Genomic DNA, 103308 nt, shown 5'->3' with positions numbered 1-103308 from the left:
CTAGCTTTGAGTGGAAGAAAATACTCGTCCTCGGAAATCTACAGAATTGTATCTGGAAAAGCGGTTGAGAGTGTTGCGTTCGGATTGAGAGAAGGTGCAACCTTGAGGGCCACTCGCTTGGCGGAAATACTCTCTTTGAACACTCTCGCCATTTTCGATTCGTCGCTTTCACATGATGACATCGAGTATTTATCCGAAATTCCAAATGTCGACGCTGTAACAATCAACAGTTGTGAAATAAATCCCTTCACAACAGTCAGTGGCCAGAAAGCTGTAAGGAATGCGTTTCGGCCAGCCTACATCTGGTTTGAAGAATCTGGATTTCCGTCGGAAGAACCAAGGAATGGTTTGTCATGGATGAAGCCAAGCATTGTTAGTTTTAGTAGAGTTGAGATTCCCGAGTGGGTGCTAGAGGAGTTGGTCTGCAACAACTCTCACTTGAAAGGTGCGATTTTCAGTAACTGCACTTTAGGTGGAGCGAGCTTGTCAAGGGAACTTCTACCATGTGAACTTTCCGAAAAAACTTCAATCAGGATTCAGTGAGCTTTTTGTGAGCAGCGTACTACGTCGCTCTTGTGAAGTGAGTCAAACGCCGGGTGCCATGTTCTCATCGCGAAGCAGGGTGAACGTGGATCGACTTCAACTCGGTTTCGATGGACATGCCCGGTTAACGTAAACGTTCTTTGCTCGAGGAGAATCGACATTGCTCAAAATCAAGTAGGCGAAGAAGTTCGTCCGCCGGTCCTCCGGAAACGTCATTGGCTGTTTCCGCTTCTGTTTTGCATGTGGCTCGCATTGATCTTTGGAACATCATGCACGGTGATTCGGCCCAATGAGTTTTTCACATTGGTTGCCACGATTACCGGTGCGGGACAGGAATCGATGGAACGGTTCGCCCTGTTTTGGGGTGTTTCCTGGTTTGCAATTGTCAAAGGCTGGCACTTTGCTGAATTCGCGATTCTGATGGTTATCCTGACAGCGTCGCTGAAACGGTGGTGCGGCAAGCTGACACCTGGGACAATCATCGGGTCAATGCTCTTTTGCATCGCGTTCGCGGCATCGGATGAATGGCATCAATCGTTCATCCCAGATCGTTTTGGCACCGTTTACGATGTCTTAATCGACAGTCTCGGTGTCTGTACTGCTGGATTGATACTTTTGATGCGGCTGAAGCGAAGAAACGCCAATGACCATGCAGTGAACGGGAGCCGGGTACCACGCGCTCATCACGAAGCAGTGTGAACATGTATCAGTGTTCGACTCAGTCTCGTACTGCTTTCCCTACTGCCTTGTTTTGAGGCATGTCACCCACAGTTTCCGAGAGGCCTTTTCGGTGGTCTTCGAGCCTGGAAGAATACTGCGTCGGGTGGCGTTACGGGAGTAGCTGTCGTGTCGCGACTCGGCAGGACAATATCGACTCGACTTTGAAGGATCGGTTACAGCTTGCCTATGTGAGTGAGGGTGTGGCACTCGTCCCTGTAAGATTGGAGGTCAAGTGAGGCGTTTCTTCTTAGTTGTCGGTTTGCTGGTCGTCGCGTCGATTGCCGGGTTCATTACGTACAGCTTGAAAGTTCAAAAAGAAGCGACGCTGAACTTGCTTGCATCTCATGCGGTTACTTCAGTGATTCTGGAGTATGTTTATACCCATGAGGCATGGCCACAATCGCTGGCTGACTTGGATGGGATTGAGTACTCCAGTCAATTCGACTGGCCGAGTGAATCGGAGCAATGTCTAAAGCGCGTCAAAGTTAAGTTCGGTGTCTCGCTCGAAGAAGTTGCAGCTTCGACACCAGCCCAGTTTTCGTTTATCGTTCCCAATGAACCAATTTACCGCAACAGCTTTGAGTCACAAATCGGTCGAATAATTCTTTCGTCGAAGTCTATTGTTGATCACAAATCAAAGACTGAGTGAGCGAGCTATATCTGGCTGTGCAGCTATGCAACGATTTCGAGAGTTCTGGCTCGGGTTTGACTGCCAGTGTTGTTGGGAATACCCTCGGTTCAGCTTTGGGGAGATAGCAAGTCTATCTTTCCGCTTAGGACCAAACGATCGCTCAAACTGGTTGAATGAAATGACTTCATCGCAATCGCGTTTTCGCAAATGTTATCGGTTAATCTGTCTGCTCTTAATGTTTACTGGTTGTGATCAGCAGTCGGCTGAAGACTCGTTTAGCACTAAGCGTAAAGAGATGCTGGAGCGAGTTAACGCGAAGAGTGACGCTGAACAGGCCGAGAAACGCAAGATCGTGGCGGACGATGCACGCTCACTGCTTCCTGCGAAGAGCAAAGAAGATCTCGCAACGGCGTACCAAATCGCGTTCGATCGCGGTGACATCATTGCCATGGAACAAATGGCTGTGTTTCGTGGTGATGTCAGCGATAAGATTCGGCAAAGCTTCGTTGAGACTGGGCTTGGGACGCTGAGGGCTGGAGAGTCACATGTTACGAATCACACATTCGAACCGCCGTCAGAAGCAGCCACCTTTCGATATCCAGGTCAAGAAATTGTTTCGATGCTCGCGATTGACACGCGCTCAAACGATGATTCGGGGAGCAGTTCGACGACGTTGCCCGTAGTGATCGAAGACGATGCCTACGTCTTTCTGTTCTTTGTCGCTCCACAGAATAGTGAGAGTGAGGAATAGCAGTGCTTCGCGCCGGAGTCACGACGCCGGGCGCAATCAGCGTGGCTGCTTGTTTGTCATGCCCAGTCATGCCTTCGAGGGGCAACTAAGCTTACTCTTTCAATCGCTTCCAGGTGAATGCGGAGAGTGGGGAGTTGTCGCCGATCATGATTCCGCGGACTTCGATGAATGAATCGTTTGTGACTCGGTAGATGTATGATTGTGGTGCATTGTCGGAGCGGCCTTTGCTAGGGCCCGCTGTGAAGGCGTTGTTGAAGAATGTAAAGATGTGGACGTTGTCTGTCCTTTCGAGGCGGAACTCCGATTTTTTCTCTTCGATCACTCGTCCGTTGGAGTCGGTGATTGTGAGTGTTGTCGTGTTTCCGTTGTGCACCTTCAAGATTTGAAACGTGCCTCGATTCGTTTCAACAGTGCGAACCCACTTCCCTTGAATGGCAGCGAGGTCGTCGGCAGCAGCTTTGTCAGCGGTTGCGTTGGCAGTTTCTTCGTCGGGCTTCACTGAGACGAAACCATTTGGCAGCAGGACTTCGTAAGTTCCATTCTTGAGTTCGAGATGTGCTCGGACGACTTCACCTTTGCTGACGCTGCGATGTCCGCCGGAATGTGGTTCTGGCTCTCCGTCGCCGATCCACTTCTTGTTCCAATAGTGGGCATAGACGGTATCGCCGACGTTGATGTCATGTCCTTTCTCGACGGCAGAGACCATGATCTCGGCAACAGAGGATGTCTCTTGCCAGTTCTTTCGTTCTTCGCTCGTTGAGTAGACTGCTTGGACTTTGCCGACGACGATGTGCGATGAGTCGCTCTTGAGTTCATCTGCGGAGAGAAACGGCACTTCGGCCTGCACTGTCGCTTGTGTCAACGTGAAGGCCACCACGAGCGGTGGAATGATGCGGTCGATCATTGGTCGTCTTTCAAAGTTGTCGGCGAATGCGAAGTCTCTTCGCTCAAAGCGGCTCATCGCAAAAGGTCAGGAGTGTTCTCGGTCCAGCTTGGAAGAGTTTGGGATTCTACCGGAATCCGAGCGAGGCTGGGAGATGTCGTGTGCTGTGGCTGGTGCTGAGCTTTTCACAGCTTGCCGACGTCTTCGAGGGGAAGGGTTCCGGGTTGGAGTAGTCCCGAAGTGTCGTCGCGGAGGCATTGAGCGTTGTGCTTGGAGCCGCGGACGCGAAGAGAGAGGCGTCAAAGAAGAAGAGCCGCAAATTCCGTTGAGTTTGGAACTTGCGGCTCTTGTAGCGAGGCCGACGGGACTTGAACCCGCAACCTTCGGATCGACAGTCCGACACTCTAACCAATTGAGCTACGGCCCCTCGCTGAGTTGGAGCGGTAATGTAATTGCCACTTCACAAATCGTCAACAAACCAGTTTCAATTTTGTCAGACCATTTTGGGAACTCGATAATTCCCTCAATTGACATCCTGATGTCGACTTGGGACACTTCGCGATTCGCAAAAGTTCAGACTTGACTGCGGTAAAGGTGCGGAATTGGCATCTCCCGTGGTCCAACCAACTCTCCGGAACAACTATGGCCTCCAGACGCCTCCAAAAACGAATCGAAGCGGAAGCAGCCGAGAAGCTGGGAAAAACAGCTAAAAAGACGGCAACCAAAGCGAAGCGTGCGACTCGCAAGAAAACGACCACTCGCAAGCGAAAAGCGAAAACGGTCGAGCGAAAGAAGATTTTCTGGGGCGTGTTCAGCGGAACGCTCAAAGAAGAGGGGCGTTTTGCGTACGATCAGCGGGATAAAGCTGAGGAGAAGCTGGAAGCTCTGCGAAATCGAAGCACCAAGAAGCTTTATTTCATTCAGCCCATCAAAGCGAGTCTGTCCGATTCGGTTTCAGAAGTCGTTGAAGATGATGAGGTCGATGAAATCGAAGATGAAGTCGTCGAAACCACAGAAGACGACGTCGAAATGAGCGACGACGACAGTGATGACGATGACGACTTCGATGATGACAGCGACGACGACAGTGATGACGACGACGACGATTAGACCGCTCTTGGTCGCTCTCGGCCTTTCAGAATCGACTTGATCCAAGACGAGAACAACTGCTGCGTTCAATCTGTGAAATACAAGAGACCTGCTCGAAAAACTTCGGGCAGGTCTTTTTTGATGTTAGTGTCGCGAGTGCGAATGGCTGCGTGCCAATTGCAATCAAGCCTTCAATGCTGAGGCTCTAGAAATTGTATTCCGGATTGGTCAGGCTGAAGTCTTTGTCGGTCAGCCCGGCGTTCAGTTTGATGTTGCTGTAGAGGTAGTCTTCAGCAAGGACTGGATTTGTCTGGCGAATTCCGGGGAATTCGTATTGTTGGACGCGGATTGGCAGTCCTCGTTCCTGCTCGACGTAGAGTCGAGTCATCTGGAATTTGACGTCTTTCGGGTGCTGCCGATGGATCGTCTCGATGGCTTTGCAAGAGGTTTGTCCGATACGGGCATTCGGATAGTAGTTGACGTCGAGGTCTGTGTACTGAAGGTCGTTCAACCACTGTTCGAGAACTTTGGAAGCCATCGTTTTCATTCCCGCCATCGTGATGGGGTAGCGGTTTTCCGACATCGCGAAACTGCCGTTGACGTCGAGTGAAAGCGTTCCGGCCAGCCCGGCGAAACCGACGTCGTGGGCCTTCATTTTCCCATCATGCTGACCAGCGACATACAAAGCTTCTCGGCCTGCGACCGGTTTCAAGATTTTGAGATAGACGCTGAAGGGGTCTTCTCTGAGTTTGAGTTTGATCTGCGAGTCGAGGAGCTTTCGGCCAATCAGCTCGCGTTTTGCGAAATCGGCTGTGTAGTCTTTGACTCCATCGAGCGACTCGAGGGCTTTGGTTCCCATCTGCAGGGCTGGGGCCAGCGGATGAGAAGATGGGGTTTCTGCGACCTTTGATGCGATTCGTGTCGGATCGGCGAAGATCTGATTCCCGACCAGGATTCCGGCTCCCAGCCCGCAAGCACCGCCGATGGTTTTGATGAGGAAGGCGCGTCGATCGTTCGAGTTGTTGCCAGTCATAGTGCGAGTTTCCTCCTGGAGTGAGTTTGCAGCGGGAATCTCACCGAGAAAATGGTTGACGGTGAGCCGGTGCAATTGGCGTCCAATGGATCGAATCGACTGGCGAGTCAGGGGGGCATCCGCGTTTGTCTCGGAATTCCAGCGTCTCCGGCGATTTCATCTGGAACTGCGGCTTTTGACGATTGTGCCGATTGCAGAGACGGTTATTGAAGGTGAGAATCGGAGATTGAATCACGGAATCTTGATCGATGCTCGTGTACTTTCTGAAATCAGGCTCCCTATAATCAGTATGGGAGGACGCACAGCAGCAGCGGGTTCACCGCTTCGATGCAACTCTTTCCGTTGATTGATGTTATATCCCTCCCGCCGAAATTCTCCCTCCTCATCCTTCATTCTCGGTCATTATGAATTTCACCTCACAGCAGTGTTGTCGCCCGAAATCTCCTCGCATGAGTCAATTTCTTTGCGTGATGGCCGGCGTGTTTCTCGTCGGATGCGGCGGCGAAGATCCGATTCGTGAGTATTCGGTGGCGAAGTTTGAAACCGAACCGCCCACTGCATCGAGTGCCGGGAATCAGGTTTGGTTCTTTAAGCTGATGGGACCTCGGGATGGTCTCTTGCCGTATCTCGAACCCTTCATCGGGTTTCTTCGTGCGACGACATTTCCCGATGGACAGCCTGAATTTGAAGTTCCGGCAGGCTGGACCGTCAAAGATGGGCCACCTCCTCGATTCAAAACGCTGACGGTTGCGGATTCTGATCCACCGATCGAAGTGACCGTATCGGCACTGCCTGCTCCCCCGAGCGACTTTTCGTCATACCTGTTGAGCAACGTCAATCGCTGGCGAGGCCAAGTGAATATGCCACCGCTTGAACCAACAAATTGGGCTGAAAGAGCGACGCAGAATCAGGAACTCATCACTGTTGAAAAAGGTGATCAGGTGATGAGCGTCGTCCAGTTGAATGGGACAACTGAAGAGTTTGGTGACACCTTGATGCTGGTTGCGGTTATCTCAGATGTTGGACTTGCAGCTGCAAAAAGCGAAACACGTCCGGCGGAAACGATGAGTCCGCCGGCGCGTTCATCCTCAAACGTTGGATACGATAAGCCGGAGAACTGGGAAGAGAGTGCAGGGAACGCGATGCGACTCGTCTCCTTGCGAACTGGAAGTTCCGATGAGACAGCTGATGTCAGCGTGATTCGCCTTCCCGGCGGTGGAGATCGACTGGCGAATATCAATCGCTGGAGAGGACAGGTCAAGCTTGAGCCAATCACACAAGCTGAGCTGGATGAAGCTGTCGAAGAGTTGGAAATTGCCGGGATGTCCTCCCAACTCATCTTGATTGAAGGTGAAACCGAGTCCATTCTGGCTGCGATTGCTGAGAAGGATGGTGTGAAATGGTTTTACAAAATGCAGGGTCCGACGGAAGTCGTGAAAGCTGAGCAAGGACGTTTCCGAGAGTTTCTCGATTCTGTTCGCCTCGACCAGGATGAGGAATAAGCTGACCGCTTCAGACAGAACTCGCGGATCAGAAATGAACGTTCAGATCCGGTTCTGTTCACCTCTGCTTGTCAACGACGCCCTCGATGGGGCGATTTAATAGCCGCACAAAACTTTTGATTCCGGAGCCGGTTATGGCCTCGACCATTGATGATAATCTCGACACTTTGGCCTCAGATCGAAGCGAGGTCGGGCAGGGGAACTCTGGGCAGTGGCGGAAGTTGCTGCTGCCGTTGGCGTCACTAAAGCTGACCGTAACGTTGTTTTTGCTGAGCATCTTTATTGTTCTGGCTGGGACGTTCGCTCAGGTTCACAACGACATTTGGTACGTCATCAACGAGTACTTCCGCGTCGATATGGGAAGTCTCTTTATTTCATCATTTCCGTTCGTCGATCTCGGCGCTCTGTTCGTTCGGGTTGACTACAGCCTGTTTTTTCCGGAAGCATTCTTCCCGGAGCAGCCTGTCTTTCCGGACCATTTGAAGTGGATGGCTCCGGTCTGGCCGAGTGGAACTCCTGAATTCCTGGCGGGGAAGGGGTTTTGGTTCCCGAAAGGTTGGACCATCGGTGTGGTGATGGCCATTAACCTGGTGGCTGCACACACTCTGCGATTTAAGGTTCAAGCGCGAGGCACACGGCTGATTGCAGGTTCCGCGGTTCTCGTCGTCGGATCACTGTTCACTTACCTCGTGATCTTGAGTGGTTCCAGCCCTGAAGGTCTTCAATCGAAGCCACTGATTTCCTACGAGAATCTGCGTCTGCTGATGCTGACAACACTGTTCGGTTGCTGTGGAGTGACGGTCTATGGAGCGATTGTTTCGGGGGGAGACTTTGCAAAGCGCTGGTTAAACATCATTGCGACCGTGCTTCTCGTTCTGACTGCCGGCTTTATCGGAATGTGGGAATCATCGGATGCTGCTTCGATGAGAATTTTGTATCAGCTGGTGAAGGCAACACTCGCTTCGTGCTTCCTTCTGGCGGGCTGCATTATGGTCTTCAAGAAGCGTGCCGGAGTTGTGCTTTTGCACGCCGGTATTGGCTTGATGATGTTCTACGATGTGCTCGTCGGGACTCAGCACATCGAAAGTCAGATGTCGATTATCGAAGGCGACACCGTCAACTTCAGTCGGGACATTCGGGATGTCGAACTAGCGGTCATCGACCGTAGCCCACAGGACGAAGATCAGATGACGGTCGTTTCGTCTTCTCTTCTCCGGCCGAAGACGACGATCTCGGATCAGCGACTGCCGTTCGATGTTGAAGTCCTGGAATTCTACCGCAACTCTGACGTGCGAGGTTTGCGGTCCTTCGGTCCTAACGAAGAGATTCCGGAGAACCCAGCAACCGCTGGGATCGGAAAAAATGTGGTTGTGACGCCGGTTGATAACGTCAAAGGAACCGATACGGGTGGGCGTGTGGATGTTCCGTCGGCTTATGTCAGACTTCGGTCGAAGGGAGATGACGGGAAAGACCTGGGTGTGTACATGGTCTCCTCAATCTTCGACCTCTCGCCTGAACCCTTCGGAGAAACTCAAGCAGTCGAAGTCGATGGAAAGACCTATGAGATTGCGCTTCGATTTGTCCGTTATTACAACGACTTCGCGATCAAGCTGACTGATGTTCAAAAGAACGATTACAAAGGGACTTCGCAGGTTAAGGACTATTCGTCTTACATCACCGTGACAGATCCATCACGTGATCTTGAGTTCGATCATCGCATCTGGATGAACAACCCGATGCGGTTTGCAGGCAAAACCTTCTATCAATCGAACTACGCGATGATGGAAGGTGGGCGCGAAATGACGACTCTGCAAGTCGTCGACAACGCGGGCTGGATGACGCCCTATGTCTCCTGCATGATTGTCTGGGTGGGGATGATGTATCACTTCTCTCTCACTCTATTGCGATACCTCGATCGTCGATCACGAACGACAGTCGTCAGCACAGAGACATTAAAAGGTTACGGGGCACAACTGACTCCGAAACAGAACCAAATCAGTTGGGTGGTCACCGGAGTTATCTGTCTTTCGATCATCAGCTCCATGCTGATGCTGGGAAGAGCTCCTCGTGAATCCGCTGACGTCATGCATGTCGAGACGTTCAGTGAACTGCCGATCTGGTACAAAGGTCGGCCGATGCCTATCGACTCCTTCGCGAGAAACATGCTTCTTCGTCTGTCGGACTACGAGACCTACCGCGACGAAGATGGGGACAAGCATTCCGCGTCAGAGTGGTTGCTGCAGGTGATGTCGAACGAAGTGGCAGCCCGCGATCTTCGAGTGTTCAAGATTGAGAACAAAGATGTTATCGAGGCACTCGGATTGCCGGAACGGGAGAAGTTCACGTATTCGTTCAACGAGTTGCTGAAGTCGCCTAAGGTCGATGGCATTAAAGAAATGGGGATGCTCACAATTCTGCGTGAGCTGGAAGGTCTGACAGAGATCGACCCACAGCAGCCGCGGAAGTTTGACGTTGCCGTTTCTGACACACCGCAAAATGAACGGACTCGATTTGAGCGAAAGGTCATCGAGCTTTCACGCAAAATCGATGAGTATGTTCTGCTCGAATTCACAACGGGCGGGGGGCGTATCATCGATTTGATGCGAGATAAAGAACTCGGCAATGCTTCTCAGTCTCAGTTGATTGAACTCGGATTTAAACTCCGTGAATTCGATCGATTGCACAGCCAGGCATTTAACAAGTCACCGATTCCTCTCATGGTTCCGACGCACTTCAATGCTGGAGATCGTCCGGAGCAGGAGGCGTTTCAAACGGAATGGGAATCTCTGACAGCTGCAAAGATCTTCGATCAGATCTACAACGAACTGATTGAGATGGATTCGAGCGAATACAAGAAGCCACCAGCGGTGAAGATGTTCGTCTCCATGATCAAGTCTTACGAAGATGGAAACGTCGACGCCTTCAACAATCAGTTAAAGGACTATCAAGTTTTTCTCAGCGACTACGCTCGTGAAGAATCGGATCCAGGCTTCTTGGACAAGACGGAGTTTGAAGCTGTCTACAACCGATTTGACGCCTTCTATCAATCTGCCAACCTTTACCTGTTCGCTGGGATTTTAGCGTCGTTGGGATGGTTGTTCCTACCGGGGTTCTTCCAGCGTGCTGCATTCTGGACGCTGGTCACTGTCTTCCTGGTTCATACAGCTGCCCTCATCGGGCGGATTTATATCTCGGGGCGGCCTCCGGTGACGAATCTTTATTCGTCGGCCATCTTCATTGGCTGGGCTGTCGTTCTGGGAAGTTTGATTCTGGAATCAATCTCCAAGTTGGGGGCTGGAAATATTGTCGCAGCGGTCTGTGGATTCCTTTCGCTCCGAATCGCTGACGGCTTGGCGAACGATGGAGATACCTTCGTCGTGCTGGAAGCTGTTCTGGATACGCAGTTCTGGTTGGCGACACACGTCGTCTGTATCACTCTCGGATACGCAACGACCTATCTGGCTGGGTTCCTGGGGGCGTTGTATGTCTTCACAGGATTGTTCACGAAGACGCTCGATAAGAACGTCAGCAAAGAGTTCGCTCGAATGACCTACGGCGTTCTGTGCTTCGCGACGTTCTTCAGCTTCGTAGGAACGGTTCTGGGAGGACTTTGGGCAGACGATTCCTGGGGACGATTTTGGGGTTGGGACCCGAAAGAAAACGGAGCACTGATCATCGTTCTGTGGAACGCACTCGTCCTTCATGCCCGTTGGGGCGGAATGGTCAAAGATCGCGGACTCGCGGTTCTGACTGTCCTCGGAAATGTGGTTGTCAGCTGGTCCTGGTTTGGCGTGAACGAGTTGAGCGTGGGACTTCACAGCTACGGATTCACAGAAGGGCGGCTCGCGTGGTTGATCCTCTTCTGTCTGTCACAAGTCTTTATCGCGATCATCGCCTGCACGCCATTGAATCTGTGGCGGAGTAACCCGAAAGAAGTTTCGACGACCTGATGAAGAGATCAGTCGCTCGCTGATCGGTCCCGAAGAAAGGGGCGATGAGTCGATCAATAAGAACGGGTCAGGTGTTTCGTTGTGAACACCTGACCCGTTTTGTTTTATGCTCGATTGGCGACGCGTGCGGTTGATCAGTACTCGCTCGCCTAAATTGATCGGTTGATGCTGCGTGTTTGAGGTGGACGTTGCAAACTTTACTGCTGAATGATCAGCTGGTTCGCGACTTTCCGCACGCCTGGTTCCATTCGCACGTAAGACTCGACGCTCTTCATTTCGCGTTCGCTGTTCACGGTCCCGGAGATCGTGGCGGTTCCGTTTTCGTCGATTGAAAGTTCCACGGTTCGATTTGAGTAAGCGAGGTGCGGAAGTTCCAGCAAGCTGCTCTTCAGTGAGGACTCAAGTTGCTGGACTGGAAGTGCAGGTGCTGTGAATGCCATTCGGTACTGTGGTCGAACCGGTTTGCGATCCGTTTGTGTTTGACCTCTTCCGTTTTGGCCGCCGCCGGTGTTGCCTCGTCCCTGGAGTCCTCCGAATTGAGCGCGGCTGTTGGTGAAGGACTGGCTCGCGGCGGTGTTTCCGCCAATGAAGGCTGAGTTTGAAGAGAACCCGGTGAAGGCATTTTGGCCGACCATCGAGGAAAGACTTCCGTCGCCGGTGTTCAGAACCATGTCTCCGGCTGCACGCCCTGGATCAATGAGTGATCCCCCTTGTGCTGCAGAAGTGGCTCCACCTCCGCCTTGAGTGGTTCTTCCGACGCCAGCTGCCGAACCGCCAGTTCCGCCCGTGGTTCCTCCGCCTCCGGTTGTCCCGCCGCCGAACAGAGATTGCGCGTGGGCACTTGATGCTGTCGTTAGAATCAGCAAAGCCGCTGCGATTGTGAGTATCCGTGTCTGCATAACAGTTCCTCAGGGCGGTCCGTATCGACAAGCCTCTTTTGACTATCTCATCGAGTATTAACCCCGAATGCAACCAGAGGTTTCGGAAGTTCTGGCAGATCAGATGTCTCGGAAGGCGTTCTGAGCGGTTGGACTGGTTCAGTCGGAATATCTTCTATGGAAGTTTTTCACTTCGATTGAGGATGTCAACGACACTTCTAGTCAAATGTTCAGTTGGCCAGCGGGTGCTCTGTTCGAGTCGGTTGTAGGTCCGGTGCTTCGGTTTGAGACAGCGTGTGCTGCCGGACAGTTGGGCCAGCGGTCGCAGCCGGACGAGTCGAACTCGCAGGCGGAGACGCTTCCGAGACTGCCTGTGCAGCGATCGACTTCAGACGGTCCCGATGTAAATCAGAAGTGTTCACATTCTGGCTGGTGATTGTCCCGCCGAAGTGTCGGACAGCCGCCGGGCTTCGACGTCGATCGGCTTCGGTAACTGCCTCAGCCGCGATGTGTGACACCTGTTGGATGGGGCTGGAAATCTCAGTTTTCGTCTTTGTGTGACGTTGATCACGCGTGGTCCCCTGAAGATACAGGGTCGCCATTTTCGAATAGACCGGCATCCCCCCGTCTTTGGGCGTGACCATCACTCGCAGGGAGCAGTTGGCTTCGTGGACCGTCTTTCGGGTGTAAGGCACGAAGAGCTGGTAAGCGATTCCGAGATTTGTTTCAGTCATCAGACCCTGGAAAGCCATTTCTTCGAAATCGAAGTAGTGAATCGGTTCCGAACGCTCTTCGTCTGAGCCGAAGTCGTCGAACACGTAGATTCGAACATCTCCACTCACCTTGATCGGCGAGGATGTGTCGTTTCCGAAGAAGAGGATTTGACCTGCGAATCCACGGCACGGAAGACCGTTCAAACCGACACCTTCGGCCGGTTCCCAGGCGCAAATCACTTCCGTGACTCGCTCTTTTCCTGCTTCGGGAGTTTTCCTTTTCTTCGAGTCATCCTTCCCGAGGAGGGAAAGCTGGTGGCATCCACAACTCGTCACGACGAACAGGAAGCACAGGATCAAATTGACCTGAACGCTTCGAGACGGTTCTGTTTCTCTGAGGAAACAATGTTTGGTCTTGAGAGTTCTCATGATCAATTGTTCTCCCCGGTTGCAGGAACGGCTGGTTCCAGCGGTGCTGGAGGATCGACGTATGGCGGAATCGGGGAACTCTCTGGAATCGGAGAGATGTCCGTTGGCTGTGGAGTACCTTGATAGTACTGAGCGTTTGGATCGGTCATCGAGTTCGGCACTCCGAAGATCGGACCGTGAAGCTCTTCCGCTTCTTCCTGGAAGTAGTGGAGGCGTTGTGCTTCGATCTGTTTGAACATTTCCGACTCAGCATCGTTGTGGACGATTCGTGGAGTCAGAAAGATGATCAACTCGCGGCGTTCAGTCGTGTGAGAATCAAAGCGGAAGGCGTTTCCAATGATCGGCAGGTCGCCAAGCCATGGGACTTTTCTTTCGAGAATGTCGTCGGAGTCGGTGATCATTCCCCCAAGCACCACTGTTTGTCCGTCAGGGACTTTCACAGTCGTTTGTGCAGTCTGAATGTTCTTAATTGGCGAAGTGATCACGGTTCCGGTGTTGATGTCGGTGAAGACGGGAACTCCGTTGTCGATGAACTGACTTTTCTCAGCGACGACTTCCATCACGATTTGTCCGCCGGGGCTGATTCGAGGACGCACTGTGAGGATGATCCCGGCGTTCTCACGAACGATGATTGGTGATGTCGATGTGTTTGTCTGGTTCACACCGTTCACGACTGGAACGTCCTGACCGACCTGAATCTGAGCGGTCTGATTGTCCAAAGCCAAAACTTGAGGACGGCTGAGAACGCGAACCTGACGACGGGCTGCCAGTGCACGAATGAGGACACTCACAGAATCCGAACTTGCCGAGAGGACGAGACCACCGTAGCCGAGGTCATTGTTTGTTCGTTGGAGAGCGAAGCTGCTGAGCCCCTGTGCTCCGACACGCGAAGGGTTCCCGATCGGATTGCTCCCGATCGGCTGGTTGTTAAAGCCGAACCCTGGGGATGCGTTTTGGGAGATCACACGGGTCACAGTGGCGGATGGGTTTCCGTTCGGGTCGAAGATCGTTTCTGTAACGGTCAAGAGTTCGTCGATGATGCTTCGATCGAACAAGACCGGATCCTGGAATCCGAGTTCCACTCCGAATTCATCTGTGTTGTCGAGTTGAACTTCGACGAGCAAAGCTTGAATCAGAACCTGGGAGAACTCCGCGTCGAGAGTTCGAACCATCGCTTCGATTTCGTTGAAGTAAGCGGGTGTTGCACTAATCAGAACGCTGTTGGTGATTGGTTCAGGAGTGACAATCACTTCTTGCTCGAGCAACTGGCTTGTGCTGATTCGGTCCGGGTCGATGGTTGCGAGGTCACGTTGTGACTGGAGGAAATCGTTGATCGCCAAAGCGACGTCAGCAACCGGAACGTTCAGGAGTTTGATGACCTGCGTCGTTCGATTCTGAGGATCTGTGGCATCGAGTCGATACAACAGGTTCTCGGCAATGATCAATGCGTCTGGACCACCGGTGGCGATCACGCTGTTCGTGCGAGTGTCCGCCACGAAACGTAGCTGCAACAGAGAACTTGCTGTGTCCGTCGCTCCTGCGAGTTGGACTCCGAGTTGTCCCTGATCATTCTGGTTGGTCGTTTCTTCTTGCTGGAAGAGTTCGTTGAGCAATTCGACAGCGTTGACTGCGTCCGCTTTCTGAAGCTTGAAGTACTTGACCTCAGCAACCGCACTACTCGGCTGATCCAGGATTCGAACGAGTTCTTCAATCACTGGAATGCTCTGCGGTGACGCTGAGTATTGCAATGTGTTCGTTCGTGTTTCTGCATTGAAGACAATGTTGTCCAGCAGTCCGGAGCGAGCCAGCTTTTCGCCGTCTTCGGAAAGGAATTCCAACACGACGGATTTGGGATCAGTTGTGCCTTGAATCTGTGAAGTGAACGACTGAGCGACTGTCGAAGCTTGCGGATCGGTGACACTGCGGAAAGCAGCGGTCAGGAACTCAGCCAATTCGTCAGCCAAAGCGTTCTTCAATCGGATGACTTTCATCTGGCTGATGGCAGCCGCTTCGTCCGCATCCAGCTTTTTGATGAAGACTTCAATCTCTGACAAGTCTCGAGGTCGAGCTTGTACGATGACCGAGTTGGTGCGTGGATCGGCGGCGACTTTCAGTCGTGTTCCAAGTCCGGTCGGATCTTCGTCTGGATAGAAGTCACTCAGAATTTCAACGACGCTGTTGGCGACAGCGTATTCGAGTCGAATCACCTGAATTTCGTGAGTGGGGTCAATCGGTTGATCAAGCTCGGCAGCGAGGTCGAGAATGGCTTCCATCGTATTCGTTGGGGCCAGAATCAGAACCGCGTTCGGGACAACAACCGGAATGACGTTCACTGCTGCAGCACTCTGTTGAGCACTGTCGCTGCGAAGCTCAGCGAGTTGTTCGTAAACATCGCTCAGCAATTGAGCCAGTGATTGAGAGTCGACATGTTCGAGTTTGAGGAGGTGAATTTCCGGAAGACTTCCGACAGCCATACGCTCGATTTCCGAGATGACTTCCATCACGGTTTCGATGTCGCCTTCGTTACCGCGAATGATCAGGAGATCAAATCCGGGAATTGTTTCGATGGTGACGTCACCTTTCAGATTGCCTGAAAGAGTCATCAATCCGCCACGCCCAATAATTCTGGCGCTGTCTCCGGGGTCCGCTGGTTGCGCTCCGAGTGGTGCAGGGTCCGGGACAGGTTGCTCAGCCTGAGCGAGCATTCTTTCGCTCGAGCTTGTTGCCTTCGCAGCTTGTTGTGCTGAGGCAATTGTCGAGATTGGGCGTTTGAGTCGTTCTGCGATTTCCGCTGTTGATCCGTTTCCAGCCATGAGCGTTGGAACAGATTCTTCCTCGATCGGATTAATATCGAGGCTTTGAATCAAAGTCTTAAGGCCAGACTGAACCGGTGCGGTGGCTGTGACGAGAAGTTGTCGCTGGTCGCTGTCAATTTCGACTGTGAAGAGTGTGTCTGCTGGAGTTGTCCCTTCCGCAATGTCGGAAACGACAAATGCAGGCATCCCGTTCGGGCCGGCGTTTTCCAGTCTTGAACGGGATGAGAAGGCTTTGTGAATCTGCCGGGCGATGTCGACGGGCGATCGATGACGTGGTCGATAAGTTCGAGTTTCGTTCGCTTCGGCTGGACCAGACTCCGGTTGAGGAGCTTGGTCGTAGGCCAAAGGTTGAATTGATTTGCTCTTGGGGGAGTCTTGAACTTCCTGCGGCAACATGCGATGCCGAGGGACGTCAGTCGTGAACTGATAGTTTGAGTTCACTCCAGCGGTCTGAATGATCGTTGGAGTCTTGGCAGGAGTTGCAGCGGCAGCCGTTGTTGGAATTGCCTGGGCCTGAAGAGGCTGGCTTTGAGGCGACTGTGCAACAGCTTCGGTTGCTTGAGCAGCCTGTGTGCCGGCGTCTTCCGGAGAAGGGGAAACCGGGCGTTCGTATTCCAGTCGACCACGACGAGTCGACATGACTGTCAGAAACTGGTCCTTCACCAGGATGCGAAAGCCGACGCGTTCCAGTTCTCGATTCAGAATCTTGACGGCGTCGTCGCGGTTGTATTGATTCCAGTCGTGACGAGAGAAATTCCCCGGAGGAACATCGTGCATGACGAGTGTCGATCCGGTCTCTTTCGCGACATCATTCAGAACTTTGGCCCACGGAGTTGTGAGAAAGTTGAGACGAACGGACTTCCTTTTGGAGGCTTCGGTGTCCCAACCGGCTTCGACGGTTTCATTCGTCGTTTTCACTTTCTTACGAAAGAACCCTTGGGCCGACGCTTGGTTCGGGCACAAAGAAGCGGCGATCACACAGCAAATTGCTGGAGCGACGAAACCACGTCTTGTCACCATTTCGAACAATCGCATTTTGGGACTTCCAATTCGTTCATGGAATTTCAGCTTTCCGCGCGGCACACAATCCCCACAGATCGGGAGAATCCGTACAATCGTTACTATCGGTAAAGTTTCCCTATCTTGATGAGCCAAATTTTTCGACTGACGGAAAACGCTCAAGCTTGCGGGAGCGTCTGCTTTTCGGCACGATTTGCCGAAGTCCTCAATTCGTCGATGGACTTCCAAAACGTCTCCTGAGACGTCCACACTTTTCAGAGAATGGAATCAGATGGCTGAGCGACATGCAGCCCGACGTGATCGGGTTCGAGAACAGATGCGACGAGACGGAGTCGACGCTTTTCTGATCACCACGGAAAAGAACGTGGCGTACCTGACCGGTTTCACAGGAGACAGCACATGGATGCTGTTGACTCTGGACTCTGCTCAGCTTGTCAGTGATTTTCGATACACGACACAGCTTGCATCAGAGTGCCCGGATGTTTCGGCTGTGATTCGCCCGTCCAACAAGTCTCTCATCCAAGGAGTTGTCGGAGAACTTCAGTCGTCTTCCAGCGGTCCGATCGGGTTTGAAGGGCATTCAATGCCGTTTGACACCTATCAGCAGTTGATCGACGGTTCAAAAGGACAGCAGTGGGTTCCACTTTCCTGGAAAGTTGAAACGATCCGCGCCATCAAAGATGACAGTGAGATCGAAGAAATTCGGCTCGCGGTTCGATTGGCAGAGGAAGGCTTTGCACAACTTCTCGATCAGTTTCGGCCTGACGCGACTGAACGAGAGATGGCTTACGAGCTGGAACACATCGTTCGCGGGCTGGGTGGAGAGGAATTGAGTTTCCATCCGATTATCGCAGTCGGTGACCATTCTGCGATGCCCCACTATCGTCCCGGAGACCGTAAGCTCTCCGAACACCCTATTCTTCTGGTTGACTGGGGAGCTCAAACCTATTTGGGGTACAAGTCAGATTTGACGCGCACACTCCTCACTCAGGATTTCCCGGAGCCTCAATTCGAGAAAATCTATCGCACCGTGCTCGAAGCGCAAATGTTGGCCATTGATCTCATTGGCCCCGGAGTTTCGACGCTCGATGTCGACACCGCAGCACGTCAACACATCGCAGATGCTGGATTCGGAGAGTTCTTCGATCACGGCCTCGGTCACGGAATCGGCCTCGATATTCACGAATTACCGCGGTTTTCAAGGACGGCAGAGACTCCGCTGGAGACCGGAATGGTTGTCACGGTCGAGCCTGGGATCTATCTTTCGGGCTGGGGAGGCGTCAGGATCGAAGACGATGTTCTTGTCACCGACCAGGGATGTGAAGTATTGTCCAGCGTCACCAAGAGTTGGGATTCTGTTCGGATCACCATCTGATTGATTCGATTTGCGGACGTGACCTTCAGCATCTCATTCGAGAAGACAATCTGTGGGATTCCGTCGATCGTTCCATCGATTTTCGTCAAGTTTCGGCACGTCTCCCGGATGAGAAGCCGATTTGTACGAACGGAATGATCTCAAATCAGAAATAGACGTATCCAATCCCAGAAAATCCCTTTGCCTTCCGAATCAGGATGCGAAGCGGACATCCGAAATAATCGACTAGACACATAATTGACCAGACACTGAGGAATTGAGATGGCTCGCGACGCGAACGCCGAAGCAGACGAACTGAACATTGATGGGCTTCGTCAGGTCATGGAACTGATGGAGAAACACGACGTTACCGAGCTGAAACTGGAACAGGGAACGGCAAAATACGTTCTGCGTCGTGGAGGCCACGAATTCAGCGGCGCGCTTGCACCGCCCGCTCCTGTTTTCGCCGCACCAGCCGCTCCTGCTGCCCCAGCAGCAGCAACTCCGCCTGCAGCTGCAAGTTCCGCTCCAGCCGCTGCTCCGGCGGCGGATGAAGGATTAGTTGAGATCAAAAGCCCCACTGTGGGGACGTTCTATCAGTCTCCGTCTCCTGGCGAACCAGTTTTCGTCAAAGTCGGGGATCACGTGACCAAAGACTCGATCGTCTGCATCGTGGAAGCGATGAAGGTCTTCAATCAGATTCCGGCTGAGGTTTCGGGGACCATCGTCAAGGTGCTGTTGAAGGACAGCGATTCCGTCGAATACGGACAGCCATTGTTCCTCGTTAAGCCAGATTGATCACAGCGATTGCCATGTCAGATTGAAGACTCGTCCCCTCTTCTCGTGAGAGGGGCAGGCGTTATCAAATCGCTGACGCTGAAGTTTGTGTTCCTGGCGACGAGTTAGCGTTTCGCCGAACCTCGAGTCAGGAAGACAATCATCAGGCAAATTCCACGAGCGAGCACAGGCCCGGGCCACACCGCATCCCACACGAGTTCACTAGGATTGAATCGATATCATGTTTCAGAGGATTTTGGTTGCTAACCGAGGCGAAATTGCACTCCGTGTGATTCGCGCCTGTCAGGAACTTGGGATCGGGACTGTTGCCGTTTTCAGCGAAGCAGATCGCGGCGCTCATTACCTCGATTTGGCGGACGAGGCAATTTGCATCGGCCCAGCTAACTCTTCAGAGAGCTATCTGAAGATCGAACACATCATCGCTGCTGCTGAATTGAGCGAAGCCCAGGCGATTCATCCGGGCTACGGTTTTCTGGCTGAGAACTACAATTTCGCTGAGCAGTGCCGCGACTCTGGAATTGAGTTCATCGGACCTCCGCAGGACGCGATGCGCAAGCTGGGCGATAAGGTTGAAGCTCGCAAAATTGCGATGGAAGCTGAAGTTCCCGTCGTCCCCGGAAGTGACGGGCTGATCAACAGTGAAGAGGAAGCGGTGCGAGTGGCCAATGAAATTGGCTACCCCGTCCTCATCAAAGCGACTGCCGGTGGCGGAGGAAAAGGAATTCGGCCGGCGACCGATGAGAAGTCGCTGAGAACCGAATTGAAAGCTGCAGCTGCCGAAGCTGAAAAGGCGTTCAAAAATGCCGGGGTTTATATTGAGAAGTTCGTGCAGAAGCCGCGGCACGTTGAGGTGCAAGTTCTTGCCGATCAACACGGAAACGCCGTTCATCTGTGGGAACGCGATTGCACGATGCAGCGAAAGCATCAGAAGCTGATCGAAGAAAGCCCCGCACCAAAACTTCCCGAGAATGTTCGGCAGGAAATGTGCGAAGCGGCGACGCGTCTCGTGCGCACTTCTGGCTATTTCAACGCGGGAACAGTGGAATTCATCGTCGATCAGGACAACAACTTCTACTTCATCGAAGTGAATGCACGAATTCAGGTTGAGCATCCGGTAACGGAAATGGTCACCGGAATCGATTTGATTCGTCAGCAAATTCTCGTTGCAGCAGGTGAAAAGTTAAGCTTCACACAGGACGATATCACGTCAACAGGATGCTCGATCGAGGTTCGGATCAATGCTGAAGATCCTGAACAAGGTTTTCGAGGTTGTCCTGGAACAATTACCGATCTGATTATCCCCGGTGGACTCGGAGTCCGCTTCGATTCACATGTGTATACTGGCTATCGCATTAGTCCGCATTACGATTCGATGATCGGAAAACTTATTGTGTACAAGCCCACACGCGAGGAGGCAATCGCGTGTATGTTGCGTGCTCTCAATGAGTTTCGGATCGATGGTCCCGGAATTAAGACCACGATTCCTCTCGCAAAGAAAATCCTGATGCACTCAGTCTTTCGCAATGCGGAAGGGGATACGAAGTTCGTGGAACGCACCTGGTAGTCTGGGAATTCTTTGAACAATTCAGGTGAACTCAATCGTCTGAGTTCCTTCGCGCTTGAACGTTGGACGTTTCGCTTTTACGATGCCGCGCTGAAATGCGTTCTCACCTTCGGCAGCGAAGCGCTTTCTTCGCTCCGTCAACACATCAGGAATGGTTAAAATGAAAGTCGCCTGTCTAACAGGGGGTGGAGATTGCCCCGGTCTTAATGCTGTCATTCGAGGCCTCGTCCGGACAATCCACAATGCCGGCGGTGAGACGATTGGACTTCTGGAAGGTTGGAGAGGAGCGATCGAAGGCAACTTCGTTAAGCTGAATCCAATGGAAACCGATGAAATCCTCCCGATGGGTGGGACGATCCTCGGCTCTTCCCGAACCAATCCCTACAAAGACGAATCACTCGTTGAGCAAGTCGTCAAGACATTCAAAGATCTCGATCTTGACTGTCTCGTCGCAATTGGTGGCGACGACACTCTGGGTGTCGCGAGCAAGCTCTACAGTGACCACAACCTGCCAACCATCGGTTGCCCAAAAACAATCGACAACGACCTGAGCAGCACAGACTTCACTTTCGGGTTTGACACCTGTTTGAACACTGTGATGGACGCGGTCGACAAACTCCGAACAACTGCAGAGTCTCACCGACGCGTCATTGTCGTCGAAGTGATGGGACGCCACGCTGGCTGGATTACCTGCTTCTCCGGAATTGCATGTTCCGCCGACGCGATCATGGTTCCTGAGCAGGAAGTCGATCTGAACGCTGTTTGCGATCTGCTGAAGAAGCGTCGTGAAGACGGCAAAAAGTACGGAATCGTGATGGTCAGCGAAGGTGCAGTCCTCAAAGGCGAAGACCTCACGACCAAAGATGCCGAAATCGATGAGTTCGGTCATGTGAAACTTGGTGGCGTGGGATCACGTATCGCCAAGATGATCGAAAAGAAAACCGGAATCGAGACCAGAGACGTCACTCTCGGTCACCTGCAGCGAGGCGGTTCACCAAGTGCTTACGACCGAGTGCTTGGAACTCGACTCGGAATTCACGCGGGCCGATTGGCGTTGAAGAAAGACTTCGGAAAAATGGTAGCGTTGAAGGGGCTTCACATCGTGGGAGTTCCACTGGCAGAAGCTGTCGGAACAATGCGAACCCTGTATCCAGAGTTCCTCGACGAAGCGAGCGAATTCTTGAAGTAACAGCTTCGAAGATCTCCTTGAGGAAACGTCTCAGGAGATTTTCGACGGTGAATAAAGAAGACGCCGACACGAATTCATGGATTCGTGTCGGCGTTTTTCGTCTTTGCTTTCAGTGAAATGGCTCATGAGAGGCCGAGCGATCATTCAATCGTCGATGGCTACTACTTTATTGTCGACACAGATGGCTCTCATCAGTTTGGTTATGAGAGTGAAGCGATCATGATTCCCGCAGCGACGGAGACATTCAGCGAAGTGACTGAACCGCGTGGGGGGATCTGGCAGACCTGGTCGCAGTTTTCCAGAGTGAGTCGCCGCAGGCCTTTCTCTTCACCTCCGATGACTAGCAGCCAGCGTCTGTCGCGGTCGACTTTCGCCAGCGGCATCTCGGCATGTTCTGAACTTCCCAGAACCCACATCTCTTTCTTCTTCGCTTCCTGAATCGCGCGCACGAGATTCGTCTGAATGACATGCGGAACCGATTCCATGCCACCGGCAGCGACGTCATAGACTGTTCCGGTCAGTGGGGCGGATTTATCCTGAGTCAGAATCACACCTTTGACCCCGAAGAAACCAGCAGACCGAAACACTGCTCCAACGTTATGAGGATCCTGTAGACGATCCATCATCAGCCACAGTCCTTGGGGACTGGAATCAGAAAACAGGTCATTCAGTGAAGAAGCAGCCTTGGGTCGAATGACGGCAAACGTCGTCCCCACACGGCCTGATTCGTCTCGAGAACGTTGTCGCCCACGCTGCATTGGTTCCTGAACGGAAATTCCATGATCGGCAGCGACATTCGCGACGTGCTTCCAGCTCTCGTTGCTTCGGGTTCGGCTGGCGTGGACTTCAAGAACATCGTGCGGACGATGTTCGAGGGCTGCCAGCACGCTGTGCGGATTCATCAATTTCAGTGTGGTCATGGAAGCTGCTTTAGGACATCTTGAAGCGGACGACGATGTGACGTCGGGGACTCATTCGGAAAACCGTACCACAGCACCCCGACGATGTCTTCGATGCTGGGATCGATCTGTAGAATTTCGTAGATCTCCGGCGCCCGAGTGACGTCTCCGGTCGTCCATTTCATGCCGATTCCGTGTGACCAAAGCGACAGGGCGATGTTCTGAACTGCACAGCAGACTGCAGCATAGTTTTCACGGTCTCGTAGAGAGTCGTCAGAACGAAGCGATGTGACAACGATCCACCCGGGAATGGTCGACCATTTGTCCCGTTTCTTCTGAGCGGCGGCTTCACCTTTACTCACTCGGGCCATTTCGGCGTTGAGTTCAACAATCTGTGAGATTGTCTTTTCTCCGAGAAGGTAAAAACGCCAGGGCTCTGTCATTTTGTGATTGGGAGCCCAGCACCCCGATTCCAATGCTGCGAGAACAGCTTCATCGTCGGGGCGCTCAGTCTTGAAAGCGTTGATTGTCCGACGGTTTCGAATCAACGCATCGATGTCGTGCTCTGGCATTATCTCAAGCATTCTTTCCGTGTTTGATCAGCGCTCAGTTTTCGGAGGCCAGGTCAAAATTGAATTCATTGTTGCCTTCGAGAATTCTCGTTGTGAGTTCGGATCGAGAATTGTATCGTGCTGGGATCGTTTCTGGTTGCGCAGGCAGAACTTTTCCATCGGGTTGGACGCTTTCGTCTCGTTTTGTGGAGATTCGAACAGTGTAGTCTCCGGGTTCAAGAGGATTCGAAAACTTGTAAGCTCCGTTCGCATTCGTGATGGCTCCCGCCGGTCGTCCACGGGACTGAGGAACAAAGATAACGATGCCCATGCCGAGCGGTTTTCCGTCGAGGGTGACTGTGCCAGCAACAGATGCCTTGTCGGATTCTCTGTGATTGATTTCGGATTGCGCCGGATTCAGGGTAGAGATTGCGTCGATTCCTGCCTGGGCGATCATTCCATCTTGAGTCGAAGTGACTCCCGAAACACCGATTGCTCCGATGAGTTTTTGGTCGACGATGATTGGAAGTCCGCCTTCCATCGGAAGCCCTCCGGGAAGTCTGAGAAGCTTCAGGTTGACACCACCTTCTGCGACTCGATCTTCGAATGCTTTCGTCGATCGGCGAAACAAGGCAGCTGTTTTCGCTTTTTGTATCGCGATTTCAACGCTGCCGAGTTGCGTGTTTTCAAGCCGTTGAAACATCACCAGAAAACCGGCATTGTCGACAATTGTAATGGCAACCGGCCAGTTGTTGCTGCGGGCATATTCCTCTGCGGCAGCCATGACAGCCTTGGCGTCCGTCAGAGAAATGCTCTCCCCGTATGCAGGTGGCTGATCCTGTCCCAGGAGAAGAGTTGGAAATGCAAGCACGACCGTAAGCAGCAAAGCGAGTCTCATCACAGTTGCTCCTGATTGCGTGAAGTTGAAGAGATAGATGACCTCTACGTAGAGAATGACGACCGTGTTGGAAGTTTACGAGCAGGCTTTAGCCTCGAGAACAGAATCGAATTGGCCAGTGTGGGTTCATATTCGAGCCCGTTTTCTGTCACTTCTTTGATTTTGTTGGTTCTTGGTATTCCGGGTTGGGACGCATGGGGTCTGCTCCGACTTCGATCTTCCAGCTTGAGAGAAGTGCTTGCAGTTCACTGGCGACCTGCGGATTGGATTTCAACAAATTGTTCGATTCCCCAAGGTCTTCGTTCAGGTTGTACAACTCGAACTCTCCGGTTTCGAGATTCTCGATGAGTTTCCAGTCACCTCGGCGAACGATCGTGCAAGGGAAGTTCTGCGGATGTTGGTTGTAATGGGGGTAGTGCCAGAAGATGGCCTGCCGATCGAGCTTTTCACTCCGTGATTCGATGAGCGGCAGCAGGCTCTTTCCATCGAGATGTTGAAATGGACGCAAGGGAGTGTTGGTTGCTTCGAGAATTGTGGGATACCAGTCCGTGCTGATCACAGGAACGTCGCACACTGAACCGTTCTTTTGTCCGGGTGGCCAGGCAACGATCGCGGGAATTCGAATTCCCCCTTCGTAGTGCGAGCCTTTATTAGCTCGAAGTGGAGTGTTGTCGGTCGCCTTGGCGAATCCTCCGTTATCGCTGGTGAAAATCACCAGTGTCCGGCTATCGAGATTGAGTTCCTCAAGCGTGGCCAGAACTCTCCCCACGCTCTCGTCGACGCTTTCGACCATGGCAGCATACTTCGGGTTTCCTTGTCTGTTGTCGGGATCGACACTTTCGTAAGTCTCGACTTTCTCTGCTTTGCCTTGCAGAGGTGCGTGGACGGCGTAGTGAGCGAGCATCAGGAAGAAAGGCTTCTCGGAATGACTCCGAATGAACTGTTCTGCTTCTTCCGCAAGCCGGTCGACCAGATAATCGCCTTCCTTTCCGGAGATTGGAGCTGGTTTGACTTGAACCTGTCCTGTCGAAGGAATCTTCCAGGTCCCTTCAAATGGGTAGAAGTAGCTTCCCGGTGCTCCGTAATCTCTTCCAGCGATGTTGACATCAAAACCTTGATGTTGAGGGTAATAAAAGGCTTCTGTGCCGAGATGCCACTTCCCGATATACCCCGTCGCGTAACCTGACTCTCGAAGGGCTTCTGCGACGGTGATTTCCTCCAAAGGAAGTTCGCCGATGTATCGACCTTCGATCATCTTATTGTGTTCCCGATCCCATCGACCCGACGGGAGCCACTGAGTCAGCAAGAGTCGGGCAGGGTACTTTCCAGTGAGGATGGCAGCCCGCGTTGGTGAGCAGACCGCGCACGCTGAATAGGCATTGGTGAATCTCACGCCCCGATCAGCGAGTCGATCAATATTGGGGGTTTGATAGTAATCGCTCCCCATGCAGCCAAGATCGTTCCAGCCGAGATCATCGATGAGTATGAAAACGACGTTCGGCTTCTCTTCAGCAGTTGCTACAGACAGCATGAAACTGCACAGACTCATGACGAGTCCGAACAGTAGTTTTGTCGAATATTTCGAGTTCATCGTTTGTTTCCGTCGATCACATCGCCAGTCGATTTGACTGTCCAAGTGTAGTTTTCAGGATCGAATTTGAAAGCCGATTTGGTTGGTGCGGAGTCAGCCCATTTCGCGGGCAACCACTCGGCAAGTTCGGATTGAATCGTTGCAAATTCAGGAGAACCAGCGAGGTTTTTCCACTCTTTGGGATCGTCGTTGTGGTCGTACAACTCTTCGCTTCCATCTGCATAACGAATCAATCGATAGCGTTCGCTGCGGACGGCGGCATTTCCCTCGTGGTACTCAATCACCGACGGGCGATCCCAACGTCTTTGCGGATTTTGGAGCAATGGAACGAGGCTTTGACCATCGAGGTTGGGAACAGGTTCGAAGCTGCACAGATCTATGAACGTCGGGAACAGGTCGATCAAGTTGACGGGTTTTGAGCAATCTCCGCTTGAGAACCCCGGGGCTTGGATGATGAAAGGTACTCGCGTCACTTCCTCCCAGAGTGTCGATTTGTGCCAGTGCTCTTTCTCGCCTAAATGCCATCCGTGATCGGACCAGAGGACGACGATGGTTGAGTCCCGGGCGTCACTTTTATCGAGTGCTTGGAGAACGCGACCGATTTGATCGTCGGCGAAAGAAATACTTGCCAGATATGCTTCGACTGCTTCTTTCCACTTGTCGCTCTGGCGAATCAGCTCAAGATCTTTCCGCCGATCCGCAGCCAGTTTTTTTCCAGGCGAGGGAATGTCGTCGAGATCATCTTCGGCGACTTCCGGCAGAACGACTTCTTCAGTCCGATATAAATCGAAAAAACGCTGAGGGGCGTACCACGGCAGATGAGGTCGAAACAGCCCGCACGCGAGGAAGAAAGGTTTCTCATGCTCTCGCTTAAGGAAGTCGACAGCATAGTTTGCGGTCAGAAAGTCATCGTAATCTCTCTCTTCGATCTCAAGCGATCCCCAGTCGTTCTCATGTCCAAGCCCCGCGATACCGCTCCATGGGTATGCTTCGGGGAATGGTCCGGACTCAGACCAGGGATAGTTAACCGTGGCACCGCGAAACCAAGGATCGTTCCTGAACGTCAGTCGAAAAAAGTCGTCCCACTGATTCGGGGGATTGTTCCCAGCTGTGTGATGAAAGATTTTGCCTGCTCCGACGACTTGATAGCCGTTGTTTCGAAAGCATTGAGGAATCGTCATCACGTCCGGAAAATTGGGATACCACCAGTGTCCATTGTCGTAGAGCCCGGTCGTCGAAGGCCGCAACCCCGTCATAATCGCGGCCCGCGATGGCGCGCACTTGGGAGATGGGCAGTGAGCATTTGTAAACAGCATGCCACGTTCTGCGAGGGCATCGATATTTGGAGTCTCAACGACTCCTTCGTAGCCGTTTAAACAGCCCACCCAGTCCTTCATGTCGTCGACCGCCAGGAACAGAACGTTCGGCCGGGACGCTTCCTCGCCTTTTGCGAGGCTCCCGAGCAAGAAAGTGATTCCGAGAGCGGCGACACCGCCCATGTTGATCTTCAATGTTGGCCTCTACTACCCGAGAACATGAATGGGGTAAGAGACTCAACCTATCACATCGGAGTTCACAGGTGTATTGACCACAGCCGTGTTTGCGTCATTTGATGACACCCAGAAGCGTTTCCCAAAGAGACGGTGGAACGTCGAAAGTATTTCACCGAGAAGCGACGAACCGAAAGTCGAGAAGCAATGGAGATGCGCTAGTTATTGAAATGACGTGTCTGCGATGTCGGTCGCGACTTGTGATAGCGCATGATCTCCGACAACCCAAAACTTCGGAGTTCTGATGGGTTGAAAGGCTTCGTCAATACCTTGGAGACTTCAAGTTCTGCGAGCACGTCATCAGAAGGAGCCAGTAGGCCGCGATCCAGGAGCAGGATGATGGGCACTGCCCGGAGAACTTGATGTGATCGAATCATTCTGCACAAGTCGAGGCCGCTCATTTCCCCCAGGTCGGTATTGATGACAAGCAAGCTTGGAGTGACTTGCTGAATCGTTTCCCAGGTAGAACGCCCGTTGGAACAGATGACGACCTCGCACCCGGAAGGTCGAAACGTGATATCGATCAGACGTGTCACGTAGGGCTGCTGATCACTGGTAACGACGAGGCTGGAAATAGCATTCTCCCATCATGTCGGATCGAGAGAGGTTTCTCCGCGATGGTGTTGACGACCGACTCGATCGAGCAACGTGCCAGCGACCATTTCTATGGCCCCGCTGGACTCACCTGAATGCAGCTCTTCGGAGAGAAGCTGCGCCCGCTTGTGCGAATCTCTTCAAATCAGAAGTCGCGTTGCTCTCAATGTGCATCGGCACGCACGAGCAATTGAAGTGAAGCAAGTTCCGGCAAAGAGTGCCGATTGCCGCTCACGAGTGTCTCGCTGTACGGGTCCTGCAACTCGTGAGGATTCTTTACGATGCGTCTCTTGATCGAGAAATTCAGAGCGATCCGGAGTGACTAGCATCTCTCGACTGCGGGGCGGGGAAGCTTTGCAGGGGGCTGGTCATTTATCTGATTCGGTTAGTCAGACAGCTGCTGTTACTCAGGTGGCGTGAAATGAAATCGCGCTGACTGGCCGAAGAACTGCAGAGGATTCTCGTAGACAACTTTGCGGATTTTGGCTTCGCTGTGGCCGCGTTTTCGCATTTCCTGAATGAAGTCCGGGACAGCCAGCGGATTGGACGGTCCCCAATCGCCAGCCGAATTCACGAGAATTCTGTCGTCTCCGTACTGTTCGATGATGTCCGCCGCTCGGGCAGGGGTGCATTTTGTGGTGGGGTATAAAGTCATTCCGCACCAGAATCCGCCGTCGAGCGCAGCTTTGACGGTGTGTTCTTCGACATGGTCAATACAAACTCGCTCCGGAGGAATGTCATTCCTCTCCTGAAGCATGTCGACGATCATGCGTGTCCCCTTGTACTTGTCGACAAGATGGGGAGTGTGAATCAGAACGAGTTCGTTCGTCTTGGCAGCCAGATCGAGGTGTTCACGGAAAATCGTCGACTCGTTAGGAGTGTTCTTGTTGAGGCCAATTTCTCCAATTCCGAGAACGCCCGGGCGATCCAGGAACTCGGGGATCATCGCAATGACTTCGCGGGCGAGAGGAATGTTTTCCGCCTCTTTCGCATTGATACACAACCAGGTGTAGTGCTGAATTCCGCTCCATCCGGAACGCTTTGGTTCGAAACCGGTGAGCTGCTCGAAATAGTCGCGGAACCCGTCGACGCTGCCGCGATCGAAGCCAGCCCAGAAGGCTGGTTCGCTGATCGCGACGCATCCCATCCGCGCCATTCGTTCGTAATCGTCGGTTGTCCTCGAAACCATGTGGACATGTGGATCGATGAAATACATAGCCAAACCAATTCGTGACGGTGGTGAACTCGTTCTGATTGCGTTAGCGACTCTTGTTCTCGAATGCGAAATTCATCCGGCAGCCAGAGTTCGCTGAATCGGATCTCTCAGAGGATTATCGCAAAATCTGAAGATGATTCAGAAGCTTTTCCGGAGTCATGACATAGCCGACGTAAAACGGTCCGAACTCGGCATATCGGGCGGACGCTTGATCGAATCGCATGGTGTAAACGATTTCCTTGATGTACTCAGGAGCGCGGCTCCAGAGCGTCACTCCCCACTCCCAGTCGTCGAAGCCGGTCGAGGCAGTGATCAACTGCGAGACCCTTCCCGCGAACTTGATCCCCGACGTTGCATGCTCCGCCATGAGCGAGGACCGCTTGCTGAACGGTTCGGTGTACCAGTTGGCCTGAGGATGACGGATTTTGTTCATCGGGTAGAAGCAGTGGACGGGCCAGTCCGGAAAGTCGGGATAGAGCCGCTGCTTGTTCATCATCGGAAGACGCTGTTCGTAGGCAGCCACTTTCGCCTGATAGGCTGGGTCTTCTGCATTCGATCCGGCAAGTCGAAGTTTTTCCGAATACTGTTCGACGGTCGGAACGTATTCAGAGACTTCGGTAATTGAAACGAATGAGTAGCTGGGCTGCAGAGCGGGGCCCAGCACGCTGGCGCGGAGACGCTGATGAACACGGTCGATCTTCAAGGGGTTCTGATCGAGCATCATCATTCCGAAGTCAGCCCGATGTCCGGTGACTGCAAAGCTCTGCACGCGTTCCGGAGCGTCGTCGTGCATCGGGTCCATGAGCTCTGTCACAGCCTTGGCGCCAGCTGTGACTTCTTCCTGTGACAACTGGGCGAGGGCTGCTCGGTCGATGTTGTAATAGATATGAAGGCAGTGCCAGCCTTCCTGAGTCTTGATCGTTGGGTCTGGGAGATTCTGGGCAGGAGTGTGCGGGCGATTCATGGTTTTCCAAGTCAATCATACAGTCAGGTCGTGTTCGTGCCTCTATCATAAGGGGATGGCGGCAATCAGGAAACTGACTCGATCCGCCAGTTGCAATCCTGCACTGACTGGAAAATTCCATATAATCAGTGAAGCTGGCAGAACCGCTAGAATCTGGCGTGACATCTGTGTGTGTCCGAAAGACAACATATTTCCGCCGGAGGAACCGCTTTCTGCGAGTTAACCTACCGTGTCAAGATCGCAAAATTCACGTGGCCTTTTCGGTTGACGATGCGCCATACAGTCCCCATTTTGAATTTGGAATCGGAATCTCCGGAGAAATTCGGTGAGGATTCCGTGCATTCACGTCCCAAAGACGCGTGTCTGGTGAAGATTTATCCACCAGTCGTGACGGGGAGTTTGATTGCCCTCGATCGTGATGAGATCCTCTTCGGCCGCGACATCTCCTGTGACTATGAGCTCTCGGATGATTTCGCTTCGAGACGCCACGCTGTGATTCGATGGGTCGACCGCAATTGTATGATCGTCGATCAGAAGAGTATGAACGGCACATACGTCAACGATCAGCGTGTCGGCGAACAGGTCCTCAAGTCGGGTGATCAGATTCGCATTGGTCATCATATCTTCAAGTTTCTTGCCTCCGATCATGTTGAGGCAATGTATCACGAAGCCGTCTTCGAAATGATGACGGTCGATGCCCTGACGAAAACCTACAATCGTCGCTACTTCGAAGATGCTTTCCTTCGCGAAATCAATCGAAGCTTTCGACATGGTCGACAGCTCGGGCTGTTGCTGCTCGACATCGATTACTTCAAGCAAATCAATGACACTCACGGTCACCTGATCGGAGATGAATTGCTGGCAGGTGTCTGTAAGCGGGTCAACAGTCGTGTTCGAAACGACGAAATCTTTGCGAGAGTCGGCGGCGAAGAATTTGCTCTGGTCATCGTGGAATGTACGCTCGAGAATTTGCGTCGTCTGGGTGACGAACTCTGTGAACTCGTCGGCTCGAAGCCCTTTACGTCAAGTAAGGGTGACATCAATGTCACGATCAGTATCGGCGTTGCGCACGCTTTAGGATCGGCTCCCATCACGATGAATGGCATGCTCGAACAAGCTGACAAGAATCTGTACGAAGCGAAACGGCTCGGCCGAAATCGATGCTGTAGCTGATCTTCTTTCCGCCTCGAACTTTCCTCGACCCGCGGTTAATCTTGAGTCAGGTTTTCTATCCGTATGACTCTTGATTGTGTTCTCTGATGTGGTTTCGAGATTTTCTGATCGATAGCCTTCGCTATTACTGGAGGAATCATCTTGCGGTCCTGCTGGGAGTGGCAGCAGCCACAGCTGTGATCGCCGGAGCACTTGTTGTCGGTGACTCCGTTCGTGACAGCCTCCGTCAGATGTCACTCGACCGTCTCGGGAAGATCGATCACGCGGTGACCGGGTTCAGATTCTTTCGAGAAGAACTCGCGAACAGATTGAGTGACGCTGATCAACAAGTCCAACAATCGGCGCCAGCCATCTTGATGCAGGGGACGCTCGAGCGGACATCCGATGATGATGTGACAACAAGAGCTTCTCACATCGAACTCATTGGAACCGATGAGCGGCTCTGGTCGATGCTCGACACAAACGGGCTTGCTTCTCCCGAGAATGGTGAAGTCGTTCTCAGTCAACGCGTGGCTGACCAACTACAGGTTCAGGTCGGTGATCAGATTTCGGTGCTCATCGAAATCCCGGCTTCAATTCCGAGGGATTCACTGCTTGGAGATCGGGAAGAGACCATTACAGAGCTGGTCGTCGACGTCTCCGCGATTGCAGATGAGAGCAATGGCGTCGCGCGTTTTGGACTCAATCCGAGTCAGCAGATTCCCGCCAATGCTTTCGTCAATCTCTCTGATTTGCAATCTCAAATTGGACTGGCGGAAGTGCGTCGATCTCTACGAAACCCTGTTGCAAAACCAGCCAGAGTCAATGCTTTGTTTGTTTCGACAGGGGACTCGCCCGCGATTGAAACAATCGGTCCAGATGTGGCGAAGGAGATCACGACAGCTCTCTCTGAAGAGTTGACGCTAGAAGATCTCGCACTGCGACTTGTTCCGAACGAAGAACAAGGTTACCTGTCGCTCGAGAGCGATCAGATGATTCTTGACGATCAAGTCGCTGAAGCCGCAGAAGCAGCCGCAAATTCGCTGAATCTGCGAACTTCTTCCGTTCTTGTTTACCTGCTGAATCGCATTTGGAACCCGGATGACCCGGACAAGTACTCGATGTATTCGGTCATTGCAGGCGTCGATCCGGAAACGAGCGCGCCGTTTGGGCCGTTCGATTTTGTCGGAGAGCATGCTGCACTCAGCGATGGCAGCGTTTATCTGAACGATTGGCTCGCCACGGACCTCGATCTTAGAACCGGTCAAAAAGTGGCCGTGAAGTTCTACGAGGTCGGCGATCGTGGTGAACTACCTGAACAGGAAGAAATCTTCGATGTCGCCGGTGTCGTGGCTCTGCAAGGAGTCGCTGATGATATGGGTTTCACTCCCAACGTTCCGGGTGTGACCGATGCAGATTCTTATGGAGATTGGAGAGCACCTTTTCCGCTGAAGCGAAATCTGATCACCGATCGTGACCATTTGTACTGGGACAACAAAGAGACGGAACGAGAAAGCGATTACCGCACAACGCCCAAGATGTTCACCTCTCTCAAGACTGCCCAGAAGCTTTGGAAGAGTCGTTACGGAGAACTGACGTCGTTCCGTATTGCTCCCGGAGAAGGGCAGTCGCTCGCCGAACTCAGCGACGAGTTCGAACAACGATTGCTCTCCGAATTGAAGCCATCTGACACGGGAATTGTCGCGCAACCGATCAAGGCAGCGGGATTGATGGCAGCTCAGGGAACAACCGATTTCACAGGATTGTTTATCGGGTTTTCATTCTTTCTCATCTTCTCAGCGATGCTGTTGATCGGACTTCTATTCCGCCTTGGGATCGAAGATCGCATTTCAGAATTGGGACTCTTGAATGCCATTGGAATGACGACCGGCCGCGTTCGCAGGATCTATCTCTACGAAGGACTGATCGTCGCTTTATTGGGGGGATTGATCGGGATGGTGCTGGCTGTTGGCTATGCGGCCATCATGATCCACGGTCTCAAGACCTGGTGGTTCGGAGCAGTAGGGACACCGTTTCTCAATGTGTACGTTCACGTCGGAAGTCTGCTGATCGGTCTGTTCATCGCGATCATTGTTGCCGCACTTGCGATCTTTCGATCGCTCTGGCAAACACGTTCGCAGTCGACCCGACAGCTGTTGAATGCACAGACTGAACCGAGCACGGTGCATCAGCAGCGGAATCGGAAACGCACAGAGCGGACAGCCGTTGCGCTCTTGGTCCTCTCTTCACTGATCTTGTTACTGACGCTGGTCGGTGCGATTCCTGATAGCGAAGCGTTTTCGGGATTTTCGTGGCGAATCGTAGCATTCTTTCTGGTCGGGTTCGGAATGCTCATTGGTGGTTTGTTCGCGTTTTCAGCACTCTTGCAGAACAGCAATCGGATTCTCGATTCTGAATCTTCGAAGTGGGGAACGTTACAGTTGGGGCTTCGCAATGCAGCGAGAAATCGGTCTCGCAGCGTACTCAGTGCAAGTCTGATTGCCTCAGCGACTTTCGTAATCGTTGCGGTTGCGGCGGGCAGACAAGATCCGGCGAATGCAGAACCGAAGACGGATTCAGGCAACGGGGGTTTTTCTTTGGTCGCCGAAACCAACATTCCGGTCCTTTATGATTTGAATACAGTCGAGGGACGTTCCAAGCTGGGTATTGAAGTTCTTGACGAAGAACTGATGGCGACGCTCGACCAAGCGAGCGTGATGCCGTTTCGTGTCCGGCATGGAGAGAATGCGAGTTGTCTCAATCTTTATCAAACTCAACTCCCAACTGTTCTGGCAATTCCAGAGGTCGTGCTGAACGACTTCATCGAGCGTGAACGGTTTCTCTTCGCGGATACTTCCGGAGATCAGCCCTGGAAACTGCTCGAAGGGAAGACTGCTTCAGGTGCGGTGCCGGTCTTCGGAGACATGAATACGTTGCTCTACAGCCTGCACAAAGGAATCGGTCAAGTTGTGAACGTTCCCAGCGACGAAGACCCAAAACACTCGCTCGAAATTGTGGGCATGTTTGCCAATAGCGTTTTTCAAGGTGTCCTTGTCATGTCGGAGGAGAACTTCCGGGAAGTCTTTCCCGAAGAGGTCGGGTTTGAATACTTCCTGATTGAGACTCCGCTTGAAGCTGCCGGCACGGTGAGCGATGCCTTTGAGTCGTCGCTCGGTGACTATGGGTTTGATGCAGAACGGGTCGAAGACAGACTGGCAGACTTTCTCGCGGTGCAAAACACTTATCTTTCGACGTTCCAGACACTCGGCGGGCTGGGGCTTCTGTTGGGAACAATTGGCCTCGCGACGGTCATGCTGCGAAACGTCATCGAGCGCCGCAGTGAACTAGCATTGATGCGCGCGATCGGCTTTCGCAGCGGCCAACTGGCTTCGGTTGTTGCGCTTGAGAATGCCATCCTTCTGGTCTGTGGACTGGTTTTGGGGACAATTTCAGCTCTCCTGGCGATGGCTCCTCACCTCTCCAGTTCCGTAGCCAGCGTTCCCTGGAGTCAATTGCTCGGAATGCTGTGCGCAGTCCTTGTTGTCGGAATGGTTTCCGTCATCTGGGCCGTTCGAGCAGCTGTGTCGACTCCAATTTTGTCGACATTGAGAAGCGAATAAAGACGTTCGCCAAACGACGTGGTCTCGAAAATCGTCTTAATCGTTATTGATGACGGGCTTTTCGGAGAACCTCTCGTTCTGATGGCCGGAATTCATCACTCAGAGAATGAGGCCTGTGCGACTGGGATTTTCATGAGACAATCAATATGTTCTGAGCACAAATCGTCGCTCTACTTCGGTCCCCGACGATCTTAGAGTTCGACAGAGATTTCAGGCACATTCGAACTACGGATTCGACATCAAGTCTTGAGCAGCAAACGCTCTGGCAAGCAATTCGTCTACAATACATAGGCAAGCAGGTTAAGCGATCGTGCTGGACTGCGTGCTGAGAATTAACGGCAACACGAACATGGTGGTGACTCTCATCGGATATCGAGCGACCGGAAAGTCGACCGTCGGTCGGCTACTGGCGTCCCGTCTCGGATGGGAATTTGTTGACACCGACGAGCAAATCGTAAATGTCGCTGGGAAATCAATTGCTGAGATCTTTCGCGACGATGGCGAGCAAGACTTTCGTGAACTGGAACGCAGACAGCTTCAACAGGAACTTTCTCGCGAGCGAGTTGTGATATCGTCTGGGGGAGGAGCGATTCTCAGTCCGCAGACAAGGCGACTGATGCAAGAAAGCGGACCGGTGGTCTGGCTCACAGCGAAGGTCGAAACAATTGTCCAACGGTTGAATGAAGATTCCGCGTCGACTGGTTCCAGACCCTCGCTCACCGGAAGAGGGTTGGTCGAAGAAGTTGAATCCGTCCTGCAAACTCGTTTTCCGCTTTATTCAGAAGCTGCAAGTTTCCAAATCGAGACCGACGCACAAACTGCTGAACAGATTGTCGACGAGATCATGTCCCATCTGGGCGTTGAAAACGGAGGAGCAGCGTGATCCTCCATTTCGATTTGCCAGGCTGGATGATTATTTCGTTTCTGTTCACCATCGGTGCAGTCATCGGGAGTTTTTTGAACGTCTGTGTTCACAGAATTCCTTCCGAGCCGCGATTCCTGGATCAGCTTCGGTCGTTGTGGAATCGGCCGTCTCACTGCCCTCGATGTAATACAGATATCGTCTGGTCCGACAACATTCCGATTTTCGGTTGGATCAAGCTGCGGGGACGGTGTCGCAGTTGCCAGATGCGGATTTCTCCACGCTATCCGCTTGTGGAGTTCGCGAACGGTTGTCTTTTCGTACTGGTTTACCTGTTTGAAGTTCCTGCAGGATTGCATCCGCTCCTCAGCGAGAGTTCGATCTATTCTGAGATTGGACCACAGATCTATCCCGGGCTGAATGGCTGGTCGCCAGAAGCATTTGTCTGGCTTCGATATGCATTTCACATGGTGATGATCGAAGCTCTGCTTGTCGCCTCGCTGATCGACTTCGACTTAAGAATTATTCCCGACGGGTCTACGCTTCCCGCCATGTTCTTTGCCCTCATCGCCAGTACGGCATTAGGGATTGTACACATCGTTCCTGTCTGGTTTCAGGATGAATCACTGGCTCGAACGTTCAGCATCGTCACTCCAGATTGGGTGCATCCACTTCTCGCCGGTTCCCGTGTTCCGGAATGGATTACGTCACACCCTCACCTGCACGGCTTAGCGGTCAGCTTGGTCGGACTGATCGTGGGTGGAGGCGTTGTGTGGGCGGTTCGATTGTTGGGATTTTTGTTTCTTCGCGAAGAAGCGATGGGTTTCGGTGACGTTGTGCTGATGGCGATGGTGGGAGCCTTTCTGGGATGGCAACCGACCGTCATCGCCTTTTTTCTCGCTCCACTGTTTGCGTTGCTTGCCATTCTTGGCACGGCGGTGTTTGTGCGAGATCGGTCGATCCCCTATGGGCCTTACTTGAGTCTGGCCACACTGGTCACCGTTCTCTTCTGGAAGCAGATTTCACCGATCGGCACGAGATTCTTCGATCTGGGGATCTTGCTCTTTCCGCTGATTCTGCTGCTCACAGGTTTGTTCGCGTTGTGTCTTGCGATGGTCTTCGCAGTCAAGAAAACAATGGGTTGGCTGCCGCCTGAGTTTGAAATGGGCGTTTGGAGAGCTGCCGATCAGAACTGCTTCTTCGCGGGAGAATCAGTCGACCGGCATACCTGCCGATGGAAGACCAATGACTGGGAAGGTTGCGCCTCGGGGCGCGGTCAGATTCATGAAGAACGTTGGCGCCGCGGACAGGCTGGTTCGTCCGGTTCTATGAATCGCCCGAGCCCGTGGTAAGCGATCGCAGAGGACTCGTGGAGAGCAAGTTGCTCTTTCCTGTGCACTCGCTTGTGCTGTTTCATTGAGTAAATGGGTGTGTTTGCTCGTGCGGAGGGAATGCAAACCAAATCTGAAGATCCTCTAAATCAACTTCTTGTCGAGGAATCGTGTTTCAAAACCGTCGGGATCACCGAATCCCAATCGCAAATAAAGCTGCTCAGCGAGCGGATTCTCTTTGCGGACCTCGAGTGTGACTTTGCAACATCCGAGTTCACGCGCGTGACTTTCGACAGCTTTGATCAATCTCGATCCGATGCCTTGTCCGCGATATGCGTGCATGACAGATAAGTCATGAATGTTGACGAGCGGCATGGCTGCGAACGTCGAGAATCCCATGAAGCAAATGGCAGCCCCGACAGGTTTGTCCCCATCCCATGCGAGCAAGGTGAATGCCCCGGGGAGTCGTTTCATTCCCGGAACAATTGCGGAAGCAATCTCCGGTGCGACTTCTGCACCTCCGCCGTGTGATTCTGTTGCGTAGGCGTTGATGCAGTCGACGATCGCCTGTGCATGACGTGGATTGTCAAAGTCGGCAATCGAGATTGAAACGGTAGACATGCTGAATTCTTTCCGATGCGTTATCTTGCACTCTCTAAGAGCGAGTTTGTTTCCCGCGTGGTCTTGTCAGGATGCTTTCGCAAGACCGAATATCACGCTCGGTGATTTGAATCAGTGACCGCGAACGGGAAGGTTACTGAAACCGCAAATGCAAGTTCAAAGATACTGATAATGAGACCGACACGAAATCGTTTACTCGGTTCGCGAGTGATTGTCGTGATGCAAATCTGCCTGCTGTTGGCGTCTGCATGTCAGCGACCTGCTGCAGAATCGTCGACGAATGAAGGGGCTTTGACTTCTTCCGAGGTTGTTGAGGCGATTCCGTCGAAGGATTGGGAAACACTGGTGAGTCTGGTTCGCGACGAAGACGAGACTGCGATTCGATTTCCGAGTCGTCCAGTCTCCGACGAAGAGTTTCGGATGCTACTCGACGGTTGTGAAGGGCTCAAGGTTCTTGAGATTGATCAGTCAGATGTCTCTTCAGAGTTGATGAGTGAGGTGTTCACGCATCTTCCGGTGCTTCGTCAACTGAGATTCGACGGAAACGTCAACGACAGTGATTTGCAAGTGATCGCTTCAACTCTACCCGAACTCACTGTATTGAACCTGCCTCAGGGGGAGTTTGGAAATGAAGGTGTTCAGGTTCTATCGGATCATGCGAAGCTGGAGCTACTACGAATTGGTGCTCCGAACGTGACCAACGAAGGCGTACGTTCGATTCTGGAAATCCCAAACCTTCGATTTTTGCACTTGATCAACGTCGCCATCAACGATGAAGTTCTAAGCGACATCGCCGAGAAAAGTTCGCTCGAGTCCTTTTACCTCGATGGAGGAGACTGCAGCGAGGAGGGATTGTCCGAGCTTGTGAAAGCGGCTCCTCAACTGCACTTCCACTGGAATCAACTTCACCTCGAGGATGATCCACATTCGCACCCACATTGAGGAAATTTGCGTTCTACGCTGCGATAGCCTGAGTCGATGGCCTTTGCACCGGATGATGTCGTTTTCCGTTTTTCACCAGCACGTCGACGAGTGATTGTTCTGATCATTCACTCCACGTTATTCATTCAGCTTCAGAGGAATTTTCATGCCGCTTTTTGGCTCTCATCTCTCCATCGCAGGAGGTTACTTCAAAGCTGCCAATGCTGCGGGCGCTTTGGGAATGGACACGGTTCAGATCTTCACGAAAAACAATAATCAGTGGAAAGGAAAACCGCTGACCGATGAAGACGCTGATTTGTTCCGGGCGGCAGTTGAAGAGAACGGACTCAAAAGCCCGTGTTCGCACGACAGCTATTTGATCAATCTTGCCAGCCCGGACGATGAACTCTGGGAGAAGTCACTCAATGCTTACGTAATTGAGCTGGAACGGGCGGAGAAGCTTGGGTTGGCGGGAGTGGTGATGCATCCCGGATCTTATCTGAAGAGTTCCGAAGAGGAAGGTCTCGCCAAAGTCATCGAGGGTCTCAACGAAGCTCATCGCAGAACCAAAGGCTTTCAGGTTCAGACCTGGGTCGAAGCGACGGCCGGGCAGGGGACGAATCTCGGGTACCGCTTCGAACATCTCGGGAAGATTCTCGGCGAAGCGGAGGACGGAGATCGCTTCGGTGTCTGTTTGGATACGTGCCACATCTTCGCTGCTGGCTACGGATTGAAGACAGCTGCGGAGTACGAGGAAACGATGCAGCAACTCGACGAACACGTCGGGATTCAAAATGTTCGTGCGATGCACTTAAATGACAGCAAGAAAGAGCAGGGGAGTCGCGTTGATCGGCATGATCATATCGGCGAAGGCTTCCTTGGCGTGGAACCATTTCGTTTTCTCCTGAACGACGCGCGGTTTGAATCTCTCCCCATGTATTTGGAAACCAAAAAAGAAAAGCGTGACGGTGAGGAAATGGATGCCGTCAATTTGCGTGTTCTAAAAAGTCTGATGGAAGTGTGAGCAGTACCAGGTTCGTTGTAAGGTGAGGAACTCATCCGATACTGAAACCTCTACTGGCTGGACGTTCCACTTGTGACAGGCGATTCTTGAAAAGGTAACTCGATGAAAATTCGATATGCGATGCTGTTCATTTTCGGTCTGTTGTTCACAACGACTGTTCTCGCTCAACAGCCGAACAAGACAAAAGTTCGGGCTCCGTTCCAGTGGGTGAATAAACTTCCTGCCAGTGCTTCGAAGGCGTTAAAGCACGATACTTTTCATAGCTCTGCAAATGGTGTCGACGTCGGTTACTGCATTCTTCTGCCACCTTCTTACAACAAACCGGGCAACGAACAAAAGCGATACCCGGTCATGTACTGGTTGCATGGAGGGCGTCCGGGAAGCGAGACGAAAACGATCTCGATGTCATCCATCTATGAGGACGCAATGGCAGACGGTGTCATTCCGGAATTGATTGTTGTGTTCCCGAACGGAGGTAAGCTCAGTCATTACGATCACGATGGATTTCTGGGGGAAACAGCTTTTCGCGAACTCGTGAAACATATTGATTCTGAGTATCGAACTATCGCTGATCATTCGGGGAGAGCAATCGAAGGGTTTTCTCAAGGTGGTCGTGGGACAGCTCGCTACCTCTTCAAGTTTCCAGAACTGTTCTGTTCAGCCGCTCCCCTGGGAGGAGGTCAGCAACACGAAAAGCGTATCTCTGAGAACTCAGGCAAAGAAAGCGATTCACTGACGATTGAGCCGGCAACAAACAATACGTGGGATTTAGCAGAGGCATACGCCAATCGGAACTCAGGGCCTGATGTGAAGATTTTCGTTGCGGTCGGTGGGGATGACGACAATGCTGAAGGCAACCGAGAATGGAGTCAGCATCTCAAGGAATTGGGAATCGAACACACGTTCGTTGTAGTGCCCGGTGTTCCGCATAGCTCAAAGAAAATGTACGAGAAGATTGGCCCAGACATTCTAAAGTTTCACGCTGATAATCTTCGCGCCAGCCGAAGTCTTCAAGAAGAATAGAGCAAGTTGCTCTATCCGGTGCACTCGCTTGCACTGTTTCATAAGTTAAAAGGATGCGCTTGCTCGTGCGAGATCGTACACACAAAATCAGAAAATTCTCTCGTACTGAGTTTCAGCGTTTCGGTCGTCATCAATTCTTGCGAGCAACTCGTCGCTACGTTTAGGAAGGGGACTAAATGGCAGTCACAATCGGACAGCTTGAATCTGCCGACAACAATCGACTGATTGCAATGCTGAAAGATCTGTCGTCTCCCCTTGATCCAGAGATGATTGGCTTCGTGGCAGGGTTGGCGTCGAATCGTGAACGTGCTGATCTGGTTCGAGAAGAGTCGGCGGTGTTGCTCGGAAGGATTCAGCAGCCAGAATCACGAAATCGGCTGCTCGAATTCACACAAGCTGACGACCCGGTTGTTCGGGAATTGGGAGCACTGGGGCTGGGAGAAGACAATGAGTCAGCGACAGTTCTGACGTTGATTGGTCAGCTCTCCGACAGCGTGAATAAGGTACGCAACGTCGCAGAACGATCTCTTCTGAAACGTTCTGAAGCGGTGGCTTCAGTGGGAGTTGAGCCATTGATTCAACTCCTGTCGCACTCCGCAGTGCTTACTCGCTCTCCGGCCGCACGCCTATTGGGGCAGACAAAAGACGAGCGAGCATTACAGCCGCTTATTCAGCAATTGAAGGCGGAGGAGTGGCTCGATCGGATGTGGGGTGCCAATGGGCTCGGAAGTCTCGGAGTGCTGGAAGTGGTTTCCGATCTTCAGCAATTGGCAAAAGAAGATCCCAAGAATCGCGTGCGGGCATCGGCGGTTGAAGCGTTGGGAGAACTTCGTCCGCCGAATCTTCAAGAGTTCCTCGATGAAATCATTGAAGACGAAAGCGATGAAGGAGTTCGCAAGACTGCGGAGGAACTCAAGCTGTCACTTGGTTTCGACAGCGACGACCTGGAATACGATCCCTTTGCGGATGACTAAACCAAATCCACGGCTGCCCCGTTTTACCCCACCACATAAGTTCAGAGGCAACGTTCTTTGGGCATCCAGGTCGACTTCTTTCTGAGAAACACACTATGTCGCTGCAGAGTCACTCGAAGCTGTTGCCGATTCGGCTCCAGCATCGCTGCTTGATTCAACTGCTTGTGTGGCCGGTTTCGGAGCGGGGCCATGGGCTGAGTATTTTTGAATCAGCACGACACCGACCACGACGAGCACAAATCCGATAACCTGCCGAAAATCGAGATGCATTTTTCCCGCCTGTGCCTGCATCAGGAGCCCTGTGATGGCTGCGACTGATGTCGCTCCGCCGAAGACGACGGGCATGACGAGAGACGCATCGTGAGATTTGTACATTGCGAACGTCAGCGTTAAAGCTCCGAAAGCTCCCAACGTTCCTGCGATGAATCCCCACCAGCCTGCTTTTGCTGGAAACGCGAAACCATCTCCAGACATCTGAACCGCAATCGCTCCGCCGAGACATCCCCAGATGAGGTAGGCAATGCCGATGAAAATGTACGGCTTAAACGGGGTCTGACCGACGATTCGTGATTTGCCGAGAGCTGGTCCGTAAAGTCCCCAGAAAACAGCAGTTGCAATGGCGAACAGAAGTCCAACAGTTCGTGGATTCATGGATTTCTCACAAGGAGGGAAGTTCGAGTTGGGAGGAGTTATTCACGAATCCGGGAGGATTCCGGCACTCGTGAATTCGTATGCTAGCACCAGCCACCGGAAAATCCAGAAGACTGATCACTTACTTTGGGATGAGAAGAACGAGGCTCCAAACGAGCAGAGGCGGAATGGCGGTGGTTGTCGGCCTGATTGCTCAAACGAATCGCTGCCAATCTCTTCCGGATTGACGGACTAACCTTCTTTGATGGCGGTGATGATATCCATCACTGCTTGTTTGCCGTCAGCAAACAGCATCAGAGTGTTGTCGTTTGCGAAAAGCGGATTCGGGATCTTGGCGAAACCGGGGCTGAGACTTCGTTTGATGACCACACAAGTCCGAGCTTTGTCAGCGTTAATGATCGGCATTCCGGCGATCGGGCTGTTCGGATTGGTGCGGGCATCAGGATTGACGGTGTCGTTGGCACCAATCACCAGACAGACGTCCGTTTGCTCCATCTCGGAGTTTGCTTCGTCCATTTCTTTCAGCAGATCGTAAGGGATGTCTGCTTCGGCAAGAAGGACGTTCATGTGACCCGGCATGCGGCCAGCGACGGGGTGAATCCCGAAAGTGACTTCGATCCCTCGACTCTTGAGGAGATTGGTCAAATCGCGGACGGAGTGCTGAGCTTGGGCGACCGCCATGCCGTATCCCGGGACGATGACGACTTTCCTCGCGATTTCCATGAGCATGGCGACCTCTTCCGCGGAAGTCGATTTCACGGTCTTGTAAACTTCGTCTGCGCTTGGTCCATCCGCCGTTGGCCCTAATGTTCCAAAGAGAACAGCGGGCAACGAGCGATTCATTGCATCACACATCACTTTGGTCAAAATCAGTCCGGATGCTCCGACGAGCGAGCCTGCGATGATCAAGACATTGTTTTGTAACACGAACCCGGTCGCTGCGGCAGCCAGACCGGAATAGGAATTCAAAAGCGCGATCACCACCGGCATGTCCGCTCCGCCGATGGAGATCGTCAGGAAATAACCCAATGCGAGTGCTGTGATGACGATCAGCCAGAGCCAGAAGTTCATCGGGTGAGTGATCAGCAATGCAATCAGAACCACTAGCACGCCTGCGATTCCGGCATTGATGATCTGCTGATTGTCGAGCGGTTTGAGTTTCTTGACGAAATCGAGCTCAGCCAGTTTCCCGAAAGCAACGAGACTTCCCGAGAGGGTCACTGAACCAATCAATGCGGAGATACCCGTCGCGATAATTACGTCCGTCGAAGCGACATCCGAATTTCGGAAGAAGTCAGCAGTTGCCACAAACATCGAAGCTGCGCCGCCGAAACCGTTGAGAAGTGCCACCATCTCCGGCATTTGGTCGATCTTCACCGTGAGGGCGAAATAGGCTCCGATCGCTCCGCCGATCAGCACTCCGATCAAGATCCACACGTAGCCGACGACACCCGCGGCCAGCAAAGTGGCCACCACAGCCACGAACATTCCGATCGAACCGAGAAGATTCCCCTGGACAGCTGTCCGTGGGCGAGTCATTCCCTTGAGACCGAGAATGAAAAGAACGGCAGCGACGAGGTAACTCAGATTTAGCCAGACGGGAGACAAGACAACAACTCCTGATCGAGTGAACGACGAGATGGACGAAAATGCCTGAGGTTACCGTTTGAACTTCTGCAGCATTCGATGGGTGACCATGAAGCCGCCAATCACGTTGACCGTTGCCATGACGACTGCCAGAAAACCGAGAAAAGTTGCGAAATCGTGCTGTTGGGCCCCGGTCGCGAAAATTGCCCCGACGAGCGTGATTCCCGAAATGGCGTTCGAACCCGACATCAACGGAGTGTGCAGGGTCGGGGGAATCTTTGTGATGATTTCGAAGCCGACGAAGACAGCGAGAGCGAAGACTGTCAGCCCCTGGACCAGTGCCATGCCAGCTGAATATCCCGCAACTGTCGAGATTGCTTCGGTCATTTCACCGATTTGCTCGATTGATTGCTGGATCGCTTTCTCGGAACCAGCTGGAACAACTAGCAGCAATGGATGGAATGGCATGTGACACTCTATTTCATCAAGTTGTGAACGTTTCGATTCTCAACACGTCGCCAGAAATGAACTTTGGTGGAGCTCAGTTTCCGTTACTCCACTTAGCTTTCCGAATCGGTTTTCGATTCCGGGGAATCTTCCGTTGATTCTGTTTTGGATTCTTCCGGCTCATCGTCTGAGGCGAGTGGAATGGGAGCGTAAGGATCTGGCTCGGGAGCTTTGAACTGATCGAGTGAAATCTCTTCGAGGCCAGCGATCTTTCGACACAGCGGATGGACCATCTCTCCCTTGTATGTGACCAGAGTCCCGGCAATGACTTCGTCATCCAGATCGACGTTAACTGCACCGTCTTTGATCAGCGACTTGAGAAAGGTCGTGACGTTGTTCGAGAACATCTGGCTCGCATGACGCGGAATGTCTGATGGAACGTTTTCCGGGCCGAGAATGGTCACGCCGTGAGCGACGACGGTTTCTCCCGATTTGGTGAGCTCGCAGTTTCCACCCCGTTCGGCAGCAAGGTCAACGATGACTCCGCCTGGTGGCATCGCTTCGACCATTTCTTCGGTGACGAGGATCGGCGCTTTCTTGCCTGGGATCGCTGCAGTTGTGATGACGACATCTGTGTCGGCGATCACTTTGAGCATCAGTTCACGTTGTTTTCGATAGAATTCTTCATCCATCTCCTTGGCATAACCACCTTCGCCTTCAGCAGTGCCAAGATCCATTTCAATGAATTTGGCTCCCAGGCTTTGGACCTGTTCCTTCACAGCAGGGCGAACATCGTATGCGCTGACGACTGCTCCCATTCGCTTGGAGGTCGCGATGGCTTGCAGACCAGCAACGCCTGCACCGAGCACGAAGACGCGAGCAGGGGTGAGTGTTCCCGCTGCAGTCATCATCATCGGGAACATCTGAGGTGAGGTGCTGGCTGCCATCAAAACGGCTTTGTAACCAGCGATTGTCGCCATCGATGAGAGCACGTCCATGCTCTGAGCACGAGTAATTCGCGGAACCAGTTCCAATGCGAAAATGACAGCCTTCTTCGTAGCTGCATCCTGCATTTGCTTGGGATCTGAAAGAGGATCACACTGTGCGATCAGGACTTGATCCGGCTTGAGAGATGCGAGATCAGCCGATCCGTGTTCTGGATTCGCGACCGCTGCGCGAACCTGAAGCAGTACATCTGCTGTCTCCAGAATGTTCTCACGCGATTCAACGAGTTTGGCGCCTGCCGCCTCATAATCTGAATCGGGGAACCCTGCCTCGACTCCAGCACCAGATTGAACGGTGACTTCAGCTCCGAGTTTCTTCAATGCCGAAACCGATGCTGGAACCAGGGCGACACGCCGCTCACCTGGGAATGTTTCCTTTGTCACTCCGATAATCACGAGTCACGCATCCTATCGATTGAAAGGTCAAGGAGATGGTGGCCCCATCGTATCGTGCAATCGGGGAGTCAGGTAGGGTTCACGGAAGGAGATTCTGTATTCGTTCGGATCTCTCGCAATTCACATCAGTGTGTGTGGATGAGTTTTTGTTTGTGTCTCGACGACAACGGAGTGACCATGCCCAGCATCGATCTTTCACCACCTTCGTTGTCTCTTAGCGATAAACTTGATTCTTTTGTTGAATGGACTGTTTGCTAGCGCGTGTCGCTGCATACGAGCGGTCAAGTTCTTCGAGAGCATTTCTGAGTATGGCGTACACTCACTCGCACGAGCAAACTCCACCTTTTGTCCGATGAAACAGCACAAGCGAGTGCACAGAAAAGAGCAACTTGCTCTAGAATTCATCAATGTCTCGCGCTCGACTCACTCCGACTCATGCTGACCTGATGACAGGTCCTCTTCGTACAACTGTTTTCTTCCTGGCGCTTCCGGTGCTTGGGGAACAGGTGCTCAATTTTCTCGTTGGGTTCTACGACGTCTATCTGGCAGGTAACCTGACGAGTGATATTCGGACCGATGCCACTGCGGCCGTTGGTGTCGCTGCGTATGTCGGCTGGTTGGCGTCGCTAATCTTTTCACTCGTGGCGACGGGAACGACAGCGCTGATATCCCGGGCATGGGGTGCAGATGAGCGAGATGAGGCAAACGTTGTCGCAAATCGTTCACTGGCACTCTCTCTCGTTTCCGGACTGTTCTTTATGGGGGTGATTCTCCTCGCTGCGCCGACGCTTGTGACGCTGATGGGGCTTGATGGGCAAGCCGCTCAAATCGCTGTGCGGTATCTTCGCGTTGATGCCATCGGCTTGTTGTTTTCGAGTTTCAGCCTGGTGCTGGCCGCTGCTCTTCGAGGTTGCGGTGATATGAAGACGCCGATGTGGGTGTTCGGTTCCGTAAGTATTCTGAATGTGATCGTGTCGACCGCGCTTGTTCATGGAATCGGGCCGATTGAACCATGGGGAGTGGATGGAATTGTCGCTGGTACTGTTGTGGCGAGAGTGTGCGGAGGGCTGTTAATACTCGCCATTTTTATCATGGGGTTCAGCGGCTTATCGCTGGTGCCTGCGGATCTCAGCCTGCGAGGAGAAACCGTTCGGAAAATTCTGGCGATAGGCGTTCCTTCCGGGATGGAAGGGATCGTCATGTGGGTCGGGCACTGCATCTTTTTGCGTGTGATTTCTGGACTCGGTAAAGCAGAGTTCGCTGCCCATATCATCGGAGTGAGAGTCGAAGCAATTACTTATCTACCAGCCGTTGCGTACGGAGCGGCCGCAGCGACGATGGTTGGTCAGTCGCTAGGGGCAGGAAACAAAGAACGTGCGGTTCGCGCCGGACACGAAGCAGCCATGCAGTGTACGCTCCTCGGAGTATTGATCACCGCCTGGTTCGTGTTCGGTGCGGATTGGATCTACAACCAAATGAACCGGGACGAAGCTGTCCGTGCTGTGGGAATTCCTGCGTTTCGAGTCGTTGGCCTGTTTCAGATTCCGTTGATTCTTTCAATCGTTTACTTCGCTGCGATCCGCGGTGCAGGAGAGACAAAATTTCCCCTGTATGTGGCCATGTTCACGACTTATCTGATCCGCATTCCGTTGGGATACATTTTCGGAGTCACGCTGGAGATGGGGTTGATGGGCGCTTGGGTCGGGATGAACGCCGACATGTTTGCACGAGGAGTGATCGCGACTTGGCGATTCTGGTCGCGTCGATGGTTGCGCGTCCGTTTGTAGTCCACCAGGGAAGCAGCGCCGAAGCAAACTTGGCCAATTACTCGCTCCAGACGGGAGGCCGCTTTTGCAGGAACGCAGCCATGCCTTCCTGAGCATCGTGTTCGAGAACATTTTTCGTCATTACGGTAACGGCTCGTGCGTAAGCTTCCTCTTCGGTCATCTCAAGTTGCGTATAGAACTCTTCTTTGCCGAGGGCGAGTGTGCGTCGACTTGAAGCGACGATGGCAGTCGTCAGTTCTTTGACTGTGGAATCGAGTTCCTCTTCTGAAACGACACGATTGACGAGACCCGCTTCGAGTGCCCGCTTTGCGGAAATCGGCTGACCGGTGAGCAGCATTTCCATCGCAATCTTGGGAGCGATGTTGCGGACGAGTGGAACCATGGGAGTGGTACAGAACAACCCGATTTTGACTCCGGGAGTTGCGAACTGAGCTGTCTCGACGGCAACAGCCAGATCACATGCAGCAACAAGCTGGCATCCAGCAGCAGTTGCAAAACCCTGAACTCTGGCGATGACGGGTTGAGGCATCGAGCGAATGGCCATCATCACTCGTGCGCAGGTGGCGAACAGAGTGGAGTACTCCTCTTCAGTTCGTTGCTGCATCTCTCCGAGATCATGGCCGGACGAAAAGACCGGCCCGGCGGATGCGATGATGACGACGCGAATTGAGCGGTCGTCCTTGAGTGAAAGGAGTGTCGTTTCAAGTTCGGACAACAATGACAACGACAAAGCATGTCGACGATTGGGACGATTGAGTTGAAGTGTCGACACTCCGTCGACATCGGTTCGGATCAGTTCGGACTCGTTGACAGCTTCTGAATTCATCGTCTCTCAGTCTCTATGCTTCGCAACTTCTTAGTGCGAGTTTGAAGTAACGACGAGGCTTTGTTGCACTCGTTTTGGGTTATGGCAAGGCTGTGCAGGCAAACCGGACGATAACCATTTCTAGCAGACGAAGCGAGCGCAGCATCACTGTTGGAAAGCAACTGCGACATGTGCGCATGGGACGGCACCCACACGGTGTAGACGCTTTGAGGGCGATCGCTTCAAAGACTCGTGTTACGAGTTGAGATTCATCGTCACGGTCTTGTGTTCCGTGTAGTTTGCGAGCGCAGCAGCTCCGAGTTCTCGTCCGATTCCAGACATCTTGAACCCGCCAAATGGGGCAGCTGCATCGAAGACGTCATAGCAGTTGATCCACACGGTTCCCGCTTTGACGGAGTTGGCGATGTGGTGAGCTTTTGCGACATCTTTCGTCCAGACTGCAGCTGCGAGTCCGTAGTAGGTCTTGTTCGACCGTTCAATCACTTCGTCGATATCACGGAACGGAAGCACGCTCATGACGGGTCCGAAGATCTCGTCCGTTGCGATGTCCATGTCATCGGTGACGTTGTCGAAGATCGTTGGTTGAACGTAGAAGCCTTGCGTGCCTTCGCGCTCGCCACCGGTCACACACGTGGCTTTGGAATGTTTGCCACGTTCGATGTAGTGCATGATCTTCCGGAATTGATCGATGTCGATTTGCGGGCCCTGTGTCGTGTTTTCATCGAACGGATTGCCAAGTCGTCTCTCTTGGGCGCGGCTGACGACTCTCTCGATGAACTCTTCATGCACAGATTGCTCGACGAAAACACGGCTACCCGCACAACAGCACTGACCCTGATTGAAGAACAGTCCAAACTCCGCTCCTTCGATTGCGGCATCGAGATCTGAGTCACCGAAGATGATGTTCGGTGACTTGCCACCGAGTTCAAATGTCAGACGTTTCAGCGTTTGAGCTGCATCGGACATGATTCGTTGTGCGGTTTCCGTTGATCCCGTGAATGCGATTTTGTCGACATCGGGGTGACGAACAATTGCAGCTCCAGTTTCTCCAAATCCTGGAACGATGTTAATCACACCGGGTGGGAAGCCTGCTTCGGTTGCCAGTTCGGCGAGTCGCAGGCAGGAGAGAGGAGTTTGCTCAGCCGGCTTCATGACGATCGTGCATCCGGCAGCGAGTGCTGGTCCCCATTTCCAGGCGACCATCAGCGCAGGGAAATTCCAGGGGATGATTTGTCCGCACACTCCCAAGGGTTCACGACGCGAATAGCAAAAGTAATTGCCCCGAATGGGAATCGTTTCGCCGGTGATCTTGTCTGCCCAGCCGGCGTAATATCGAAGGCAATCAATCACCAGTGGGATGTCAGCTGCGCGAGCGTCTCGAATTGGTTTTCCGTTGTCGAGTGTCTCCAGCGCAGCGAGTTCATCCGCGTTCTCTTCAATCAAGTCAGCCAGGCGATTCAGAAGTCGACCGCGATCACGGGCATCCATTGCTGGCCAGTCGCCTGACTCGAATGCCCGACGTGCAGCTTTGACTGCACGATCAACATCGTCCGCATTCGCGAGAGCAACGTCGGCGATTTTCTCTTCCGTCGCTGGATGATAGGTGGCGAAGGTCTTGCCACTCGTGGAGTCACACCACTGGCCGTCGATCAGCATCTGAGTCTGGCGGACTGTCGGGGCAGCGATCACACTAGGCGAAGTTGTGGCGGTTGACATCGATTCCTCCAGTGAGAGAGTGGGTTGAATCAGCGTTCACTGATGCGATTGTCGCACATTCTCGTCTGGATTTCACCAGCGGTTCGCTCACGAATTCTCGATCGGTTGAAAATCGAGTTGCGGATCATGCGAACGCTACTTCGTCGCTCCTGGCTCTGGTCGTAATGGAAGATGTTGGACGGAAAGATCGGTCAAGTCGACGATCGCCAAGGTGTGCGGATTGGCTCGATGGAGAGCCCCGGGATTGAGGACCAGCGTTGATCCTTCCTGATGGGATTCTGCCTTGTGCGTGTGTCCGTAACAGACGAGATCGTACTCGTTGGATTCGATCGTCTGATTCGCTCGAGCTGCGTCGTCTCCATGTAAGAAGGCAATTTTTCGTCCGCCGAGCGTGACTTCCCCGAAGCGACCGTGGCAGGTTCCGTTGGCGTCGTTGATTGCCTGACGAAGCGTCGCCACATCGGAATCAACATTTCCAAACACGAAGTGCGTTTGAAATTCCGTGAATTCTGACGGGATAGACGCTGAGCCGATGTCACCGCAATGGATGACGTTTTCAATCTCGTGGGATCGAAGATGCTCAACTGCCAGTGACGTGTTTTCGAGGTTTCCGTGAGTATCGCTGACGATTCCAATCCTCATCAATGGGCTTCCTTTCTCGACGTTTTAATTCTGTGCCGGGAGGTCGATGATGGCGAAGTCATCACCGTTTACCGGACTCAAGAGGATTGGAGAAGTGCGAACAGCACGGTCGACAGCAATGGTAAGTTGATGAGGACCTGCGGAGGTTTCTGCCTGGATGCGCTTGGCTGATTCGATCGGTTGACCATCGAGCCAGATCTGAAGTCCAGTTGAATCTTGCAGATCGAAACCGACGATTCCGTCAGTCGATTCGAATTTCACTCGAACGAAACTCATTCCGCGATTTCCGGGGGCAGAGCGATTGCGGACGAAAACTTCGGGGAGGTCATTCAAATTCAGTCGACCGTCAACGTAGCTGTAAACGGTTTTCCATTGAAATGCGTCGTTGTCTGTGGCTGTGTCGGCGTAGCTCGTTCGTCGCAATTGATACGCTGCTTCATTCGTGGCTTCGATTGTCTCCCAGTTTCGGACGACGGGTTTGGTTCCAATTGTGAACTCGGGAGTTCGTCCCAGCGATGAAAGAAACGCACACAGATCCAAAAGTTCGTTGTTTGTAATTGAAGATGTCAGACCGGCGGGCATCAGGGAAAGCCCCTGTTTCTGTTGAACGATTTCGTCTTTGATGACGACGTGTTCGCGGCCTTCCGCATCGCGGAGATACAGTGAATCATCAGACTCTCGGGTTTGAATTCCCGAGTAGACTTTTCCTTCGTCTGTCGCAACGACCACGGTGTGATAGCCTTCTTTCACTTTGGCGTTGGGATCGAGAAGTGACTCAACGACGTAGTCCAATTGTGCCGTCGCTCCGAGACTGACAAGGTTCGATCCAATCTGGCCGCCTGCCGGTCCAATCGCGTGACATTTCAGACAGTTGAGGTCTGCGCGACGGAAGATTTCTTCACCGCGTGCCGGATTCCCATTGGCTTGAATTTGGGCCACGAGGTGCTGCATTTCTTCAGAGCTGAGCTGAACGGGCTCGTCCGCCAGTTGTCCGGATTGACGAAGGACTTTGGCGAGTTCGGAATCCTGTTGGCCAGATGATCCTAGGACGCGTGATCCGATCACAGCCACGTCTTTCGGGTAAGACAGGTCTTTCATCGCAGCAGCGACGGCGGCTTCTGCTCCCTTGCGTTGAATGATGGCATAGAAGAGCGGTTCGATGACTTGCGGCGGAGCAGTTTGCAGAAAATCGGCGATGAGTGCAGGAGCCTGTTGCGGTCGGAAGCGAAGTAACTCGATGAGCGCAGCACGGCGAATTTCCGGAGGCATCTGGGACTTTGCGACCTGCGTCAGCCGAGATGCAGAAGCTGCGTCGGAAAACTGACCGAAGGAATGGATAGCTTCGATGCGTTCTCCGAGAGACGCGTTTTCCTTTGCGATCAGCTCTTCGATGGCTGATCTCAGCTCCGTTGCTTTGGAAGCTCCTACGTACCGAATGAGGGCCACGCGAAATGCCGGATTCTCTTCATTCAATAGATCTGAAAGAGGGTCGTGCGGTCGGTTGGCAACTTGATTTCGTTGTCTCGCCGCTTCTGTCAGCGTGTTGAGAAGATCAGCTCGAAGCTTCAACGGAGTTTGCTCAGCGAGTACCAGATCGTAAACCTCGCCGAGATGTTCCTTTGTTCCAAGATCCGCGAGGACTTTCAGAGCATCGTCCAGCGAATCGGCAGTCAGGGTGCCGTCCTTCAGTCGAGTGACAAGCGTGGCGACTCCGGTGTTGTTGTTGGTTGCTCGCAACAGGAACGGAAGTGCTTGAGGAGGGGCATCGAGCGAAAGCTCTCCACGAGCGAGAGCCGGAGCCCAGTAAGGTTCGAGGTCTCGACAAGTCATCCACAACGCGTAGTCGATGTTTTCGTCGACATCGAGTGTCAAAGCTTGCAGAGCGACTTCCACCGCAGAGGGATCTGTAACGTGCGACAGAGCACAGATTGCCTCGAGGCGAACCTGAGGATGGGAGTCGAGAATGCGTTCCGAGAGAATCTGGAGCGGGGCGTCAATTTTTGAAACCATTTGTCCAACGACTCGCGTCGCAGCTGCCCGAACACTGTGATTGTCCGAGTTGAGGCATCGATTCAAAAGGTCATGTTCGAGCTGACCCAGGGATTGGAAAATCCAGAGCCCTTCGAGAAGCAGGCGATCCTGTTGGTTGTCTTTAACAGACGTCGCCCATTGCTTGACAGTCGGGAGGATGCTTTCCCCTTGTTCCTTGAGCACGACTTTGGCCTGCTGCCGGTAGTATCGATTCGAAGTGGCCACGAGTTCGAGGAGTTGGTCAACGTCGAGTGATCCAATATCAAGCGGTGGATTGGTTTTGTTTCCTGTGTAGGTCACTCGCCAGATGCGACCGTGAGTGTGATCTCGGCGGGGATCTCGGAAGTCGACCTCACCGTGTTGAATGATCGGGTTGTACCAATCGGCAATGTAGATCGATCCATCGGGGCCTTGTTTGACATCAACGGGTCGGAACGCGACGTGATCGGACTTAATGACCTCCTGTTGTTCCTGAGATCGGTATCCCGATCCGCTTTCGGTGAGGACGAATCGACAGACACGGTGTCCGCGGAAGTCGTTGGTAATCAGACTTCCCTGCCAGTCTTCCGGCAGATCTGGTGTCTCAACAATTTCGAGTCCACAATGCTTCGGGCTGCCGGGGTTGAGGCCGTGGAGAATTCGATTCGCTCCGAAGGCTGTGACGTAAGAAGCACCGGGGACGATGTAATTGATTCCCTCGCCACCGGCTCCGTCTGTTGCGAACGTCTGGCCGTACTGGTCGAAATCGGTTCCCCATTGGTTGACGAGTCCACGCGCGAACACTTCGAGTTCCAGCGTTTCAGGTCGGAATCGCCAGATTCCTCCGGCGTTCAATCTCCTGATTCCCCAGGGAGTTTCGATGTGGCTGTGGATGTAGATTGACTGATTGAAGTAGAGAAGTGATTCGGGGCCGTATCGCAGGGTGTGGAGGATGTGGTGCGTGTCCTCGGTCCCGAAGCCAGACAGGACGATTCTTTTTTCGTCGGCTTTGCCGTCGCCATCGGTATCTTTGAAGTGCAGAAGCTCAGTACTGGCTCCGACGTAAACACCTCCGTCTCCGGGAATGACTCCTGTCGGAATCAGAAGACCGTCGGCGAAGATTTCCGTTCGATCACTGACTCCGTCGCCATCGACATCTTGCAGATACAGGATCTTGTCGTTGGCAACCGCACCGGGTTCGATGTGCGGATAAGTTTCGGAACTTGCAATCCACAGGCGTCCTTGCGGATCGAAGTTCATCTGAATCGGTTTGGCAATCGCGGGGTCTGCCGCAAACAGATTGACTTCAAATCCCTCAGGGAGAATGAACGTTTCCCGTTCCAACTCTGGATCAGGTGAGGGGATCTCTTTCAGGTCGCGTTGTGCGTACGCTGCTGAAAGGGAAGTGAAGAGAAGAGAAACGCAGACAATCGATTGCCGCATAGTCATTGAGAATCCTGTTCCGTCTCCGATTGAGGAACGGCCTCCGGCTGATCCGGTTGGGCCGTTTGATCTGTCGTGTCTTGGAGTGTATCGATATCGCGGTCGTCATCCCATGTCGCGGAGATTTCTTCAATGATTTCTTCGTCGGACATTTTCCGCTTGCGTTTCATCCCGTTGTAGATTTTCTCTTGGACGTGTTCCATCGAGGCGATGTCGAGTTTCCAGATGTCATCTTCTCTGCGGAATGTCATACGCTCTTTGGCCAGACCGGCATTGTCGAAGATTCGAAGAATACAGCGATCCCCTTGAAATACTGGTTCAGCAATTTGGGACTCTTTTACGAATGGTGTCGGAAGCTCATCCCGTTCCACGAGAATGGCGATGACCTTTTTCCCATCTGAGTTCTTGAGCTGTTCTGGAGTGAGTTCGTGGCGGAGCCTCAAGACTTCGATTTGCTCAAGAACGGGGCGCTCTGAGAGCTGCTCTGGCGAGTCGGAGACTGCCCAGCTTCGAAGTTCGTCGAAGCGCTCAATCGAGTTCTCTGTGACGAGTGCAGCTGCGGCGTCTCCCTCGCGGTTTCGGACAGCTGTCTTGAATTGGTCGAAAGTCGACTGAATCCCGTTCAGGTCGTCGACAGCCTGAATCTTGGGCGCACAACCGGATGTCAGCAGCGGAAGCGTTGTCAGTAAACTCAGAAACAACGGCAGGAAGCGTGGGGAAACCATCTTGATAAATCTACTCTTAAAAATCTCAAATCGGCGAAATGTCAGAGCCATCGACGCTGACAACAAGCCGCTGGAGAGTGTCACCGACGCGTTAAGGTTTCGTCAAGATTCAGTAAAACATTTGACAAGGTCGTCCAGCTCGCCTGCTCGGCGAATGAGACATCGCTTTCGGCGATCTCTGGGATGGCTCGCAGCTTGGCAGCCTCTTGCTCTTTCGATTCGAACTGAGATTGCACGAGTTGAAATGTTCTCGTCAGAACTTCCAGCTCAGAGGGATTCGGGGATCGGGACGTACAGAGTTGGAACCCGTACGTGAGGCGTTTTTCAAGCTCATCTCCGCCTTCGGTGAGGATTCGACCTGCCAGAGCTTGCGCAGCTTCGACATAGACCGGGTCATTGAGAGTGACGAGGGCCTGCAGTGGGGTGTTTGTTCGGATTCGCCGAACGGTGCAGATTTCCCGACTCGGAGCATCGAATGCGTCCATCGAGGGATATGGAATCGACCTTCTCCAGGTGGTGTAGATCCCTCGACGGAACTTGTCTTCTCCGGTGCTGGTTTCCCAGTCGGTTGAGCCTCCAAAAGCTGCCTTAAGGCCGAGTTTCGGACGAGGAGGATTGACCGACGCTCCAAGCATTTTGTCGCTGAGCAAACCTGAAAGAGAGAGGGCCTGATCGCGAATGAGTTCAGCGGAGAGGCGGAACCGTGGTCCTCGGGTAAGTAGTCGGTTCGCGGGATCTCGCTCGATGATCTCAGGAGTGGTGTCGGAGGACTGTCGGTAAGTGGCCGATATCACAATTAAACGAATCAGGTCTTTCTGGCTCCAGCCCGATTCGATGAAACGGGTCGCCAGCCAGTCGAGCAATTCGGGGTGGCTGGGAAGCTCTCCCTGCATTCCAAAGTCTTCACTGGTTTCCACGAGGCCTCGTCCGAAGAGAACTTCCCAGTGGCGATTGGCCAGAACTCGTGCAGTCAGCGGATTGTCGGGAGACATCAACCAGCGGGCGAATTCGAGTCGATTGGGAGTGTCAACTTCGATCGGATGGAACTCGTTCAAGACACCAGCCTGAACTTCATCGCCAAGGTCGAGAAAGTTGCCGCGAATTTGAATGTGCGTTGTCCGCTGTTTCTCAGCGGGGAGTTCACGCATGATCGGAGTGTTGATCGGCGACAGGTTTGCCTGTTGCTTTTTGAGTTGATCGATCTCTTTCTGCAACGCTTTGATGCGCGGTGAGTGCTGCTGCAGGACTGTGATGAGTTCGCGAACTTCGTCGTTCGAAAAGGCAGTTTCGGTTTGAGGAACTTGGATTGTCGAGTCGAACTCGGCAGCTTTTGAAACAGTCTTCGCCCAAACCGGTTTTTTCTCCTGATCAAGGAGCACGACACGAAAACCGTTGAGTCTTTGGAAGATCGTTGGACTATCGTTTCGATTCCAGACTTTGATGAGGCTAATCTCTGCATCGCGTTGCAGGTCGACCATCCACCACGGCGAGTTTTCCTTTTCGGTGTGTGTCGTGGATTTTTGCTCGAAGAACTCTCCCGAAGTATTCCCGTCAACTGCCAACTCAGGCGGGCCGTCATAAGCTGTGGAGCTTTGCGTTGCGGGTTTGTTGAGTGCCAGGTTTTCATCACCGGAAAAGACTTGAACTTCCGCCAGCGAAAGTATCTGGTCTTCTTCGGGAAGTTCGATTCTGACATACCGTGCAACCACAGGGCCTGTTGGAGTACCCGCGCCAACGAGTTCGGAGTTACCGGGGCTGGCACTTTCATCGAGTTGTTTCTGCAACGAGCGGATTCGTTCTTCGAGCCGCTGTTTTTTGACGAGGAGTTCAGGTGTCCAGGTTTTAAGGACAGGGGCTTCATCACGCCGATCGGCATCTTCAGTTTGATTGAAGATGGCGTACACCTGATAGTATTCCGTCTGGGTGATCGGATCGTATTTGTGCGTGTGGCATTGCGCACATCCCATCGTCAAACCCATCCAGGTTTGCATGGTTGTATTCACACGATCAACGATCGCAGCACTGCGAAACTCTTCGTCATCGGTTCCTCCTTCGCTGTTGGTCATCGTGTTCCGATGAAACGCGGTTGCGATTAACTGATTGTCTGTCGGATCGGGAAGAAGGTCGCCGGCGATTTGTTCAATCGTGAACTGGTCGAAGGGCATTCCGTCGTTGATCGCGTTAATGACCCAGTCGCGGTACTTCCAGATCTCTCGCGGAGGATCATCAGCGTACCCAGCCGAGTCTGCATAGCGAGCAAGGTCGAGCCAGATCCGCCCCCAACGTTCGCCGAATCGTGGCGAGCTGAGTAGTCGCTCGACGAGGCGTTCGTAAGCGTCGGGGGAATTGTCATTGACGAAGCTTTCGACTTCTCCGGGGGTTGGGGGAAGTCCTGTCAGATCGAGAGAGACTCTGCGAATGAGTGTGCTGCGGTCGGCCATCGGAGATGGCTTGAGCCCTTCTTGATCCAATCGGTCCAGAACGAAATTGTCGATCGGATTCAGCGGCCAGTTGGAGTTGCCCACATCCGGGAGGTCGGGGCGTTGAGGGGGATCGAATGACCAATGGCGAGCGTAATTTGCTCCCTGTTCAATCCATCGTTTGATCAGGTCAATCTCTTTTGCTGTCAGCGCAGCTCCGTGCTCCGGCGGAGGCATCCGTGAGTAGTCGTCTGACGTGGTCACGCGAACGATGAGTTCGCTCTTGCTCCAGTCATGGGGAACGATCGCTGCTTCGCCGCTGTCGAGAGTCTGTTGTGATGCCTCTTCCTGATCGAGTCTCAGGCCAGCTTCACGAGTTTCCGGATCGGGACCATGACAGGCATAGCATCTCCCTGAAAGGATTGGACGAATGTCTCTCGTGAAATCGATTTCCTGTCCCGTCGCTGTCGAAATCATGACAGCGACGAGCGGAAGAATACTTCTGAGGACCGTCGAGATACGAAGCATGAAGCGACCTTAAGTTGAATGAAGACGCGTGTCGCTGAAGTTAGTTTGAGCTTTTACGATGAACTCTCTGCCGCGAAATCGAGAGAGACATTCAATGATGCCGCCAACTCCGAGATTTGTCTCCAAGTCTCTGGTGGAATTTCGACTCCGTTGGCTGAGCGCTGTTGCTTGACTCGTTCTTCGAGTTCTCCCGGAAGGAGGATTTCGTCAACTCCGGGCAATCGTGGGCAATCTTTCAGATGGCTCACGTATTTCGACATCCACTCATCATACTCATCGCGTGGAAGGAATTGTTCGACATCCATCAGGTGCAGCCAAACCCCGTTGGCTCCACGAGGGAGATCTGTGCGGCAGACACCGCTGCCGGAAAGCATGCCGCAGAAGACGTCGACCATGACGGAAAGACCGTACCCTTTGTGTCCCAATCCGGGACCTCCGAGCGGGAGGATAGAGCCGAATGGCTTGTCATAGTAGGCATTCGGATCACAGGAAGGTTTTCCGTACCCGTCGATGATCATTCCGTCAGGGACAGTCTTTCCCGATTGTTTTGCGACGCGCAACTTTCCTTCGGCGGTTGCGCTGGTGGTCATGTCGAGGACGAGTGGTCCATTGATCGATGGACCAGACATGCTGATTGGATTGGTGCCAAGTCGGCGTTCCATTCCACCGAACGGGGCAACTCCTCCTGGGCCGGGAGCGTTCACAGCCATGATGGCTGCGAATCCACGATTGGCGGCATCTTGAGTGTAAGCTCCGAGTCGCCCCACATGATTGCAGTTTCGCATCATGATCGTCGCGGTCCCTGCTGATCGAGCTTTTTCGATCCCGAGGGCCAGTCCTTTTCTGGCTGTCACTTGTCCGAAGTTGAAGTTTCCATCAACAACGGCGAACGCTGGGGCGTTGCGGACGATTTCAAATTCTCCTCCAATTTTGACATGACCATCGCGGATGAAGTCGACGTATTGCATCAACCGCATGATGCCGTGGCTGTCATGTCCGACAATATTCGCGTCGGAGAGTTCCTGAGCGACGATCTTCGCATCTTCTGCGGGAACACCTGCGCCACTGAGGAGAGTGTTCGCGACGTCAAAAAGTTGACTCTGATTCAATACGGGCATAAGTGCGGATACTTGGAGTGGGGTGAGCTGCGGGATGAAAACGACAATTGTCGGCAAGGCGACGGATACTGATTATAGGTGGACGGTCGAGGATTGAGAAGAATTGATGAGTTTCGGTGCGGTTCTCTTTCTGGTAGGTTCAGAAGAACGAAGAAATTTCGACCGTCGAGTTGAGAAAAACGTAGCAATCTGAATTTCGGATGAAGTGATTTATGTCTGAGCATCGCCCCATTATCGTTGGCCTCGGAGAACTCCTGTGGGATGTCTTCCCGGACGAACGACGACCCGGAGGAGCACCGGCGAATGTGGCATTTCAAGCTGAGCAACTCGGCAATCAGGGAATCGTCGTCAGTCGTGTCGGAACTGATGAGTTGGGCGAAGAGATTGTAGACTTTCTGAAGTCGAAGGGTTTGAAGACGCATGGGATCCAGCACGATGAAGAGGTTCCGACCGGGACTGTGACCGTAGAGTTCGATGAGCGAAATCAGCCGAAATATGTGATCCACGAAGGCGTCGCTTGGGATCGTCTGGAATTCACTGATGACCTTGCAGAGATCATGAAGTCTGCGAGTGCTGTCTGTTTCGGAACTCTAGCTCAGCGCGAGTCAAAATCTCGGGAGACAATCCTGAAGGCTGTTCAGTCCGTGCAGGATGACTGTTTGAAAGTGTATGACGTTAACCTCAGACAAAACTATTACGCCGCGGACTGGATTCGAAATTCACTCAACCTCTCGACCGTTGTGAAATTGAACGACGAAGAAGTCGAAGTCATCGCGCCGCTTTTCGACTTTAGTCGCGATGAAGTCAAATTCGCTCAGCAAGTCATTGAGGAGTTTTCGACTGAGCTTGTCTGCATCACTCGGGGTGCCAAAGGCTGCTGCCTTGTGAGTGCAGATGAAGTTGTCGAGGTCGAGGGCAAGCCGGTTCAGGTGGCCGATACAGTCGGTGCAGGAGATGCGTTCACCGCCGGGTTGATCACGTCTCTGCTTCGAAAGCGAACGCTCCATGAGGCGGGGAACTTTGCGAATCAGGTTGGCGGCATCGTCGCGTCGCATCAGGGGGCAATGCCGGAGCTGAAAGAGAAGTTTGACGAACTGCGCTCCTCGGTCTTTTAATCTGTTCTCTTGAATATTGAGTTGCGAGTCGCCACGGCTGTCTTATTTTTCGGCGGTCTTGGACTCGTCTCCGCCTGGCTTCCATAAAATGTCTGCTGTGCCGTTGTCGTTTTCAACGCGGGCCAGCACGAAGAGCAAGTCACTCAGGCGATTGACGTAGGTGAGAATGAGTGGGTTGATCCGTTCTTCATTGAGTAGCTGGTAGATGTGTACTTCGGCCCGTCGACAAATTGTTCGGGCCTGATGGAGCAACGCAGAAGCTTGGTTTCCCCCTGGCAGAATGAAGCTCGTGAGTGGTGAAAGAACTTCGTTGGCTTGGTCGATCCAGTCTTCAAGTTGAGCGACTTGCTCAGCTGTGACTCGAAGCGGCGTGTACTCAAGGGGCTCTTCACTCTCCGGAACACAAAGATCAGCACCCACATCGAAGAGGTCGTTCTGGATGATTCGAATCGACGATTGAGTCTGGGATGTTGGTTGAGACAGCGCAGTCACCGTTCCCAAAGCTGAGTTCAATTCGTCGATCGTTCCGTAGGCGATAATCCTTGGATGATCTTTCGGGACGCGAGTTCCATCTCCGAGTGAAGTCTCTCCGGTGTCTCCCGTTCGTGTATAGATTTTGTTCAAGTAGACCATCTTGCCTGTCATTCTTTCCGCAGGTGGTGTTGCTTCTGAGTGGCTATGATCCGTCAGTGTGCATCGTCAGTTCACAGACTGCAAACGATGTCGTGGCTGGAGCGATCGTTGTGTTGGGCACATTCTGACTAATCGTTGCCTCCTGAAAACTATCCGAATTCACTCCGGAATCCTTGATCCATCGCACCGAATTTCCGTTTTGAGAAAGGGTTGCCAGAGTCTCTGTTGCATAATGGCAACATCGGAGAATTGCGATGACTTTTCTGTTGGAAACATATTTTCAGTGGCCTGTGCTTCCGTTCAGCATTTTGCTGGTGGTTGTCACGCTTTATTGGTTGCTGGTGATTGCAGGCGGAATCGACATCGATGTCTTCGACTTCGACCTTGGGTTCGACATGGATCTCGATCCCGACGTCTCGCCTTCAGCGACTGATCTGGGAATGCTCGGGTTGAGATGGCTGAACCTGGGGGAAGTCCCGTTCATGGTTTGGCTTTCGATCGTGGCCATTGTTTCCTGGATCAGCACGATGCTTCTGGATCGAGGCCTGGAGGACCCAACATTGGGCGAATCCGCGTTTGCGATCGCTCGCAGCCTGGGACTTGGCATTGTCGGCGCGAAACTCATCACGAATCCTCTTCGAGGGCGGTTGAGAATCAAACAGCCGAACACACTTTCGGACTTGTTAGGAAAGACATGCACGATCGTCACGACCGAAGCAAATTCAGAGTTCGGTCAGGCAATGTGTGCTGTGGATAACGGAGCGCCTTTGCGCTTGAATGTACGAACTGTTGAAGGATCGGCTGCCAAAGATTCGCTTGTGCGAATTGTGGATTACTCCCCGGAAACCGGGATTTATTACGTCGAATGCACCGAGGACGCGTGAGTCGAGAGAAACTTCGATCGACGATCTCGATGAAAGAGTGGCATCAATCACTGAGGAAGTGACAAACCATGTTGGAAGTATTTATACCGACGCTCGTGTTTCTCTCGATTCTGCTCGTGGGCTTTCTCATCGCGATGTCGCGATTCTATCGCAAGGTCGGTCCAGAAGAAGCATTGGTGAAAACCGGATGGGGCGGCATGAGTGTCGTCTCCGGCGGCGGAATGTGGGTCATTCCGATTGCTCACCGCGTCGAACATATGGACCTGTCGGTCAAACGCATCGAAATCGCCCGTCGAGAGACTTCGGGTTTGATCTGCAAAGACAATGTCCGGGCAGATATTGAAGTTGCCTTCTTCGTTCGCGTGAACAACACGACTCAGGACATTCTTCAAGTCGCTCAGGCCCTGGGATGTCGGCGAGCGTCCGAGAAGGCTGCGCTCGTTGAACTCTTCGATGCCAAGTTTTCTGAAGCACTTAAGACTGTCGGAAAGCACTTTGACTTCGTTGATCTCTACACAGAGCGGGATCAGTTTAAGGAAGAAATTCTTAAGCACATCGGGACGGACTTAAACGGATATGTCCTCGACGACTGCGCGATTGACTATCTCGAACAAACTCCGATCACGCACCTGAACGAGATGAATATTCTCGACGCAGAGGGTATTAAGAAAATTACAAACCTCACTGCGCAGGAACACATTCAGGCCAACGACATCCGGAGAGAAAAAGAGAAAACGATTAAGAAGCAGGATGTCGAAGCTCAGGAAGCGATTCTTGAACTCGAAAAGCAACGAGTGGAAGCGACTGAGAAGCAGAAACGCGAGATCGCCGAGATCGCCGCTCGAGAACATGCTGAAGCTGCCAAGGTCCAGGAAGAACAGCGTCTTCGATCTGAATCGGCACGCATCAGCACCGAAGAAGAGCTTGCAATCGCAGAAGAAAACAAGCTGCGTCAGATCATCGTCGCCCAAAAGAACAAAGAGCGAACAAATGCTGTTGAAAACGAGCGAGTCGAGAAAGACCGACTCCTCGAAGTCACAGAAAGAGAACGAATCGTTGGCCTCGCCGAGATCGAAAAAGAGAAAGTGATCGAGGTCGAGAAACGCAACATTCAGGATGTCATCCGTGAGCGTGTTGTAGTTGAACGATCCGTTGTCGAAGAACAACAGCGAATCAAGGATACCGAAGAGTTCGCGACTGCTGATCGAGAAAAGCGTGTCGCGATTACTCTCGCCGAGAAGCAGGCTGAAGAATCACTGGTTAAAGAAATCAAAGCTGCCGAAGCTCAGAAGCAGGCTGCGACCTTCGAAGCAGACAAAGTTGTGATCGAGGCCGATGCCAAACTCTCTGCCGCTGAGAAAGAGACCGCTTCCAAGAAGCTTCTCGCGGAAGCCCGTCAGGCAGAAGCGGCAGCGGATGGATTGGCCGAAGTTCAAGTGATGACCATGCGTGCTGACGCTCTTGAGAAAGAGGGAACAGCAGAAGCGACAGTGGTCGAGCGAAAGCTTGTCGCCGAAGCCAAAGGGCAGAAAGCCAAAGCCGAAGCGATCGAGAAAGAAGGAATGGCCGAAGCGACTGTCCTGGAGCAAAAGTACTACGCAGAAGCCAAAGGCATCGAGCAGAAGGCCGAAGCGATGAAACTGTTCGATGGTGTCGGGCGTGAGCACGAAGAGTTCAAACTTCGACTTAACAAGGACAAAGAGATCGAAATCGCTGCGATCAACGCACAAAAAGATATTGCTCGTGAACAGTCAGGAATCGTGGGTGCTGCCCTCGAATCTGCACGAATCGATATCGTCGGTGGCGAGACAGAATTCTTCGATCGCATTGTCGACTCCATCAAAGCTGGGAAATCAGTCGATCGATACATCGGGAACTCGCAGGTCCTCACGGATGTCAAGAACACGTTCTTCGATGGGAGTGGTTCTCAGGACTTCTCTGAAAACCTTGTCGGGTTCGTCAGCCAGTTCGGTTTGAAGATTGAAGACGTCAAAGACCTGTCCGTGGCTGCATTGCTCACGAAGCTTCTGTTTGAATCCGATGACGACGGAACGACATCAAGCCTGAAACGGCTTCAGCGGTATCTGAAGGATGCTGGTTTGATGGACAAGAAAGTCGGAGCACTCGGACTGGGAATGATTCCATCCAGTGAGAGCAGTGACTGAAGCGGTGCACTCTGAGAGGAAAGGAATAGGTGGAACTTGAAGCTTCTGTTTCGCTGACTCTTCAATCGTGATCTTGAGTTGAAGATGTCTCCGGTCGAGTTTGCTTCAAGGTCTTTAGAACTGTCTCAAACTGAATTACTAGACGTCGGTAAGTTGCCTCATGTCCGAAACAGCTCCGCAGCCTGATTCTGAATCGAAGCTGGAATCCGGGACCTATGAGATCCTGCAGAATCGCCTGCGCAAGCATGCTGACGAACTTCGTTCACGCCTCGCGAAGTTGAATGAAGAACGCAAGCAAGTTTTCGGCTCGATCGAGTTGAAGCTGTTAAACACCGAACGGATTACAACTGAGAATAACTGTATTCCTCGTGACATGATCGCTGTCGGCGATCAGTTTCTGTTCGGCTACAACGTTCAGTTCGGTCTGAAGTCAGAAAGAAGCTTGTCGGATGTCTTTGGCGTCTATGAGTTTGACAATGACTCGAAAACATTCAGTTTACGTCCTCTCGATTTGATTCGGCTTCCCGCTTTCGAAAAAGACTTCCAGGACGTCTACCGCTATTACAAGAACGCCACGTTTGAGAAGTTCTTTGTGCGCGGAGTACACCTGTACATGGTGTTTCGCGTTGGCAGAGACTTCAACGATATCAAATCGTTTAAGTGGCTGATGAGTGGCGGGGCACTTGAATATTTAGGGAATCGAAGCGATCACGAGGTTCGATATCCACCTCAACACGAATTTGAGTGGATTAAGACGACTCGTGACATGCAGCGGCACGGGCTGCATCCGCACATTTCGGTTGAAGACAAGATTTTCGTCGAGACTGTCGGCGGAGATCTCACGATCAAAGTGGAAGACAATACCGAATCGGGCAAGGGGGTCTATGAGGAGCTTGTCGAGAACTCGGATCAGACACTCGACGATGCGGACATCTATTATGCCTTCGTCGGCCATACGATTCTGCTGAAGATTCGTCCTTACCAGGAAACTGTCTGGAGATATATCGTCTTCAATGAGAAGACGCAAAAGGCAAGTCGAGTCGATTCCATCGCGGATTCCTGTGTTCTTCTGCCTGACGACCAAGGGCTCATTTTCTCGAATGGTTACTATCTTCAAAGTGGCGAGCAGAAAACCTTCGAGACGAGTCTGCAGGGGTTAATCTTCGAGCGACGCGTTGTTTCTCCAAACGGGGAAGACACGCTTTATGTCTTCTACCAGCCCAAACTGGGTGATTACGTACTGCTCGGATACAACGTGATCGAGCAGAAAGTCGATACTCCCATCGTCTGTCATGGCTTCACGATGTTTCAGGGTGGTGAGATGATCCTGCAGAAGTCTCAGCAGGAAGCCCAGAAACATCATGCGATACAGGTCTGGCAGACTCCTTACGTGGGAGAAGACTATCAGGCACCAACTCGAACGGACTCTTATCTCTACAAAATCGGCAATCGTGATATCGTTCGGGCGATGGCTGAGTGTCACGAAATTCTAGGCCTCGTCGACAAGGATGACAGATACACCGGGCTGTATGTCGATCTCGAAAAACGGGCGATCGACGTTCTTGACAGCTACTTTTGGATCAATCAGGACGATGCATTCAATCTGGCGATTCCTCTACAGGATGTTCGCAAGACTGCTGCTGCTGCGGTTGATGAATACGAGAAGGTCGTTCGCGTCCGGAAGAATACAAGGACCCAGACTGACTCGATCGTTCAGCAGACGCGTGAGCTGCTTAATCGTCTGGGACGACAACGATTTGAAACCATTGAGGAGTACGTTCAATCGCTCTCGGACTTCAGACGAATTCGAGGGGACATCATTGGCCTTCGTGAGCTTCGATATGCGGACCTCGAGTTGATTGCCAGCATCGAGAAAGAGGTTGCGGAAGCTTCGGAACAACTGTCACACCGATGTGTGAACTTCCTTTTGCAAGACGACGCACTCTCGCCCTACGTGGCTGCAATTGAGGAAGAACAGGCGGCGATCGATCGGCTCGAAAGAGTTGCTGAGGCGCGAGAGGTTGAGTCTCGCATTGCCGATTCGGCCGACGAACTTGAGATGTTGATTGAGATCGTCAGCAATCTGAAAATCGATGATGCGACGCAACGCACATCAATCATCGACAAGATTTCCGCGATCTTTTCCCGTCTCAACACAGCCCGGGCGACGCTGAAGCGGAAGACTCAGGAACTTGCTTCTGTTGAAGGTGCGGCGGAGTTTTCGAGTCAGTTGAAGCTGCTCAACCAGTCGGTCGTAAATTACCTCGACGTCTGCGACACTCCTCAGCGATGTGAGGAGTACCTCACGAAGTTAATGGTGCAGCTTGAAGAACTCGAGGGAAAGTTCGCCGAGTTCGATGAGTTCATTCTGCAACTGACAGAGAAGCGAGAAGAGATCGCGAGCGCGTTTGAGTCGCGCCGCATGCTTCTGGTCGAAAAGCGGAATCGACGAGCCAACGCTCTCGCTGATGCTGCAGATCGAATTCTCAAGGGAGTCAAAAATCGCGTCGATTCGATGGATGAAGTTCGCGACATCCACGGATATTTTGCTTCGGACCTGATGATTGAAAAGGTCCGGAACATTGTTGCCGATCTGGAGGAGTTGGGTGACAGCGTCAAAGTTGACGACATCCAATCCAAGCTGAAGTCGATCCGCGATGACTCTGTTCGTCAGCTCAAAGACAGAAAAGAACTCTACGAAGACGGCGACCATGTGATTCGATTCGGGAATCACCGGTTTTCTGTGAATACACAGGTTCTCGATCTGACGCTGGTTTTTCGGGACGGCGAACCGAATTTTCATCTGACTGGGACGGACTTTTACGAGCCAATCGGGAGTGCTGAACTTCGGGAAACTGAAGAAGTCTGGTCGATGGAGGTGATCAGCGAGAACGCAAACGTCTACCGAGCGGAGTATCTAGCCTATCAAATCTTGTTAGCAATTCAGTCAGGTGGAATCTCCTTAAGTGACGAGGTTAAATCGGATCGTTCACAGGCCGATGAGTTCGAGGTGGCTGAACTCCTGCCTGTCGTTCAGCGATTTATGGGGCCACGTTATCGGGAAGGGTACACCAAGGGAGTTCACGATCATGATGCTGCGATTATTCTTCAATCGCTGCTGAAGATTCATTCAGAATGTGGTCTGCTTCGTTATTCCCCACAGGCTCGGGCCATCGCGAATTTGTACTGGTGGAACTTTGGCGATTCCAAGGTTAAGAAAAGAGTTGAATCGAAGCTGTCAGGGTTTGGGGTCGTCTCGGAACTATTCCCGGGACTGGATCAGCAGAAGGCATACATTTCTGAACTCCAGGGCCAACTTTGGGAATGGCTCTCTGTTTGTGGTCTGTTTACGAACAATGATTTCTACGGGGAACTCGGACGTGACTCGCTGTTGTTGCGTGAGGCTGCCGAATATCTGTTTGAGGAACTGACGGACCCCGATCGAAAGTCACGCGGCAACGTCTTTGTGACTTCGCAGACGTCGGCGGATCTCTTTTCCGAGTTTCATAAAGAATTGGATCGACGCGAAGCGGACCAGAAATTTGCTGATGCGATGAAAGCTGTCAGTCGAGATACAAGCTCGTGTTTCGAACTCGCCCGTGACTGGATTACGGCATTCCTCATCAATCACCAAAAGGGCAAGCAGCTTATCAGCTACCGCGATGAAGTGGCTGAACTGATCATGGATGGCCAACTCGAATCGACAGCGATCGTCTCAGCGCAACTCGAAACGAAACTCGAGGGCATGACTGGGAGCCATCCCGTTATTTCGAATGGTGTCTATCAACTTCAGTTCCATCAGTTCAATCATCGGCTTGCCCGTTTTGCGAGTGAGATCGTGCCGAAGTATGAACGCTTCCATGCTCTAAAAAAGCAGATGATTGAAGCTGCTCAGGTTGATATGCAGCTGGAAGATTTTCAGCCTCGGGTGTTGACATCGTTCGTCCGAAACAAGTTGATCGATCAGGTTTATCTGCCCCTCATCGGGGATAATCTTGCCAAGCAAATTGGAACAAGCGGCGAAGGGAAGAGGACCGATCGACAGGGCTTGTTGTTGCTCATTTCACCGCCTGGCTACGGTAAAACGACGTTGATGGAGTACATCGCGAATCGTCTGGGGATCATCTTTATGAAGATCAACGGACCTGCGCTCGGGCATGAGGTCACTTCGCTTGATCCAAATGCCGCTCCGAATGCTGGGGCTCGAGAGGAGATTGACAAGCTCAATCTCGCTTTCGAGATGGGAGACAACGTGATGATCTATCTGGACGACATTCAGCACTGTCATCCAGAGTTCTTGCAGAAGTTTATTAGCTTGTGTGACGCGCAGCGGAAAATTGAAGGAGTATACAAAGGGGTCGCGAAGACCTACGACTTCCGCGGCAAGAAGGTCGCCGTCGTGATGGCGGGTAACCCGTATACGGAGAGTGGCGAGAAGTTTCGCATTCCAGACATGTTGAGCAATCGAGCCGATATCTACAACCTCGGAGAGATTATCGGCGACAGTGCCCGGGCCTTCGAACTGAGCTATATCGAAAATGCTTTAACGTCGAATCCTGTGTTGACTCAGCTGGCGAGTCGATCGCAGAAAGATGTTCACGCTGTTGTTGAGCTTGCAGAACGAGTCCGCCGCGGAGAGGAAATGTCCTCCGAAGGCGTCGAATTTGAATCGAATTATTCGATTGAAGAACTCAATGAATTCGTGCAAACGATGACCAAGCTCATGCGGGCGCGTGACGTCGTGCTGAAAGTGAATCAAGCATACATCGCGTCAGCTGCTCAGAATGATGACTATCGAACGGAACCTCCGTTCTTACTGCAGGGGTCATATCGAAACATGAATCGGATCGCTGAAAAAGTGATGCCGATTATGGATGATGCTGAGTTGGAAACGCTGATCGACTCCAGCTATCAGAATGATGCTCAAACATTGACTTCAGGAACTGAAGCGAACCTTCTGAAGTTTCGAGAACTCAATGGGACGTTAACAGCTTCGCAAAACGAGCGATGGGAAGCGATTAAGAAAACGTTCCGGCAGAATGTGAAGATGAAAGGCATTGATGCGGACGACAAAGTTGGCCAGGTCATTCTCACGATCAACTCGCTGAATGAAGGGCTTGATTCGATTCGCTCTGCCGTTGTCGACGGAGCGACTGCGCTCTCGAAGACGACTCAAGCTGATCCACGAGATGATGAATCGACTCAGCTGCAAGAGAATCTTCAAACCGAACTTCGAACACTCAGCGGCCACTTTCAGGCAGGTTTACAACAACTCGCGCAACTCGTCGATCGCCCACTGAATGTCTCTCTCCCCCCGATTGAGATTCCTCCGCTCGAAGTTCAATGGCCTCAGAATCTTCCAGTCGCTTCGACGCAGAAGGTGTCGGAACCTTCCGAAGTGAGCCAGGATCAGACTCGTGAAATGTCAGACCGAATCACAGTCGTGAACAAACTGCCCCGTTCGGTTTATGGAGTCTTGGAATCTCAATTCAGTCTCATGCAGGAATGGATGAAGCCGCTGACTGAAATGGCAGTGAAGAATCAGGGCGAACTCTCTCAGCTTGTGCCGATGGTCGAACAGTGCCTGAAAGACTATCGAAAGCTTCTGCGCAATATCGAGTCAGCCAAAGAACGATAGGGCTGTTGCTGACTTAGCCACCAACGTCGGCAGACAAGAGCAATACGTCGTCATCGTCTCCAAGTGGGAAGGATCTGTCTCGAGTTGTCGTTCTTCCGTTTACGGAAACGAGAACATCGCTGGTGAGCTGTTCCCCATCCATACATGAGTTTCGGAAATTGGGATATTGCTGCGCGAGATGATCGAGAAGTTGACCGATCGTCGCAGCTTGAAGAGTGGTCGTCGAGACTCCGGTCCGCTGCCTTGGAATTCCGAAGAATTCAACGTTGACCATAGCGACGGTCCTGATTCTCAGCGATCCAATGGATGAGCGAATCTGCGACTTCAGATTTTGATCCAGCCCATGTTGCCTGCGTCGTTTCGTCTGCTGCGATGAGTTCGACTTGATTGGAATCGGCTCCGATGGCTGTCGGTGAGTTCAAGACGATCCAGTCGCAGTTTTTCCGTCGAAGTTTTTGGAGTGCGTTTTCGCGAGGGTTTTGGGCTTCGAGTGCAAACCCGACAACCCACCGGTCGTTCTTTCTGTTTCCGAGTTCGGCCAGAACATCGTCGGTCTCGATCATTTCGATGGTGACTGGGTTTCCCGTTTTAGACAGCTTGCCAGCGACTCGAACGATCGGGCGGTAATCACAGACAGCGGCCGCGGCGATGACTCCGTCGCAATTGTCGAACTCTTCAACCGAAGCATCGCGCATTTCGCGAGTTGTTACAACAGGATGAAATTCACAACCGGGAGGAGGAGGCAGGTCGACGGGTCCGCTGACGAGAACCATCTCCCAACCGAGTTTTAGCCCGGCGCTGACAATGGCGTAACCCATTTTCCCGCTGCTGGCATTCGACAGGTAACGGACTTCATCAAGGTACTCCCGAGTGGGGCCAGCGGTCACGAGCACACGCATTAGACTTCACTTTCTCTTCGCAGCTTATAGGCAGAAGAACTGCGACGTGTATTAACTTCACTCAATTAACTTGAGGAATCCGATTCGATTTTGGCCATGAGCAATTTCATGTCTTCCCAGACAGGTTTCTTTGCTTCAGGGTTTCTCAAGAGATACGACGGGTGGTAAGTGCAGAGAACTTTTGCATTCTGATAGTCAAAGAAATTGCCACGCATTTTGCCGATACTTAGATCCTGATTAAGCAGGTTTTTCGCAGCGACAGATCCCCAACAGACAATGTACTTGGGGCGAACCAGTTCGATTTGGCCTTCCAGATATTCGCGACAATTGCTGGCTTCTTCCGGAGTGGGGTTTCGATTGCCGGGTGGTCGACATCTGAGGATATTGCAGATGTAGAGATCGGATCGCTTCCAGCCGCAGGCTTCGATAATTCGGTTGAGCAATTGGCCCGCTTTGCCGACGAACGGTTCGCCTTGTCGGTCCTCGTCGGCACCGGGAGCTTCTCCGATGAACATTATGTTCGCGTTCGGATTTCCAACTCCAAAGACGGTTTGCGTTCTCTTTTCAGCGAGTTCCTGGCAACGAGTGCAGGCCGCGACTCTGGCAGCGAGTTCGGGGAGAGACTTCGCCGGTGAAACAGGCTGGTCGGGAACGGTCTCACTCCCGACCGGTTCATTGATTGCTGGGAGTTCAGGTGTGTTGGGAACCGTGCTTTCATCGGAAGTCACCGGGTCAGGGCGAACCTCCGTTTGGACTGTTTCTTCAATCGGAGTGTGGGGCACAGTGGCCGTCGTAACGGGCGGCGGAGTCCAATGTGGCAGGTGCGTTACGCCCGCGCGAGATAAATCTCGCAGAAGTTGCAGTGCAGCGCGTTGTGTTGAATTGTCAGACACTTAAAGGCTTTCCAGAAAACGAATCAGTGCTTCGGCGTCATGAGAGTTCAACGACTCGTCAAGTTGATGACCTTGATCGACAATGACATCTCGCAGAGTTTCAGCACGGCGATCATGGAACAAACCGCGTCGGTATCCGACACCATTGAGAGAAGGCGGATTGAACTTTTGGTTCCCGTGCTCGTCGGCGATGCCGACATTGTAGATGGAATCTGAAGTAAATGTCAGTGGAGGGACGTGGCAGTTGGCGCACCCTTCACGCTGAAAAACCGCTTGTCCGTGAGAAATTTGGCGAGAATCTTCAGGTCCTTGCGAGGGACGAAATGGAGGCGGAGAGTCCAGAGTATGCAGATACGCGACAAGATCGTTCACCTCACGGGCGGAGGGAGTCTCCCCACGCATCGTCAACAACGCGGATTGCCGGACCTGATCGTGCAACGTTTTCTTGCTCCCATTCCAGCCCCAGGGGGTATTGTCACGACCTCCGAGCAGTGACAGCACACGTTTCGGTGCTCCCGAATTTCCGTCTCCGAAAGTGTCTGCAAGTCCGTAGTGAGTGTGTCCTCGAACATGACAACTGTGGCAACTGAACCACTCAAACCGCGAAAGGGACCCGTCAAAAAAGAGTCGCTCGCCACGGTCTGCCGGGGTCTCGACTCTTTTGTCCCCGATGGAAATGACTTTCGTAGCGGTGTTTTCTTCGGTTGAGATGACGGAAATCGACTCGTCGAACTGATTCAGGCAATATAGCCACTTCTCATCAGGAGAGAGGAGCAGGTCAACTGGTCCATCGCCGACTGAAATAAGAGAAAGATTGACGCCGTAGTTGTTGAGGCGAAGCACCTCGTCGTTGCCGGAGATAGCGACGAACCGCGATCCGGTGCGATCGATCGCAATTGCACCGGGATCGGCCGCCCCATGCGACGGTTCGCCCATTTCCCCGATGAGTCGAGGGGCTAGTTTTGGTGAACCGACGTCGTTCGTTTGGAGATCGAATTCCTGAATCACGTTCTCGATCACAGCCCCGTTGGCAATCTGGTCAATGGTCGTGGCTCCACTCGCGTGGTTCATTTGGTGAGTGATCATCAATCGGGACGGAGAGAGAAAACTGAGGCCGCCAATGTTGTGACCGCCCGTCTCGGCGAGGTCGACAATCGACCCGGTGGAAGATTCGATCAGAGCGAGATGTCCCCCGAAAGCATCCGCCACGACGAGGTATTTTCCATCGGGAGAAAATTGAAGTTTCCCTGCTTCGAAGGAAAGTTCGACGCAGCTTGAAACGCTCAGCGTTTGTGCATCATCGATCAGCCAGACACATCGGTCCCAGACTGAACTGACAGCGATCGTGGAGCTGTGGACAGCGACGTGCGACTCCAATCTCCGTGAAGTTAAGTCCAGGGATTCGCCTTCGAATGCATTCCCGTCTTCAATTTCAATGACCGTCAGTCTCCCCGGAGAAGAGGTCGTTAATGCGAATCTCTGCCACGTGGGTGCGGTCGAACTGGGGATTGATGCAAGCGCGGAAAGGTTTCCGGAGAATGCAAACTCCGCAATGGAATCGTGTTTGGTGAGGCTAACGATGCTCAGCGAAGATGATCGCGGGTTCGCGATCAAAATTTGCTCACCCGGAATGACCCATTCCATCTGAGTGGGGCGGCGCACGCTCGTTGGCGCCGGTGCCAGAAGTTCAGTCAACGGAAGCGGAGTGCGTATCTCGTCAGCGGAGGTCACCTGACTCAGAAGAATGAGCAGGCAGCACGCGATTGGAGTACGCAGCAGCGAATTCGAATGATGTGAAGTGCGAGACCGAGTCATGAGATCATCATAATCCATGACCGGTCTCGTCGAAATGTTCTCGGAGCCAATCCGATTTTTCGGAGTGTGGACTCTATTCCGAAACACTCTCGGCGGAAGCTGCGGGTTGCTGCCCCTTCGGTTTTGATTGGACCGACTCTTGCCGCAGTTCTTTCAGTCGCAGTCGTTGTCCGTCAGTCAATTCTGCCTCCATGGTTTTGTCGCGTTCAGTCACCAGTGCCTTCAACTGAGTTCGGAGTTCTTCCAGTTTTTCCTCATAAGAGTCGTGAATTTCCTTCAGCTTTTCTCGCTGAGTCGATGAGACTCCAATCTTCCCGTAGTGAATGGGCAGTCGGAAGGTTGTTTCTTCAGATGACGTTGAATCACTCTCTTGTGCGAGATTCACTTCTACTTGAGCGCTAAACAGAAGAACAAATCCGCACAATCCAATCGCGAGCATACTTTTCATGAACAAACGACTTTCTAGATGAGTTTCGAAACTGTTCGTGAACCGAGGAAGGGAACGAAAACGAAACGGGTCGCTGGGGGGAGAAGTGCATTCACCGAGGTCGGCGATTTCGCGGGGGCTGGTCAGCAGGTCGACGACGCTTCGTTAAGTGCGTCTGCGAAAACCTTGTTGAATGAAACGAAAAGGCTACGGAGTCAGGAAAGCAGTTGCAAGGTTTTCAATACAACTCCCGTTCGATTCGAGAAGAACCGGAAGCGATGGAGAGATGTTGCGAAGAACTTGCAACAGTATGTCGATCGAAATAGTTTATACACGCTATAGAACGCGGCAGAAATGAAGGATCAGTCAGTGGGGAAGATGAAGAGACTTGCGACGCTACTGCTGGCCGTTGTTTCGTTGTCATCGATTCAAAGTTTTGCAGACACATCTGAGGGTCCCACGGAAGGTGTTGGCTCCGAGCATCCATCTGTCGCGTCCGTGGAAGCTGTCTGGTCGGGGATGCGGTCAGAAGTCGCGACGGCGAGAATTGAATCACAGGTTTCTTCGGGCGTTCTTTGGAAACCGATTCGAATTTCGGCTCGTGAAATCGCTCTCAAAATTGACTCGATTGAGGCATCAGATCCTGAAGAGAAAATCTATCAGTTAATCGAGGTTTTCAATCCTGAAGCGTTGAAGCAGCACAAGTCGTACTCCGGACCCGGCGAATGGAAAATGACCTTCGTTGAAACTTTGCTGAACAATGGAGTGAGTGAACGAACGACAGGACTGGAGTTCGATCATGTGATGGTTGACGATTTACACCTTGTCAAATCGTTTCCAGTTAAGAATCCTCCGACGGTCGAAACGGTTAAAGCCTACGTCCGGTCACAGCCGCGGTGGGGCTTCCATCGTCTTGTGTCTTATCTGCCGACGAGTGAACTGACGAATTTTCGGCCGATTGAAGTCAAATCATCCAATACTGAGGGAAATATCTCTGAGGAATACATCGTTCGCAATGAGTCCGGATCGACCGTCACCATCGATGGCGAGCACCTTCTTCCTCTTGAAATCATCACGCGAAACTCTGCGGATGCGACGCCTAACAAAGTCCGGTTCTTCCGGGAGTACACGCTTTTCCCTGGTGATGTGCTCATGCCGCTTGAGCATTATGAATTTTCGCTGGATTCCAGTGGAGAACTGAAAAGCTGGTCGGTCAAGCTGATTCGCTCCGCTGTTTTTAATGTTGAGCTGAACGAGTCCGAATTTAAGATGCCTGCTTCTTCAGGAGCGATTGCGATTGATCTTCGAAACCCGGAATACAATCGGGGAAGTACCCTTCAGCAGAGCTTTTCCGATGTGAAAGAGTACTTTCATGCCCAGGCGGAGTACATCATGAACATGCAACCGGAGCAACCGCTGGAGTCTTCGATCAGAGAGATGAATTTCAGTTGGCGTTCGTTGTTGTTGATCCTGAACGGGATTGTTCTAATGGTGATCGGATTTGTCTTGTGGCGGAGACAAGTTTGACTTGCGATGGTCGGCCAAAAGCAGTTGTGCGGGAGTGTCGGCAGGCAGGCTTTTTAAATCTGAAGTCTGCAGCTTAGACACGCGTGAACAGACGAGAGCAAACTCTCTGGAAAGTCGGTAATGAAAGTTCGTTCGATCTTGGGATTCGTGTTGGTTGTGTTCGGCATAGGGTTCGTTGCGAGCGGAGTCTCGATGCAACTCCAAGCCATTGACTGCCAGACCACCGCAATTCAAACCGGATTGAGATGCGACCGCTCGAAACCGATTCACCAACTCGACAACCCATCTGTAAATACGAGTTGTGAAGCTGATGGCCCCGATGAGTGCGTCGCTGGCGAAGGTTCTCAGTGTGAGTCACTCGAAGGCTATGAAGTTGCTAAGAGTGGAGAGTGTATTGTGGATATCTATTATCCCTACGCTCAATGCAGAGACAATTTCGGACCGACCTGGGTTCCGCTCCGTTATGTCTACGCGAAATGCGAGAAGTACGAAGGGACTTGTAGCTGTGTGACCTATTACGGAAGCCAGCATCCGTCGCAATACAGCGAAGTGTGTGACTGTCTATAGACGACAGCCTAATCCCTTGCGATATCTGATTTCATCAAGCAGTTAGCTCAACAGATCTTTGACGACTCGACCGTGGACGTCTGTCAGTCGGTAATCGCGCCCTTGGTGCCGGAATGTAAAGTTCTCGTGCTCGATTCCAAGCGTATGTAAGAGCGTAGCATGGAAGTCGTGGACGGAGACCGGGTTTTCTGTGACGTTGTAGCAGAAGTCGTCTGTTGCACCGTAGCTGAGCCCCGAGCGAAATCCGCCGCCCGCGACCCACATGGTGAAGCATCGAGGATGGTGATCACGTCCATAGTTTGTGGGTGAAAGTGCTTCCTGGCAATAGATTGTTCGTCCAAACTCTCCTCCCCAGATGACGATTGTGTCGTCGAGGAGTCCACGTTGTTTGAGGTCGAGAACGAGTGCAGCTGATGCCTGATCAGTATCCTTGCACTGTCCAGGAAGCTGTTTTGGCAGATTGACATGCTGGTCCCAACCCCGGTGGAACAGCTGAACGTATCGCACTCCTCGCTCGACCATTCGACGGGCGAGCAGGCAATTTGCTGCGAACGTTCCAGGTTGTTTGGCTTCCTCTCCATAAAGATCGAACGTTGACTGCGGTTCGTTTTCGATGTCCGTGAGTTCCGGGACTGATGACTGCATTCGGAACGCCATCTCGTATTGCGAGATTCGCGTTTCGATTTCCGGATCGTAAGTTTCTTCCAGCTTTAGTTCGTTCATCTCTCGCAGGGCGTTTAACCAGGAGTGTCGGGATTCACGATCCAGACCGGCTGGGTTGGAGAGATAGTGGACTGCTTCCTGTGTGTTCCCAAACCGGACACCCTGGTGTTCGGATGGAATAAACCCACTTCCCCAAAGACGCTGATAGAGAGGTTGTCCGTTGGGGCGTCCGCTGCCTTTTGAGGACAAGACCACAAAGGTTGGCAGGTTCTCAGCTTCGTTGCCAAGGCCATATGAAAGCCATGATCCAATACTGGGGCGTCCAGGCAGTTGGCTGCCTGTCATCAGGAACGTGATCGCCGGGTCATGATTAATAGCGTCTGTATGCATCGACTTAATAAAGCAGAGATCGTCAGCGATCTGAGCGGTGTGGGGAAGTAGGTCGCTGACATCGGCTCCGCACTCACCATGTTTTCGGAATTTGTAAATGGTTGGTGCGATGCAGAGTCGGTTTTGATTGGCTGTCATTCCAGTCAAACGCTGGCCCATTCGAACCGATGAAGGAAGTTCTTCCCCTCTTCTGTCATTGAGGTCAGGTTTCGGGTCGAAGAGATCCATCTGCGACGGAGCGCCAGATTGAAACAGATAGATAACTCGTTTGGCGGTGCTCGGCAGATGCGGGCCTTTGACTGCGTGCGCAGAGTCTGCCTGCAGGAGGCTACCGAGCGCAGCTGCACCCAAGCCGGTAGCACTTTTCCGGAAGAAGGAACGGCGTGATTGTTTTAGGACTTCAGTTGCGATTTCATTCAAGGCTCTACTCCCGGTTGATGGCTTCGTCAACGTTGAAAATCAGGCTTACAACAACGGTTCGGGCAGCCAGTTCAACGGGATTCACTTCTGAATCGATCGGACTTTCTCCAACGGTCAAAAGATTTCGAGCGAGTTCAGGATTGGAGTTGTACTGATGGCGATGATGGAGCAGTTGTGCTTTGAGAATCTCGAGTTCGTCACATGTCGGCGGACGAATCAGCACCTGCTCCGCCACTTGAGTCAGCCAGCGGTCATCGTCTGAGAGTGAGGGACAGGTGAGCATTGTCTTGTGAGCCAGAACACGTGCTGCTTCGACGTAAGTCGGGTCATTCATCAGCACGAGAGCTTGAAGCGGCGTGTTCGTAGTTGGTCGATTCACCTGACAGATCTCTCTACTCTGAAAGTCCAGCGAGTTCATGTTCGGTGGTTGAACCGTTCGGCGAAGGAATGTGTAAAGGCTGCGACGATAGAGGTCTTCGCCGTGTGACTGATTGTATTCCGGAAAGAATGCAACCATTTCTTCCCACACACCGTCAGGCTGGTACGGTTTTACGGAGGGGCCACCGACTTTCAGATTAATAAGCCCAGAGGCGACGAGAGCTTGATCTCGGATTTCCTCCGGGCGCATGCGAACCCTGGGTCCGCGAGACAGCAGTTGGTTTTCCGGGTCGTCGCGATATTGTTCTTTGGACGCTGACGAGTCTTGTCGATATGTGCTGCTGGTGACAATCAGTCGGTGGAGTGCTTTGACATCCCAGCCCGAAGTGATGAAGTGAACGGCCAGCCAGTCAAGGAGTTCAGGATGTGACGGTGGAGTACCACGTGTCCCAAAGTCCTCGGGAGTTGAAACAAGTCCGCGACCGAAATGAGACTTCCAGAAGCGATTGACAGCGACGCGAGACGTCAGCGGATGCTGTGGATCAAGCAGCCACTTCGCCAGGCTGAGTCGATTGGCAGGGGCATCTTCGGAAAGAGGCAAAATGGCTGAGGGAACGCCATGTTCGACCTTCTTGACTGGAGAGTCATATAAGCCTCGGTCGAGGACGAAGGTCTCTCTCGGTTCTTTCCGGTCCTTCATAATCATGACTGTCAACGACTCGGAAAGGACCTCATCTCGTTCGGCCTTCAGGTCGATCAACTTTTGATATTCACCCTGAGCAGCGTCGCCGAGTTCAATTAACTCTCGGTCAATGCGCTCAATGATCGGCTGTGTTTCAGGATCATAATAGAAGAGCGGTTGCGAGTTGCCGTAACCGCGTCCAAACTCGTCGACGCTGTTGAAGTAGGCGAGGAAAGAGTAAAACTCTTCCTGGCTGATGGGGTCGAACTTGTGATCATGGCACCGGGCGCAACCCATCGTCAGGCCCATCCATGTGAGTGAAGTCGATTCGACGCGGTCGACGACATACTCCATTCGAAACTCTTCAGGAATGATTCCGTCTTCGTCGTTGATTCGATGGTTCCGATTAAATCCAGTCGCGATAAGTTGTTCGTCGGTGGGATTGGGGAGTAAGTCTCCTGCCAGTTGGTGCAGCGTGAACTCGTCGAACGGAAGATTGTTGTTGTAGGCCTGAATCACCCAGTCCCGCCATGGCCACATCGTTCTTGGAATGTCGCCCTGATAACCGCCGGAGTCCGCGTAACGAGCCAGGTCGAGCCACATACTCGCTTGTTGTTCCCCGTATTGCGGCGAAGCGAGCAGCGTGTCAACCAGTTGCTCGTAGGCGTCTGGTCGAGTGTCGGCCAAGAATCGGTCCACCTGCTTCTGTGTCGGGGGGAGCCCAGTAAGGTCGAGGGTGACTCGTCTGATCAGCGTTCGGCAGTCTGCCTCGTCTTGCGGTTTGAGTCCGTTCTCTCTCAGTTCCTGCAACACGAAACGGTCGATTTCGTTGCGGCTCCATCCGGAATCGTCCATCGGAACGGCCGGTTCTGTCGGAGGAATGAACGACCAGTGTTGTTCGAACTCTGCACCGTCCTCAATCCATTGCGCCAGCATGGCCCGTTCCTCGTTACTGAGTTGTCGAGGTGAATCAGGTGGCGGCATGCGGAGAAATTCATCCTCCGAAAGGATGCGGCGGATAACTTCGCTGTTGTTCGGGGCCCCGGGAACGATCGCTGCATATCCACCACGATCAAGAAGGACATCTTCGAGCAGGTCGAGTCTTAAATCGGCCTGCCGAGACTTTTCATCCTGTCCATGACAGTTAAGGCAAGCATCCGCGAGGAGAGGACGGATGTCGCGATTATATTCGACCGACTTAACCGGCTGCTCTGCGAACAGTGGGCCCGATACCACTCCGGAAGCAATGAAGAACCACACAAATCGATAGGAGAACATCGCAATTCTTCTGGGAACACCCATGGTTTGAGTTCTCTATTAAATCTTTGCGTCTGATTCGGCAGCCCTTTATGAGGTCAGGAAACACAAACCGAATAGAGAAGGTTTCCCGATTTATCAGGTCGTACCGACGACTTCGAATCAAAGCTGAAATCAGTCCGATTCGTCTGCGAAATCAGATTGTGACGGCCCGTCCATGGAGTTAGGTTCGAAAAGTGTTCAACGCTTTCATTTCGACGAAAGCCCGTTGCGGACCACGTTGTATATCTCCGGAAATCCGGGCAGTCGGAAAGTCTGCCCGGGATGCCATTTCAGGGCGCAGTTGACTTGGCAAGCGTGAGTTGACTTACGGATCGTCAGCTCCAGTGTTGGACCTCACCGAAGGAGTCGTTCGCTGTCGATTCTGCTCTCTCGTTCCGTTGAAATAATTGTGATTGATGAAGGCTGTACTTCAAAAACCCGTTGCCTATTGCCAAATGGCAATTGCTATTCTTCTGTTCGGTACCTCACTGCCTGTCAGTCAGGTCCTTACAAAGGAAATTGGAGTTTTCGAGGGGACAGCGATTCGTCTGACGGTTGCATCGGTTCTATTCCTTCCAATTCTCTGGAAGTACCGAAACGAAATCGCCAAGATCACTTCGATTGATGCAATCCTCGTCATCCTGATTGGCGCTTCTTTGATCGCAGTTTCGGGGCTGATGTTGGGGAGCACTCGGTTCGCTCCGTGTTCGGTCATTTGCACGGTCACTTGTCTGACTCCTGTGGTGACTGGTTTGGGAGCGATATTGTTTGTTCGCGATCGTCCTCATCCCGGGCAATTGGGATGGATCCTGTTCGCAGCCTGCTGTGCGCTGCTGATTCGGTCCACTTGTGCACAATCGGACTCGCAGAACTGTGAGTCGATGATGCTTGTCTTTGGAGTGGCTTTGAGTTCTGTCGCTGTTATTTGTGAAGCGTCCGGAATTCTGATGGCGAAAGTCGTCACTCGAAGGCTCAATCCGCTACCTCTCGCTGCCCTCTCGACGCTGGCGTCGGTCATCTTGATCCTCCCCGCCACACTCATCGGGTCGGGATATGTCGACCTCGCTGGGCTCACGACGAATGCCTGGCTTGCGGTTTTCTGGTGGGGGGCAGGGGGAATCTGGGCTGGCACCTGGTTGTGGTACTCCGGAATTCAGCAAACTTCCGCGACCACCGCAGCTGTGTTTCTGAGCACGCTCCCGTTCGTCACCATCGCAATGTCGTGGATTCTGAACTAGCGAAGTCTCTCGGTGACTTCACTTTCGAATCAGTGCACTCTTGCAATGCACTCCCTACTCGCTGGGTTGCCTTTCATCAAACCAGTGCAAGAATCCTCTTGCGGCGCCTCACTGCTTGGCACTGGAATGAGTGAAAAGAAAATTGCTACAATTTCCTCGCGTCGAAACCACGAGCAGCGAGTTCCGGATCAGGAACGTTGCTCGTCGATCATTATTGATCTTCCGTGACTCGGTGAAATTCCGAAACTCCTGTTTCGAACAACGTTGCTGGTCTGCAATTGAGGATCGATTGAGTGTCTGTTGATATGAGGGTAAGCACTGGGATCGAAGCACTCGACGCAATCTTGCACGGAGGGCTTTCTGCCGAACGCTTATATTTGGTGGAAGGTGAACCCGGGACTGGAAAGACCACGCTTGGGCTTCAGTTCCTTTTTGCTGGTCGAGATCGCGGCGAGAAGGGAGTGTACGTCACTCTAGCCGAGACTGCTGACGAGCTGCAGGAAATCGCCAAGTCGCATGGATGGTCTCTGGATGGGATTCACATACATGAGTTGCTAGACCCCCTCGATGACATTGGCCGCGCTCAATACACGATGTTTGAGCCCTCAGAAGTGGAGTTCGGCAGCACAATTTCCGGAGTCCAGAAGTTAGTTGAATCCTTCAATCCCGACCGTGTCGTCTTCGACTCTCTTTCCGAAATGCGATTGCTGTCCCAGGGAGCCTTGCGATACCGCCGACAGATTCTGGCTCTGAAGCGTTTCTTTGTCGGGCGGGGATGCACCACCATCTTGCTGGATGATCGGGGAACGGGAGCGGATGACCAGCAACTTCAAAGTCTGGCACACGGAGTGATTCGGCTCGAGCAGCGCCTCACGGACTATGGGAATGAACGGCGTTACCTGCGCATCATCAAACATCGTGGATCCGACTTCATTGGCGGCGCTCATGATATCAGTCTCGGTCGCGGCGGCATCGAAATCTTTCCGCGAACTGCTGCTGACACAGAACCCGAACCAGTGAAGGGGGAACTGCTGGGAAGTGGTTTAGGTTCGCTTGATGACCTGTTGGGAGGGGGGATTCTCAGAGGCACTAGCACACTGCTGATCGGTCCGGCAGGGGTTGGGAAGTCCTCAATGGGGATTCAGTTTGCCGTGGAGGCAGCGAGTCGCGGAGAACGTGCGGTTCTGTTTGAATTTGAAGAGAGTGAAAAGGTCCTCCTCAAACGTTCTGACGGTCTCGGGTTTCCTCTTCGGGAATACATGGAGCAAGGGTTGATTTCAGTCTGTCATCTGCGCGCCGGAGAAATTACGCCGAATGAGTTTGCCCTCAAAATTCGAAATGCTGTTAACGTGGATGGGGAAGGGAGGAGCGCCTCGGTTGTCTTAATCGACAGCTTGAATGGGTATGTCAGTTCCATGCCACACGAGCGGTATCTGACTGTTCAACTTCACGATATTCTGACTTATCTCGGGAACCATGGGGTGTCGACGTTTCTGGTTGTTGCTCAGCACGGGATGCTTGGCAACACAATGGGAACGCCAGTCGATACGAGCTACCTTGCAGATACAGTGATTCTGTTCCGTTACTTTGAAGCTGGTGGAAAGATTCGACGTGCACTGTCTGTTGTGAAGAATCGGACTGAAAATCACGAACGTTCGATTCGCGAATATGATCTGACGAGCGAAGGATTGCACATCGGAGAACCACTCGTGAACTTCCGCGGCGTCCTTGCTGGAACCCCTGAGTTCGTTGGCGATAACGCAGCTTTATTTACAAGAAATGAGTCGAAAGCGGAATGAGTGGACTTCCCCCGATTGATGACGCTCTCCAGCGAGATGACACTCTCCAAAGAGTCGCGATTTACGCTCCGACTCCCGACGACGCAGAAATCTGTAAGCAGATCCTGGACGACGTCCAAATCGAGGTCGATCTTTGTTTCAACATGGAGGAATTCTGCGCACTGATCGAAGATGGGGTCGGCGTCGGGCTGGTCGGGGAAGGCCATCTGAATGACATCAACATGGCTCTCTTGCACAGTGTGCTTAGACGTCAGCCAGAGTGGTCAGACTTTCCGGTCCTTGTCTTGCTGGGGCGCGAAGAACTGTCGTCGCAACGCGTTGAACGGCTTCTTTCGCTCGGGAATGTGACGCTTGTTCCGTGCCCACTTCGAGTCGCTGTCTTTGTCAGCAAGCTGAGAGCGCGGCTGCGCGATAGACGGCGGCAGCGAGCTGTACGTGATCTCCTGATCGAAAGACGTCGGGCTGCAGAAGCTTCGGCCATTGATGCCCGTCGACTCCGGATGGCGCTACAAGTTGGGCATATGGGCGTCTGGGAATGGAGTCGAAAAGAACTCTACTGGTCTCCACGGTTTTACGAATTGTTCGGATTCCCAAAATCTGTGGTTCCTGATCCGGAGCTTTGCTTTGAGCGTGTCCATGACGATGACCGCGAGCAACTGATCGCTCACTGGAATGAGTCTCTCGAGACCGGAGTCGACCTGCGAATGGAGTTCCGGATTCATCATCCCGTCCTCGGCATGCGATGGATGTCAGCGGTAGGCGAAGCAGTTGCCGGGAGGTCTGGCAAGACACTCAGACACGTTGGAATCATCTGGGATGTCACTCAGCGGCACGAATCAGAACTCGCGTTACGCGATGCAAGACAGCAAGCAGAAGCAGCGAACCGGGCGAAGAGCGAGTTTCTCGCCAATATGAGTCACGAGATTCGCACACCGATGACAGCGATTCTAGGTTACATCGATCTGATCTCGGAGAAAGTCGACGATCTCGATATCCAGGATCACATCACGACCATCCGCAATAACGGTCGATTTTTGATGGAGATCATTAACGACATTCTGGACCTCTCGAAAATCGAGGCTGGGAAGTTTGACCTTAGCGTGGAAAGATTCTCACCAAGCCGCCTTCTTGAAGATGTGCGGAGCATGATGAACATCCGCGCAACGGAGAATCGTATCGACCTTGAAATTAATTATGACGGGCTCATCCCGGAATACATTCTGACAGATCAGAAACGGCTCAAGCAGATACTCATTAATCTCGTCGGGAATGCTATTAAGTTCACGGATCGTGGGTCAGTCACTCTTTCGATTCTATACGAGCAACAAAACAACCGGATTGAGTTTCGAGTGGAGGATACGGGAATCGGGATGACGAAACGTCAGATTGACCGGCTCTTTCGACCATTCACTCAAGCGGACTCCTCAGTGTCTCGCAATTTCGGCGGAACGGGGCTGGGGCTGGCAATCTCCCAACGGCTCGCAAACATCATGGGAGGAGAGATCACGGTCGAAAGTGAACCCGGCGAAGGCAGTTGTTTCACCGTCTCGATTGAGCCCGGAGAAATCAACGGCGTCCGGCTGGTTCCGCATCAGCCGATCGACGACTCTCCGTCGACCTCGCAACCCCCAGAAGTCGGGCAGCTCGATTGTAGTGTGTTGTTGGTCGATGACCGCCGCGATATTCGATTCCTCGCCTCGCGGATTCTTTCCAAAGCCGGAGCGACAATCACGGAAGCTGAAGACGGGCAAGAAGCCGTCGACACAGTTCAGGAGATGATTCGCAACGACAGAATTGTGGATCTCATTCTTCTCGATATGCAAATGCCGCGCTTGGACGGGTACCGAACGGCTGAGCAACTCCGCAGGCTCGGCTACCGTGGGCCAATCATTGCCCTGACAGCTGACGCGATGCACGGAGATATGGATCGCTGTATCGACTGTGGATGCAATGACTATCTGAGTAAGCCAATCGACAGTGCGCAGCTTCTCCAAAAGGTCAAACGCTATCTCGCGATGGGATCGCAAGCTTAGCTCGATTCTTTCGGGAGCGTTGCTGAGGCTCTTTATCAGTGCTGAAGCGAACCGTGAAACTGGCGCCGGTAGTCGCTCGGAGTCATTCTCGTTGCTTGCCGGAAGAACCGAGCGAAATATGGTGCGCTCGCGAAGCCTGAACGTTCCGCGACTTCCTCGACGGAAAGCACAGAAGTTGCGAGGAGTTCCTTTGCTCGCTCGAGATGCACTCGCCGGATCTCCTCGCCGATTCCACGTTCGAGCAAGCTGCGAAATCTCATTTCGAGTGAACGTCGCGACACCGGGACTTGACGCAGTAATTCACCGACGGAAATCGGACGATGCGCGTTTCGGCGAATGAAGAGCAGTGCCTCCGTCACGTCCGGGTCTGCACCTGCGAGAATGTCGGTCGACTGACGTGCGACCACTCCGACTGGAGGAATCAGATGAGGCTGTTCGGGTCTCTTTTCTCCTTTGAGAAGACGGTCCAGCAAAGCTGCTGCCTGGTAGCCAATTTGTTCGACGGGAACGTGAATACTACTCAGTGACGGGAGGGCGAGTTCGCAAAGGAGATCGTCATTATCGACCCCAATGACAGCGACGTCTTCGGGGACTCGCAACTCCGTGAGTCGACAGGCTCCGATGACGTGGACAGCCCAGACATCGTGGCAGGCAAAGACTCCGACCGGCTTCTTTAAATTTCGCAACCATTGCTGCAACTCACTATTCACCGTCAGCATGCGGCCTCGATGACGATAAGCGTACCGGGACCGGTCGTAATAACATTCCGGAGTCAATCCAACTTCGGTGAGTGCTTCGCGAAAGCCGTTCTCTCTTTCGTAAGAGTAGGGGTGATGTGGATGACCGACGAACGCAAACTGACGAAAACCTCTGTCCCAGAGATGTTGGAAGGCCAGTCGGCCCACTTGATTGTGGTCAACGCTCACACAGGGGAAGTTGAGATTTGGGACGACGGAGGTCACGTTGACAACCGGTTGTGGCAGTGTCTGGAGAGTCTTCGCTAATTCAACCGAAGTGATGTCAGAGATCAATCCGACTCCCTGCAGGGATGCCATGCTCCGTGGAGTGAAGCCATCTGACCCGTGCAGAACGAGCGTCCAATCAGGCCGATTGGCAGCATACTGCCGGACTCCGCGTAAAACCCCTCTGGGGTAGGACAAGTTGTAGTCGAAGACCAGTGCAATCATGTGCTGTTGAGGCATTCACCACGCTCCCTTTCGTTTGCGCAATTGTGCACGACTTCTGCGCAGAAACGCATTGTGGATTTTAATATATCGGGTAGCTTTGATGTGTGAAAGAGGCTCTTCAATAAAGATTTCAAGAGATCGGGAGAGGGGCGGAATTATTGTTCACGTTTCGCGACGTGGCCCAAGCTGAATCGTTCTCGAGGAGCGACTTTCACATTGCTTATATCTCAGTTCTTGCATTTTACAATCGGTATTCTTTAGCAGCAGGAAACAGCGATGAGATTATCCAGAGCCCGTGCGCATCGGGGATTCACGCTTATTGAGTTATTGGTCGTGATCGCGATTATTGCGATCTTGATCGCACTTCTTCTACCTGCAGTTCAACAAGCGCGGGAGGCTGCGCGAAGAACGCAGTGCAAGAACAATCTCAAGCAGTTAGGACTGGCACTTCACAACTACCACGATACTTACAATACGTTCCCGCCTGGAAATATGTTCAACTTACAGGACCCCACGAACTGGCCTCGAGATACGAATCCAAACAACCAGATTATGGGGAGCTTCAGTTGGTCCGCATATATTCTTCCGTATCTGGACGCTTCGCCACTCTACAATCTGATCGATTTCAGCCTCCCGGCGTACGTTGAGGAGATTGAGGACTACAACAGCACAGCGATTCCTCAGGCAGTCTCACTTCGCGGGCAACTTGGTAACGTTGCGAACAAGGAAGCAGCCGAGAAGACTCCCTCTGCGTTCCATTGTCCATCGAATCACAGCACAAACTTCCCAATTACCCGCTTCAAGGATTACTCCATGAACGGAGGGACCGCGAGTGGTTGCTGTACCGAGAGGAATCGCAACAGCTCTGACGGAATTGGCTTCATTAACAGCAAGGTCGGAATTCGAGACATTACCGATGGTGCGTCCAATACATTCATGCTCCTGGAAAAGCCTCACTGGGCTCCTCAGTCATGGTGTAACAAAGAGTATGGGTGCAACCCGTTTTTCTTTGTGCATCACCAATCGCAAGGTTATGTCTGTCCACAGGTTCCAGGAAATCCTCCACGGCCGACTCCGCCGAACGACGCGTTTATCTTTAATACACGTGGAGCGTACAGCGAACATGAAGGGGGAGTTCAAGTCGCCATGGCCGATGGGTCTGTCAGGTTCGTTTCCGAGAATATTGACTTTCAGTCCTACAAAGCGACTTTTAGTCGTGCGGGCGGAGAAATCGAAACAGTCATCAAGGACTAGATTCCCTTCAGGATTGCTGCCTCGGTGATGTGTTGGGGAGGGGAGGTTTAACCCTTTCCCATGTTAGTTGTTTCACCGGTGTTTACGAAATCTGATCAAATACGTTCGCCAGTGATCGTTGGTTGCTGGCGAACTTGTCTGCAAAACGGGAGTTGAGAGAGAATTATGGTGCGAAGAATTCAGAGACGAAGAGTCCTGTGGGGAGGCACGCTGGCAGTTTGTTTTCTGGCCATCGGCTGCGGTGGGCGAGGAGATCGTCCGGAGATGGCCAATGTGAGCGGTAAACTCACTCTCGATGGTAAACCGTTGCCGGGATACATCGTGACATTTCAACCGACATCGGGACGTCCGAGCGTGAGCAACATGCCCACCAATGCTGAAGGTCAGTACGAGTTGTGGTACACTTTCAAAGACAAGGGTGCGAAGGTGGATAAACACAAGGTGACGTTGGCTTATTCCCCGATCAGTGACGAAGAAGCAATGGCAGCCCAGTCGGGAAACGTGTCAGGGAGTGCTAAAGCTGTCGCTGAGAAATATGGAACAGTCACGGTGACGCCACTCGAATTCGATGTGACGGAAAACACGACCGAAGCAAATATCGACATTTCGCTCAACTAATCTGTTTCCAAGGTGCTCGGGACTCGCCTGGCCTGTCAGAAACAGGTTGAGGCGAGTGCTTGAGTTCTGCTCGTTTTCAATTCAGGCATTGGAGATTGTTGCCTGTCTTCGCTCACCGGAGATTCCGGAGCGGTGGTGGCGAGATTTGCTAACACTTTTACTAACACTCTCAATCCAGCGCGTCACTCCAATTCGAAGCAGCAGCTGGCCTCGCAAGAAACATGCGGTGAGAGAAATACCCCCGGCGGGATTCGAACCCACGACCTTTGGTTTAGGAAACCAACGCTCTATCCTGCTGAGCTACGAGGGCATGCACTCAGGTGTGTTGAGATGCAAGTTGAAAGTGTGTTGAAATATCTTTGCCTGTTTTTATGCTTTGGCAAGTCAACAAATTGTGTTGACACAGGAAAGCCCCGGCAGTTCACTTTTGACGATCAACTGACGAGGCGATTGTTCAACCCTTTCGACAAGCTTTCACAATACCCAAACAAGCTAGCAAATCCACACGCGAAAGGAAAACATCGGAACCCGCAAGAAGCTCAACCTGAAGGTTGCAGAACTCCCCAAGCCGCCAAACAAGATCCCAGTGACGCGGCATCCGGCGGGCAACTGGGTCAAGCATATTAACGGCAAGCGTCGGAGCTTCGGGCGATGGGCTGAAGTCGTTGACGGCCAACTGACGCTGTTCAAAGACCCGGATGACGCGAGCAACGCGGGCTTGTGGAAGAATGCATTACGAAACCTTCATCAAGTCGCACCGGGGTTGCTCAATCAGCAAGACCGGAAAGTGACGGGCATCAGCACGGAATCAGAGAAAGATCCGTGTGAAGAAATTGAGTATGAAAAAGGGCCGGATATCTCGATTCGGGCCGCGTGTAATCTGTTCTTGTCATCCAAGATCGATCGACACGATGCCGACCAATTGTTAAAGGCAATGGTCGATGACCATCAACGACCATGCGAGATCATCATCAAGTTGTTGACCCGTCAATGTGGACGCGAAAAGCTGATCAAGGTTGACGATGCTGGCCTGAAGGCATTGGGGGACCACATCCGCGAAACACACACCAGCTATTCAAGGTAAAAAAATGTGCTGACGTGGTGCGATTTTTCTTCAAGTTCTGCAACGAGGATGGATTGGTTTTTGCTCCGCTTGAAGTTGATGGCGAGATTGTCAGGCAGTTCATCACTTTTAATTACGTCAAGCCGATGGCAATGACCAAGGACCGGGGCCGCGTCGCGAAACTTGGCAAAGTTCGTTCGCGAGAAGAACGGGACGAACAATTCAGCCGGGAGAAGTGCGCGAAGAATCAGAAGCTGTTCTACCCTTCTGAAGTCAAACAGCTTCTCGACAACTGCCATACACCACAGATACGGGCAATGATCTTGTTGGGGCTGAATGCAGGCTTCTTGCCAATCGACTGTGCCCGGTTCCCATTGATGGCGTTAGGCGCTGAAGAAAGTGGCTGGACGGAATCCACTGGCATCGACGATGCCGAACAGGTGGTCAAGTACGGTCTGGATTCCGGCTTGATCACATTCGACCGATTCAAGAAACAGAACTTGAGAATGGTTCAGTTATGGCCGGAAACTCAAGAGGCACTTCGGCAAGTCATGGCTGAGCGGTTCGAACGGCTGTCACATTTGGTTTACAAGTGGCAAGAATGGGACGAAGCCAGTGACGAGGAACGCCAAGCCAAGAACGTGAAGCCGCACGGATCGTATTGGCATCCGATTGACCCGGTGTTCCTAACTGAGAAGCTGTCCAACTCTTGGGCTGGCACAACTGAAAAGTGCTCAGCAGTCAGCCATGAGTTCAGCAAGATTAAAGAGCGTTGCAAGTTCAACGGCTCAAAGTCTCGGATCGGCATTTCAGCGATGCGTCAAACTCATCGCACAGCGACCGACAACGCACACGACTGGATACAGCAGGCCACATCATGGGGCACACGGTTCAGAACATCGACGCTCAGCACTACATCAAGAGCAAGGGCATTGCCCGCATTCAGTACGTTTGCGAAATCGTCCGACAACGCATCATGCTGGCAAGTCCCGTTGATGCTGGTGAATGGTCGTATTCGGATTTCGTCAAAGGCATCGAACCGCCTGACCTGACCAAATGACTTTCATCATCATCCCATTCTTTAACAGGCCCGGTCTTCGTCGATCGGGATTTTTTGGTATGATGGCCTTCCCGGTTGAGATGAGGAAAGGCTGAGAGTCATGGAAAGGAATGGTCAACCAACAAAGCGGAACACTGATGTCGTCACCAGAACGCTTTTTTTTTGCAGTGGCATAGGGGTTTCAAATCGCATGGCACAACTTGCCGTGCGAATTGCGACGCAACCAATGCCGCTTGGAACTGAACGGAACCCGCTGGAATATCTCAACATCAAACCGCACAAGGGGCTTGAACTCTTCAAACGTGGTCGGGTGGTTGTGATTGATTCGGAACGCTCAGAACGCGAATTGAAGCAACTGCACCGAACGGCTCAAGATCGTGAAGGGACCAACCCCGGTTGCAACCTTTGGGCATTCGCCTTGCCTGAACAGATGCCTGACCCGTCACTTGCTTCGGTGCTTGACGTTCGCTTGGACAAGTTCATCAGCAAGCAACGCGATGATCTTGAAGGCGTGGATTTCTTCATCATCGATTCACTTCGACACAACCTGCACAGCGTGCTTTGGAACTTGGATGATGTTTTTGACACTCTTGAAGAAGTCGCACCGAGGGCCGGTGTGCTGATGGTTGGCGAACCCAACTCTGCCAGCGAGTTCGATCAAGTCATCAGGTTGGGACAGTTAGGCGAAGCATCACAGATCATTCTGGATGTTAAAAACTTCACGACCGACACGACCGCAAGAATTAGGGGGCAGTGCGTCAACACTTGCTGGTCAAAATTCCAGATGATTCCGGATGGCTTGGCGGGTTCGCGACACATCCACCAGTTCGGGCCGTTGCGTTGACCGAGTCTTTCACTCAGCAAACAGATTGGAGTTCATCCAATGATGATCGACAAAAACGGAGTTCTCATGTACGACTCCAAAACTCGTTCAAAGCCGAATGACCCTGCCTATGATCACCCCAAGATTCCAATAAAGGGCTTGAATCATGGCGGGAAATTCGGCGAGGATGGGTTGGAAACGAAGTTGCTAAAGCTTCAATGGTGTCATGTCATTTCGATGAAACTTATTCGCGATTTCTGGAATAAGATGCAGGAAAATGGGTATTGGGACTGCATGGCTGTTTATGGATCGATGGTTGATGTTACTCAATCTCAAATGGTCAAGCTCACGGCAAAAATGCAGGGTGGAACATATGCGAGCCAGTCAAATCTCGCCGAGAAGATCTTATGGGCCAAGTGGAACTTGGTTAGTGGACCACTCCACCGTTCTGACGAACCAACTGGTGAGTTGGACGATCTCAGGTCTCGGTATGGAAGTGTTGACGATCGGCGTCGAATTCTGAAACTGTTAAATTACGGAAGGCAGATGGAGAAGTGGTTGGCAGGAATGCCTTCTAGAAAAGCCATCGTGCGAGAGTTGATCGACCAAATGAAATGCGACTTGAACAGAAGGCCAGTTATCAAGTTTGATAGCGAAATCTGGCGTGTAGGAAGCACTTCACCACAGTATGACGTAACAAGTGACGCAAAAAGGACTCTTGTTAACCCACTCTGGCATCTTCGGGGCCGGATCGGAAAATCCGATTGAAGCCTTCGGTTGGACGAATACGAACTGGAATTTGTCAACACACTTTGTCTTTTAGGGCATAGCATGATTGACCGAGAATCGGCTGAAACCCAAGGTTTCTGACGCTCGCAAGTTGGCTCAACACATCTTGTTGATTGTTCAAACCAATTCTCAAAGGGCAAATCATCAAGACTTCGTCCCATTCTCGTAAGTTGAGCCATTCAGGCTCCAACCAAGAATGTTGCATAGTTCGCTCAACACTGGCTTGATTGTATCTGGATGGTGTTTCGAAACGGCAAGGGTGCATCCGGGGGTTCGATGACCGAACTTATACCACTGGACTGTGTGGACGGTTGCGACTCCCCTGCAACGTGTAATGAAGTCAAGTGAAGTGCCCGCTTCGGTAGCTCTCTTCTCTTTCCTGTCATACTTGGATGTACGTGGCATCCAACACAAAAATTGTATCTGGTATTTGTTCAGATGTTCGATCGCTGCAACCGTTTGTTCTGTCTCAATTGACGGTGGGTCGATCAGCACAGCGGTAACATTGGTGTCAAGTTCCATGCAGAGTGAGTAGCCATCAGTGTTTCGTACGGAAACATTGCTAGAGCCTGCAAATGATTCAATCAATGCTTTTGTCACTTCTTCATTTGTGTCACACAACCAGAGTTGTGCGTTCGTGCCTGCATTGCGAATCAATTCTTGACTGATTCCACATGATCCGAAGTAACGACTGCCTGCGGCCAAGTCTTTGGCAATGAATTTTCCTGCATAAGATTCAAGAACTGATGACAATGGTGAGTGCTCATGAATCAATTCAGCTAGTTTGCCAATTCCATTTTTCCATTCGCCAGTTTGGGGTAGTTCGTACTCCCGTCGGCCAGCATGGATGTCAGCAACAATGCCATCAGGGTTTTGATTGAGTGCATATACGAGAAGCGAGACCCAGCACGCATGTTTAATAACATCCCCTTGGTTACCGATTTTTTTTGAATGATCATATCGAACTTCTGGTTGACTCAATCTATCTCCATGGTGTTCAGCTTCTTGGCGGTCCAAGTAATTCAAGTATGCTTCAATAAGTGAAAATGAAAAGTTGCGTGCTGACGTCAACTCTTCTTCATTGGCACCACGCAAATTGCCTAAATGACTTCCACGATGGCGTCCTTGCTTGACCGGTTCATCGTTCGCTAGTCTCCCAAAGTCGCTCCAATCAGATTTTGTGATCCCTAACTTTGTTCGCAAGTTGCCCTCGTTGTTGAACTGTTTTTTCAACGCTTCTCGAATTTCATAAAGATGGATGAGTTCGTTGTCGGGGTCGCGAACGGCAGCTTCATAACTCGCAACAAGAACAGGAACCAAAACATCAGACTGGATTGAGCCTGCAATTCTCGTTGCCGTCTTCTGCTTCTTTGCGATTCGTTCAGCACGAGTGTCACGGATGACAACTCCATCCCCATTCGTCACGATGCAGTCGACACTACCACCAGATTTGATGACGCAAGTACCCGACAATTCAACGACTCGATGCCCATCGTCGTGAAGTCGCGACACCAAGGGCTGACTCAATTCAAACTCTTTGTGGGATGCCAGCATGACGCCGCGAAAATGATCATGCAAGTTTCGATGCAGAGAATGCTTCAAAGCTTCCGTGAATTCGCTTGGTTGAATGTTCGTTGATACTTTGCTGCTTTCGATTTCCAATTTGCAACGATCGAATTCAATCGTGAATGGTTCCTCGAAGAAATCATCAGGCGTGAATGTCCATTCAACAATAACCGTTTGTTCCATTGCTTTTATCCATTTTTACAGCATCAAGCACCGGTTTCTGGCTTAACAAAGTAGGGTGTATTTAGGCATGCTTGGTAGCACACAACTTTGATTGAGGTAGAAAGCTCGTGTCCAATTTCGAATCAGAAGCCGAACGATTGAAGGCCGTGCTACTGCATCCGTACGCACCAAACAATTGCTTTCTTTGTGCGACACCATTGTCAGACCAGAACGGCACGGTTGAACACGTTTTCCCAAAATGGCTTCAACATCGCTTCAATTTGTGGGAAAAGCATTTGACCCTGCTGAACGGGACGACGATTTCATACCGACGACTTACGATACCGTGCTGCAAAGTCTGCAACAATGATGGCCTGGCACCAATTGAGAAGAGAATTGAAGAGGCGAGCAAGCTTGGATTCGAAATGTTTTCCAAGCTTTCACGATTCGAATTGATTCAGTGGCTTGGAAAGATTTTTGTTGGCATTCAATTCAAAGAATTATCACTTGCTGTTGACCGGACTGACCCGAATTCCGAAAAAATTCTCACACCGGAATTTCTGCAAAGATACGCAATGCTACATTTTTGGCTCCAGATGCAGGCTCCCCATGATTGGCATCCGGGGTCGCTTTGGATCTTCGAATGCCAGTGCCCCGAAGAAACGGATTTGCAATTTGATCTTAAAGACGATGCACTAAACGGATTCATAGCTCTACGATTTGGAGAAATTGGCATCATTGGCGATTTTTTTGAGAATGGCGTTCACCAGAAGGTTGCAGAGCCATTAACTGCAAAACTCGCCAACAAAAAGTTGCACCCTCACCAGTTCACGGAAGTTGTTGCTCGGCTTGCATACGGAGCAAGTTTGCTGTGCCAAGAATCTGATATTCAATTCTTTCAAGATGCAGATGGACATGTCAGCTACCGAATTGAATGGCGGTCAACTGTTGACGGCGACTCGTGCATGAATCCGTGGCACGAGGAATCGTATGCTTCCGTACTCTCTCAATTCACCGGGATTCCGTTTGATCAAATTCATCGTCCCGAACACGGCACTATGGGTTGGCTCTTTGATGCTAATAACACGTATGTTCCTTGGATGTTGAATGAGTCACATCCTTTGGCTGGGCAAGTACGGCCAATTCTGAAATGAAAAGAGCCTCAACCGGTCGGGTCAACCGGGAGGCTCAATAGTTTCGCCAGTGGTAGCGGGCCAGAATCACTGAAAGCTTTATTCTGGCAACGTATCTGAAGTTGTTAATCCTTTTCTCTCAGGCGCCATGACAGGGGCTGTAATCCTGTCAAGGCTACGGGGCCGGGCCGATGGCGAGAGAATGGGAAGATGACGGGCCGAATCACAATGATAATTTGGGTGATTTGGGTCTGCTGAAGTGGGCGAAGGCGTGACAAGGGTTGACAGATGAAGGCTTGACAAGGGCATGGTCCTGTCATTTCATGCCAATCAATCAAATTCCGTGCCACATATTAAATAAGTGTTGGAGTTTGCAAGTTCGAGCTTTCGGAAATCGTTTATATGTAATGGTTTGCGAAATTTCAAGTTTTTTGACAGATCGCTTCAAACCTCGATAAAATCTTGTATTTGTGAACATTTGTGACTCAACCACAAGGATTTTATCACAATGACGAGACGGAAAGACGAGGCGGAGAAACCTGATGACTATTTCGCAGCGACGCTTGACTGTGAAGATGTGGGAAAGCAGACCGGGCTTTCGCCTGATGGCGTGCGTCGACTGTGCAAGAAACGCCTTTTGGCCTTCTTCGATGTGAGTCTTCAGCCCGGCACTGGCTGGCCGCGATACCGATTTTCGCAGGCACAAGTTGACGAGTTTCTCGCGTCGCGAACAAAGAACGCGACGGGCATACAAGTCGAAGTGAAAGCAGATCGACGAGGAACGGTTCGGGGTCGCGTGCCTGCGAGAGTGTAAAAGAGTCGGTTCGGTGAATCAGTGCTCTACGTGGTTGGGAGCACGGTTTCATCAAGAAAGGAAGGAATCCTTCAACACACTGTGTTGAGCATCAATGGAAAACCCCGTCGAAATCGCTTGGCGGTCGATTTGACGGGGTTCGGAATAAGCAAATGAAGACTACGACGAAAAAAGATCATTTACAAGACCTGTCACAGCCAGCATCAGACCTGAAGTTTTCAGCATGGAATGACGGGAAAAGATATCGAACCGAAAACGGTTGCTTGACCGAACTTTTGAATCGGATCGGTCGCTATGGGCTTGACGAGTTTGCCAGCGAAGTTTGCAACGCTCTTGTTGAAGATGGCGAACATGAAGACTGGATACTGATCAACAAAGAGCCGTTTTCAGTCACTGAAGGTTCCGTTGGCCAGGGCAACGAACAAATTCTTGATTGGCTGGCTGCCAGCCGTGCCCACGATGAAGACTATCAGGAAGCCTTTCGCGTGTTGTTGGAATGGCATTCAAGTCACTACTTCGGGGGAAATGAACCGGTTTTTCAATGCACCACGCCAGCGAACCAAGATGCGTTGAATGAAGTCATCAACGATGCCAAGTCGCTTAACTTCAAATCGATCAAAGCAAAGTCACGGGCCGTTGTTGAATTCCCGAACGAGTTGAGCAACGTCAGTCTCATTCAAATCAAGAACAAAAAGAAAAGCGACAAAGACACATACTGCGTCTACTGGATCGCTGGCGATAACTTCGGCGAATACTATCAATCAGAACAAGTACCAGCACAAGTACGGCGGGCAATCACCAATCATACACTTCCGGTCGGATGCGACGCTGAAGCCGATCTATTCAATGATGACGATTCGGCATCTTCCCAATCTGCTGACATCCAATTTGTGTCGGAATCCCCAACCGATGCGTTGAAGATGATGGAGTTGGGAATCAACTGCGTCTGGGGTGGACGCGGGGCCGGTGTCCTGTCCATTTGGAAAACGGGAACAGTGCAGCGGCAGGCGAGGGGCAAGCACCTTGTCTTGTTGGTTCATGCCGACGCACGCGGCGAAGATTCGATTCAGAAAATCTATGAAGCGTTTGAACCGGCACAGCCTGCTGAATTCTCAGTCATCCGCATGGCAAGCTTAGCGAAGCAATTGGGCTTGGATGATGTGCCTGATGGATTCGATGTGAAGGATTATTTCACTGACCATTGTGATGACATCGACGATGCCAAGCTCTTCTTGTGGAATTGTCGCGAAGCATTTGTTCCGCCGATGACTTCAAACCGGGGAACAGCTAAACGGATCAACCGCAAGCCCGGCTCTTCAATCACAAATCACCACTACAGACATCCGCTTTCGGTGAACAACATCGAAAGTCAGATTGAGGATGAATTCGATGGTGATCCTCAAGTCTGGGCAAGTCATTTAGTCATGAGGAAATCTGACGGTGAATTTGCTGTCATGGCAAAGCCGGAAATGCTTGAAGCGTTTCTTAGTGGAAGCATGGGGCAAAACGTCGATTTCATCGGTGGTGCTGGATGCCCATCAATGAAAGTCACTTTTGAATGGCTGCGTCAAAATCGACCGGTTTTGGATAGTGTTGAATTTGCTCCGCATTTCCCGATCAAAGAACGAACACTTTACGGGTGTCCAATTCCTGATGCTTGTTCAACGATGCACCTTGAAAAGTGTCTCGACTTCTTTCGCTTTGAAACTGAACTTGATCGTGAATTGTGCCGCGTCTTTTGGGCAACGCTGGTTTACGGCTGGCGGGAGACTCGACCGCCGGTCTTTGTGATCACATCGGATCATGGCCGGGGCAACGGCAAATCGAAAGTCGTTGAATACTTCTGTCAAAACGTGTTTGACGACCGAACTTTCTTTCCAGTGTATGGGGTCAAGAGTCCGGGCTTTCGCAGTCGCTTATGAGCGGCAAAGGGCTTTTTGCAAGAACGCTGTTCTTCGACAACATGAAGTCAACTAAGCTTTCGAATTCGATGCTTGAATCATTGATGACGACTGAGAAGGTCAGTGGAAAGGTTCTTTGGGCTGGTTCGGGCACGCGAGTCAACAACGCCATCTTTGTTCTGACAATGAACTCGCCTCAATTCGCAACGGACATTTCGCAACGCTCCGTCATCATCAAGATGGGCAACGCTCGCAAGTCGTACTCTGAAAGTTGGGATTCTGAAGTCATCCAATTCATGAAGCAGCATCGCACGGAAATCCTTGGCGGGCTTCGCACGTTCCTTGAGATTGGGATGAAGGACCGGCAGAAGATTGAAGAGTCATCACGGTGGGGCCGATGGGAAGGCGACGTTCTTTCAAAGTTAACTCGCTGCAACGACGCTCAATTGCTCATTAAGCAACGACGCGGCGAAGTAGACGCTGAAGCCAGCCACAATGATGACATGGTCACGGCTGTTGATTCGTTTCTTTCAAAGATTGGTTACGACGTTGGTCAGGATTCAATTTTCATTCCAAGCCGCCTTGTGGCACACATCATGAGCATTGAAGGCCGTCAGCGAGTTGACACGAAAACTGCCGGGACCATGTTCAATCAGTTGATCAATGAATCAGACGAATACTCAAAGCAGTTTGAGTACCCGGAAAATCCAATCAACTATGACGGCGGAAAAAGCCGGGGATTCATTCGGCTTGGGGCTGACGATGATGTTCAGAAAAACATCATGAAGCGTTTTGAGCGTGCCGACTTGGACGGCTTCGACAAGTTCGAAAGGGGATGGTGATGAACTTGGCACACTCAACATCGATTTGGAACACTCAGATAGGTCACTGTTCCAGACTTTACCGCATAATTTTTCATCTATTTCTATTCTTGGAACAGCGGAACAGTGAATTCTTCAGCATTGGCAAGAGTAATAATCAGCAATGGGGAATGGAGAAATGAGTAGTAGTAAAAAGAGTTGGGGCAAATTTACTATTCCAGTGTTCCAAAGTGGGTTTGGCCGCATGAGTTATGCCAAAAACACTGGAACAGTGACTGTTCCACGCGGAACAGTAGCCGTTCCGGCACAAGATCGACCGCATGATTTATGCGGAAACACTTGGGACAGACCGTGAGGCCCGCGAATGAACGGCCATTTTTTGCCCATCGATTCCGGAGCGTTGGTTACGCCAATCAGCACACAAGTTCACCAATGCCAGAAGGTGTGACAACAGTCAACACATTTCCGGTGTGTTGACAACAAAACCGAAAGAAATTGCACCATGAAGAACACTCATATTTTCGACTTGCCTGAAGCAAGCGGGAACAGCTTGCTGTCATGCCGACTGGCCTTGGATTTGGTCAACCATGACGGGCCGGTTAGCAGTCCGTTCCAAATGAATGAGCATGGCGAGCAGGGGAGCATCTTTTTGACTGATACTCACAACCCGTTTCAGGACACGGTTGACCGGCTGAATTTGGTCGATGCTGACAGGCAACGTTTGTCATGGATTCAGATCGTGCCGCTACGCGGGGAAGTCGCTCGAAACCGCGAACGCGGAATCAACAGCCTTGCAGATGCTCTTGAGTTCTTGCTTGCAAATGAACCGGACGTCAGCCAAGCCAAAGGAATCGTCGTTGATGCACTGACGCCGGGGCGTTGTCCAGTCGATGTTGACTGGGAACGATTTCTTGAGTTGGTAGGCAACCGTCCCTGTTTGGCAATCGGACCGGCAACGGCCAACTTCAATTGTGAATGGCAACACAAATTCAGCCGATCGGATGGCGGCCTTAATGAATTCAGAATTTCGTCAACGAGTGCTGACGGGCTTGCCAGTGAGTTCACTGCCAAGTTGAGCTATCCGCACTGGGAATTTGCACAAGCAACCACGTCTTGTTTGTGACCACCACAACCCCGGCCAAGATGGTCTTGTGCCAGGGCCGGAAATCACCTTTCACAACCGGGGGGCTGATTTCCGGGGTGGTCGCATCAATCAGAAACAGGAGTTCGAACATGAAGACGTTGGAAGGTTGGCCAACATTCCACGCCGCCGATTATGCAGGCCGTGCGTCAAAGAAGATGCCCCGACCAAGCCCCGATGATGAGCAATCGACGTTTGTTGTCAATGTGTCATTCCAAGATCAACTTGAATCAATCACCGCTGGTCGTCATGTGGATGATGAAATTGATTCCGTTGACCCGCAGATTGAGCGATACAGACACGCTTTCAATTGCTTCGCTCAGAATCCTTGGGCACGGAAGTTTGAAAGATTCTGTTGTGGGCGTGCTGGCTTGCATGGTCGACACATTGCCCCCAATCAACTGACGCTGGTTCAAGGCTGGTCATATGGCGTCCGTGCCTTCGCCTATGATTTGATTGCACGAACAATTCGGGGTTTGCCTTGGCCTGATGGAACTCTCAATCCACGCGGTCAATGTGTGTGGATCAATACCAAAGGACCGGATGCTGTTGAAAAGCTAATGTCAAACCTTGTTCAGTTCGGCGGAATGTTCAACACACAAAACGTGCTGATCTATACGACTGATGATGACAATGACTTCAAGCTTGGTGAATTCGCCTGCTTTCTAGCTGACTATCCAGACGTGCGGCTGATTGTCTTTGATGACTTCACAAGTGTTATCGATGTGGACAGCAACAAGAAGACGGCCAACTTCATTTGGGACTTATGGGCTGACATGGAAGCCGCCGAAGCCTTTCCATGTGTTGTCGGCCTTCTTCCCAATCTGTCCATCGAAGGATCAGATGTACTCGCATGGTGTGGGGGCAATTCGATTTCCATCGAACGGCAACCATCAAAGTGGTCTGACCTCAAAGTTGGAACAATGAGGCACGGAAAATTCGGCAGTGACTGGACGAGCGATTTTGTTTTGTCTGGGGAACCCGCCGGAATGGTTTGGCTCTCATGACTCAACACTCACAACATCGATTGTCTGAACAAGACGTGTCCGCACGAACGAAAGTGCTTGCGATCATTCGCAACTCGCAAGATGACTATCCGAACGGAATGACGCTGACTGACCTTGAAAGATCAGTCAAAGCTTCACCGCTGTTGATTCGAGTGCTGGCTGACCTTCTTGATGATGACTTAATCGAAGTTGATGCCGGACGTATCACGTACGCATTTCGCGACGGGTCAGCAAGCGGACGGAAAAAGAACGGGCTTCAACAGTCGCAACATTCAGCCCATGTCGATCGTTCGGTGAAAGGAATGCCCAACTGATGAGCGAAACAACCCCATATTTCGGCCCCCAATTCAGTTCAGCACAAGCCGCGAAGAAGATCGGCGTTTCACTTCGTACATTTCGGAAAATCTTGGCCGCTGGTGAGATCGAGTGTTTCAATGTTGGCCGGGGGAATGAGAGACCAAGGTACAAATTCAGCCAAGCACAGATTGACGCATACTTGCAACAACGAGCAATCAAGCGAGTTGAGCGAATCAAAGTCAAAGGGAAAAAGGCACAACGCGACAAGGCGAAGTTTCTGGCATCACTGAAGAAGCCGCGTCAGAAACTCGACATCAACAACTTGGCAGGGGCGACCATTTCAACAGGCTGGAAATTCAAAGAAGGTTCTGGCCCCGAAGGAAGGATTGACAGTAGTTAAGGCATGACAGGCTGTGACTGACTTGCACCTATTGACTACTCTTCACGCATACAACGGGGAAAGGGGTTTACTTTTGTTGCCATTTGCGGCAGGCAAAAGAGTTGCACCTATTCAAATTCAGCAAACGAGACCGACGAAATGAGCGTTCAAAATCGATCCAAAAACCAGCCGACTTTGCCCGTCAACACACGGTCACTGTGTTGAGAAATCGCGGCTCCTCAATCAAAGCCTGTTCAACGTAAACTACCGATTCGGTTTCATTAACCAACCTGAATTCGGCCTTTATCATCATCCCATTCTCAAGAGGAAATCAATGATCATGGCAAACAACAAAACCAATCATGAAGTCAACACAATTAACTCCCCCTTCGCCTATCAATTCAATGGCATGGTCGGCAACTTGGAACCGAAAAAGTCGGTGCAGGATGCGACGCAGCGACAGGCTGAACTTGCCAAAGTCTCAGACGCTCAAGTCTTTGGAGAAGCATACGATCGAAAGATTCTCAAGCCGTCTGAACTTGGTGACTATGAGTTCGACCAACTGCGAACGGTTCGTGAAATCCCGCTGTCAGAATGGTCAGATGCCCAAGTGTCGCGTGAAGCTAAAAAAAAACGCGGGCTGTGATCTGCCCTTTCAAATTGCCAAGAGTTTCTAAGACACTTTGAACATCAACCACGCGACCAACAACAAGGAAAATGACAATGCCACAGTTAACAGAGAAGCAAGAATCTCTTCGTCAAATGATGATGAGGAGAACTGGAATTCAGCCTCGGCTGACCGCCAATGAAGAAGGTCAAGGACTGACCATGAACGCGAGCGACAAGAAGCTTGCATCACCCAACTTTGACGAAAGCTTGCGGGGCAAAAGTGCTGAGCAAGAACGCAAAGACCTACTACTCAAGAAGAAGTTCGGTCGGAACAAGATGCAGCTTGCGAACTACTCAGATGAAGAATTGGCCGCTGAACTTGCAAGCCGCAAGAAAGCCAAGGCTGACAACACTGGTTGCAAGTGTCAGGACGGTCAAGCCGTCGCCAATGTCGTCAGCAATCAGGCTTTCAACGACGTAGTTCAAATGAGTCAGACCATGAATTTCGGCGGTCAGCATCAACAGCAAAGCCCGACCGCGAACATTCAAAAGGGTGAACCTGAAACAACTGTCATCGTCAACTCTCAAGGCGAAATGGAAGTAGTCGAAGTGTCTTCACTTCTTCGAAATTACTACCAGCCAGTCGACACGCATCCTTCCGCCGCTGTTGACGTCGAAAGCATGACGGCAAACGTCTTGTCATTCTGACTTCAATCAATTTCGCTTGTGCCTTCACCTTCCAAAAACGGGTAGAAATTGAACAGAGTGCGAGCGTTTGGCTTCTTGTGGACGGCACATTATCCAGAGTCATCTAGCACATTCTTCGAGCAAAGAACGTCGACAATTGCACCGTTCGCAAGGTTTTCCGGGAATGAAAGATACTTTGGAATCTTGGACATGTATCCTGCACACGGGATCGCATGCGTTAGTGAGCCATCGACCGTCTTTTCGTTGAACGACAATGCAAGCCAAGTCAGGCACATTTGTTCAATTGCAATATGACGGCAGTTGTAGACAGCACGTTTTGGAGATTCGTCGAACAGCAACAGCTTTATTCCAATCGGTTCCCGAAAAGTGAATTGGAGAAACTTGGCGGAGATTTTCTCGTCATTGAAGTGACTTCTGATTGCGGTCCGGTTGGCCTTTTCAACGCTGGAATCCCAAAGGTACTTTCGATCATCCCATCGCTTGAATGCTCGCCGAAAAGCACTTTCATTGATCGTCTGATCGGGAATGGCTTTGATTTCAGACTTACTGTTCAACTTCAATTGGACTTTGCGACCGAGGATCGTGAGTTCGAATGGAAGTTGTTGAATGAACCGTTGGTTGATAGGGCTGTTCATCACTTTAGGTCCAAAGTTCGAATGCTCGAATGAATTCCGACGATCTGTCCAACACTATAAAACCTAATTTCAATTCTGTTGGCTAGCGACTAGACTGACGAGTCGCGGAACTGAGATTCACAATGCCCCAAGCAATGCCAGTAAAATAATGATTCCCATCGCAATCCACAGGCATCCTGCACGTTCTTGCTGAGACTCAAACTCTTTTTTGAACTTGGCGTTTTCCGTTCTTGTTTTGGCAAGTGTCAGCAACTTAGAGATTGGGATGTTTCGCTTTGTTGTTGTGAATCGAAAACGACCATGAATGTCATTCCCGCAAGACTCGCACTTGCGTTTCGTGAACTGATTGCCTCCTCCAGAGTAGATTACCCATTCGTTGTGCCCCGACAATCGACGGCAGAACGGGCAGATGTGAGCCATGCCGTGATTGGCATCTGGTGGATGAACAGATAATGCGTCCCGTTCTTTTTTCGTCGATTCGGTCTGATTGATCGGGGCAAATTGTGGCGTCAGTTGTGCCGGTTACTGTCGGCACTTCTAGCAAGTGTCACCCGAACGTACCTTGCGTTCACCGCAAACGATGCAGGTAGGCCGGGATTCCCAGTATTTCGCTGCATCAAACTTGCTTCTTCGTCTGGCCATTTTCATATTCGAAGTTGCAGCGAGGCTTTAGCTCAAATTCGGTTCCTATTTCGGGCTATTCTTGCCTTTTCAATCATACAAGATCAAGGGGATACCAATGTCGAACTCTGACTTGCCCCGTGTTGCGTGCAACCGATTCAGACGGCTGGACGTATCGGATTTGGGGCTGATCGTCGATTCTCGCAAGCCGTAGGAGCTTCCCGGCAATGTTCCGGGCCATCATCCCACTCTCTCGCGTCATCAGCCAAGATCAGAAGGCCGTTTGGTAAGATAGGCCGTT

At 52.0% G+C, this 103308-nt stretch carries 81 protein-coding genes and 2 tRNA genes; 45 read left to right on the top strand and 38 right to left on the bottom strand.

Annotated features, from left to right (window positions below):
- From AB1L42_RS22245 to AB1L42_RS22230, 4 genes are all read left to right on the top strand, one after another.
- The coding region (locus AB1L42_RS22245) for a hypothetical protein (protein ID WP_367061782.1) at positions 1-543 on the top strand (543 nt) is incomplete at its 5' end.
- A gap of 240 nt (positions 544-783) precedes the next feature.
- A complete protein-coding gene (locus AB1L42_RS22240; protein WP_367061779.1) occupies positions 784-1242 on the top strand; it encodes a VanZ family protein in 459 nt (152 codons plus the stop codon).
- Positions 1243-1495: 253 nt separating this feature from the next.
- Positions 1496-1912: a hypothetical protein gene (locus AB1L42_RS22235; RefSeq protein ID WP_367061776.1), complete on the top strand. Its 417-nt coding sequence runs from the start codon at positions 1496-1498 to the stop codon at positions 1910-1912.
- 160 nt (positions 1913-2072) lie between these two features.
- Complete coding sequence (locus AB1L42_RS22230; protein ID WP_367061773.1) at positions 2073-2645, top strand: hypothetical protein; 573 nt, start codon at positions 2073-2075, stop codon at positions 2643-2645.
- A gap of 91 nt (positions 2646-2736) precedes the next feature.
- Here the strand turns inward: AB1L42_RS22230 and AB1L42_RS22225 are convergent, their stop codons facing one another.
- Positions 2737-3549, bottom strand: a complete 813-nt coding sequence (locus AB1L42_RS22225; protein WP_367061770.1) for a hypothetical protein — start codon at positions 3547-3549, stop codon at positions 2737-2739.
- Between the two features lie 332 nt (positions 3550-3881).
- Positions 3882-3955: transfer RNA gene (locus AB1L42_RS22220), tRNA-Asp, on the bottom strand.
- 215 nt (positions 3956-4170) lie between these two features.
- Between AB1L42_RS22220 and AB1L42_RS22215 the strand changes: the two genes are divergently transcribed.
- A complete protein-coding gene (locus tag AB1L42_RS22215; protein ID WP_367061767.1) occupies positions 4171-4638 on the top strand; it encodes a hypothetical protein in 468 nt (155 codons plus the stop codon).
- A 184-nt stretch (positions 4639-4822) separates the two neighbouring features.
- Here the strand turns inward: AB1L42_RS22215 and AB1L42_RS22210 are convergent, their stop codons facing one another.
- Positions 4823-5650, bottom strand: a complete 828-nt coding sequence (locus tag AB1L42_RS22210; RefSeq protein WP_367061764.1) for a DUF1571 domain-containing protein — start codon at positions 5648-5650, stop codon at positions 4823-4825.
- Between the two features lie 449 nt (positions 5651-6099).
- Between AB1L42_RS22210 and AB1L42_RS22205 the strand changes: the two genes are divergently transcribed.
- A complete protein-coding gene (locus tag AB1L42_RS22205) occupies positions 6100-7152 on the top strand; it encodes a hypothetical protein (RefSeq protein ID WP_367061761.1) in 1053 nt (350 codons plus the stop codon).
- A gap of 134 nt (positions 7153-7286) precedes the next feature.
- Positions 7287-11102 carry a cytochrome c biogenesis protein CcsA gene (gene ccsA / locus AB1L42_RS22200; RefSeq protein ID WP_367061758.1) on the top strand — a complete coding sequence of 1272 codons (3816 nt, stop codon included), beginning with the start codon at positions 7287-7289 and terminating at the stop codon, positions 11100-11102.
- Between the two features lie 197 nt (positions 11103-11299).
- On the opposite strand, the gene AB1L42_RS22195 is transcribed toward ccsA, so the two are convergent.
- The 3 genes from AB1L42_RS22195 to AB1L42_RS22185 form a co-directional block, all read right to left on the bottom strand.
- Positions 11300-12001, bottom strand: coding sequence for a BON domain-containing protein (locus AB1L42_RS22195; RefSeq protein ID WP_367061755.1), 702 nt, complete (start codon positions 11999-12001; stop codon positions 11300-11302).
- A 209-nt stretch (positions 12002-12210) separates the two neighbouring features.
- Entirely contained in the window at positions 12211-13122 is a 912-nt protein-coding gene (locus AB1L42_RS22190) for a hypothetical protein (protein WP_367061752.1), read from the bottom strand.
- A 2-nt stretch (positions 13123-13124) separates the two neighbouring features.
- The gene (locus AB1L42_RS22185; protein ID WP_367061749.1) at positions 13125-16973 is read right to left on the bottom strand and encodes a secretin N-terminal domain-containing protein; all 3849 of its coding nucleotides are present in this window, start codon (positions 16971-16973) and stop codon (positions 13125-13127) included.
- Positions 16974-17229: 256 nt separating this feature from the next.
- Here AB1L42_RS22185 and AB1L42_RS22180 point away from each other — a divergent pair, with 256 nt between their 5' ends.
- From AB1L42_RS22180 to AB1L42_RS22165, 4 genes are all read left to right on the top strand, one after another.
- Positions 17230-18333 (top strand): Xaa-Pro peptidase family protein, encoded by a 1104-nt coding sequence (locus AB1L42_RS22180; protein ID WP_367061746.1) that lies wholly within the window; start codon positions 17230-17232, stop codon positions 18331-18333.
- 261 nt (positions 18334-18594) lie between these two features.
- Positions 18595-19110, top strand: a complete 516-nt coding sequence (accB, locus tag AB1L42_RS22175; protein WP_367061743.1) for an acetyl-CoA carboxylase biotin carboxyl carrier protein — start codon at positions 18595-18597, stop codon at positions 19108-19110.
- A 220-nt stretch (positions 19111-19330) separates the two neighbouring features.
- The gene (gene accC, locus AB1L42_RS22170; RefSeq protein ID WP_367061740.1) at positions 19331-20674 is read left to right on the top strand and encodes an acetyl-CoA carboxylase biotin carboxylase subunit; all 1344 of its coding nucleotides are present in this window, start codon (positions 19331-19333) and stop codon (positions 20672-20674) included.
- A 160-nt stretch (positions 20675-20834) separates the two neighbouring features.
- Positions 20835-21863: an ATP-dependent 6-phosphofructokinase gene (locus AB1L42_RS22165; RefSeq protein WP_367061737.1), complete on the top strand. Its 1029-nt coding sequence runs from the start codon at positions 20835-20837 to the stop codon at positions 21861-21863.
- A 200-nt stretch (positions 21864-22063) separates the two neighbouring features.
- On the opposite strand, the gene rlmB is transcribed toward AB1L42_RS22165, so the two are convergent.
- The 8 genes from rlmB to hemQ all read right to left on the bottom strand — a co-directional run bounded on the left by rlmB (position 22064) and on the right by hemQ (position 30126).
- The gene (gene rlmB / locus AB1L42_RS22160) at positions 22064-22783 is read right to left on the bottom strand and encodes a 23S rRNA (guanosine(2251)-2'-O)-methyltransferase RlmB (protein ID WP_367061734.1); all 720 of its coding nucleotides are present in this window, start codon (positions 22781-22783) and stop codon (positions 22064-22066) included.
- Positions 22780-23334 (bottom strand): nitroreductase, encoded by a 555-nt coding sequence (locus tag AB1L42_RS22155; protein ID WP_367061731.1) that lies wholly within the window; start codon positions 23332-23334, stop codon positions 22780-22782. Before AB1L42_RS22155 ends, rlmB begins: the two co-directional genes overlap by 4 nt.
- Positions 23335-23368: 34 nt before the next feature.
- The gene (locus AB1L42_RS22150) at positions 23369-24211 is read right to left on the bottom strand and encodes a heme-binding protein (protein ID WP_367061728.1); all 843 of its coding nucleotides are present in this window, start codon (positions 24209-24211) and stop codon (positions 23369-23371) included.
- A gap of 148 nt (positions 24212-24359) precedes the next feature.
- Positions 24360-25802, bottom strand: a complete 1443-nt coding sequence (locus tag AB1L42_RS22145) for a sulfatase (RefSeq protein ID WP_367061725.1) — start codon at positions 25800-25802, stop codon at positions 24360-24362.
- Positions 25799-27313: a sulfatase gene (locus tag AB1L42_RS22140; protein ID WP_367061722.1), complete on the bottom strand. Its 1515-nt coding sequence runs from the start codon at positions 27311-27313 to the stop codon at positions 25799-25801. The genes AB1L42_RS22145 and AB1L42_RS22140 overlap by 4 nt, the downstream gene beginning before the upstream one ends.
- Before the next feature lie 197 nt (positions 27314-27510).
- Positions 27511-27927, bottom strand: coding sequence for a response regulator (locus AB1L42_RS22135; protein WP_367061788.1), 417 nt, complete (start codon positions 27925-27927; stop codon positions 27511-27513).
- A 422-nt stretch (positions 27928-28349) separates the two neighbouring features.
- Positions 28350-29162: a TatD family hydrolase gene (locus tag AB1L42_RS22130; protein ID WP_367061718.1), complete on the bottom strand. Its 813-nt coding sequence runs from the start codon at positions 29160-29162 to the stop codon at positions 28350-28352.
- Between the two features lie 115 nt (positions 29163-29277).
- Entirely contained in the window at positions 29278-30126 is an 849-nt protein-coding gene (hemQ, locus tag AB1L42_RS22125; RefSeq protein WP_367061715.1) for a hydrogen peroxide-dependent heme synthase, read from the bottom strand.
- A gap of 336 nt (positions 30127-30462) precedes the next feature.
- Between hemQ and AB1L42_RS22120 the strand changes: the two genes are divergently transcribed.
- The 4 genes from AB1L42_RS22120 (at position 30463) to AB1L42_RS22105 (ending at position 37112) form a co-directional block, all read left to right on the top strand.
- A complete protein-coding gene (locus tag AB1L42_RS22120; protein WP_367061712.1) occupies positions 30463-31299 on the top strand; it encodes a GGDEF domain-containing protein in 837 nt (278 codons plus the stop codon).
- A gap of 86 nt (positions 31300-31385) precedes the next feature.
- Positions 31386-34898 (top strand): FtsX-like permease family protein, encoded by a 3513-nt coding sequence (locus AB1L42_RS22115; protein WP_367061709.1) that lies wholly within the window; start codon positions 31386-31388, stop codon positions 34896-34898.
- A 322-nt stretch (positions 34899-35220) separates the two neighbouring features.
- Positions 35221-35781, top strand: coding sequence for a shikimate kinase AroL (gene aroL, locus AB1L42_RS22110; protein ID WP_367061706.1), 561 nt, complete (start codon positions 35221-35223; stop codon positions 35779-35781).
- Positions 35778-37112 (top strand): prepilin peptidase, encoded by a 1335-nt coding sequence (locus AB1L42_RS22105; protein WP_367061703.1) that lies wholly within the window; start codon positions 35778-35780, stop codon positions 37110-37112. The genes aroL and AB1L42_RS22105 overlap by 4 nt, the downstream gene beginning before the upstream one ends.
- A gap of 123 nt (positions 37113-37235) precedes the next feature.
- Here AB1L42_RS22105 and AB1L42_RS22100 read toward each other — a convergent pair whose 3' ends face one another.
- The gene (locus AB1L42_RS22100; RefSeq protein WP_367061700.1) at positions 37236-37712 is read right to left on the bottom strand and encodes a GNAT family N-acetyltransferase; all 477 of its coding nucleotides are present in this window, start codon (positions 37710-37712) and stop codon (positions 37236-37238) included.
- Between the two features lie 171 nt (positions 37713-37883).
- Between AB1L42_RS22100 and AB1L42_RS22095 the strand changes: the two genes are divergently transcribed.
- The 4 genes from AB1L42_RS22095 to AB1L42_RS22080 all read left to right on the top strand — a co-directional run bounded on the left by AB1L42_RS22095 (position 37884) and on the right by AB1L42_RS22080 (position 41654).
- On the top strand, positions 37884-38654 hold the full coding sequence (locus AB1L42_RS22095) for a hypothetical protein (protein ID WP_367061697.1): 771 nt from the start codon (positions 37884-37886) through the stop codon (positions 38652-38654).
- Between the two features lie 145 nt (positions 38655-38799).
- A complete protein-coding gene (locus AB1L42_RS22090) occupies positions 38800-39657 on the top strand; it encodes a deoxyribonuclease IV (RefSeq protein WP_367061694.1) in 858 nt (285 codons plus the stop codon).
- 102 nt (positions 39658-39759) lie between these two features.
- Positions 39760-40680: an alpha/beta hydrolase-fold protein gene (locus AB1L42_RS22085; RefSeq protein WP_367061691.1), complete on the top strand. Its 921-nt coding sequence runs from the start codon at positions 39760-39762 to the stop codon at positions 40678-40680.
- A gap of 176 nt (positions 40681-40856) precedes the next feature.
- Entirely contained in the window at positions 40857-41654 is a 798-nt protein-coding gene (locus AB1L42_RS22080; RefSeq protein ID WP_367061688.1) for a HEAT repeat domain-containing protein, read from the top strand.
- Positions 41655-41747: 93 nt separating this feature from the next.
- Here AB1L42_RS22080 and AB1L42_RS22075 read toward each other — a convergent pair whose 3' ends face one another.
- From AB1L42_RS22075 to AB1L42_RS22060, 4 genes are all read right to left on the bottom strand, one after another.
- A complete protein-coding gene (locus AB1L42_RS22075) occupies positions 41748-42305 on the bottom strand; it encodes a hypothetical protein (RefSeq protein WP_367061685.1) in 558 nt (185 codons plus the stop codon).
- A gap of 231 nt (positions 42306-42536) precedes the next feature.
- The gene (locus AB1L42_RS22070; protein WP_367061682.1) at positions 42537-43913 is read right to left on the bottom strand and encodes an NAD(P)(+) transhydrogenase (Re/Si-specific) subunit beta; all 1377 of its coding nucleotides are present in this window, start codon (positions 43911-43913) and stop codon (positions 42537-42539) included.
- 51 nt (positions 43914-43964) lie between these two features.
- Entirely contained in the window at positions 43965-44237 is a 273-nt protein-coding gene (locus AB1L42_RS22065; protein ID WP_367061785.1) for an NAD(P) transhydrogenase subunit alpha, read from the bottom strand.
- Between the two features lie 215 nt (positions 44238-44452).
- Positions 44453-45727: a Re/Si-specific NAD(P)(+) transhydrogenase subunit alpha gene (locus AB1L42_RS22060; protein ID WP_367061679.1), complete on the bottom strand. Its 1275-nt coding sequence runs from the start codon at positions 45725-45727 to the stop codon at positions 44453-44455.
- Between the two features lie 419 nt (positions 45728-46146).
- On the opposite strand from AB1L42_RS22060, the gene AB1L42_RS22055 reads away from it, so the two are divergent.
- Positions 46147-47526 (top strand): MATE family efflux transporter, encoded by a 1380-nt coding sequence (locus AB1L42_RS22055; protein WP_367061676.1) that lies wholly within the window; start codon positions 46147-46149, stop codon positions 47524-47526.
- 37 nt (positions 47527-47563) lie between these two features.
- On the opposite strand, the gene AB1L42_RS22050 is transcribed toward AB1L42_RS22055, so the two are convergent.
- The 7 genes from AB1L42_RS22050 to AB1L42_RS22020 all read right to left on the bottom strand — a co-directional run bounded on the left by AB1L42_RS22050 (position 47564) and on the right by AB1L42_RS22020 (position 58954).
- A complete protein-coding gene (locus AB1L42_RS22050) occupies positions 47564-48352 on the bottom strand; it encodes an enoyl-CoA hydratase (protein ID WP_367061673.1) in 789 nt (262 codons plus the stop codon).
- Between the two features lie 234 nt (positions 48353-48586).
- Complete coding sequence (locus tag AB1L42_RS22045) at positions 48587-50068, bottom strand: aldehyde dehydrogenase family protein (RefSeq protein WP_367061670.1); 1482 nt, start codon at positions 50066-50068, stop codon at positions 48587-48589.
- A gap of 135 nt (positions 50069-50203) precedes the next feature.
- Positions 50204-50710, bottom strand: coding sequence for a YfcE family phosphodiesterase (locus AB1L42_RS22040; RefSeq protein ID WP_367061667.1), 507 nt, complete (start codon positions 50708-50710; stop codon positions 50204-50206).
- A gap of 24 nt (positions 50711-50734) precedes the next feature.
- Positions 50735-54169, bottom strand: a complete 3435-nt coding sequence (locus tag AB1L42_RS22035) for a PVC-type heme-binding CxxCH protein (protein ID WP_367061662.1) — start codon at positions 54167-54169, stop codon at positions 50735-50737.
- Positions 54166-54888: a hypothetical protein gene (locus AB1L42_RS22030; RefSeq protein ID WP_367061657.1), complete on the bottom strand. Its 723-nt coding sequence runs from the start codon at positions 54886-54888 to the stop codon at positions 54166-54168. Before AB1L42_RS22030 ends, AB1L42_RS22035 begins: the two co-directional genes overlap by 4 nt.
- An 80-nt stretch (positions 54889-54968) precedes the next feature.
- Positions 54969-57836 (bottom strand): DUF1553 domain-containing protein, encoded by a 2868-nt coding sequence (locus tag AB1L42_RS22025; protein WP_367061651.1) that lies wholly within the window; start codon positions 57834-57836, stop codon positions 54969-54971.
- A gap of 53 nt (positions 57837-57889) precedes the next feature.
- Positions 57890-58954 (bottom strand): Ldh family oxidoreductase, encoded by a 1065-nt coding sequence (locus AB1L42_RS22020; RefSeq protein ID WP_367061645.1) that lies wholly within the window; start codon positions 58952-58954, stop codon positions 57890-57892.
- A 212-nt stretch (positions 58955-59166) separates the two neighbouring features.
- Here AB1L42_RS22020 and AB1L42_RS22015 point away from each other — a divergent pair, with 212 nt between their 5' ends.
- Positions 59167-60069, top strand: a complete 903-nt coding sequence (locus tag AB1L42_RS22015; RefSeq protein ID WP_367061639.1) for a carbohydrate kinase — start codon at positions 59167-59169, stop codon at positions 60067-60069.
- A gap of 42 nt (positions 60070-60111) precedes the next feature.
- Here AB1L42_RS22015 and AB1L42_RS22010 read toward each other — a convergent pair whose 3' ends face one another.
- The gene (locus AB1L42_RS22010) at positions 60112-60702 is read right to left on the bottom strand and encodes a cob(I)yrinic acid a,c-diamide adenosyltransferase (protein ID WP_367061635.1); all 591 of its coding nucleotides are present in this window, start codon (positions 60700-60702) and stop codon (positions 60112-60114) included.
- 254 nt (positions 60703-60956) lie between these two features.
- Here AB1L42_RS22010 and AB1L42_RS22005 point away from each other — a divergent pair, with 254 nt between their 5' ends.
- The 3 genes from AB1L42_RS22005 (at position 60957) to AB1L42_RS21995 (ending at position 69389) form a co-directional block, all read left to right on the top strand.
- Positions 60957-61586 (top strand): hypothetical protein, encoded by a 630-nt coding sequence (locus AB1L42_RS22005; protein WP_367061630.1) that lies wholly within the window; start codon positions 60957-60959, stop codon positions 61584-61586.
- A 68-nt stretch (positions 61587-61654) separates the two neighbouring features.
- Entirely contained in the window at positions 61655-63751 is a 2097-nt protein-coding gene (locus AB1L42_RS22000) for a flotillin family protein (RefSeq protein ID WP_367061623.1), read from the top strand.
- Between the two features lie 160 nt (positions 63752-63911).
- Positions 63912-69389 (top strand): DNA repair ATPase, encoded by a 5478-nt coding sequence (locus AB1L42_RS21995; RefSeq protein WP_367061620.1) that lies wholly within the window; start codon positions 63912-63914, stop codon positions 69387-69389.
- Positions 69390-69402: 13 nt separating this feature from the next.
- Here the strand turns inward: AB1L42_RS21995 and AB1L42_RS21990 are convergent, their stop codons facing one another.
- From AB1L42_RS21990 to AB1L42_RS21970, 5 genes are all read right to left on the bottom strand, one after another.
- Positions 69403-69663: a MoaD/ThiS family protein gene (locus AB1L42_RS21990; protein WP_367061617.1), complete on the bottom strand. Its 261-nt coding sequence runs from the start codon at positions 69661-69663 to the stop codon at positions 69403-69405.
- Positions 69650-70288, bottom strand: a complete 639-nt coding sequence (locus tag AB1L42_RS21985) for a phosphopantothenoylcysteine decarboxylase (protein WP_367061614.1) — start codon at positions 70286-70288, stop codon at positions 69650-69652. Before AB1L42_RS21985 ends, AB1L42_RS21990 begins: the two co-directional genes overlap by 14 nt.
- Before the next feature lie 65 nt (positions 70289-70353).
- Positions 70354-71181: a uracil-DNA glycosylase gene (locus AB1L42_RS21980; protein WP_367061611.1), complete on the bottom strand. Its 828-nt coding sequence runs from the start codon at positions 71179-71181 to the stop codon at positions 70354-70356.
- Positions 71182-73014 (bottom strand): cytochrome c peroxidase, encoded by a 1833-nt coding sequence (locus tag AB1L42_RS21975; RefSeq protein WP_367061608.1) that lies wholly within the window; start codon positions 73012-73014, stop codon positions 71182-71184.
- A 55-nt stretch (positions 73015-73069) separates the two neighbouring features.
- On the bottom strand, positions 73070-73444 hold the full coding sequence (locus AB1L42_RS21970; RefSeq protein WP_367061603.1) for a hypothetical protein: 375 nt from the start codon (positions 73442-73444) through the stop codon (positions 73070-73072).
- Positions 73445-73777: 333 nt separating this feature from the next.
- On the opposite strand from AB1L42_RS21970, the gene AB1L42_RS21965 reads away from it, so the two are divergent.
- Together AB1L42_RS21965 and AB1L42_RS21960 are read left to right on the top strand one after the other, a co-directional pair.
- Positions 73778-74950, top strand: coding sequence for a hypothetical protein (locus AB1L42_RS21965; RefSeq protein WP_367061600.1), 1173 nt, complete (start codon positions 73778-73780; stop codon positions 74948-74950).
- 192 nt (positions 74951-75142) lie between these two features.
- Entirely contained in the window at positions 75143-75517 is a 375-nt protein-coding gene (locus tag AB1L42_RS21960) for a hypothetical protein (RefSeq protein WP_367061595.1), read from the top strand.
- Between the two features lie 42 nt (positions 75518-75559).
- Here the strand turns inward: AB1L42_RS21960 and AB1L42_RS21955 are convergent, their stop codons facing one another.
- Both AB1L42_RS21955 and AB1L42_RS21950 read right to left on the bottom strand, forming a co-directional pair.
- Positions 75560-76990: a DUF1501 domain-containing protein gene (locus AB1L42_RS21955; RefSeq protein ID WP_367061592.1), complete on the bottom strand. Its 1431-nt coding sequence runs from the start codon at positions 76988-76990 to the stop codon at positions 75560-75562.
- Between the two features lie 4 nt (positions 76991-76994).
- On the bottom strand, positions 76995-79352 hold the full coding sequence (locus tag AB1L42_RS21950; RefSeq protein ID WP_367061588.1) for a PSD1 and planctomycete cytochrome C domain-containing protein: 2358 nt from the start codon (positions 79350-79352) through the stop codon (positions 76995-76997).
- Between the two features lie 413 nt (positions 79353-79765).
- Here AB1L42_RS21950 and AB1L42_RS21945 point away from each other — a divergent pair, with 413 nt between their 5' ends.
- The 3 genes from AB1L42_RS21945 to AB1L42_RS21935 all read left to right on the top strand — a co-directional run bounded on the left by AB1L42_RS21945 (position 79766) and on the right by AB1L42_RS21935 (position 84419).
- Positions 79766-80587 carry a DMT family transporter gene (locus tag AB1L42_RS21945; protein ID WP_367061585.1) on the top strand — a complete coding sequence of 274 codons (822 nt, stop codon included), beginning with the start codon at positions 79766-79768 and terminating at the stop codon, positions 80585-80587.
- Positions 80588-80880: 293 nt separating this feature from the next.
- Complete coding sequence (locus AB1L42_RS21940; RefSeq protein WP_367061581.1) at positions 80881-82386, top strand: ATPase domain-containing protein; 1506 nt, start codon at positions 80881-80883, stop codon at positions 82384-82386.
- Complete coding sequence (locus AB1L42_RS21935; protein WP_367061576.1) at positions 82383-84419, top strand: ATP-binding protein; 2037 nt, start codon at positions 82383-82385, stop codon at positions 84417-84419. Before AB1L42_RS21940 ends, AB1L42_RS21935 begins: the two co-directional genes overlap by 4 nt.
- Before the next feature lie 35 nt (positions 84420-84454).
- Here AB1L42_RS21935 and AB1L42_RS21930 read toward each other — a convergent pair whose 3' ends face one another.
- Positions 84455-85621, bottom strand: a complete 1167-nt coding sequence (locus tag AB1L42_RS21930; RefSeq protein WP_367061573.1) for a substrate-binding domain-containing protein — start codon at positions 85619-85621, stop codon at positions 84455-84457.
- A 261-nt stretch (positions 85622-85882) separates the two neighbouring features.
- On the opposite strand from AB1L42_RS21930, the gene AB1L42_RS21925 reads away from it, so the two are divergent.
- Positions 85883-86860, top strand: coding sequence for a DUF1559 domain-containing protein (locus AB1L42_RS21925; RefSeq protein ID WP_367061569.1), 978 nt, complete (start codon positions 85883-85885; stop codon positions 86858-86860).
- Between the two features lie 165 nt (positions 86861-87025).
- Complete coding sequence (locus AB1L42_RS21920) at positions 87026-87478, top strand: hypothetical protein (RefSeq protein WP_367061566.1); 453 nt, start codon at positions 87026-87028, stop codon at positions 87476-87478.
- 236 nt (positions 87479-87714) lie between these two features.
- Here AB1L42_RS21920 and AB1L42_RS21915 read toward each other — a convergent pair.
- A tRNA-Arg gene (locus AB1L42_RS21915) sits at positions 87715-87788 on the bottom strand.
- 276 nt (positions 87789-88064) lie between these two features.
- On the opposite strand from AB1L42_RS21915, the gene AB1L42_RS21910 reads away from it, so the two are divergent.
- From AB1L42_RS21910 to AB1L42_RS21895, 4 genes are all read left to right on the top strand, one after another.
- Positions 88065-88562 carry a hypothetical protein gene (locus tag AB1L42_RS21910; RefSeq protein ID WP_367061563.1) on the top strand — a complete coding sequence of 166 codons (498 nt, stop codon included), beginning with the start codon at positions 88065-88067 and terminating at the stop codon, positions 88560-88562.
- Positions 88563-88579: 17 nt separating this feature from the next.
- Positions 88580-89593 carry a hypothetical protein gene (locus AB1L42_RS21905; RefSeq protein ID WP_367061560.1) on the top strand — a complete coding sequence of 338 codons (1014 nt, stop codon included), beginning with the start codon at positions 88580-88582 and terminating at the stop codon, positions 89591-89593.
- 198 nt (positions 89594-89791) lie between these two features.
- The gene (locus AB1L42_RS21900) at positions 89792-90445 is read left to right on the top strand and encodes a hypothetical protein (protein WP_367061557.1); all 654 of its coding nucleotides are present in this window, start codon (positions 89792-89794) and stop codon (positions 90443-90445) included.
- 39 nt (positions 90446-90484) lie between these two features.
- Positions 90485-91192 (top strand): hypothetical protein, encoded by a 708-nt coding sequence (locus tag AB1L42_RS21895; RefSeq protein WP_367061554.1) that lies wholly within the window; start codon positions 90485-90487, stop codon positions 91190-91192.
- Between the two features lie 165 nt (positions 91193-91357).
- Here AB1L42_RS21895 and rlmJ read toward each other — a convergent pair whose 3' ends face one another.
- Positions 91358-92962 (bottom strand): 23S rRNA (adenine(2030)-N(6))-methyltransferase RlmJ, encoded by a 1605-nt coding sequence (gene rlmJ, locus AB1L42_RS21890; protein WP_367061551.1) that lies wholly within the window; start codon positions 92960-92962, stop codon positions 91358-91360.
- A 554-nt stretch (positions 92963-93516) separates the two neighbouring features.
- Here rlmJ and AB1L42_RS21885 point away from each other — a divergent pair.
- From AB1L42_RS21885 to AB1L42_RS21840, 10 genes are all read left to right on the top strand, one after another.
- Positions 93517-94095 (top strand): hypothetical protein, encoded by a 579-nt coding sequence (locus AB1L42_RS21885; RefSeq protein ID WP_367061548.1) that lies wholly within the window; start codon positions 93517-93519, stop codon positions 94093-94095.
- 487 nt (positions 94096-94582) lie between these two features.
- Positions 94583-94888: a hypothetical protein gene (locus AB1L42_RS21880; protein ID WP_367061545.1), complete on the top strand. Its 306-nt coding sequence runs from the start codon at positions 94583-94585 to the stop codon at positions 94886-94888.
- Between the two features lie 152 nt (positions 94889-95040).
- On the top strand, positions 95041-96810 hold the full coding sequence (locus AB1L42_RS21875; RefSeq protein WP_367061542.1) for a hypothetical protein: 1770 nt from the start codon (positions 95041-95043) through the stop codon (positions 96808-96810).
- A gap of 83 nt (positions 96811-96893) precedes the next feature.
- On the top strand, positions 96894-97631 hold the full coding sequence (locus AB1L42_RS21870) for a hypothetical protein (protein WP_367061539.1): 738 nt from the start codon (positions 96894-96896) through the stop codon (positions 97629-97631).
- Positions 97632-98112: 481 nt separating this feature from the next.
- On the top strand, positions 98113-98733 hold the full coding sequence (locus AB1L42_RS21865) for a hypothetical protein (RefSeq protein WP_367061536.1): 621 nt from the start codon (positions 98113-98115) through the stop codon (positions 98731-98733).
- Between the two features lie 110 nt (positions 98734-98843).
- Entirely contained in the window at positions 98844-99758 is a 915-nt protein-coding gene (locus AB1L42_RS21860; RefSeq protein ID WP_367061532.1) for a hypothetical protein, read from the top strand.
- Between the two features lie 35 nt (positions 99759-99793).
- The gene (locus tag AB1L42_RS21855) at positions 99794-100072 is read left to right on the top strand and encodes a hypothetical protein (protein ID WP_367061527.1); all 279 of its coding nucleotides are present in this window, start codon (positions 99794-99796) and stop codon (positions 100070-100072) included.
- Complete coding sequence (locus AB1L42_RS21850; RefSeq protein WP_367061524.1) at positions 100072-100455, top strand: helix-turn-helix domain-containing protein; 384 nt, start codon at positions 100072-100074, stop codon at positions 100453-100455. Before AB1L42_RS21855 ends, AB1L42_RS21850 begins: the two co-directional genes overlap by 1 nt.
- Positions 100456-100774: 319 nt before the next feature.
- Positions 100775-101080, top strand: coding sequence for a hypothetical protein (locus tag AB1L42_RS21845; RefSeq protein WP_367061521.1), 306 nt, complete (start codon positions 100775-100777; stop codon positions 101078-101080).
- Positions 101081-101157: 77 nt separating this feature from the next.
- Entirely contained in the window at positions 101158-101751 is a 594-nt protein-coding gene (locus AB1L42_RS21840; RefSeq protein ID WP_367061518.1) for a hypothetical protein, read from the top strand.
- A gap of 89 nt (positions 101752-101840) precedes the next feature.
- Here AB1L42_RS21840 and AB1L42_RS21835 read toward each other — a convergent pair whose 3' ends face one another.
- Positions 101841-102386 (bottom strand): hypothetical protein, encoded by a 546-nt coding sequence (locus tag AB1L42_RS21835; protein ID WP_367061514.1) that lies wholly within the window; start codon positions 102384-102386, stop codon positions 101841-101843.
- Positions 102387-103308: the final 922 nt, after the last annotated feature.

Source organism: Thalassoglobus sp. JC818 (assembly GCF_040717535.1).
Classification (GTDB): Bacteria; Planctomycetota; Planctomycetia; order Planctomycetales; family Planctomycetaceae; genus Thalassoglobus.
The sequence above is the reverse complement of the archived record's forward strand: the minus strand, read 5'-3'. Positions and strand labels throughout refer to the sequence as shown.

What these genes read in the sequence shown, in the direction of transcription:
- AB1L42_RS22240 (WP_367061779.1), top strand. Translation starts at nt 784, where the DNA reads ATGTGGCTCGCATTGATCTTTGGAACATCATGCACGGTGATTCGGCCC.
- AB1L42_RS22230 (WP_367061773.1), top strand. Translation starts at nt 2,073, where the DNA reads ATGACTTCATCGCAATCGCGTTTTCGCAAATGTTATCGGTTAATCTGT.
- AB1L42_RS22225 (WP_367061770.1), bottom strand. Translation starts at nt 3,549, where the DNA reads ATGATCGACCGCATCATTCCACCGCTCGTGGTGGCCTTCACGTTGACA.
- AB1L42_RS22215 (WP_367061767.1), top strand. Translation starts at nt 4,171, where the DNA reads ATGGCCTCCAGACGCCTCCAAAAACGAATCGAAGCGGAAGCAGCCGAG.
- AB1L42_RS22210 (WP_367061764.1), bottom strand. Translation starts at nt 5,650, where the DNA reads ATGACTGGCAACAACTCGAACGATCGACGCGCCTTCCTCATCAAAACC.
- AB1L42_RS22205 (WP_367061761.1), top strand. Translation starts at nt 6,100, where the DNA reads ATGAGTCAATTTCTTTGCGTGATGGCCGGCGTGTTTCTCGTCGGATGC.
- ccsA (WP_367061758.1), top strand. Translation starts at nt 7,287, where the DNA reads ATGGCCTCGACCATTGATGATAATCTCGACACTTTGGCCTCAGATCGA.
- AB1L42_RS22195 (WP_367061755.1), bottom strand. Translation starts at nt 12,001, where the DNA reads ATGCAGACACGGATACTCACAATCGCAGCGGCTTTGCTGATTCTAACG.
- AB1L42_RS22190 (WP_367061752.1), bottom strand. Translation starts at nt 13,122, where the DNA reads ATGAGAACTCTCAAGACCAAACATTGTTTCCTCAGAGAAACAGAACCG.
- AB1L42_RS22185 (WP_367061749.1), bottom strand. Translation starts at nt 16,973, where the DNA reads ATGCGATTGTTCGAAATGGTGACAAGACGTGGTTTCGTCGCTCCAGCA.
- AB1L42_RS22180 (WP_367061746.1), top strand. Translation starts at nt 17,230, where the DNA reads ATGGCTGAGCGACATGCAGCCCGACGTGATCGGGTTCGAGAACAGATG.
- accB (WP_367061743.1), top strand. Translation starts at nt 18,595, where the DNA reads ATGGCTCGCGACGCGAACGCCGAAGCAGACGAACTGAACATTGATGGG.
- accC (WP_367061740.1), top strand. Translation starts at nt 19,331, where the DNA reads ATGTTTCAGAGGATTTTGGTTGCTAACCGAGGCGAAATTGCACTCCGT.
- AB1L42_RS22165 (WP_367061737.1), top strand. Translation starts at nt 20,835, where the DNA reads ATGAAAGTCGCCTGTCTAACAGGGGGTGGAGATTGCCCCGGTCTTAAT.
- rlmB (WP_367061734.1), bottom strand. Translation starts at nt 22,783, where the DNA reads ATGACCACACTGAAATTGATGAATCCGCACAGCGTGCTGGCAGCCCTC.
- AB1L42_RS22155 (WP_367061731.1), bottom strand. Translation starts at nt 23,334, where the DNA reads ATGCCAGAGCACGACATCGATGCGTTGATTCGAAACCGTCGGACAATC.
- AB1L42_RS22150 (WP_367061728.1), bottom strand. Translation starts at nt 24,211, where the DNA reads ATGAGACTCGCTTTGCTGCTTACGGTCGTGCTTGCATTTCCAACTCTT.
- AB1L42_RS22145 (WP_367061725.1), bottom strand. Translation starts at nt 25,802, where the DNA reads ATGAACTCGAAATATTCGACAAAACTACTGTTCGGACTCGTCATGAGT.
- AB1L42_RS22130 (WP_367061718.1), bottom strand. Translation starts at nt 29,162, where the DNA reads ATGTATTTCATCGATCCACATGTCCACATGGTTTCGAGGACAACCGAC.
- hemQ (WP_367061715.1), bottom strand. Translation starts at nt 30,126, where the DNA reads ATGAATCGCCCGCACACTCCTGCCCAGAATCTCCCAGACCCAACGATC.
- AB1L42_RS22115 (WP_367061709.1), top strand. Translation starts at nt 31,386, where the DNA reads ATGTGGTTTCGAGATTTTCTGATCGATAGCCTTCGCTATTACTGGAGG.
- AB1L42_RS22100 (WP_367061700.1), bottom strand. Translation starts at nt 37,712, where the DNA reads ATGTCTACCGTTTCAATCTCGATTGCCGACTTTGACAATCCACGTCAT.
- AB1L42_RS22095 (WP_367061697.1), top strand. Translation starts at nt 37,884, where the DNA reads ATGAGACCGACACGAAATCGTTTACTCGGTTCGCGAGTGATTGTCGTG.
- AB1L42_RS22090 (WP_367061694.1), top strand. Translation starts at nt 38,800, where the DNA reads ATGCCGCTTTTTGGCTCTCATCTCTCCATCGCAGGAGGTTACTTCAAA.
- AB1L42_RS22085 (WP_367061691.1), top strand. Translation starts at nt 39,760, where the DNA reads ATGAAAATTCGATATGCGATGCTGTTCATTTTCGGTCTGTTGTTCACA.
- AB1L42_RS22080 (WP_367061688.1), top strand. Translation starts at nt 40,857, where the DNA reads ATGGCAGTCACAATCGGACAGCTTGAATCTGCCGACAACAATCGACTG.
- AB1L42_RS22075 (WP_367061685.1), bottom strand. Translation starts at nt 42,305, where the DNA reads ATGAATCCACGAACTGTTGGACTTCTGTTCGCCATTGCAACTGCTGTT.
- AB1L42_RS22065 (WP_367061785.1), bottom strand. Translation starts at nt 44,237, where the DNA reads ATGGCACTGGTCCAGGGGCTGACAGTCTTCGCTCTCGCTGTCTTCGTC.
- AB1L42_RS22055 (WP_367061676.1), top strand. Translation starts at nt 46,147, where the DNA reads ATGTCTCGCGCTCGACTCACTCCGACTCATGCTGACCTGATGACAGGT.
- AB1L42_RS22050 (WP_367061673.1), bottom strand. Translation starts at nt 48,352, where the DNA reads ATGAATTCAGAAGCTGTCAACGAGTCCGAACTGATCCGAACCGATGTC.
- AB1L42_RS22045 (WP_367061670.1), bottom strand. Translation starts at nt 50,068, where the DNA reads ATGTCAACCGCCACAACTTCGCCTAGTGTGATCGCTGCCCCGACAGTC.
- AB1L42_RS22040 (WP_367061667.1), bottom strand. Translation starts at nt 50,710, where the DNA reads ATGAGGATTGGAATCGTCAGCGATACTCACGGAAACCTCGAAAACACG.
- AB1L42_RS22035 (WP_367061662.1), bottom strand. Translation starts at nt 54,169, where the DNA reads ATGACTATGCGGCAATCGATTGTCTGCGTTTCTCTTCTCTTCACTTCC.
- AB1L42_RS22030 (WP_367061657.1), bottom strand. Translation starts at nt 54,888, where the DNA reads ATGGTTTCCCCACGCTTCCTGCCGTTGTTTCTGAGTTTACTGACAACG.
- AB1L42_RS22025 (WP_367061651.1), bottom strand. Translation starts at nt 57,836, where the DNA reads ATGCTTCGTATCTCGACGGTCCTCAGAAGTATTCTTCCGCTCGTCGCT.
- AB1L42_RS22020 (WP_367061645.1), bottom strand. Translation starts at nt 58,954, where the DNA reads ATGCCCGTATTGAATCAGAGTCAACTTTTTGACGTCGCGAACACTCTC.
- AB1L42_RS22015 (WP_367061639.1), top strand. Translation starts at nt 59,167, where the DNA reads ATGTCTGAGCATCGCCCCATTATCGTTGGCCTCGGAGAACTCCTGTGG.
- AB1L42_RS22010 (WP_367061635.1), bottom strand. Translation starts at nt 60,702, where the DNA reads ATGGTCTACTTGAACAAAATCTATACACGAACGGGAGACACCGGAGAG.
- AB1L42_RS22005 (WP_367061630.1), top strand. Translation starts at nt 60,957, where the DNA reads ATGACTTTTCTGTTGGAAACATATTTTCAGTGGCCTGTGCTTCCGTTC.
- AB1L42_RS22000 (WP_367061623.1), top strand. Translation starts at nt 61,655, where the DNA reads ATGTTGGAAGTATTTATACCGACGCTCGTGTTTCTCTCGATTCTGCTC.
- AB1L42_RS21995 (WP_367061620.1), top strand. Translation starts at nt 63,912, where the DNA reads ATGTCCGAAACAGCTCCGCAGCCTGATTCTGAATCGAAGCTGGAATCC.
- AB1L42_RS21990 (WP_367061617.1), bottom strand. Translation starts at nt 69,663, where the DNA reads ATGGTCAACGTTGAATTCTTCGGAATTCCAAGGCAGCGGACCGGAGTC.
- AB1L42_RS21985 (WP_367061614.1), bottom strand. Translation starts at nt 70,288, where the DNA reads ATGCGTGTGCTCGTGACCGCTGGCCCCACTCGGGAGTACCTTGATGAA.
- AB1L42_RS21975 (WP_367061608.1), bottom strand. Translation starts at nt 73,014, where the DNA reads ATGGATTATGATGATCTCATGACTCGGTCTCGCACTTCACATCATTCG.
- AB1L42_RS21970 (WP_367061603.1), bottom strand. Translation starts at nt 73,444, where the DNA reads ATGAAAAGTATGCTCGCGATTGGATTGTGCGGATTTGTTCTTCTGTTT.
- AB1L42_RS21965 (WP_367061600.1), top strand. Translation starts at nt 73,778, where the DNA reads ATGAAGGATCAGTCAGTGGGGAAGATGAAGAGACTTGCGACGCTACTG.
- AB1L42_RS21960 (WP_367061595.1), top strand. Translation starts at nt 75,143, where the DNA reads ATGCAACTCCAAGCCATTGACTGCCAGACCACCGCAATTCAAACCGGA.
- AB1L42_RS21950 (WP_367061588.1), bottom strand. Translation starts at nt 79,352, where the DNA reads ATGGGTGTTCCCAGAAGAATTGCGATGTTCTCCTATCGATTTGTGTGG.
- AB1L42_RS21945 (WP_367061585.1), top strand. Translation starts at nt 79,766, where the DNA reads ATGAAGGCTGTACTTCAAAAACCCGTTGCCTATTGCCAAATGGCAATT.
- AB1L42_RS21935 (WP_367061576.1), top strand. Translation starts at nt 82,383, where the DNA reads ATGAGTGGACTTCCCCCGATTGATGACGCTCTCCAGCGAGATGACACT.
- AB1L42_RS21930 (WP_367061573.1), bottom strand. Translation starts at nt 85,621, where the DNA reads ATGCCTCAACAGCACATGATTGCACTGGTCTTCGACTACAACTTGTCC.
- AB1L42_RS21925 (WP_367061569.1), top strand. Translation starts at nt 85,883, where the DNA reads ATGAGATTATCCAGAGCCCGTGCGCATCGGGGATTCACGCTTATTGAG.
- AB1L42_RS21920 (WP_367061566.1), top strand. Translation starts at nt 87,026, where the DNA reads ATGGTGCGAAGAATTCAGAGACGAAGAGTCCTGTGGGGAGGCACGCTG.
- AB1L42_RS21900 (WP_367061557.1), top strand. Translation starts at nt 89,792, where the DNA reads ATGGCACAACTTGCCGTGCGAATTGCGACGCAACCAATGCCGCTTGGA.
- AB1L42_RS21895 (WP_367061554.1), top strand. Translation starts at nt 90,485, where the DNA reads ATGATGATCGACAAAAACGGAGTTCTCATGTACGACTCCAAAACTCGT.
- rlmJ (WP_367061551.1), bottom strand. Translation starts at nt 92,962, where the DNA reads ATGGAACAAACGGTTATTGTTGAATGGACATTCACGCCTGATGATTTC.
- AB1L42_RS21885 (WP_367061548.1), top strand. Translation starts at nt 93,517, where the DNA reads ATGCTACATTTTTGGCTCCAGATGCAGGCTCCCCATGATTGGCATCCG.
- AB1L42_RS21880 (WP_367061545.1), top strand. Translation starts at nt 94,583, where the DNA reads ATGACGAGACGGAAAGACGAGGCGGAGAAACCTGATGACTATTTCGCA.
- AB1L42_RS21875 (WP_367061542.1), top strand. Translation starts at nt 95,041, where the DNA reads ATGAAGACTACGACGAAAAAAGATCATTTACAAGACCTGTCACAGCCA.
- AB1L42_RS21870 (WP_367061539.1), top strand. Translation starts at nt 96,894, where the DNA reads ATGACGACTGAGAAGGTCAGTGGAAAGGTTCTTTGGGCTGGTTCGGGC.
- AB1L42_RS21865 (WP_367061536.1), top strand. Translation starts at nt 98,113, where the DNA reads ATGAAGAACACTCATATTTTCGACTTGCCTGAAGCAAGCGGGAACAGC.
- AB1L42_RS21860 (WP_367061532.1), top strand. Translation starts at nt 98,844, where the DNA reads ATGAAGACGTTGGAAGGTTGGCCAACATTCCACGCCGCCGATTATGCA.
- AB1L42_RS21850 (WP_367061524.1), top strand. Translation starts at nt 100,072, where the DNA reads ATGAGCGAAACAACCCCATATTTCGGCCCCCAATTCAGTTCAGCACAA.
- AB1L42_RS21845 (WP_367061521.1), top strand. Translation starts at nt 100,775, where the DNA reads ATGGCAAACAACAAAACCAATCATGAAGTCAACACAATTAACTCCCCC.
- AB1L42_RS21840 (WP_367061518.1), top strand. Translation starts at nt 101,158, where the DNA reads ATGCCACAGTTAACAGAGAAGCAAGAATCTCTTCGTCAAATGATGATG.
- AB1L42_RS21835 (WP_367061514.1), bottom strand. Translation starts at nt 102,386, where the DNA reads ATGAACAGCCCTATCAACCAACGGTTCATTCAACAACTTCCATTCGAA.